104 protein-coding genes and 2 pseudogenes (2 of these 106 cut by a window edge) are annotated in these 112,141 nt (G+C 67.4%); 48 read left to right on the forward strand and 58 right to left on the reverse strand.

The annotated features are described in order from the left end of the window. Positions 1-1,143 carry the 3' portion of an ABC transporter permease gene (locus tag ACXJJ8_RS05275; RefSeq protein ID WP_499027386.1) on the forward strand. It extends 36 nt beyond the left edge of the window, so the window shows 1,143 of its 1,179 coding nt (coding positions 37-1,179); the start codon falls outside the window, past its left edge; it ends in the stop codon at positions 1,141-1,143. A gap of 70 nt (positions 1,144-1,213) precedes the next feature. Here the strand turns inward: ACXJJ8_RS05275 and ACXJJ8_RS05280 are convergent, their stop codons facing one another. From ACXJJ8_RS05280 to rpmH, 5 genes are all read right to left on the reverse strand, one after another. Continuing rightward, positions 1,214-2,230 carry an energy transducer TonB gene (locus tag ACXJJ8_RS05280; RefSeq protein WP_499027388.1) on the reverse strand — a complete coding sequence of 339 codons (1,017 nt, stop codon included), beginning with the start codon at positions 2,228-2,230 and terminating at the stop codon, positions 1,214-1,216. A 117-nt stretch (positions 2,231-2,347) separates the two neighbouring features. After that, positions 2,348-3,688, reverse strand: a complete 1,341-nt coding sequence (gene mnmE / locus ACXJJ8_RS05285) for a tRNA uridine-5-carboxymethylaminomethyl(34) synthesis GTPase MnmE (protein WP_499027390.1) — start codon at positions 3,686-3,688, stop codon at positions 2,348-2,350. After that, positions 3,685-5,400, reverse strand: a complete 1,716-nt coding sequence (gene yidC, locus ACXJJ8_RS05290) for a membrane protein insertase YidC (protein ID WP_499027392.1) — start codon at positions 5,398-5,400, stop codon at positions 3,685-3,687. Before yidC ends, mnmE begins: the two co-directional genes overlap by 4 nt. A gap of 55 nt (positions 5,401-5,455) precedes the next feature. Then, positions 5,456-5,863: a ribonuclease P protein component gene (rnpA, locus tag ACXJJ8_RS05295; RefSeq protein ID WP_499027394.1), complete on the reverse strand. Its 408-nt coding sequence runs from the start codon at positions 5,861-5,863 to the stop codon at positions 5,456-5,458. 80 nt (positions 5,864-5,943) lie between these two features. Next, on the reverse strand, positions 5,944-6,084 hold the full coding sequence (gene rpmH / locus ACXJJ8_RS05300) for a 50S ribosomal protein L34 (RefSeq protein ID WP_156640208.1): 141 nt from the start codon (positions 6,082-6,084) through the stop codon (positions 5,944-5,946). Between the two features lie 216 nt (positions 6,085-6,300). On the opposite strand from rpmH, the gene dnaA reads away from it, so the two are divergent. The 10 genes from dnaA to ACXJJ8_RS05350 all read left to right on the forward strand — a co-directional run bounded on the left by dnaA (position 6,301) and on the right by ACXJJ8_RS05350 (position 17,427). Next, positions 6,301-7,623 carry a chromosomal replication initiator protein DnaA gene (dnaA, locus tag ACXJJ8_RS05305; protein WP_499027396.1) on the forward strand — a complete coding sequence of 441 codons (1,323 nt, stop codon included), beginning with the start codon at positions 6,301-6,303 and terminating at the stop codon, positions 7,621-7,623. Positions 7,624-7,849: 226 nt separating this feature from the next. After that, positions 7,850-8,950 (forward strand): DNA polymerase III subunit beta, encoded by a 1,101-nt coding sequence (dnaN, locus tag ACXJJ8_RS05310; protein WP_499027398.1) that lies wholly within the window; start codon positions 7,850-7,852, stop codon positions 8,948-8,950. Positions 8,951-9,023: 73 nt separating this feature from the next. Continuing rightward, on the forward strand, positions 9,024-10,118 hold the full coding sequence (recF, locus tag ACXJJ8_RS05315) for a DNA replication/repair protein RecF (RefSeq protein ID WP_499027400.1): 1,095 nt from the start codon (positions 9,024-9,026) through the stop codon (positions 10,116-10,118). A 99-nt stretch (positions 10,119-10,217) separates the two neighbouring features. After that, positions 10,218-12,683: a DNA topoisomerase (ATP-hydrolyzing) subunit B gene (gene gyrB / locus ACXJJ8_RS05320; protein ID WP_499027401.1), complete on the forward strand. Its 2,466-nt coding sequence runs from the start codon at positions 10,218-10,220 to the stop codon at positions 12,681-12,683. 162 nt (positions 12,684-12,845) lie between these two features. Next, complete coding sequence (locus tag ACXJJ8_RS05325) at positions 12,846-13,667, forward strand: M48 family metallopeptidase (protein WP_499027403.1); 822 nt, start codon at positions 12,846-12,848, stop codon at positions 13,665-13,667. Positions 13,668-13,782: 115 nt separating this feature from the next. Then, complete coding sequence (locus ACXJJ8_RS05330; protein ID WP_499027405.1) at positions 13,783-14,913, forward strand: tetratricopeptide repeat protein; 1,131 nt, start codon at positions 13,783-13,785, stop codon at positions 14,911-14,913. 150 nt (positions 14,914-15,063) lie between these two features. Further along, positions 15,064-15,717 (forward strand): energy transducer TonB family protein, encoded by a 654-nt coding sequence (locus ACXJJ8_RS05335; RefSeq protein ID WP_499027406.1) that lies wholly within the window; start codon positions 15,064-15,066, stop codon positions 15,715-15,717. 49 nt (positions 15,718-15,766) lie between these two features. Continuing rightward, complete coding sequence (locus ACXJJ8_RS05340; RefSeq protein WP_499027408.1) at positions 15,767-16,537, forward strand: MotA/TolQ/ExbB proton channel family protein; 771 nt, start codon at positions 15,767-15,769, stop codon at positions 16,535-16,537. A gap of 27 nt (positions 16,538-16,564) precedes the next feature. Further along, a complete protein-coding gene (locus ACXJJ8_RS05345; protein ID WP_499027411.1) occupies positions 16,565-16,987 on the forward strand; it encodes an ExbD/TolR family protein in 423 nt (140 codons plus the stop codon). 20 nt (positions 16,988-17,007) lie between these two features. Continuing rightward, complete coding sequence (locus ACXJJ8_RS05350; protein ID WP_499027413.1) at positions 17,008-17,427, forward strand: ExbD/TolR family protein; 420 nt, start codon at positions 17,008-17,010, stop codon at positions 17,425-17,427. Positions 17,428-17,531: 104 nt separating this feature from the next. On the opposite strand, the gene ACXJJ8_RS05355 is transcribed toward ACXJJ8_RS05350, so the two are convergent. The 3 genes from ACXJJ8_RS05355 to cls all read right to left on the reverse strand — a co-directional run bounded on the left by ACXJJ8_RS05355 (position 17,532) and on the right by cls (position 20,135). Then, on the reverse strand, positions 17,532-18,290 hold the full coding sequence (locus ACXJJ8_RS05355; protein ID WP_499027414.1) for a pyridoxine 5'-phosphate synthase: 759 nt from the start codon (positions 18,288-18,290) through the stop codon (positions 17,532-17,534). Between the two features lie 29 nt (positions 18,291-18,319). After that, entirely contained in the window at positions 18,320-18,589 is a 270-nt protein-coding gene (locus ACXJJ8_RS05360) for a hypothetical protein (protein WP_499027416.1), read from the reverse strand. Between the two features lie 112 nt (positions 18,590-18,701). Continuing rightward, positions 18,702-20,135 (reverse strand): cardiolipin synthase, encoded by a 1,434-nt coding sequence (gene cls / locus ACXJJ8_RS05365; RefSeq protein ID WP_499027419.1) that lies wholly within the window; start codon positions 20,133-20,135, stop codon positions 18,702-18,704. 68 nt (positions 20,136-20,203) lie between these two features. On the opposite strand from cls, the gene ACXJJ8_RS05370 reads away from it, so the two are divergent. The 3 genes from ACXJJ8_RS05370 (at position 20,204) to ACXJJ8_RS05380 (ending at position 22,532) form a co-directional block, all read left to right on the forward strand. Next, positions 20,204-21,307, forward strand: a complete 1,104-nt coding sequence (locus ACXJJ8_RS05370) for a PA0069 family radical SAM protein (protein WP_499027421.1) — start codon at positions 20,204-20,206, stop codon at positions 21,305-21,307. Positions 21,308-21,387: 80 nt separating this feature from the next. Further along, positions 21,388-22,137, forward strand: coding sequence for a sensor histidine kinase (locus ACXJJ8_RS05375; protein WP_499027423.1), 750 nt, complete (start codon positions 21,388-21,390; stop codon positions 22,135-22,137). Next, a complete protein-coding gene (locus ACXJJ8_RS05380) occupies positions 22,134-22,532 on the forward strand; it encodes a response regulator (protein WP_499027425.1) in 399 nt (132 codons plus the stop codon). Before ACXJJ8_RS05375 ends, ACXJJ8_RS05380 begins: the two co-directional genes overlap by 4 nt. A 4-nt stretch (positions 22,533-22,536) precedes the next feature. Here ACXJJ8_RS05380 and ACXJJ8_RS05385 read toward each other — a convergent pair whose 3' ends face one another. The 4 genes from ACXJJ8_RS05385 to ACXJJ8_RS05400 are packed head-to-tail and all read right to left on the reverse strand — an operon-like array spanning position 22,537 to position 26,521. Beyond that, positions 22,537-23,580 carry a class 1 fructose-bisphosphatase gene (locus ACXJJ8_RS05385; RefSeq protein WP_499027427.1) on the reverse strand — a complete coding sequence of 348 codons (1,044 nt, stop codon included), beginning with the start codon at positions 23,578-23,580 and terminating at the stop codon, positions 22,537-22,539. Positions 23,581-23,610: 30 nt separating this feature from the next. Then, a complete protein-coding gene (locus ACXJJ8_RS05390; protein ID WP_499027429.1) occupies positions 23,611-25,107 on the reverse strand; it encodes an ArnT family glycosyltransferase in 1,497 nt (498 codons plus the stop codon). After that, complete coding sequence (locus ACXJJ8_RS05395; RefSeq protein WP_499027431.1) at positions 25,107-25,541, reverse strand: ketosteroid isomerase-related protein; 435 nt, start codon at positions 25,539-25,541, stop codon at positions 25,107-25,109. Before ACXJJ8_RS05395 ends, ACXJJ8_RS05390 begins: the two co-directional genes overlap by 1 nt. Further along, entirely contained in the window at positions 25,538-26,521 is a 984-nt protein-coding gene (locus ACXJJ8_RS05400) for a threonine ammonia-lyase (protein WP_499027433.1), read from the reverse strand. The genes ACXJJ8_RS05395 and ACXJJ8_RS05400 overlap by 4 nt, the downstream gene beginning before the upstream one ends. A gap of 113 nt (positions 26,522-26,634) precedes the next feature. On the opposite strand from ACXJJ8_RS05400, the gene ACXJJ8_RS05405 reads away from it, so the two are divergent. The 4 genes from ACXJJ8_RS05405 (at position 26,635) to ACXJJ8_RS05420 (ending at position 33,685) form a co-directional block, all read left to right on the forward strand. Continuing rightward, entirely contained in the window at positions 26,635-27,318 is a 684-nt protein-coding gene (locus tag ACXJJ8_RS05405) for a hypothetical protein (protein ID WP_499027435.1), read from the forward strand. Between the two features lie 433 nt (positions 27,319-27,751). Further along, a complete protein-coding gene (mnmG, locus tag ACXJJ8_RS05410) occupies positions 27,752-29,638 on the forward strand; it encodes a tRNA uridine-5-carboxymethylaminomethyl(34) synthesis enzyme MnmG (RefSeq protein ID WP_499028580.1) in 1,887 nt (628 codons plus the stop codon). 43 nt (positions 29,639-29,681) lie between these two features. Then, positions 29,682-30,998, forward strand: a complete 1,317-nt coding sequence (locus ACXJJ8_RS05415; protein ID WP_499027437.1) for a hypothetical protein — start codon at positions 29,682-29,684, stop codon at positions 30,996-30,998. A gap of 437 nt (positions 30,999-31,435) precedes the next feature. After that, on the forward strand, positions 31,436-33,685 hold the full coding sequence (locus ACXJJ8_RS05420; RefSeq protein WP_499027439.1) for a M4 family metallopeptidase: 2,250 nt from the start codon (positions 31,436-31,438) through the stop codon (positions 33,683-33,685). A 90-nt stretch (positions 33,686-33,775) separates the two neighbouring features. On the opposite strand, the gene ACXJJ8_RS05425 is transcribed toward ACXJJ8_RS05420, so the two are convergent. The 9 genes from ACXJJ8_RS05425 to glyQ all read right to left on the reverse strand — a co-directional run bounded on the left by ACXJJ8_RS05425 (position 33,776) and on the right by glyQ (position 48,951). Further along, positions 33,776-34,918 (reverse strand): CblD like pilus biogenesis initiator family protein, encoded by a 1,143-nt coding sequence (locus tag ACXJJ8_RS05425; RefSeq protein ID WP_499028582.1) that lies wholly within the window; start codon positions 34,916-34,918, stop codon positions 33,776-33,778. Positions 34,919-34,973: 55 nt separating this feature from the next. Next, positions 34,974-36,086, reverse strand: a complete 1,113-nt coding sequence (locus ACXJJ8_RS05430) for a CblD like pilus biogenesis initiator family protein (protein ID WP_499027441.1) — start codon at positions 36,084-36,086, stop codon at positions 34,974-34,976. Continuing rightward, positions 36,086-38,764 carry a TcfC E-set like domain-containing protein gene (locus ACXJJ8_RS05435; RefSeq protein WP_499027443.1) on the reverse strand — a complete coding sequence of 893 codons (2,679 nt, stop codon included), beginning with the start codon at positions 38,762-38,764 and terminating at the stop codon, positions 36,086-36,088. Before ACXJJ8_RS05435 ends, ACXJJ8_RS05430 begins: the two co-directional genes overlap by 1 nt. A gap of 69 nt (positions 38,765-38,833) precedes the next feature. Next, positions 38,834-39,328, reverse strand: a complete 495-nt coding sequence (locus ACXJJ8_RS05440) for a CS1 type fimbrial major subunit (RefSeq protein ID WP_499027445.1) — start codon at positions 39,326-39,328, stop codon at positions 38,834-38,836. Between the two features lie 122 nt (positions 39,329-39,450). Further along, the gene (locus ACXJJ8_RS05445; protein ID WP_499027449.1) at positions 39,451-40,194 is read right to left on the reverse strand and encodes a hypothetical protein; all 744 of its coding nucleotides are present in this window, start codon (positions 40,192-40,194) and stop codon (positions 39,451-39,453) included. Positions 40,195-40,324: 130 nt separating this feature from the next. Beyond that, positions 40,325-44,137 (reverse strand): translocation/assembly module TamB domain-containing protein, encoded by a 3,813-nt coding sequence (locus ACXJJ8_RS05450; RefSeq protein ID WP_499027451.1) that lies wholly within the window; start codon positions 44,135-44,137, stop codon positions 40,325-40,327. A 5-nt stretch (positions 44,138-44,142) separates the two neighbouring features. Beyond that, entirely contained in the window at positions 44,143-45,885 is a 1,743-nt protein-coding gene (locus ACXJJ8_RS05455; protein WP_499027453.1) for an autotransporter assembly complex protein TamA, read from the reverse strand. A gap of 73 nt (positions 45,886-45,958) precedes the next feature. Then, positions 45,959-48,034, reverse strand: coding sequence for a glycine--tRNA ligase subunit beta (gene glyS / locus ACXJJ8_RS05460; RefSeq protein ID WP_499027454.1), 2,076 nt, complete (start codon positions 48,032-48,034; stop codon positions 45,959-45,961). Continuing rightward, on the reverse strand, positions 48,034-48,951 hold the full coding sequence (glyQ, locus tag ACXJJ8_RS05465) for a glycine--tRNA ligase subunit alpha (protein ID WP_499027456.1): 918 nt from the start codon (positions 48,949-48,951) through the stop codon (positions 48,034-48,036). The genes glyS and glyQ overlap by 1 nt, the downstream gene beginning before the upstream one ends. A gap of 104 nt (positions 48,952-49,055) precedes the next feature. Here glyQ and ACXJJ8_RS05470 point away from each other — a divergent pair, with 104 nt between their 5' ends. Beyond that, complete coding sequence (locus tag ACXJJ8_RS05470; protein ID WP_499027458.1) at positions 49,056-49,784, forward strand: glutamine amidotransferase; 729 nt, start codon at positions 49,056-49,058, stop codon at positions 49,782-49,784. A 43-nt stretch (positions 49,785-49,827) separates the two neighbouring features. Next, the gene (locus ACXJJ8_RS05475; protein WP_499027460.1) at positions 49,828-50,739 is read left to right on the forward strand and encodes a BPSS1780 family membrane protein; all 912 of its coding nucleotides are present in this window, start codon (positions 49,828-49,830) and stop codon (positions 50,737-50,739) included. Between the two features lie 3 nt (positions 50,740-50,742). Here the strand turns inward: ACXJJ8_RS05475 and tatC are convergent, their stop codons facing one another. From tatC to ACXJJ8_RS05495, 4 genes are all read right to left on the reverse strand, one after another. Then, positions 50,743-51,501, reverse strand: coding sequence for a twin-arginine translocase subunit TatC (gene tatC, locus ACXJJ8_RS05480; protein ID WP_499027462.1), 759 nt, complete (start codon positions 51,499-51,501; stop codon positions 50,743-50,745). Further along, positions 51,488-52,024 carry a Sec-independent protein translocase protein TatB gene (tatB, locus tag ACXJJ8_RS05485; RefSeq protein WP_499027464.1) on the reverse strand — a complete coding sequence of 179 codons (537 nt, stop codon included), beginning with the start codon at positions 52,022-52,024 and terminating at the stop codon, positions 51,488-51,490. Before tatB ends, tatC begins: the two co-directional genes overlap by 14 nt. An 8-nt stretch (positions 52,025-52,032) precedes the next feature. Next, complete coding sequence (tatA, locus tag ACXJJ8_RS05490) at positions 52,033-52,287, reverse strand: Sec-independent protein translocase subunit TatA (RefSeq protein WP_499027466.1); 255 nt, start codon at positions 52,285-52,287, stop codon at positions 52,033-52,035. 106 nt (positions 52,288-52,393) lie between these two features. Further along, entirely contained in the window at positions 52,394-53,263 is an 870-nt protein-coding gene (locus ACXJJ8_RS05495; protein ID WP_499027469.1) for a lipid-binding SYLF domain-containing protein, read from the reverse strand. Between the two features lie 133 nt (positions 53,264-53,396). Between ACXJJ8_RS05495 and hemH the strand changes: the two genes are divergently transcribed. Both hemH and ACXJJ8_RS05505 read left to right on the forward strand, forming a co-directional pair. Next, positions 53,397-54,368 (forward strand): ferrochelatase, encoded by a 972-nt coding sequence (gene hemH, locus ACXJJ8_RS05500; RefSeq protein WP_499027471.1) that lies wholly within the window; start codon positions 53,397-53,399, stop codon positions 54,366-54,368. Next, positions 54,365-55,255 carry an alpha/beta fold hydrolase gene (locus ACXJJ8_RS05505; protein WP_499027473.1) on the forward strand — a complete coding sequence of 297 codons (891 nt, stop codon included), beginning with the start codon at positions 54,365-54,367 and terminating at the stop codon, positions 55,253-55,255. The genes hemH and ACXJJ8_RS05505 overlap by 4 nt, the downstream gene beginning before the upstream one ends. Here the strand turns inward: ACXJJ8_RS05505 and ACXJJ8_RS05510 are convergent. The 4 genes from ACXJJ8_RS05510 to ttcA form a co-directional block, all read right to left on the reverse strand. Then, on the reverse strand, positions 55,227-55,733 hold the full coding sequence (locus ACXJJ8_RS05510) for a hypothetical protein (protein WP_499027474.1): 507 nt from the start codon (positions 55,731-55,733) through the stop codon (positions 55,227-55,229). The two genes, ACXJJ8_RS05505 and ACXJJ8_RS05510, sit on opposite strands and share 29 nt — an antisense overlap. Before the next feature lie 49 nt (positions 55,734-55,782). Continuing rightward, positions 55,783-56,568 carry a M48 family metallopeptidase gene (locus tag ACXJJ8_RS05515; RefSeq protein WP_499027477.1) on the reverse strand — a complete coding sequence of 262 codons (786 nt, stop codon included), beginning with the start codon at positions 56,566-56,568 and terminating at the stop codon, positions 55,783-55,785. A gap of 111 nt (positions 56,569-56,679) precedes the next feature. Then, entirely contained in the window at positions 56,680-57,585 is a 906-nt protein-coding gene (locus ACXJJ8_RS05520; protein WP_499027479.1) for a recombination-associated protein RdgC, read from the reverse strand. A 62-nt stretch (positions 57,586-57,647) separates the two neighbouring features. Beyond that, the gene (gene ttcA / locus ACXJJ8_RS05525; RefSeq protein ID WP_499028584.1) at positions 57,648-58,553 is read right to left on the reverse strand and encodes a tRNA 2-thiocytidine(32) synthetase TtcA; all 906 of its coding nucleotides are present in this window, start codon (positions 58,551-58,553) and stop codon (positions 57,648-57,650) included. 114 nt (positions 58,554-58,667) lie between these two features. Here ttcA and ACXJJ8_RS05530 point away from each other — a divergent pair, with 114 nt between their 5' ends. Continuing rightward, on the forward strand, positions 58,668-58,853 hold the full coding sequence (locus tag ACXJJ8_RS05530) for a YdcH family protein (protein WP_499028586.1): 186 nt from the start codon (positions 58,668-58,670) through the stop codon (positions 58,851-58,853). Positions 58,854-58,871: 18 nt separating this feature from the next. Here the strand turns inward: ACXJJ8_RS05530 and plsB are convergent, their stop codons facing one another. The 5 genes from plsB to ACXJJ8_RS05555 all read right to left on the reverse strand — a co-directional run bounded on the left by plsB (position 58,872) and on the right by ACXJJ8_RS05555 (position 66,237). After that, on the reverse strand, positions 58,872-61,721 hold the full coding sequence (gene plsB, locus ACXJJ8_RS05535; protein ID WP_499027481.1) for a glycerol-3-phosphate 1-O-acyltransferase PlsB: 2,850 nt from the start codon (positions 61,719-61,721) through the stop codon (positions 58,872-58,874). Continuing rightward, positions 61,721-62,641 carry a hypothetical protein gene (locus ACXJJ8_RS05540; RefSeq protein ID WP_499027484.1) on the reverse strand — a complete coding sequence of 307 codons (921 nt, stop codon included), beginning with the start codon at positions 62,639-62,641 and terminating at the stop codon, positions 61,721-61,723. The genes plsB and ACXJJ8_RS05540 overlap by 1 nt, the downstream gene beginning before the upstream one ends. A 176-nt stretch (positions 62,642-62,817) precedes the next feature. Next, positions 62,818-63,711, reverse strand: a complete 894-nt coding sequence (locus tag ACXJJ8_RS05545; protein WP_499027486.1) for a 5'-nucleotidase, lipoprotein e(P4) family — start codon at positions 63,709-63,711, stop codon at positions 62,818-62,820. Between the two features lie 61 nt (positions 63,712-63,772). Beyond that, entirely contained in the window at positions 63,773-64,261 is a 489-nt protein-coding gene (locus ACXJJ8_RS05550) for a GNAT family N-acetyltransferase (RefSeq protein ID WP_499027488.1), read from the reverse strand. Then, complete coding sequence (locus ACXJJ8_RS05555; RefSeq protein ID WP_499027490.1) at positions 64,258-66,237, reverse strand: UvrD-helicase domain-containing protein; 1,980 nt, start codon at positions 66,235-66,237, stop codon at positions 64,258-64,260. Before ACXJJ8_RS05555 ends, ACXJJ8_RS05550 begins: the two co-directional genes overlap by 4 nt. A 66-nt stretch (positions 66,238-66,303) precedes the next feature. Between ACXJJ8_RS05555 and ACXJJ8_RS05560 the strand changes: the two genes are divergently transcribed. Next, complete coding sequence (locus ACXJJ8_RS05560; RefSeq protein ID WP_499027495.1) at positions 66,304-66,927, forward strand: thymidine kinase; 624 nt, start codon at positions 66,304-66,306, stop codon at positions 66,925-66,927. Between the two features lie 6 nt (positions 66,928-66,933). Here ACXJJ8_RS05560 and ACXJJ8_RS05565 read toward each other — a convergent pair whose 3' ends face one another. The 3 genes from ACXJJ8_RS05565 to mutM all read right to left on the reverse strand — a co-directional run bounded on the left by ACXJJ8_RS05565 (position 66,934) and on the right by mutM (position 71,236). Further along, positions 66,934-69,759 carry a protein kinase domain-containing protein gene (locus tag ACXJJ8_RS05565; protein WP_499027498.1) on the reverse strand — a complete coding sequence of 942 codons (2,826 nt, stop codon included), beginning with the start codon at positions 69,757-69,759 and terminating at the stop codon, positions 66,934-66,936. A gap of 11 nt (positions 69,760-69,770) precedes the next feature. After that, positions 69,771-70,334, reverse strand: coding sequence for an ECF-type sigma factor (locus tag ACXJJ8_RS05570; protein ID WP_036168671.1), 564 nt, complete (start codon positions 70,332-70,334; stop codon positions 69,771-69,773). Positions 70,335-70,408: 74 nt separating this feature from the next. Next, positions 70,409-71,236: a bifunctional DNA-formamidopyrimidine glycosylase/DNA-(apurinic or apyrimidinic site) lyase gene (gene mutM, locus ACXJJ8_RS05575; protein WP_499027500.1), complete on the reverse strand. Its 828-nt coding sequence runs from the start codon at positions 71,234-71,236 to the stop codon at positions 70,409-70,411. Positions 71,237-71,423: 187 nt separating this feature from the next. On the opposite strand from mutM, the gene ACXJJ8_RS05580 reads away from it, so the two are divergent. The 3 genes and pseudogenes from ACXJJ8_RS05580 to acs form a co-directional block, all read left to right on the forward strand. Continuing rightward, positions 71,424-72,620, forward strand: coding sequence for a DesA family fatty acid desaturase (locus ACXJJ8_RS05580; protein ID WP_499027505.1), 1,197 nt, complete (start codon positions 71,424-71,426; stop codon positions 72,618-72,620). A 38-nt stretch (positions 72,621-72,658) separates the two neighbouring features. Beyond that, positions 72,659-73,015 carry an EF-hand domain-containing protein gene (locus tag ACXJJ8_RS05585; RefSeq protein WP_499027507.1) on the forward strand — a complete coding sequence of 119 codons (357 nt, stop codon included), beginning with the start codon at positions 72,659-72,661 and terminating at the stop codon, positions 73,013-73,015. A gap of 55 nt (positions 73,016-73,070) precedes the next feature. Continuing rightward, positions 73,071-74,948, forward strand: a pseudogene (gene acs / locus ACXJJ8_RS05590) (acetate--CoA ligase); the annotation flags it as partial. 63 nt (positions 74,949-75,011) lie between these two features. Here acs and rpmG read toward each other — a convergent pair. The 9 genes from rpmG to ACXJJ8_RS05635 all read right to left on the reverse strand — a co-directional run bounded on the left by rpmG (position 75,012) and on the right by ACXJJ8_RS05635 (position 80,819). Beyond that, a complete protein-coding gene (rpmG, locus tag ACXJJ8_RS05595; protein WP_036168663.1) occupies positions 75,012-75,176 on the reverse strand; it encodes a 50S ribosomal protein L33 in 165 nt (54 codons plus the stop codon). A 13-nt stretch (positions 75,177-75,189) separates the two neighbouring features. Next, on the reverse strand, positions 75,190-75,426 hold the full coding sequence (gene rpmB, locus ACXJJ8_RS05600) for a 50S ribosomal protein L28 (RefSeq protein WP_499027509.1): 237 nt from the start codon (positions 75,424-75,426) through the stop codon (positions 75,190-75,192). Positions 75,427-75,606: 180 nt separating this feature from the next. Further along, entirely contained in the window at positions 75,607-75,966 is a 360-nt protein-coding gene (locus ACXJJ8_RS05605) for a lipid-A-disaccharide synthase N-terminal domain-containing protein (protein WP_499027511.1), read from the reverse strand. Between the two features lie 2 nt (positions 75,967-75,968). Next, a complete protein-coding gene (locus ACXJJ8_RS05610; protein WP_499027514.1) occupies positions 75,969-76,694 on the reverse strand; it encodes a glycosyltransferase family 2 protein in 726 nt (241 codons plus the stop codon). Then, positions 76,691-77,698 carry an SDR family NAD(P)-dependent oxidoreductase gene (locus tag ACXJJ8_RS05615; RefSeq protein ID WP_499027516.1) on the reverse strand — a complete coding sequence of 336 codons (1,008 nt, stop codon included), beginning with the start codon at positions 77,696-77,698 and terminating at the stop codon, positions 76,691-76,693. Before ACXJJ8_RS05615 ends, ACXJJ8_RS05610 begins: the two co-directional genes overlap by 4 nt. Positions 77,699-77,780: 82 nt before the next feature. Continuing rightward, positions 77,781-78,701, reverse strand: a complete 921-nt coding sequence (locus ACXJJ8_RS05620; RefSeq protein WP_499027518.1) for a ParB/RepB/Spo0J family partition protein — start codon at positions 78,699-78,701, stop codon at positions 77,781-77,783. Then, positions 78,698-79,519, reverse strand: a complete 822-nt coding sequence (locus ACXJJ8_RS05625; RefSeq protein WP_499027520.1) for a ParA family protein — start codon at positions 79,517-79,519, stop codon at positions 78,698-78,700. Before ACXJJ8_RS05625 ends, ACXJJ8_RS05620 begins: the two co-directional genes overlap by 4 nt. 55 nt (positions 79,520-79,574) lie before the next feature. Next, a complete protein-coding gene (gene rsmG, locus ACXJJ8_RS05630; RefSeq protein ID WP_499027522.1) occupies positions 79,575-80,222 on the reverse strand; it encodes a 16S rRNA (guanine(527)-N(7))-methyltransferase RsmG in 648 nt (215 codons plus the stop codon). 12 nt (positions 80,223-80,234) lie between these two features. After that, positions 80,235-80,819, reverse strand: a complete 585-nt coding sequence (locus ACXJJ8_RS05635; protein ID WP_499027524.1) for a 4'-phosphopantetheinyl transferase family protein — start codon at positions 80,817-80,819, stop codon at positions 80,235-80,237. An 87-nt stretch (positions 80,820-80,906) separates the two neighbouring features. On the opposite strand from ACXJJ8_RS05635, the gene ACXJJ8_RS05640 reads away from it, so the two are divergent. Together ACXJJ8_RS05640 and ACXJJ8_RS05645 are read left to right on the forward strand one after the other, a co-directional pair. Then, on the forward strand, positions 80,907-82,256 hold the full coding sequence (locus ACXJJ8_RS05640) for an AMP-binding protein (protein ID WP_499027526.1): 1,350 nt from the start codon (positions 80,907-80,909) through the stop codon (positions 82,254-82,256). A 161-nt stretch (positions 82,257-82,417) separates the two neighbouring features. Then, positions 82,418-82,687, forward strand: coding sequence for a GlsB/YeaQ/YmgE family stress response membrane protein (locus tag ACXJJ8_RS05645; RefSeq protein WP_036168653.1), 270 nt, complete (start codon positions 82,418-82,420; stop codon positions 82,685-82,687). Positions 82,688-82,784: 97 nt separating this feature from the next. Here the strand turns inward: ACXJJ8_RS05645 and xth are convergent, their stop codons facing one another. Then, a complete protein-coding gene (gene xth / locus ACXJJ8_RS05650) occupies positions 82,785-83,552 on the reverse strand; it encodes an exodeoxyribonuclease III (protein ID WP_499027529.1) in 768 nt (255 codons plus the stop codon). Between the two features lie 40 nt (positions 83,553-83,592). Between xth and cysK the strand changes: the two are divergent. Both cysK and ACXJJ8_RS05660 read left to right on the forward strand, forming a co-directional pair. After that, positions 83,593-84,639, forward strand: a pseudogene (gene cysK / locus ACXJJ8_RS05655) (cysteine synthase A); the annotation flags it as partial. Then, the gene (locus ACXJJ8_RS05660; protein WP_499028588.1) at positions 84,619-85,134 is read left to right on the forward strand and encodes a glutaredoxin; all 516 of its coding nucleotides are present in this window, start codon (positions 84,619-84,621) and stop codon (positions 85,132-85,134) included. The pseudogene cysK and the gene ACXJJ8_RS05660, both read left to right, overlap by 21 nt. Here ACXJJ8_RS05660 and ACXJJ8_RS05665 read toward each other — a convergent pair. After that, positions 85,131-86,549, reverse strand: coding sequence for a coniferyl aldehyde dehydrogenase (locus tag ACXJJ8_RS05665; protein WP_499028592.1), 1,419 nt, complete (start codon positions 86,547-86,549; stop codon positions 85,131-85,133). The two genes, ACXJJ8_RS05660 and ACXJJ8_RS05665, sit on opposite strands and share 4 nt — an antisense overlap. A gap of 47 nt (positions 86,550-86,596) precedes the next feature. On the opposite strand from ACXJJ8_RS05665, the gene ACXJJ8_RS05670 reads away from it, so the two are divergent. From ACXJJ8_RS05670 to ACXJJ8_RS05705, 8 genes are all read left to right on the forward strand, one after another. After that, entirely contained in the window at positions 86,597-87,139 is a 543-nt protein-coding gene (locus tag ACXJJ8_RS05670; protein WP_499027531.1) for a gamma carbonic anhydrase family protein, read from the forward strand. A gap of 67 nt (positions 87,140-87,206) precedes the next feature. Continuing rightward, positions 87,207-87,716 carry an RDD family protein gene (locus ACXJJ8_RS05675; RefSeq protein WP_499027533.1) on the forward strand — a complete coding sequence of 170 codons (510 nt, stop codon included), beginning with the start codon at positions 87,207-87,209 and terminating at the stop codon, positions 87,714-87,716. Positions 87,717-87,737: 21 nt separating this feature from the next. Beyond that, on the forward strand, positions 87,738-88,418 hold the full coding sequence (locus ACXJJ8_RS05680) for an RDD family protein (RefSeq protein ID WP_499027535.1): 681 nt from the start codon (positions 87,738-87,740) through the stop codon (positions 88,416-88,418). After that, positions 88,415-89,413 (forward strand): stage II sporulation protein M, encoded by a 999-nt coding sequence (locus ACXJJ8_RS05685; protein ID WP_499027537.1) that lies wholly within the window; start codon positions 88,415-88,417, stop codon positions 89,411-89,413. The genes ACXJJ8_RS05680 and ACXJJ8_RS05685 overlap by 4 nt, the downstream gene beginning before the upstream one ends. Beyond that, positions 89,403-90,899: a DUF4129 domain-containing protein gene (locus ACXJJ8_RS05690; RefSeq protein WP_499027539.1), complete on the forward strand. Its 1,497-nt coding sequence runs from the start codon at positions 89,403-89,405 to the stop codon at positions 90,897-90,899. Before ACXJJ8_RS05685 ends, ACXJJ8_RS05690 begins: the two co-directional genes overlap by 11 nt. Beyond that, positions 90,896-92,035 (forward strand): DUF4350 domain-containing protein, encoded by a 1,140-nt coding sequence (locus ACXJJ8_RS05695; RefSeq protein WP_499027541.1) that lies wholly within the window; start codon positions 90,896-90,898, stop codon positions 92,033-92,035. Before ACXJJ8_RS05690 ends, ACXJJ8_RS05695 begins: the two co-directional genes overlap by 4 nt. Continuing rightward, the gene (locus tag ACXJJ8_RS05700; protein ID WP_499027543.1) at positions 92,032-93,039 is read left to right on the forward strand and encodes an AAA family ATPase; all 1,008 of its coding nucleotides are present in this window, start codon (positions 92,032-92,034) and stop codon (positions 93,037-93,039) included. Before ACXJJ8_RS05695 ends, ACXJJ8_RS05700 begins: the two co-directional genes overlap by 4 nt. Further along, the gene (locus ACXJJ8_RS05705) at positions 93,036-94,337 is read left to right on the forward strand and encodes a DUF58 domain-containing protein (protein ID WP_499027545.1); all 1,302 of its coding nucleotides are present in this window, start codon (positions 93,036-93,038) and stop codon (positions 94,335-94,337) included. Before ACXJJ8_RS05700 ends, ACXJJ8_RS05705 begins: the two co-directional genes overlap by 4 nt. A 3-nt stretch (positions 94,338-94,340) precedes the next feature. Here ACXJJ8_RS05705 and aroE read toward each other — a convergent pair whose 3' ends face one another. The 7 genes from aroE to ACXJJ8_RS05740 form a co-directional block, all read right to left on the reverse strand. Continuing rightward, on the reverse strand, positions 94,341-95,183 hold the full coding sequence (gene aroE / locus ACXJJ8_RS05710) for a shikimate dehydrogenase (protein WP_499027547.1): 843 nt from the start codon (positions 95,181-95,183) through the stop codon (positions 94,341-94,343). Between the two features lie 153 nt (positions 95,184-95,336). Next, a complete protein-coding gene (gene hemB, locus ACXJJ8_RS05715) occupies positions 95,337-96,326 on the reverse strand; it encodes a porphobilinogen synthase (RefSeq protein ID WP_499027549.1) in 990 nt (329 codons plus the stop codon). 78 nt (positions 96,327-96,404) lie between these two features. Beyond that, complete coding sequence (locus ACXJJ8_RS05720; protein ID WP_499027551.1) at positions 96,405-97,991, reverse strand: PA domain-containing protein; 1,587 nt, start codon at positions 97,989-97,991, stop codon at positions 96,405-96,407. Then, on the reverse strand, positions 97,984-98,328 hold the full coding sequence (locus ACXJJ8_RS05725; protein ID WP_499027553.1) for a hypothetical protein: 345 nt from the start codon (positions 98,326-98,328) through the stop codon (positions 97,984-97,986). Before ACXJJ8_RS05725 ends, ACXJJ8_RS05720 begins: the two co-directional genes overlap by 8 nt. A gap of 334 nt (positions 98,329-98,662) precedes the next feature. Next, a complete protein-coding gene (locus ACXJJ8_RS05730; protein WP_499027555.1) occupies positions 98,663-98,911 on the reverse strand; it encodes a hypothetical protein in 249 nt (82 codons plus the stop codon). A 16-nt stretch (positions 98,912-98,927) separates the two neighbouring features. Beyond that, a complete protein-coding gene (locus ACXJJ8_RS05735) occupies positions 98,928-99,890 on the reverse strand; it encodes a chorismate transformation FkbO/Hyg5 family protein (RefSeq protein ID WP_499028595.1) in 963 nt (320 codons plus the stop codon). Positions 99,891-99,922: 32 nt separating this feature from the next. Next, entirely contained in the window at positions 99,923-101,308 is a 1,386-nt protein-coding gene (locus tag ACXJJ8_RS05740) for an NAD(P)/FAD-dependent oxidoreductase (protein WP_499027557.1), read from the reverse strand. A gap of 108 nt (positions 101,309-101,416) precedes the next feature. Between ACXJJ8_RS05740 and ACXJJ8_RS05745 the strand changes: the two genes are divergently transcribed. From ACXJJ8_RS05745 to ACXJJ8_RS05785, 9 genes are all read left to right on the forward strand, one after another. Continuing rightward, entirely contained in the window at positions 101,417-101,689 is a 273-nt protein-coding gene (locus ACXJJ8_RS05745) for a phosphopantetheine-binding protein (protein WP_499027559.1), read from the forward strand. Continuing rightward, positions 101,686-102,393, forward strand: coding sequence for a COG4648 family protein (locus ACXJJ8_RS05750; RefSeq protein WP_499027563.1), 708 nt, complete (start codon positions 101,686-101,688; stop codon positions 102,391-102,393). Before ACXJJ8_RS05745 ends, ACXJJ8_RS05750 begins: the two co-directional genes overlap by 4 nt. Positions 102,394-102,477: 84 nt before the next feature. Further along, positions 102,478-102,756: an ApeI family dehydratase gene (locus ACXJJ8_RS05755; protein ID WP_499027565.1), complete on the forward strand. Its 279-nt coding sequence runs from the start codon at positions 102,478-102,480 to the stop codon at positions 102,754-102,756. Further along, positions 102,753-103,763 (forward strand): lysophospholipid acyltransferase family protein, encoded by a 1,011-nt coding sequence (locus ACXJJ8_RS05760; RefSeq protein ID WP_499027567.1) that lies wholly within the window; start codon positions 102,753-102,755, stop codon positions 103,761-103,763. Before ACXJJ8_RS05755 ends, ACXJJ8_RS05760 begins: the two co-directional genes overlap by 4 nt. Beyond that, on the forward strand, positions 103,702-104,343 hold the full coding sequence (locus ACXJJ8_RS05765; protein ID WP_499027569.1) for a LolA-related protein: 642 nt from the start codon (positions 103,702-103,704) through the stop codon (positions 104,341-104,343). Before ACXJJ8_RS05760 ends, ACXJJ8_RS05765 begins: the two co-directional genes overlap by 62 nt. Further along, the gene (locus ACXJJ8_RS05770; protein ID WP_499027572.1) at positions 104,340-106,679 is read left to right on the forward strand and encodes an MMPL family transporter; all 2,340 of its coding nucleotides are present in this window, start codon (positions 104,340-104,342) and stop codon (positions 106,677-106,679) included. Before ACXJJ8_RS05765 ends, ACXJJ8_RS05770 begins: the two co-directional genes overlap by 4 nt. After that, entirely contained in the window at positions 106,676-107,119 is a 444-nt protein-coding gene (locus tag ACXJJ8_RS05775; RefSeq protein WP_499027574.1) for a hotdog family protein, read from the forward strand. The genes ACXJJ8_RS05770 and ACXJJ8_RS05775 overlap by 4 nt, the downstream gene beginning before the upstream one ends. Further along, positions 107,116-107,841, forward strand: coding sequence for a 3-oxoacyl-ACP reductase FabG (fabG, locus tag ACXJJ8_RS05780; RefSeq protein ID WP_499027576.1), 726 nt, complete (start codon positions 107,116-107,118; stop codon positions 107,839-107,841). The genes ACXJJ8_RS05775 and fabG overlap by 4 nt, the downstream gene beginning before the upstream one ends. A gap of 60 nt (positions 107,842-107,901) precedes the next feature. Then, positions 107,902-108,510, forward strand: a complete 609-nt coding sequence (locus tag ACXJJ8_RS05785) for a hypothetical protein (RefSeq protein ID WP_499027578.1) — start codon at positions 107,902-107,904, stop codon at positions 108,508-108,510. 4 nt (positions 108,511-108,514) lie between these two features. Here ACXJJ8_RS05785 and ACXJJ8_RS05790 read toward each other — a convergent pair whose 3' ends face one another. The 3 genes in view from ACXJJ8_RS05790 to ACXJJ8_RS05800 are tightly spaced (at most 8 nt apart) and all read right to left on the reverse strand, a layout consistent with a single transcriptional unit that may run on beyond the window. Further along, positions 108,515-109,750 (reverse strand): cation:proton antiporter, encoded by a 1,236-nt coding sequence (locus tag ACXJJ8_RS05790; protein ID WP_499027580.1) that lies wholly within the window; start codon positions 109,748-109,750, stop codon positions 108,515-108,517. A gap of 8 nt (positions 109,751-109,758) precedes the next feature. After that, positions 109,759-111,426: an NAD(P)/FAD-dependent oxidoreductase gene (locus ACXJJ8_RS05795; protein WP_499027582.1), complete on the reverse strand. Its 1,668-nt coding sequence runs from the start codon at positions 111,424-111,426 to the stop codon at positions 109,759-109,761. After that, positions 111,423-112,141, reverse strand: the 3' portion of a protein-coding gene (locus tag ACXJJ8_RS05800; RefSeq protein WP_499027584.1) for a glycosyltransferase family 2 protein. Its footprint extends 124 nt past the window's final position; only the last 719 of its 843 coding nucleotides appear in the window; its start codon lies beyond the right edge, outside the window; the stop codon is at positions 111,423-111,425. Before ACXJJ8_RS05800 ends, ACXJJ8_RS05795 begins: the two co-directional genes overlap by 4 nt.

The raw sequence follows: 112,141 nt of genomic DNA on the forward strand, positions 1-112,141 counted from the left end.
AAGGAACTGCGGGAATTCGTGCGCGACAAACGCACGCTGATGCTGGCCCTGGTGCTCGGCCCGCTGCTCACGCCGGCGATCATGCTCGGCATCCTGACACTCGCCGAAACGCGGGCGAAGAGCCAGGTCGAGAAGCCGCTCGACATCGCCATGGTCGGCGTCGAGCATGCGCCGAACATGGTGAAGTGGCTCGCGGGCCAGGGCATTCGTCGCAAGGCGTTCGAAGGCGACCTCGACACGGCGATCCGCACGCAGGCCGAAGACGTCTACCTGCGCATCGGCGACGACTTCGAAAAGGATTGGCACGAAGGGTCGCCGGCGCTGGTGGAGATCGTGCACGACAGCACGCGCCAGGATTCGGAAATCCCGGTCCGCCGCATCGAGGCTGCGCTCACGTTGTATGGACAGCAAGTCGGCGCGTTGCGTTTGCTGGCGCGCGGCATGAACCCGAGTGTCGCCGCCCCGCTGGCGGTCGCGCACAAGGATCTGTCGACACCCGAAGCGCGGCGCGGCATGGTCATGGCCTTCCTGCCTTACCTGCTGATCCTCAGTGCGTTCCTGGGCGGTGCGTACCTGATCATCGACACGACCGCGGGCGAGCGCGAACGGCAGTCGCTCGAACCGCTGCTCGCCACGCCCGCCCATCGTGGCGCGGTGGTGACGGGCAAGATCCTGGCCGCGTGCCTTGTCGGCGGGACGTCGTTGTTGCTCACGCTGATCGCGTTCAAGATCGGCGCGGCGTTTTCGCCCGGCATCGGACGCAACATGGACGTCAGCGGGCCGGCGATCGCGAAGATGCTGTTGCTCCTGGTGCCGATGTTGTTCGTCGGGACGTCGCTGCTGACCTTCATCGCGGCGGGTGCGAAGTCGGTGAAGGAAGCGCAGAGCTACATGAGCATGCTGATGCTGCTGCCGATGATCCCAACGATCGCGTTGATGGTGAGCCCGGTGAAGAACCAGTTGTGGATGTTCGCCGTGCCCTTCCTGGCGCAGAACCAGGCGCTGATGAAAGTGGTGCGCGGGGAGACGATGGAGCCGATGCAGTGGATGGTGTACCTGGTCGCCGGGTTCGGGCTTGCGCTGGTGTTGTGGTTCGCTGCGACGCAACGCTACAAGCAGGAGCGCCTGGCGATCTCGGCCTGATGGGATCGCGGCGGCACGCAACAAAAAAGCCCGGCGATTGCCGGGCTTTTTCCTTGCCGCACGGTTGCGATCAGCCGCCGGGGCGGAAGTTGATCGTGCGCGTCGTGGTGACCGGCGCATCGATCGGCGCGAACTTCCAGCGCTTCACCGCGGCCAGCGCTTCGCGATCGAAGACGCGCGGCGGGTTGGCGTCGACGACGCGCGCAGCGGTGACCGTGCCGTCGGTGCCGACGGTGATCTCCAGGCGCACTTCGCCGCTCTGGTTGCGGCGCGCGGCTTCGACGGGATAACGCGGGGCCGGCGTCGACACCGCACGCAAACCACCACCGCCAGCCGGCGCGGACGCCGTCTGTGCGGGGGCCTGGGCCGGCGCGCTGGCTGCAGCGGCCTTCTGCTGCGCTTCGCGCGCGGCGGCGGCTTCGCGATCGGCGGCGGCCTTCTTGTCGGCTTCCGCCTGCGCGGCCTGCTGGGCGGCGAGCTGCGTGGCCGCCTGCTGCTGCGCGGCCTGCTGCTGCGCGACGCGGGTCTTCTCGAGTTCGGCCTGCTTCTTGGCGTCTTCCTCGGTCTTGACCTTGTCCTGCTCGGCGCGCGCGGCCACGGCCTGCTGCTGCTGCGCGATCGTCTGCTTGAGGCGCGGCAGGGCCGGCGCGGTGGCGTCGGTCTTTTCCATCAGCGCGTAAAGGCGCTGGGATTCGACGAAGTCTTCCCGCTGGATGCTCTGCTCGGTCGCGATGAGCGCGTAGGGCATCAGGTCGGTCAGCGCGCTGGCCACCGCCGGATCGCTCGGGGCCTTGTCGCGCAGCGCGAGGTAGTACTCCATCGCGTTGTTGCCGGCCGGCGCATAGAGACGCTGTTCGCGGAGCGCGGCGCTGGCCGATTCACGCAGCTGGTCGGCGCTCATCGCGGCGACGGCTTCGGAAACGGCGACGACCGGCTTCGCGGCGGCAGCCGCGGTGGCAGTGGTGGCGGTGCCCGCGGTCGTGGGACCTTCGGACTTGTTGCAGGCGGCGAGGGCGACGCCCATCGCGACCAGCACGAAAAGATGCATCCGCGTCACGCGCGGCTGCGGCTTGGAACTTGCGTACATAACGGAACCACTCCCCTGGTTGTGCCCCCTGGCGGGCACGTGTGCTAAGGACGCGACAGAGGCGGGCTTTTGTCAAGGTCCCGTGACGGAAATCGCACGCTTAACAGGCCAAGCCGGCTATTTGCCGATGCAGAAGCTGCTGAAGATGTGCCCGAGCAAGGCGTCGGGCGCCACCCGCCCCGTGATTTCGCCCAGGGCGTCATGGGCGGCGCGCAGGGATTCGGCGGCCAGGTCGAGGGCTTCCTGGCCGAGCCGGGCGCGGGCGTCTTCCACGTGGAGCGCCGCGCGGCCGAGGGCATCGACGTGGCGGGCGCGCGCGGTGAACGTGCCTTCGGTGGCATCGGCGGCGTCGGCGCCCGAAAGCTGGCGCAGGCGCGCGTGGAGGGCGTCGAGGCCGTGGCCGGTGCGCGCGGAGACGAAGACCGTGTCGCCGCCGCTTTCGAACGGGGTGTGCAGCAGGTCGGCCTTGTTGTGGATCCACAGGCGCCGCGGGACCTGCGCGATGGCATCTGCGACGGCGGCATGGCCCGTGCCCGGCTCGCGTGCATCGAGGACGACGATGGCCAGGTCCGCGCGCCGCAACTCCTCGCGTGCGCGGCGCATGCCTTCGCGTTCGATCGCATCGCCGCCTTCGCGAAGGCCTGCGGTGTCGACGAGCGTGAGTTCGGCGCCATCCAGGCGCACGGTTTCGTGCAACAGGTCGCGCGTGGTGCCGGCGATGTCGGTGACGATCGCGCGGTCGCTGCCGGCGAGCGCATTGAGCAGCGAACTCTTGCCGGCATTCGGCGGCCCGACGATCACCGCGTGCAGGCCATCGCGCAACTTGCGGCCGCGTTCGGCATCGGCCAGCAGTTGCGCGATCTGCGCGGCAGCGCGTTCGAGCCCTGCGCGCACTTGTTCGCCGCCCAACGTGTCGAGCGATTCGTCGGCGAAGTCGATCGCCGCTTCGACGTGCACGCGCAGGTGGAGCAGTTCGGTGGCGAGCGCGTCCACGCGTTCGGAGAACACGCCATCCAGTGCGCGGCGTGCGGCACGGGCCGCGCGGGTGTCGGCGGCGGCGATGAGGTCGGCGACGGCTTCGGCCTGCGCAAGGTCGAGCTTGCCGTTGAGGTACGCGCGTTCGGAGAATTCGCCGGGGCGTGCATCGCGGGCGCCGAGCGCGCGGCATGCAGCGACGATCCGCTGCAGCACGACCGGGCTGCCGTGCGTTTGCAGTTCGACCACGTGTTCGCCGGTAAAACTCGCCGGCGCCGCGAAGTACAGCGCGATGCCGTCGTCGAGCAGTTCGTCGTTGGCGCGGACGCGCACGTAATGCGCGTGGCGCGGCACGAGTGCGCACCCGCACAGGGCTTCGGCGATCGCGCGGCTTCGCGGGCCCGACAACCGCACCATCCCGACGCCACCGGCGCCGGGCGCGGTGGCGATGGCGACGATGGTGTCGGTGACGTGGTCGGTCACGCCTTCGCGGGACTCGTGGTTGCAGCGTGTCGCTTGAGCATCCACCACTGCTGCAGCAGGCCGAGCGTGCCGTTGGTGACCCAGTACAGCACGAGGCCTGCCGGGAAGAAGATCATCGTCACGCCGATCACCAGCGGCATCAACTGCATCATCTTCTGTTGCGTCGGATCCATGCCGGCCATCGGCGTCAGGCGTTGCGTGGCCCACATGACCGCGACGTTGATGATCGGCAGGATGAAGAACGGGTCACGCGCGGACAGGTTGTCGACCCACAGCGCCCACGGCGCATGGCGAAGTTCGACCGACTCCGAGAGCATCCAGTACAACGCGAGGAAGATCGGCATCTGGATCAACACGGGCAGACAGCCCGCGGCCGGATTCACCTTCTCCTTCTTGTACAACTCCATTGTCGCCATCTGCAGCTTCTGGCGGTCGTCGCCGTAGCGCTCCTTCAACTGCTGCATGCGCGGCTGGAGCTTGCGCATCTTCGCCATCGACGAGAACTGCTTGGCGGCGATCGGGAACAGGAACGCGCGGATCAGGATCACCAGGCCGATGATCGACCAGCCCCAATTGCCCACGACCGAGTGGATCGCGGAAAGCACGACGAACAGCCAGCCTGCGAGGGTGGCCATGATCGAGAAGCGCGAGAAGTCCACGGCGCGCGTGAGGCCCGGCACGTTCTGCGCTTCGATGGCGCTCACGAGCTTCGGGCCGACCCACAGGCGCGCATGCGTTTCCGCCTTCTGGCCGGGCGCGACGTTGACGCCGGGGCCGAGCGCGCGCACGACGTAATGCGTGACGCCGCCTTCCTGCGTCGTGGTCAGCGTGAACTTCGACTTGTCCTGGTCGCCCGGGATCCACGCAGTGAAGAAGTAATGCTGCAGCAGCGCGATCCAGCCGCCGGTGGCGTCCTTGTCGAGCGTGCCGTCGTCGACGAAGTCCGCGTACTTGCGGCGCTCGTACTTGTCGCCCGGGGTGTACCAGGTGGCACCGTGGAATGCGAACGCTTCGGGATTGGTGTAGCCGGTCTTTTGCGGCGGCGGGTTGCGCACGAGTTGGCGGTAGACGTAACCCTGCCAGTTCGCCGCGCCTTGGTTGAGCACTTCATCGCGCACTTCGATGGCGTAGCCGTCGCGCGGGAAGGTGTACGTGCGGCGGATGGTCACGCCGTTCGCGCCCGTCCACGTGAAAGGAACGGAGACTGCATTCTGTCCGGCGGCGAGCGTCACGTTGCGCGCGTTGCCTTCGGGCACGAACGCGGCGAGATGGTCGGGCGCGGCGCCCGAGTTGCTGACCCAACCGCTTTGCGCTTCGTAGAAACGGGCCGGATCGGCGTCGAAGAGCGTGACGTTGCCGGTGTCGGTGGCCTGCGCTTCGCTCGGGAACTTCAACAACTCGGCGTTGCGCACGTTGCCGCCGTCGAGCGTGACGCGCAGCGTGTCGGTGGTGACGGTGACCGTCTCGTTCGACTGCGCGCGCGCGGTGGCCGTCGTCGGCACGCCGGCTTGTGCGGGTGCGCTGGGCACGCCTGCTGCGGCGCCGGTGGGCGCGCTCGGCACGGCGCCGGGAACCGAACCGTTCGTCGACGTGGTTTGGGTCGTCGCTTGCGGCGCTTGCAGCGCGGCGGTCTGTTCCTTGTTCCATTCCATCCAGAGCAGCGTCGCCACCAACAGCCAGGCGATGAGGAGGAAGACGCGGGTCTGGTTCATTCGAAAGGGCTCGGGCGGCAGGACGCGCGCGGCAACAAATGCAGCGCGCGAAAGATCAAGGGGATGGGGGCGGATCGCCCGGCAGGCAAGCGGCGGGCATTGTGCCGCCGGGCGCCGCAGGGGGCAACGCGCCGGCGCGGCGGAAGAGCGAGGTCATGGCGGCGCGCAGCGCTTTCCCGTCGCTTGTGCGGGCAGCGGCGCGCAGGACAAGGACGTAGTCGCCGTCGACGAGCTGGAGGCGGAGCGTGCGAAATTCAGCCCGGATCACGCGCTTGATGCGGTTGCGGCCCACGGCACGTGGGTCGACCTTGCGCGACACGGCGAGCCCAAGGCGTGCGGGCGCGGTGCCGCGCAGCCAGTGCAGGCTCATGAGGGGATCTGCGTTGCGTCGACCATCGGCGAACACGCGCTCGAACTCGGCCCCGAGACGGACGCGGGCACTGCGGGGCAGGCCGGCGTCCATGGGGTCGGTTTGCGTGTGTTCGGTTGTCGTCAGGTCTGGCGTTGCCGCCAAGTCCGGCACGGCCGCGAAGGCCGGGCGGGTCAGACCGTGAGGCGACGACGGCCCTTGGCGCGACGACGCGCGAGGACCTTGCGGCCGTCGGCGGTCTTCATGCGGGCACGGAAGCCGTGGTCGCGCTTGCGCTTCAAATTGCTGGGCTGGTAGGTGCGCTTGGTGGCCATGATGCGGCTCGCGTGCGGTTTTTGCGGACAAGACCCGAAAGTCTAGCGGGCGAACGCGGTGATGGTCAACTTGAATCACGATTGCGGATACGGGGCGCAGTTTCCGTTGGCGCTTCCCGGTGCCGGTGGTAGTCTGCCTTTCTCCCACTTATCCACAGCATCGTGCGGGTTGCCCCCGCTCGCGTGCTGGCTTGTCGACGGACACCGTAACGCGCGATGGAAGCCTGGCCCCGCTGTCTCGAACGCCTCGAAGCCGAGTATCCGGCTGAAGACGTCCATACCTGGCTCAAGCCCTTGCAGGCCCGCCTCCGCGACGACGGCCTGGTGCTCTATGCGCCCAACGCCTTCGTGATGGAAGAGGTGCGCGCGCGCTACCTCGACCGCATCCGCGAGCTGGTCGCGCATTACGCCGGCAGCGCGGACGTCAGCCTGGAAATCGGCGCTCTGCGTCGGGATCCGCCGCCGACGTCGGCATCTGCGGCGCCTGCGCGCGCGGCAGCGCCCATCGAACCCTTCCAGGGCAATCTCGACACGCACTACACCTTCGACAACTTCGTCGAAGGCCGCAGCAACCAACTGGGTCGCGCCGCCGCGTGGCAGGCCGCACTGAAGCCCGGCGATCGGTCGCACAACCCGTTGCTGTTGTACGGCGGCACGGGGTTGGGCAAGACCCACCTGATGTTCGCGGCCGGCAACGCGATGCGCGAAAGCAATCCGCGGATGCGCGTGATGTACCTGCGTAGCGAACAGTTCTTCAGCGCGATGATGAAGGCGCTGCAGGACAAGACGATGGACGCGTTCAAGCGGCAGTTCCAGCAGGTCGACGCGCTGCTGATCGACGACATCCAGTTCTTCGCCGGCAAGGACCGCACGCAGGAGGAGTTCTTCCACACCTTCAATGCGCTGTTCGACGGCAAGCAGCAGATCATCCTCACGTGCGATCGCTATCCGCGGGAAGTCGAAGGTCTCGAGCCGCGGTTGAAATCGCGCCTGGCATGGGGGCTGTCGGTCGCGATCGAGCCGCCGGATTTCGAAACGCGCGCGCAGATCGTGCTGTCGAAGGCGCGCGAGCGCGGCGCGAACCTGCCCGAAGACGTGGCCTTCCTGATCGCGAAGAAGATGCGCTCCAACGTGCGCGACCTCGAAGGCGCGCTCAACACGCTGTCGGCGCGCGCCAACTTCACGGGCCGCGCGATCACGCCGGAGTTCGCACAGGAGACGCTGCGCGACCTGTTGCGTGCGCAGCAACAGGCGATCGGCATCCCCAACATCCAGAAGACCGTGGCAGACTACTACGGCCTGCAGGTCAAGGATTTGTTGTCGAAACGGCGGACGCGTTCGTTGGCTCGCCCGCGCCAGGTGGCAATGGCGCTGGCCAAGGAGCTGACCGAACACAGCCTGCCCGAGATCGGCGACGCGTTCGCCGGTCGCGACCACACGACTGTCCTGCATGGCTGCCGCCAGGTCAGGACGTTGATGGAGACCGACGGCAAGTTGCGGGAAGACTGGGACAAGCTCATCCGCAAACTCAGTGAATGAGTCGGGGGCAAGTTGTGGATAAGAGGTCACCCATCCAGGGGGCAGCTGTTTTATCCACAACTTTTCCCGGAGCCGCGGCCCGGTTTGTACACGCTTTGCTCACGTCAATAAATGCTTCCTGATCAACAAGTTAGGCCCGCAATACCCAGATTTCCGCTACACCAAGCACCACCACTCTTTTGATTTATCCATCCTTTCAGAGCTTGGACCCGGGGAACCAGACCGCATGCGTTTCAGCCTGCAACGCGAAGTCTTCCTGAAGCCGTTGGCGCAAGTCGTCAATGTCGTCGAACGCCGACAGACCCTCCCGGTCCTGGCCAACCTGTTGGTGCAGGTGCGCGCAGGGCAGCTGTCGCTGACCGGCACGGACCTGGAAGTGGAGATGGTCGCGCGCCATGCCGTCGACGACGCGCAGGACGGCGAGACGACGATCCCGGCCCGCAAGCTGTTCGAGATCGTCCGTGCCCTGCCCGACGGCAGCAAGGTCACCGTCTCGCAGTCGGGCGACAAGGTCACCGTCTCGGCCGGCCGTAGTCGGTTCACGCTGGCGAGCCTGCCTGCCAACGATTTCCCGTCGGTCGACGAAGTCGAGGCGACCGAGCGCGTCCGCGTGCCGGAGGCCGGCCTCAAGGAATTGATCGAACGCACCGCCTTCGCGATGGCGCAGCAGGACGTGCGGTACTACCTCAACGGGTTGCTGTTCGACCTGCGCGACAAGACGCTGCGCTGCGTGGCTACGGACGGCCATCGCCTGGCGCTGTGCGAATCCCCGCTCGATGGCAGTGCGCAGGCAAAGCGCCAGATCATCGTGCCGCGCAAGGGCGTGCAGGAGTTGCAGCGCCTGCTCGAAGGCGGCGATCGCGAACTCGAGCTCGAAGTCGGCCGCAACCATATCCGCGTGAAGCGCGACGATGTCACCTTCACCAGCAAGCTCATCGACGGGCGTTTCCCGGATTACGAAGCCGTGATCCCGATCGGCGCCGACCGCGAGGTCAAGGTGGATCGTGAGGTCCTGCGCGCCGCCCTGCAGCGTGCGGCGATCCTGTCGAACGAGAAGTACCGCGGCGTCCGTGTCGAAGTCTCTCCGGGCCAGTTGAAGATCAACGCGCACAATCCGGAACAGGAAGAGGCGCAGGAAGAGATCGAAGCCGACACGCGCGTGGATGGTCTCGCGATCGGCTTCAACGTGAACTACCTGCTGGATGCCCTCTCCGCGTTGCGCGACGAGCATGTGATCCTCCAGTTGCGCGACGCCAATTCCTCGGCGCTGGTGCGCGAGGCTGGCAGCGAGAAGTGCCGCCACGTGGTGATGCCGCTTCGCCTGTGATCGAAACTCGGTTCCACGTGGAACGCATGAGAACGCCCGGCCTGGTCCGGGCGTTCTGCTTTGGGGCGGGTTGATGCGGATCACCCGACTCGACATCACCGGCCTGCGGCGCTTCGACGCCGTCTCGTTGACCCCCGGCCCGGCGCTGAACCTTTTGACCGGCGCAAATGGCGCCGGCAAGACCTCGGTGCTCGAAGCAATGCACCTCATGGCCTACGGCCGCAGTTTTCGCGGCCGCGTGCGCGACGGGCTCATCCGGCAAGGCGCCCCTGCCCTTGAAGTCTTCGTTGAGTGGGAAGAACCCGGGGGGCGCATTCGCAAAGGGGGTCTCCGGCACACCGGCGCCGCGTGGCAAGGTCGCCTGGACGGCGCTGACGTGGCGCATCTCGGCGAACTCTGTGCTGCATTGGCTGTGGTCACCTTCGAACCCGGCAGCCACAGTTTGGTCACCGGCGGGTCCGAGAACCGCCGCCGCTTGCTCGATTGGGGTCTGTTCCACGTGGAACCGGACTTCCTTCGCGTGTGGCGACGTTACGCACGGGCCTTGAAGCAGCGAAACGCATTGCTGAAAGCGGGCGCCCGTACAGCAGAGCTCGATGGCTGGGAGCATGAGTTGGCCGAGAGCGGCGAAGCCATTACCCGTAGCCGCGAAACCTATCTGGCCCAGTGGCAGCCCCGCCTGGCAGGAGAAGCGGCCACGCTGGCGCCAGCCCTTGGCATCGAACAACTCACGCTGCAGCCTGGCTGGCGACGGGACGAACTCAGCCTGTCCGACGCCCTGTTGCTGGCTCGCCAGCGCGATCTCGCGACGGGATTTACCAGTGTCGGCCCGCACCGGGCCGACTGGCGGATCGGATTTACCGGAATTCCGGGTCGCGACGCGCTGTCGCGTGGCCAGGCGAAGCTCACCGCCCTTTCGCTCCTCTTGTCCCAGGCGCGGCTCCACGCGGGCCTGGCGGGCGACTGGCCCATCATCGCCCTCGACGATCTGGCGTCCGAACTCGATCGCGCGCACCAGGCGCGCGTCGTTGACGATCTGGTCGCCACCGGGGCGCAGATCTTTGTCACCGGCACCGATGCCCCGGAGGCGCTGCTGGCGCACGCAGGACGCCTCTCGCACATCCATGTCGAAGAAGGCCGGCTCCGCCCTGAAGGCCAGGCGCACTGAGGCGCGTGCAGCGGCCGGCCGCTACGCGCGTTTGATACACTGTGCATCCATAGCTAATGTGTCTCGACGCGCATGCGCGTCGCGGGAGCCCCGAGCCGAATGTCGCAGCAAGAACACGCCGAGGGCGCGCAGCCCAACGTCCAGAACAGCACCTACGATTCCAGCAAGATCACCGTCCTGCGCGGCCTGGAGGCCGTCCGCAAGCGTCCCGGCATGTACATCGGCGACGTGCACGACGGTACCGGCCTGCATCACATGGTGTTCGAGGTCGTCGACAACTCGATCGACGAAGCCCTCGCGGGCCATGCAACGGAAGTCAACGTCACGCTGCACGAGGACAACTCGGTGTCGGTGTCGGACAACGGCCGCGGCATCCCGGTCGACATCCACAAGGAAGAGGGCATTTCCGCCGCGGAAGTGATCCTCACCGTGCTCCATGCGGGCGGCAAGTTCGACGACAACAGCTACAAGGTTTCCGGCGGCCTGCACGGCGTGGGCGTCTCGGTCGTCAACGCGTTGTCCGAGCATCTGTGGCTCGATATCTGGCGCGATGGGCACCATTACCAGCAGGAATACGCGCTCGGCGAATCGCTGTATCCGTTGAAGCAAGTCGAGGCGTCGCAAAAGCGCGGCACGCTGCTGCGCTTCAAGCCGGCACAGGCGATCTTCACCGACGTCGAATTCCATTACGACATCCTGGCCAAGCGCCTGCGCGAGCTGTCGTTCCTCAACTCCGGCGTGCGCATCACGCTGACCGACCTGCGCGTGCGCGAGGACGGCACGGAAGGCAAGCGCGACGTGTTCGAGTACGAGGGCGGCATCCGCTCCTTCGTCGAACACCTGGCGCAACTCAAGACGCCGCTGCACCCGAACGTCATCTCCGTGTCGGGCGAAATGAACGGCATCACGGTGGACGTCGCCCTGCAATGGACGGACTCCTACCAGGAAACGATGTTCTGCTTCACCAACAACATCCCGCAGAAGGACGGCGGTACGCACCTCATCGGCTTCCGCGCCGCGCTCACGCGCACGCTGACCAACTACATCGACCAGAACGGCATCGCCAAGCAGGCGAAGATCACGTTGTCTGGCGACGACATGCGCGAAGGCATGATCGCGGTGCTGTCGGTCAAGGTGCCCGACCCGAGCTTCTCGTCGCAGACGAAGGAGAAGTTGGTCTCGTCCGAGGTGCGCCCGGTCGTTGAGAACACGTTCGGTACACGTTTGGAGGAGTTCCTGCAGGAACACCCCCATGAAGCCCGTGCCATCGCTTCCAAGATCGTCGACGCCGCCCGCGCCCGCGAAGCCGCGCGCAAGGCCCGCGACCTCACCCGTCGCAAGGGCGCGCTCGATATCGCCGGCTTGCCGGGCAAGCTGGCCGACTGCCAGGAAAAGGATCCGGCGAAGTCCGAGTTGTTCATCGTCGAGGGCGACTCGGCGGGCGGCTCGGCGAAGCAGGGCCGCAACCGCAAGACGCAGGCGATCCTCCCGCTCAAGGGCAAGATCCTCAACGTGGAACGCGCGCGCTTCGACCGCATGCTCGGCAGCGCGGAAGTCGGCACGCTCATCACCGCGCTCGGCACCGGCATCGGCAAGGACGAATACAACCCGGACAAGTTGCGCTATCACCGCATCATCCTGATGACCGACGCCGACGTCGACGGCTCGCACATCCGCACGCTGCTGCTGACGTTCTTCTATCGGCAGATGCCGGAGTTGATCGAACGCGGCCACGTCTACATCGGCTTGCCGCCGCTGTACAAGATCAAACAGGGCAAGAACGAGTTGTACCTGAAGGACGATGCCGCGCTCGATGTCTACCTGGCGAGCAACGCCGTCGAAGGCGCCTCGCTGATCCCGGCCAACGGCGAACCGGCGATCGAAAGCGTCAATCTCGAAAAGCTCCTGCTCGCTTACGCCTCCGCGCGCGATGCGATCGCACGCAATGCGCACCGCTACGATCCGGCGTTGCTCGAAGCGCTGGTCGACTTCATCCCGCTCGACGCCGCGCACGCCAACGAAGCGACTGCGCAGCAGTTCGGCGCACTCGAACAACGCCTCAACCAGGGTGGCCTCGGCCGTCCCCGCTATCGCCTGGAGTTGCATACGGCCACCGAATCGCGCCCTGCCGCGATCGCGGTGCATCGCACGCACATGGGCGAGGAAATCGTGCAGATCCTGCCGATCGCCGCGTTCGAAACCGGCGAGCTGCGCGCGGTGCGCGAAGTTGCGCAACTGCTGCATGGACTGGTGCGCGAAGGCGCACAGATCGTGCGCGGCAATCGTGCGCAGGCGATCGAGCGTTTCGCCCACGCGCACGCCTGGCTGATGGAAGAAGCGAAGAAGGGTCGCCAGATCCAGCGCTTCAAGGGCCTGGGCGAAATGAACCCGGAGCAGCTGTGGGAAACCACGGTCAATCCCGAAACGCGTCGCCTGCTGCAGGTGCGCATCGAGGACGCGGTCGCCGCCGACCAGATCTTCGCCACGCTCATGGGCGACGTCGTCGAACCACGCCGCGAGTTCATCGAAGAGAACGCGCTCAAGGTCGCCAACCTCGACGTGTAAGGCGGCGATTCGCCGGCAGACCACCCTTCGGCGGGCCAGGCGCAGCCCGCCGAAGATGACCGCCCGGTCAACGCCGGATGTGACGCAGTCGACGGTTTGACACCGAATTCAGGACCCCTGTCCTATACGGGTTGGAAACCTGAATTCGGGAAATCCCAACCCATGCTTCGACACCTGCGTCCCGCCGCCCTGGCCCTCGCCATCGCGGCCACCGTTGCCAGCTGCGCCACGACGACCTCGCCGACCGGCCGCACGCAGGTCGTCGGGGGCGTCTCGCAACAGGAACTCAACCAACTCGGCGCGCAAGCCTTCGCCGAAGTGAAGCAGCAGAAACGGCTGAGTACCGACGGGCACCAGACGCGCGAAGTGCAATGCATCGTCGGCGCGATCACGCGCCAGTTGCCGCCGGATTGGCAGGGCGGTTGGGAAACCGCGGTGTTCGTCGATCCCGAACCCAACGCCTTCGCGCTGCCCGGCGGCAAGGTCGGTGTGTACAGCGGCATTTTCAAAGTCGCCAGCACGCAGGACGAACTCGCGGGCGTCATCGCGCATGAAATCGGCCACGTGATTTCGCGCCACCACGAAGAACGCATCACGCGGCAGATGGGGGCGCAAGGCGCGGTGGAATTGCTCGGCGCGTTGCTCGGTTCGCGCTACGGCGCAGGCGCACAGAGCGCGGCGGTGCAGGGCGGCAGCGTGCTCGCGCAGACCGGCTTCCTCCTGCCGGGTTCGCGGGAACAGGAATCCGAAGCCGACGTCGTCGGCCAACAACTGATGGCGCAGGCGGGCTTCGATCCGCGCGGCGCCGTGCAGTTGTGGGTGAACATGATCCAGGCCACCCAGAACAGCGGCCGCCCGCCGCAGTGGCTTTCCACGCACCCCAATCCAGAAAGCCGCATCCGCGAACTCCAGCAGCGCGCGGCCTCGCTCGTGCCGGTTTACGACCAGGCGCGCGCCGCCGGGCGGCGACCGGCGTGCGGGTGAACCCACCGACAATCCGACATTGGCCCCTTGCTTCGCGTAACGGCCTTTCTGCTAGCGTGAGCGCCCCCCGGGCCTCCTGCCCAACGCCCTCCCGATCCCATTCGAGGCTCCCCCGATGAACGCGTCCCCCAAGCTCCGCCCACTCGCTCTCGCGCTATGCACGATCGTCGCCGTTGCCGCCGTCGCACCGGCGTTCGCGCAGCAGGAAGCCGGTTCCACGTCGATGCAGGAACAGCGCGCCAAGCGCCAGAAGGAACTCGGCAAGAAGGACGCGAAGGAACAGGACAAGGCGGCCGAAGCCGACATGTGGCCGAACGCCACGCGCAAGGCGCCGGAGGAAGAGGCCAAGGGCAAGAACCTGAAGGCGCTGCAGGAAATCCAGGCGCTCTACCAAAAGCAGGACTACGCCGGCGCCATGGCCAAGGCCGACGCCTTCGCCGCAACGAGCGGGCTGAATGCGTACGAGAAGTCGTTCGCCTACCAGCTGGCCGGCGCGTCGGCCTCCGAGCTGAAGGACGACGCGAAGTCCGCCGACTATTTCAAGAAGGCCGTCGACGCCAACGGCCTGGACAACAACAACCACTACACCGCGATGTACAACCTCATCGCGACCTACTACACCACGGGCAAGAACGCCGAAGCGTTGGCGCTGCTCGACAAGTTCCTCGCCGAAACCAAATCCGACAAGCCCGAGTACCAGCAGTTGCGCGCGCAGTTGCTCGCCAACAGCGGCCGTGGCGGCGAAGCGGCGAAGACCTTCGAGGACCAGCTGGCGAAGAACCCGAACGACAAGCGCGCGTTGCTGAACGCGGTGTCGGCCTACCAGGCCGCGGGCGACGACGCGAAGGCGACCAAGCTGCTGGAAGAGGGCTACAACAAGGGCATGCTCACCGAACCGAAGGAATTGCAGGTGCTGTACGCCAACTACCTCAACGCCGAGCGCTTCAAGGATGCGCAAAAAGTGATCGAGGAAGGCGCGKCGAAGGGCATCCTCAAGGAAGGCCCGGACCTCGCGACCGCGTACTCGCTGCTGGGCCAGAATGCGTATTACAACGGCAGCGATGCCGACGCGCTGAAGTTCTATTCCAAGGCTGCCCCGATGGCGAAGGACGGAGAGGCCTACCTCAACCAGGCCAAGATCCTGCGTGCGCAGGGCAAGACGGCCGATGCCAAGGCCGCTGCCCAGAAGGCGTTGGACAAGGGCCTGAAAAAGCCGCAGGAAGCGAAGGAAATCCTCGGCGACTGACGGCATCACATACCGAGCCCGCGGCATTGGTGTACCGCTGCGGAATTGATATATGCTTGGAAATTCCCGCGGCCGCTTCAGCTTCATTAGTGGCCAGCATTGCAATCCGGCGCGAAAAAGGCGTCGGGCCCTGACCCCAGAGCCTCGCGCATGACGGAAACACTGCCGCATCCCGACAGCCACGCACGCCAGCCGTTGAACTGGCCGCGCATCGTCGGCATCTCTTTCGTGATCGCCCTGCATGTCGCGGCGCTGATGCTGCTGCTCATGCCGGTGGCGCCCCCGGGCGCCCAGGTGGAAGAAGAGGAAGTGACCCTGGTCAACTTCATCAAGCCACCGCCGCCGCCCCCGCCGCCGCCGCCGCCGCCGCCGGAACCGCCGAAGCAGATCGTGCTCAAGCCGCAGACCGTGCCGAAGCCGAGCCCGCTCCCGCCGCCGCCGGAAGAACCGCCGGTCGTGTTCGACGAGCCTTCGCCGGTCGACGTCCAGGCCCCGCCGCCGGCCCCGCCGGCGCCGCCCGCCGCACCGCAGGGTCCGGCACGCGATCCGAACGACCTTCGTGCCAACGTGTGCTTCCAGCCGCCGCTCGGTCCGGTTGCCGCCGCGGTGGGTCGCGCGCGCATCACCGGCTCGATGAAGTTGCAGCTCACGTACGCTGCGGATGGCACGGTCAGCGATGTCCAGGTCGCGCAGTCCAGCCGCGACCGCAACGTGGACCGTGCCGCGCAGAGCTGGGCGCGTCGCATCAAGATGTGTCCGGGCCAGCCGGGTTCGGGCATCTTGCCGATGGAACTCAAGCAATAATTTTTTCTTCCCTTAGTACTCCATTCTTTCCAGACAGAAGGTAAGCGTCATGCTGCAGGAAACCACCAACGCCGTTGCCGCGACCGGGAGCAACGCCGACGCGCTCAAGCAGATGGGCGTCGACCACCTGGCACGCGAAATGCTGAGCAACCCGGGCGACTACGTCGTCCAGCTCGTTGTCGCCACCACCCTGATCATCATGTCCGCGATGTCGTGGTACTGGATCGTGATCAACCTGATCAAGAACGTCCGCATCCGCGGCAGCGCCGACCGCGTCGTCTCCACGTTCTGGGAAACCCCGAACGCACAGGACGCGATCCGCTTCATGGAAGAGCAGAACAAGGCCGAGCCGTTCTCCAAGATCGCGCTCGACGCCGCGCAGGCAGCCGCCCACCACCAGCGCCACGAAGGCTCGCGCCTGGTTGAATCGCTGAACCGCTCGGAGTTCGTGGACCGTGCCCTGCGCCAGGGCGTGACCCGCGAATCCTCGCGCCTGGAGAACGGCCTGACCGTGCTCGCCACCGTCGGTTCGACCGCGCCGTTCGTCGGCCTGCTCGGTACCGTGTGGGGCATCTACGGCGCGCTGATCAAGATCGGTGCCACCGGCCAGGCGTCGATCGACGCGGTCGCGGGCCCGGTGGGTGAAGCGCTGATCATGACCGCCGTCGGTCTGTTCGTCGCCATCCCGGCGGTGCTGGCGTACAACTTCTTCGTGCGCCTCAACCGCGTCACGAACAGCAAGTTCGACACCTTCGCGCACGACCTGCACGACTTCTTCGCCACGGGTGCGCGTGTCGGCGAAATGCCGTCGAAGCGCTAATCAGTCGAATCCTGACGGAGTTCCCCCATGGCCTTCAGTTCCGGTAACGAAAGCGGCGGCCCGATGGCCGAGATCAACGTGACGCCGCTCGTCGACGTCATGTTGGTGCTGCTGATCATCTTCATGATCACGGCGCCGCTCATGTCCCACAAGGTGAAGGTGGAGCTGCCGAAGGCGAACCTCGACAAGATCGAAGAGCCCAAGTTGATCGTGCAGCCGATCACCATCACGGTGAGCGATGCCGGCAACCTGTACTGGAACGACCAGCCCATCACCAAGGACCAGATCGAGAGCCGTCTCTCGGTCGAAGCCCAGAAGACGCCGCAGCCAGCCATCAACGTGCGCGGCGATCGGACGACGAAGTACCGCGTCGTCCAGCAGGTGGTGCAGGTCGCCCAGAACCAGGGCATGCGCAAGGTCGGCTTCGTGGCCGAGAAAGAACGGCCCTGAGCCTTTAGGAGAACAGAACCATGGCTTTCAGTTCCGGTGGCGGTAGCGGCCCGATGGCCGACATCAACGTCACGCCGCTCGTCGACGTGATGCTGGTGCTCCTCATCATCTTCATGGTGACGGCGCCGACGCTCTCCTATCCGATCGACATCGACCTCCCGCAGAAGTCGCTCAATCCGCCGCCGCAGACCAAGGAACCGCCGGAGCCGATCAAGCTCCGCATCGATGCCTCGGGCCAGGTCTACTGGAACGAGTCGCCGCAGCCGGTCACGGCGCTCAAGGGCCTGATGCAGGTCGAAGTCAATCGCGATCCCACCAACCAGCCGCAGCTCGAAATCGACACCAGCCCCGACGCCGATTACGGCGTGCTGGCCAAGGTCCTCGCCAGCGCGAAGAACGCCGGCATGATCAAGATCGGTTTCGTGCAGCCGCAGGGCTGACGCAACACAGAATCAAGCACGACGCACTGTCTGTCGACGCCGCCTCCGGGCGGCGTCTTTTTTTGTGCGCGCACTTTGTGCGTGGTACGGCGTGCGACGCGCGATCAACGCCCGCGGGCGATCGCATCCAGATATCGCTTCACCGTCGCATCGAGCCCGCGATACAAGGCGTCGCCGATCAGCGCATGACCGATCGACACCTCGAGCACGTCCGGCACGCCAACCAGGAACGCCGGCAGATTCGCTTCATCCAGGTCATGCCCTGCATTGACGCCGAGCCCCACGGCTTGCGCCCGCCGCGCCGTTTCCGCGCACGCCGCAATCGCCGCGCGCGCATCACCCTGCGCGAACGCGGCCGCATACGGCCCGGTGTACAACTCGATGCGCTGCGCGCCGACTTCCGCGGCGCGTTCGATATCCGCGCAACCCGCGTCGACGAACAAGCTCACGCGACATCCGAGCGCTCGCAACTCCGCGATGCGTTCCCGCAATGGACCCAGGTCGCCGCCGAAATCGAACCCATGGTCCGAGGTGACCTGCGCATCGGAATCGGGCACCAGCGTCGCCTGTGCCGGGCGCGTTTGGGCACACAGCGCCGCGAACCCCGGATATCCCGCGCGCGGTGGCGCGAACGGATTGCCCTCGAGATTGAACTCCACGCCGCGCGAACGCGTCAGCACCGACAACGCATACACATCTTCGGCGCGGATGTGCCGCGCATCAGGCCGCGGGTGCACCGTGATCCCGTGCGCGCCGGCATCCAGGCACGTGCTCGCGGCCTGCACGACGTCGGGCTCCGTGCCGCCACGCGAATTGCGGAGCACCGCGATCTTGTTGACGTTGACGCTGAGGACGGTTGCCATGCGCGCAGCTGATCGCGCGATGCCTGCGGTCACGACAGCGGCGGTTCGCTGGACTGCTGCTGCTGCGCGGCGAGCTTGCGCGCTTCGGCCTGCTCGCGCAGGCGACGCAGTTCGACCGGATCGATCATCGCCGTCTCGTCGCGCGCGCGCGCGCCGGCCCGTGCCGAATACAGCCCCAGGATCCACCCGAGGGAGAACAGCAGCGCGAGCAACAGGCACACGGCCATCAACCAGGAAACCGTGGTGTTCAACGCGACCGCGAAGGCAGCGGCCGCCAACCCGAGCAACAACCAATGCATCGTCGACTCCCGCAGTCGTGGATCGTGCTTGCGCCGAAGTGTACGACGAACCCGGCCGGCGGAAATCCCGCCCGGCGGGATGCAGCGCACATTCGCAGCAGATCCGTGCGGGTCAGAGCAGCGGCGAGAGCAAGCGCGCGACGGCCTCCGGCAACCGCACCGTCCAGAGCGGCCGAGGCCGATCCTCGCGAACCCGCGGAGAGTGCGCCAGATCGCCCTCGATCACCCGTTCGAGCTCGCCCGCCAGGCGCGCGTCGTGGCAGACCACCGCCACTTCGAAGTTCAGGCGGAAACTCCGGTAATCGAAGTTCGCGCTGCCGATGCTGACCAGCTGCTCGTCGACCAACAGCGCCTTGCTGTGCAACATCCGCGGCCCGTATTCGTAGATGCGCACGCCCGCGGCGAGCAGTTGGTCGAAGTAGGACCGCGCCGCCAGCGTGACGATCATCGAATCGCTGACCCGCGGCACGAGCAGCCGCACATCCAGGCCGCCGAGCGCCGCCGACGTCAGCGCCATCAACGCCGCTTCGCCCGGCACGAAGTAGGGTGTCGTCAGCCACACGCGCCGCTGCGCGGAATGAATCGCCGCGACGAACATGCGGTGGATCGCCTCCCAATCCGAATCGGGGCCCGATGCGATCGCTTGCACCGCATACGAGCCCGGCTCCGATTCCTCGGGTGCGGGCGGCAAAACCGGCGGATGCTCCGTCGCGTACGCCCAGTCCTCGACGAACAACACCTGCAGCGAACGCGCGATGCGTCCTTCCAGCCGCAAATGCAGGTCGCGGTACGCATCGGGACGCAGCGTCTCGTCCTCTTCATCGGTGACGTTGATGCCGCCGGTGTACGCGATGTGCCCGTCGATCACCGCGATCTTTCGGTGCGTGCGCAGGTTCAACCACGGGCGCTGCCACACCCGACCGAAGCGCATCGGATGGAACCACGCGACCAGCCCGCCGGCCTCGACCAGTGGCGCGAAAAAACGGCGCGGCGTCTTCGAAGAACCGACCGCATCCAGCAGCAGGCGCACACGCACGCCGGCGCGCGCGCGCTGGACCAGTGCGTCGCGCACCGACGTCCCCGTGCGGTCGGCGAGGAAGATGTAGTACTCGATTTCGATCGAATCGCGCGCCTGCGCGATGTCGGCCAGCAGCGCGGTGTACTTCGCATGCCCGTCGACGATCATTCGCACCTCGCGCGCGGTGCTCGGCGGCAGGCCCGTGGTCGCCATGCCCAGCCGCGAGAGCTCGCGCGCGATCGGGTCGTCGGCTGCCGAGGGCAAGAGCATCGGCGCCTTGCTGCGCGCGCGCCGGATGCGATGGCGCTTGATGCGCTGCGGGCCGAAGTAGTTGTAGACGATGAAGCCGATGTAGGGCAGCAGCGCCAGGCCGAGCAGCCAGCTGACCGTGGCCACCGGCTCGCGCTTCTGCAGCACGATCCAGCCGCCCAGGCCCACCAGGTAGACCACGTAGAGCACGGTCATGTAGATGCGGACATTGTGGATGTCCGACACGGCGTGCCACGCAGCTTGGAAGGCCTCGATCATCGATTCTCAGACCTGTGGGATTCAGGTTCCGTAGCACCCCGTGCGACGCCGGAGCGTACCCTAGCGGGGTGGAAGACGCGCGCAAGGCAACGACACCGATCAAGGGCCGCGGCGCCGCCTCGCGCGTGGCGGGGCGGTATGAAAAGACCGTGCGCCAAGGGGAGGACGATGGCTGGGGCTCGGTCTACGACACCAGCCTGGATGGCGAAGACGCGCCGCCCCCGCACCCCGAAACGCAGGTCACCGAAGAACGTGCGCGCAGCATCCTGACGCGCAACCAGTCGCCCGACGTCGGCTTCAATCTTTCGCTCAATCCGTATCGCGGCTGCGAACACGGATGCGTCTATTGTTTCGCGCGCCCCTCGCACGCCTATCTCGACCTCTCGCCCGGCCTGGATTTCGAAACGCGCCTGTTCGCGAAGACCAATGCCGTCGACCGCCTGCGCGCGGAGCTCGCCAAGCCCGGCTACGCGCCGGAGACGTTGATGCTCGGCATCAACACCGATGCCTACCAGCCGATCGAACGCCGCTACCGCATCACGCGCGAGATCCTCGAGGTATTGGCCGAGACGAAACACCCGGTGAGCTTCGTCACCAAGGGCGGGTTGATCGAGCGCGACGTCGACCTGCTCGCACGAATGGCGGAGGACAACCTGGTCAGCGCGCACTTCTCGATCACCACGCTCGACAACCGCCTGGCCGCTCGCATGGAACCGCGCGCCACTGCACCGCACGGAAAACTGCGCGCCATGCGCACACTCGCCGATGCCGGTGTTCCGGTCGGCGTGATGATTGCACCGGTGATCCCGATGATCACCGACCACGAACTCGAGCACATCCTCGAAGCGGCGAAGGCGCACGGCGCGCGCTCGGCGGGCTACACGCTCCTGCGCCTGCCGCATGAGCTGAAAGACGTGTGGCGCGAATGGCTGGAGCTGCATTACCCCGACCGCGCCAGGCACGTCATGAGCCTGATCCAGCAGATGCGCGGCGGGAAGGACTACGACAGCCGATTCGGCACCCGCATGCGCGGCGAGGGGCCCTTCGCGCAACTCCTGCAGCAGCGTTTCAAGAAGGCCCACGCGCGCCTGGGCTTCGGGCACCTGCCGCCGTTGGACGCCAGCAAATTCATCGCGCCGCGCAAGCCCTCCCCGCAAGCGGAACTCTTCTAAGCAGTTCGGCGAGGTGGGGCACGCAAGCTGCGGCCGGTTGCGTACACTGCGATCAACGTCGCCGCTGGTTCCCCCCGACCGTGCACGACATCGACGCTCTCCAGGCGGAATACACCGCGCTGCGCCACGACCAGCGCGTGCTCGCGCTCGGCCTGTCGCACGAGGTGCGCTCACCGCTGCGCGCCATCGAGAGCTTCGCCTACCTGCTGGAGCAACGGAGTGGGCAGGCGCTCGACGACACCGGCCGCGACCACCTGCGCCGCATCCGCGAAGCGAGCGCCCGCATGGGCCGCCTGCTCGCACGCCTGCAGGCCTACCTCCAGGCCGGCAGCGCGCCGCTGCATGACGACGCCATCGACCTGGCGTTGCTCGCCGACTGGTGCATCGCCGAACTCCGCGATGCAGCGCCCGAGCGCGAAGCGCAGATCGACATCGCTCCGAACCTGCACGCCCGAGGCGACGAACGCCTGCTGAAAACCGCGCTCGGCGAACTGCTGCACAACGCTTGGACCTACGCGCCGGCCGAGCGCCCCGTGTCCATCGCCGTCGATGCGCAATACGATGCGCGCGGCACCACGCTGCGCATCCGGGATCACGGCACCGGTTTCGATCCGGCACATGCGACGCGCCTCGGCGAACCGTTCCAACGCCTCACGCCTGAATCGCATCCCGAAGGCAGCGGGCTCGGCCTGGCCATCGCGCGCCGCATCGCCGAACGCCATGGCGGCACCTTGCAGGTCGAAGGCCGCCTCGGCGAAGGCGTGGTCGCGCGCCTGTTCTTACCGAATGACCTGCCGAACGACGTGCCGAACGTGGCGCCCACGCGATGACGCTCGCGCCGGTGTTGCTCATCGAGGACAACCTCGACGATGTCGAACTCACGCGCCTGGCCTTCATCGAAGCAGGCATCACGCATCCGCTCGTGGTCGCCCACGACGGCGCGCTCGCACTCGACTGGCTCAACGCGCACCGCGATGCATTGCCGTCGCTGATCCTGCTCGACCTCAACCTGCCGAAACTCGACGGCCGCGAAGTCGTGCAGGCGATCCGCGCCGACCCCGCGCTGCGGCACCTGCCCGTCGTCGCTCTGAGCAGCAGCGGCGAGCCGAACGACATCGACGCCACGTACGCATGCGGCGCCGACAGTTACCTGCAAAAGCCCGTCGACTTCGTGCGCTTCATCGACGACGTGCGCCGCCTGCGCACGCAGTGGCTCGAACGCTGACGGATCAGGCCGCGGTCTGCGCCTTGGCGTCGTGGGCGAGGTGGTATTCGGTCGCCTTCGCCACTTCCTCGCGCGAACCCAGGAACACCGGCACGCGCTGGTGCAACTGCGTCGGCGCGATGTCGAGCAGGCGCGTGCGCCCGTTGGTGGCGGCGCCGCCGGCCTGTTCGATGAGGTAGCTCATCGGGTTGGCCTCGTACATCAGGCGCAGTTTGCCCGCCTTCGACGGGTCCTTCTTGTCCCACGGATAGATGAAGATCCCGCCGCGGGTGAGGATGCGATGCACGTCGGCCACCATGCTTGCGATCCAGCGCATGTTGAAGTTCTTGCCGCGCGGGCCGGTTTCGCCGGCGAGCAGGTCGCGCACGTAGTCCTGCATCGGCGCTTCCCAGTGGCGCTGGTTCGAGATGTTGATCGCGAATTCCTTCGTCGCCGGCGGCACGGTCATCCCGCGCGTGGTGAGCACGAACGAACCCATCTCGCGATCGAGCGTGAACGCGTGCGTGCCGTGGCCGATCGACAGCACGAGCATCGTGCTCGGCCCGTAGATGCAGTAGCCGGCGGCAACTTGCGTGGTGCCCGGCTGCAGGAAGTGCGCGTCTTCCGGATGCGTCACGCCTTCGGGGCAACGCAGCACGGAGAAGATGGTGCCGACGGATACATTGACGTCGATGTTGCTGCTGCCGTCGAGGGGATCGAACAGCAACAGGTAGTTGCCGCGCGGATACACGTCGGGAATCGGCTGGCAGTGATCCATTTCTTCCGACGCACATGCGGCGAGATGGCCGCCCCACGCGTTGGCTTCCAGCAGCACGTCGTTGGCGATGACGTCGAGCTTCTTCTGCGCCTCACCCTGGATGTTGCCGCTGCCCGCTTCGCCGAGGACGCCGCCGAGCGCGCCCTTGCCGACCGACACGGCAATCGACTTGCACGCGCGCGCGACCACTTCGATCAGCAGGCGCAGGTCGGCGTTGATGCGGTCGGCGCGCTCTTCCTCGATGAGATGGCGGGTGAGGGAGATGGAGCCGGTCTTGTCGAACTCGGACATGGCGGTGGGCATCGGACGGCGGGAAGACCCCTATTGTCGCCCACCGGGCGTCAGCGGCGAACCCACGCGGAAGAACATCCGGCCTTGCCAGGGGGCGCCGAGCGGCGTGGCCGCATGACCGGCTGCGTGGATGCGGGCCAGGACCTTCGGCCAAGTCCCGGCCTTGCAGATCCAAACCGCACCATCCTCATGCTCGGCGAGCTCCTCTTCGAGCAGCTCGTCGTACACGCGGTCGAATTTCGATTGCGGCAGCGGATACAGCGCGATCTTCTCGATGTGCGTCGACAGGCCGAGCTCCAGGTGCAAGCCGTAGCGCGTCATGTCCTCGACGAACACCACCTCGGTCACCGGCTGCCCGCCCGCGCGCTGGCGAATCTGATCCGCCCACTCCGACGCATCCTTGTGCGTGCGCCAGAACCCCGCGCCGACCTGCATCGCCAGGACGAGCGCGACCCACGCGGCGATCCACGTCCATCGCGGCAACGCGCGCGCTTCGCGATGACGCTGCATGCCGACGAGCAGGGCCAGTGGCGTGAACAATGGCAGCAGGTACAGGGGCATCCGCGAACGCGCGAGACAAAAAACCACCAGCGGCAGCGCGATCCAGAGCACGGGCAGTAGCCACGGCGCATCGGCCGCGCGCTGCGCGCCATCGCGCCACCAGCCGCGCAGATCCGAAGGCAGGCGCCTGGCCCAACGCAGCAAGGCCGGCGTCCACGGCAGCGTGCCGAGCAACAGCGTGGGCACATACACAACCAGAAAGCCGTACCACTCGCCATGGCGGGAGAAGTCGTCGCTTGCCACGCGCGCGATCACTTCGCTGCCGAGGAAATGTTGGAGCAGCCCGGGATGTTGGCGCACGACCGCGAGGTACCAGGGCAGCGCCAGCAACGGGAACAACAACGCAGACCAACCGAATACGCGCGGTCGCTGTTTCCCGGGGATCATCCAGTCGAACGCGACCACCGCGAGGAGTGGCAGCAACGTCGGCGGCCCCTTCGTCAGGAAGGCCAGCGCGAACCCGATCCAGACCGTCGCGATCCACCATCGCCGCCGCGAATTGCCGAATCGCGCCTCCACGAACCCATGCATCGCGAAGGTGGAAAACGCGGTGAGGATGTAATCGGTCGTGATGTATTGCGACGCGCCGATCGTCAGCAGCATCGTTGCGTAGGCAAGCGCCGCCGTCGCCTCGCTTCCCGGCGACAACCGCCGCCCCATGCGCCACACGAGCCACACGCAAAACAGGTAGGCCAGCGCACCGGGCAGCCGCGCAGCCCACGGATTCGTACCGAAGACGGCGACGCTCGAGGCGATCGCCCAATACGTCATCGGCGGCTTGGTCCAATGGCCGATCTCTTCATTGCGGCGGGGATTGAGCCAGTCGCCGCTGTCGAGCATGTTGAGCCCGACGTTCGTGTAACGGCCTTCGTCCGGATCCCACGTGCCGCGATGGCCGAGGAACAGCAGCGACAGGCAGAGGGCAACGATGGCCACCCACGTGGCAGGCTTTCGCAGGATGTCCATCAGGCCTGTGCGACTTGGGAAAACCATTCCTGCAGATTGTAGTGGTCGCTCACCCGGTAGATGCGACCCTCCCGGAGTGCGAAGAACGCGGCACCGGGCATGCGGTATTTCTGATTTTGCGCGGGCGGCATGCCGATGTCGTCGGCGACGTATTCGCCATCGACGACATATTCGGCCGCGCCATGCAGCCCGTCGGGCGAACACAGGAGCACGATGTCTTGCAGGCGCTCGCGATAGCAGAACTCCATGCGCTGCAGGAATTCGCGGAACGCGGCCTTGCCCACTTCGCGCGGGCCCTGGTTGAGGTCGTGCACGACGTCGTCGGTGAGCAGCGCGACGACGCCATCGGGATCCTGGCGATTGAGCGCCTCGTAATAGGCACGCAAGGTGGCGCGCGCGCGCGCCTCCGGTGTCGCCGGACCGGTGCCGCTCACGCGCGGCCCTTCGCGAACAACGTGGCGATCGCGTCGAGGTCGACGTTGCCGCCGGAGAGGATCGCGCCCACGCGCAGGCCGGCGAAGCGTTCGCGATGCCGCAGCAACGCGGCGAGCACGGTGGCCGAGGAGGGTTCGACGACCTGCTTCATGCGCGAAAAGAGCAGGCGCATCGCGTCGACCGTGTCCGCGTCGTCGACGACCAGCGTCTCCACGTCGTGCGCGCGCAGGAGTTCGAAATTCGGTTCGCCGAGCGTGCCGCGCAGTCCGTCGCAGATCGTGTCGGGCACGAAGTCCGTCACGCGCCGGTCCTGCGCGAGCGACGCGGCGGTTTCGGCGGCGCCCGCGGGTTCGGCGAGGAAAACGCGCGCACCGGGCAACGTCGAAGCAACCGCAAGCGCGGTGCCCGAGGCGAGCCCGCCACCGCCGACCGGCACGATCACCGCATCGAGCGCGCCGTCGCAGGAATTCATCAGTTCGAGCGCGGCGGTGCCCTGGCCGGCGATCACGCGCGCATCGGTATAGGGGTGCACGAGTTGCGCGCCGGTGTCGTGTTGCAGTTGCGCGCACGCCGCCTCGCGCGCGGCGATCGTCGCGGCGCAGTGGTGCAACGTGGCGCCATAGGCTTCGATCGCGGCGAGCTTGGACTTCACCGCGCCTTCCGGGACGACGACATGGCACGCGATGCCACGCGTGCGCGCCGCCAGCGCGAGCGCCGCGCCGTGGTTGCCCGAGGAATGCGTGACCACGCCGCGGGCGGCCTGATCGTCGGTCATCGACCACACTGCGTTGCATGCGCCGCGGAATTTGAAAGCGCCCGCGCGCTGCAGGTGCTCGGCCTTGAAGGCGATGGACGCGCCGACGAGCGCGTCGATGGCGCGGGACCGCAGGACCGGCGTGGCGTGGGCGTGGGGAGCGATGCGCGCCGCGGCGGCAAGGATGTCGCCGAATGCGGGAAGGATCTGGGCGGGGGGATTCATGGCGGCATGCTAAACGTTGCGCTGACGGTTCTGGGAGTACAACGTGGAGCCGGAAGATTAAGCAGGAATTCAATGCCGCGGGCGGACTCTCGTGGCATCCACAGGGGATGACCATGGCCACGCAGCGCTTGCTCCTGCTCGCCACCGCCGTACTACTCGGCGGTTGTGCGACGGGCTACACCTACCACCAGAACGGCGAAGGCGATTACTACTCCGGCGAGCCTTACACCGACTACAACTACGTGCCGTCGGCCGGCTTCTGGTATGGCGGTTACCCGGGCGCGTATTACGGGCCTTATTCGGGCTGGGGCGGTGGCATCAGCTACTGGGGCGGCTATCCCGGTTACTACGGTGGTTATTACGGTGGCTACTACGGCGGTTACCACGGTGGTGGTGGCCGCGGGCCGTACAGGCCGCGCCATCCGCACAACCCGCCTCCGCCGCCGCCCAGCACGGGTGGCGGCGGTCAGGATCCTCGCGAGTTGCGCAGCCATCGCCAGGTCGAATGGTCCGGCCCGCGCGGCGGCAACCCGCCGGTGATGCCGCCACGCGTGCACCGCGGCGAAATCGTCAACGGCGGCCTGCCGCCCGCCCCGGTCTCGCGCCCGATGCCAGTGCGCACGCCGCCGCCGGTCTCGCGTCCGATGCCGGTGCGCACGCCGCCGCCGTCGCCCTCGATGCGGCCGCCGCCGCCGTCGCCTTCGATGTCGCCGCCGCCCTCGGTCACCCCTTCGGCGCGCCATGAGCGCGCGGTCGATCGCGCACGGATAAAAAGTGGGTCCGGCGACACACCTTGAGGTGTTGCGCTCTGCCGGATGGGGGCGCACAGTAGGTCGCGAGTGACGAGTTGCGTCGCTTTGCGACACAACTTGCGGCAGGCCCGACCATGTCGACGCCCCTCGGGGAACCCACGGATCCCCCCTGTTCCGCACCTCGCGGGGCGTCGGCCACCCCTCCAGACCGCCATCGAACGATGCGCGGTGCCGCGCAGCCCGAATCGCAGACATAAAAAAAGGGGCCGAACGTCCCCCGACATTCGGCCCCTGCGCTCCCCCGGCGTGTACTCGCCAGCCCCTGTTCCAATCCGGCAGCGCTTGGTGCGATGCGCCTGCCACCCCGGGTGCAAGGTAGATGTCGCAGGAAGCGTGCCAAGCGTGCGCCCGCGGCATTCAGGTCCCCCAACGGCGCGCAAGTAGAATGCGCAGCCTGCACGCGCCACCGTTGTCCAACATGTCCGAATTCTTCCGCCACGACGTCATCGTCATCGGCGGCGGCCACGCCGGCACCGAAGCCGCGCTCGCCGCCGCGCGCACGGGTGCGCGCACGTTGTTGCTCACGCACAACGTCGAGACCGTCGGCGCGATGAGCTGCAACCCGGCGATCGGCGGCATCGGCAAGGGCCACCTGGTCAAGGAAATCGATGCGCTCGGCGGTGCGATGGCGCGCGCCGCGGATGCCGCGGGCATCCAGTGGCGCACGCTGAATGCGTCCAAGGGCCCGGCGGTGCGCGCGACGCGTTGCCAGGCCGACCGAGCGCTGTATCGCGCCGCGATCCGCCGCATGGTCGAAGCGCAACCCAACCTGGTCGTCTTCCAGGCCGCCGTCGACGATCTGATCATCGAAGGCGACGCCGTGCGCGGTGCGATCACGCAAACCGGCCTGCGCTTCGAAGCGCCCGCCGTCGTGCTGACCGCCGGCACCTTCCTCGCCGGCAAGATCCACGTCGGCCAGACGCAATACGCGGCCGGCCGCGCCGGCGATCCGCCCGCGACCACGCTCGCCACGCGCCTGCGCGAACGCCCCTTCGTGGTCGACCGCCTCAAGACCGGCACGCCGCCGCGCATCGACGGCCGCACGCTCGATTACACCGTGATGGAAGAACAACCCGGCGACGACCCGCGCCCGGTGATGTCCTTCGTCGGTTCGCGCGACGACCATCCACGCCAGGTCTCGTGCTGGATCACGCACACGAGCGAGCGCACGCACGACATCATCCGCGGTGCGCTGGATCGCTCGCCGCTGTACACCGGCCAGATCGAAGGCATCGGCCCGCGCTATTGCCCGTCCATCGAAGACAAGGTGGTGCGCTTCGCCGAAAAGGCCTCGCACCAGATCTTCGTCGAACCCGAGGGGCTCGATGTCGCGGAAATCTATCCGAACGGCATTTCGACCTCGCTGCCGTTCGACGTGCAACTCGAACTCGTGCGTTCGATCCGCGGCTTCGAACGCGCGCACATCACCCGCGCCGGCTACGCCATCGAATACGACTTCTTCGATCCGCGCGGGCTGAAGGCCTCGCTGGAAACCAAGGCCGTCGCGGGCTTGTTCTTCGCCGGCCAGATCAACGGCACCACCGGCTACGAAGAAGCCGCGGCGCAAGGCTTGCTCGCGGGGCTGAATGCCGCGCGTTTCGTGCAGCAGCGCGATGCATGGTCGCCGCGTCGCGACGAGGCCTACCTCGGCGTGCTCGTCGACGACCTGATCACGCACGGCACGAACGAGCCGTATCGCATGTTCACCTCGCGCGCCGAATACCGGCTGCAGTTGCGCGAAGACAACGCCGACCTGCGCCTGACGCCGATCGGGCGCACGCTCGGCCTCGTCGACGACGCGCGTTGGTCGCGCTTCGATGCCAAGCGCGAAGCCATCGCGCAGGAAGAAACCCGCCTGCGCGCCGCATGGGCGTCGCCGAACAACGCGCTTGGCCGCGAACTCGAAGCGACCCTGGGCGTCGCGCTCACGCGCGAAGCCAACGCGCTCGACCTGATGAAGCGCCCCGAACTCGATTACGCGAAGCTCATGCAATTGCCCGCGCTCGCACCGGGCGTGGACGATGCGAAGGTCGCAGAGCAGGTCGAGATCGGCGTGAAATACGCCGGCTATCTCGACCGCCAGCGCGACGAGATCGCACGCCAGCAGCGTCATGAAACCACGGCGATCCCGGCGGACTTCGATTACGCCGGCGTGCGCGGGCTGTCGGCGGAAGTGCAGCAGAAGCTGGCGCGCGTGCGGCCGGAAACCATCGGCCAGGCCCAGCGCATTCCCGGCATGACGCCGGCGGCGATCTCGCTGCTGCTCGTGCACCTGGCGCGGTCGCGCGGCGCGCGCGTCGCCTGACCGGCACACGCGCAGGTCAGTGCGTCGGGAGTACGCTCCGCGCATGAACACGACGCCCCGCCTTCTCGTCCTCGCGCTGATCGCCGCGCTCGCGGCCTGTTCGCGCTCGCCTGCGCCCGACGCCGCGCAACAGCAGCCCGCGACCGCGGACGCGAACGCCCACTCCGCGTTGATCGTCAATCAATGGGCATTGCCGACGCCCGACGGTGCCGCGCAACCCGATCTGTCCGTCGGCCCCGACGGCCGCCTGCTCGTCAGCTGGATCCGCAGGCAGGGCGACCGCAATGCCTTCCAGTACGCCGCGTATCTCGGCGACGACAGTTGGGAATCGGCACCGAAGACGATCGCCGTCGGCCGCACGCTCACCGCGAACTGGGCGAACACGCCGCATATCGTGATGACCGAGGACCGCGCCTTGTGGGCGCACTGGCTGCAGACGCCGGCGGATGCGAAGTCGCCGCACGCCTCCGACATCGTACTGACGCGCTCGCCCGACAACGGCGTCCATTGGGCGCCGCCGGTGGAGGTCAACGACGATGCGACCGGCACCGAACACGGCTTCGTGAGCATGTGGGCCGCCGGCCAGGACGCGATCGGCATCGCGTGGCTCGACGGCCGCAAGACCGCAGCCGCGACGCACATGCACGACGCGAACATGCCGGCGCACGACCATGGCGAAGGTGCGGCGGGCGAAATGACCGTGCGCGGCGCGCGCTTCGATGGCGGCCTCCAGCGCAGCAACGACGCCGAGATCGACGCATCGACCTGCGATTGCTGTGGCACCGACGCCGTGCTGACCGACACCGGCCCGCTGCTGGTCTATCGCGATCGCATGAAGGACGAAATCCGCGACATCTCCGCCACGCATTTGCGCGTGGGCAAGTGGGACGCACCCAAGCCCGTGCATGCCGACGGCTGGAAGATGACGGGATGCCCGCTCAACGGCCCGTCGGTTGGTGCGTGGGGCCCCGCCGTCGCGGTCGCCTGGTACACGGCGCCGAACGACAAACCCGTCTTGCGCCTGGCGCGCAGCAAGGACAGCGGCAACACCTTCGATGCACCGATCGACGTGGACCAAGGCGCAGCGCTGCAGGGTCGCGTAGACGTGGCGAAGGACGGCGATGCGACCTGGCTGGTCTGGATTCGCGAGGATGCGAAGGGCCAGACGGTGCAACTCGCTCGTTACCCGAACCAGGGGGGCGAACCGGAACGGACCGAGTTGGCCATCCTCGCCGGCCGCGGCCGCGGAACCGGGTTTCCGAAGATCGCCGTCCGCAATGGCGTGGCGTTCGTGGTGTGGACCGACATCGCGGAGGGTCGCCCGCACCTGGCCGGCGCGAAGGTCACGCCGCGCGGTTGAGCGCTTTGCGGCGACGCGCAAGAAAAGTGTGATCCGCGCCCCACAGTGACACTTTTTTGCGCATCCGCTTGCTGCACCGCACAAACAGGCCCGTGGAGGCCATGTGAACGCGCAACCGGCGCTATTGCGCCGCAGCGTGTAAAAAACCCTGCAAAAAGCGCGACCTAGGGCCCCCCTGCTGCCGCGTTGCGGCAAGCTTCCGTTCAGGTAGGCCGCATCCCGAAACCGTTTTCGTTTTGACGAACCCCCGAACGCCCCCTAGCGTCCGACGACCGCTCTGCGCACAACACACAAAAGCGACGGGTGGTGGTCCGAGCGACGCATGTCCGCTGCAGGGTGGACAAACGACAGGGGCCGGATTGCAACAACTGCATGGAACGCAGGCCGCGGCAAAGATCGCGGTCAATAATTCAATCCACTTTCGGGGGTACCACTTCGTGATTCGCAACCACCGCCTGGCAGCACTCGCGGCTGCCACCACCCTTGCGCTCACCGCGCAGGGTGCGATCGCCGCACAACGCACCGACCTGCATCGCCTCAACGTCACCCAGGTCAACGCGCAGAACAAGCTCGTTTCCGCTCGCGCGGGCATCGCACTGCAGGCGCGCGAGCGCCATGCCGAAATGCTCAACATGGACGCCAACTCGAACCTGCGCGAGTTGCGCACGAGCATCGACAAGGACGGCACCCGCCACACCCGCTACCAGCAGACCTTCCGCGGCATCCCCGTGTGGGGCGAGCACGTGGTGGTGACCGAAGGCAAGGACGGCAACGTCCGCAACATCTTCGGCCGCATGGTCAACGGCCTGGCCGGTGAACTGCCCGCCGTCGCCGCGAAGCTCACGCCGGCCAACGCCCTGGCGCTCGGCAAGAGCGCGGGCCTCGGCAACCGCGTCGGCTTCATGCGCACCGAGAACGAGAAGTCCGAGCTGTCGATCTTCGTCGACGACAACAACCGCGCGCACCTGGCGTACGTCGTGTCGTACTTCGCCGACACCGCCGGCGGTGGTTCGCCGACGCGTCCGTTCGTGATCATCGATGCGAACAGCGGCCGCGTCCTGAAGCATTGGGACGGCCTCACCCACGCCCTCGTCGGCACCGGCCCCGGCGGCAACGCCAAGACCGGCCAGTACGAATACGGCACCGGCGGCCTGCATCCGTACCTCGATGTCGCGCAGAGCGGCACGATGTGCACGATGAACAACACCAACGTCAAGTCGGTGAACCTCAACGGCAGCACGGGCGCCAGCACGACCGCGTACCAGTACACCTGCCCGCGCAACACCTACAAGATCATCAACGGCGCGTACTCGCCGATCAACGACGCCCACTTCTTCGGCGGCGTGATCCAGAACATGTACAACGCCTACACCGGCGCCAACGCCCTGTCGTTCCAGCTGGTCATGCGCGTGCATTACGGCACCAACTACGAGAACGCGTTCTGGAACGGCTCGTACATGTCCTTCGGCGACGGCGCCAGCACGTTCTATCCGCTGGTCAACGCCGACGTCTCGGGCCACGAGGTCTCGCACGGTTACACCGAGCAGCACTCGAACCTGACCTACGACGGCCAGTCGGGCGGCATGAACGAATCCTTCTCCGACATGGGCGGCGAAGCGACCGAGTACTACTGGAAGGGCACGAACGACTTCGACGTCGGCCGTGAAGTCTTCAAGTCCGCCAACGGTGCGCTGCGCTACATGTGCAACCCGCCGCAGGACGGTGGCTCGATCGACAACGCCTCGCAGTACACCTCCGGCCTGGACGTGCATTACAGCTCGGGCGTCTACAACAAGGCGTTCTGTACGCTGGCCAAGACGGCGGGCTGGGACACGGTGAAGGCGTTCAAGACCTTCGCGCGCGCCAACGCCAACTACTGGACCCCGAGCAGCACCTACAACTCGGGCGCGTGCGGTGTCGAAACGGCGGCGACGGACCTGGGCTACAGCAAGGCCGACGTCACTGCAGCGCTCGCCGTCGTGGGCGTTTCGTGTGCGGGCGGCGGCGGCGGCGGTACGCCGACGGCGATGACCAAGGGCGTGGCGATCACGGGCATCGGTGCCAGCACCGGTTCGGAGAAGCTCTACACCCTCGTCGTTCCGGCCGGCGCGTCGAACCTGACGTTCACCACCTCCGGCGGCTCGGGCGACCTGGACATGTACGTGCGCCTCGGCTCCGCGCCGACGGACACCACGTACAACTGCCGTCCGTACAAGACGGGCAACGCCGAAACGTGCACGTTCGCGGCGCCGACGGCGGGCACGTACTACGTGCGCCTGAAGGCCTACGCGACGTTCTCCGGTGCGACGCTGCTAGGTGATTACTCCACGGGTGGCGGCGGTTCGACGCAGAACTACGCCAACAACACGGCCTACGCGATCCTCGACAACACGACGATCAACAGCCCGGTCGCGGTGTCCGGCCGCAGCGGCAACGCTCCGACCAACGCCCAGGTCGCCGTCAACATCACGCACACCTACAAGGGCGACCTGAAGGTGGACCTGGTGGCGCCGGATGGCTCGGTCTACGTGCTGAGCAACCGTGCCGGCGGCAGCGCCGACAACATCATCCAGACCTTCACCGTGAACCTGTCGACCGAAGCGCTGAACGGCACGTGGAACCTCCGCGTGAACGACAACGCCGCGGGCGACACCGGCACGCTGAACAACTGGAGCGTGACGTTCTGATCGAACGCACGTAAACCTCCCACGCGGTCTTCCCCAAGGGGATCGCTTGACCCCGGCCGGCAACGGCCGGGGTTTTTTATTGCTGCATCGTCACGGCGCGGTCGTCGAAGCGGAAAACTCCATGCGCAGCACGCCGCTGTAGTGGCCCGCCTGCTTGTCGCCGTTCGCGAACTCCGGCGTGCGCAAGGTCAGCGGCCACGGGGTGCAGATCACCGGCAGGGGGAGATTCGGCAGCATCACCTGGCGACGCTCGGCATCGGGAATGCTGGCGAAGACGCGATCCACGCCGGATTGATACTGCGTCGATCCGAAGGGCCGCGTCGTCGAGTGCACTTGGTATTCGATGCGATTGCGACCTGCCGCGCCCTGCGGCGATGGATGTCGGATGAAGAAGCGGCCGACCTCGTCTCCTGCTGTCGCGGACGGATCGGTCATGCGAACGGTGTAGCGCTTGCTGTGGGCGTTGAAGCCGTCGTAGATGCAGGCATCGACCGTGCGTTCGCCGGAAACGCGCGCACCACCGACGGAGGGGAGGTGACGCAGGTGCAGATCGACGCGCGGCGTCGCCGATCCGAACTCGGGCAGGAACACTTGCATGTTCTGGTTGTCGGTCACGTTGACGGTGATCGCGGCGGTGAAGTTGGCCAGCTGCCCGCCGCCCCATTGGTTGAGCCGCAAGTGGAGTTTGGCTTGCCACACACCGCCAATCGGCAAACGGGCAAGTTCAGTCATCGGCACGTGGGCCCTGAGGTGCTTCTCATCATTCAAGGGACCACTGGTGGTAGCGCAAGCGGCACCGACGGCATCATTGATCAAGTTCATGGGGGCGTTCGGGTTGCACTGCCCTGAGGCCCAACCATCGGACCAACGTGTTAGATTGAAAGCCGCCACTTCGAGTACGAAGGACATTCCCGATCGCGCCTCGGTGAAGCGCAAAGGAATCCTCGTATAGTCACTTTTGCTACTCCACACACCGCTGGTAGGGCACGCGCCTTTGTCCGTATCCGAGGCGGACAAACATGTCCAAAAGTTCGTTCCCCACCGTTGGGGAGCTAGCGGGTCGCGTCCCCCTGTTGCCGCTGTCCAGAGATAGAAATAACCCGACGAAACTGATCCGCGCGTCACGTTCGTGGAAACGACGACGTGGTTATCGGCGGGCACGATGACCTGCGCCGACGCCGAGCCCAGACAACCGAATCCGGTGAGCAATAACTTAAGCACGCAACAACGCATCACGGTTCCCCTTGTTTGATGTTCGCCTGCTGGCTCCCCGCGCGACGCTGTGCCCTCAGGGGGCGGTCGTCGAAGCGGAAAACTCAATGCGTAGCACGCCGCTGTAGTGGCCGGCGCGCTTGTCGGCGCTGGTGAACTCCGGCGTGCGCAAGGTCAGGGGCCATGGTGTGCAGATCACCGGCACCGGGATGTTCGCGAGAAACACCTGGCGACGCTCGGCGTCGGGAATATTGGCGAAGACGCGATCCTGGCCGGATTGATATTGCGTCGAGCCAAATGGCAGTGTCATCGAGCGCACTTCGTACTCGATGCGGTTCTGGCCTGCCGCACCCTGCGGTGCTGGATGTCGCACGAAGAAGCGACCGGCCTCGTCGGCGCCGGTCGACGACGGATCGGTCATGCGGACCGTGTAGCGCTGGCTGTTCGTATTGAATCCGTCGTAGAGACAGGCATCCAGCGTGCGTTCGCCGGAAGTACGCGCACCGCCGACGGAGGGCAGGGAGCGCAAGTTCAGATCGACGCGCGGCGTCGCCGATCCGAACTCGGGCAGGAATACCTGCATGTTCTGGTCATCGGTGACGTTGGCAGTGATCGCGGCGGTGAACTCCGCGATCGGCCCGCCTCCCCCCTCATTGAGGCGCAAATGCAAATTAGCCTTCCACACACCGCCAATCGGGAGACGTGCAAGTTCACTCGACGGCACGTAGGCCGTGAGCATTTTCCCGTCATTTGGGACCCCACTACAGGTGGCCGTTGCGATATCGCCGATGTGGCGCCAGTGGCTCGTGCAGTAGATGTTGGTCCATGACCATTCCGCGTAGGCCTGCACATTGAGGACGATGGACACGCCCGACCGGGCCTCGGTGAAGCGCAAGGGAATTGCTGTCACTGTCTGGCTGAAATACCACGCGCCGATGGTGGGGCACGCGCCTTTTTCGGGATTCGAGGCCGACCAGCACGTCCAATGGTTCCGCCCCCAGAAATAGGGTGATCCTGGATCGCTTCCGCCTGTTGCCCTGGTCCAGATGTTGAGCTGCGCCGCGGCCGATCCACGCGTCACGTTTCCGGAGACTGCGACGTGGTTGTCGGTCGGCACGATGATCTGCGCGGACGCCGAATCCAGGCATCCGATGGCGGAAAGCGACAACGCAAGCAGGCAACGACGCATCACGGCGCCCCCTGCTCGATGTTCGCCTGCAGATTCGCCATGCGACGCAGCGCCCACCGTTTGAATCGTTCGCCGTCGCGCAATTCGACCGGCAATTCGTCGACGCTGCCGACGCGACAATGCGACGTTCCCAATCGCTGCACGGCCGCGGCCGCATCGGGCGCCGCGACGTCGCACACATGCAACTGCAGCGGATCGAGCGCAAAGATCCGCTCCGGATGGCCATCGAATTCCGCGATGAAGCTTCCGTCCTCCCCGGTCTGGCCGGTGGGCGACTCCAGCAACAACACATGCGACAGCGGCTGCTCACGCGCATCGACCAGGCGGCCGACATACGTCATCGTCAAGGTCGCTTCGATCGGATGCATGCCGAGCTTCCCGGGCGGCAGGAACCAGTCGCGGCGACCCGCGCCGGAGACGATCGTGCCGAGGCTGTGCCGCGATCCATCGCCGTCCGCGACATGCGTGCGCACCGCGGCATAACCCTCCATCGGCAACAACATCGCTTCGCCGAAGCCCAGCTGCACGTCGTCGGCCGAAGCGCCGGCGACCTTCGCCGCAATACTTCCCTCCGGATACCGGCGCGCGGAATCGTTCACGCGCATGACGAGGCCCGCGCCAGGCGTCCCGCCTGCCACACCCGCGCCGAGGAACAGGCCATGGCGCGAAAGTGCGATCGATCCGGTGTGGTTCGCCGTCCAGGCGATGTTCGACCCCGTTTGCGTGTCGTAATTGAACGCGGACGCGCCGGCGCTGCCGTAGCGTCCATCCACGCGGCCATCGATGCCGGCTTCCCAACGCGAATCGGTGTCGGCGGCTGCCGAAACGGTCACCTCGCGCTGCGAGGCGCCGTCCCAACGGTGCGTCTGCGACGCGCGCAACTGCGCACCGTCGTCGCCATTTCGCGCCGATCGCGCGTCCACCGAGGCCGACTGATGCACGGACGCACGCGCGGGTTGCGACGCGTTGCGATGTCGCGAGAACGACAAGGAGGCATGCACGCCATCGTCGGTCACGTTGCTCGCCTCGCGGCGGTACACGCCCATGCGCAACGACAGGGAACCGCCCTGCACCGAGAACGCGCGCGCGAACGTCGCATCGAACCCCTCGTTGCGCTGGCGATGCATGCCCGAATCCAAGTGCAGCGACAGCGGGTCTTGCCATGGCGCGTCGAATTGATCGGCGCCGCCGTAGGTGTAGCCGGCCGTCAGGGAACCGCCAGCGAGCGGCAGCGACACTGTCGAGGTCAACGACGTCTGGCATCCGCGCGGCGCGGGCCAGTCCTCCAGCACGCGACAGTCTTTCGCGCGCATCGCCTGGCGATACAGATTCAACGCCACGGTGCGCCCGACGCTCAATTGCTGCAGATCCCCCCGCGTGCCGTCGCTGCCCACCAACGCACCGGCCGAAACCGTCCACGCCCCGAGCCCCGTCACCGCGTGCCAATCCACGCGCGTTTCGTTGTACGCGCGTCGAGAGTCGAACACCGTCGTCGCATTGCTCAACGTTGCACCGCGCATCGTGGGCAGGCGCACGCCGAACTGCGCGACATCGCGCGACTTCGCATCGCCGGGCACATCGACGACGCGGCCACCCTGCGCGAACCACTGCCACTGATCGGAACCGAGGACTTCGCCACCGGTGCGACTGAACGCAACCGATTCGCTGCGCGTCTCGCGGCCGTTCTCGATCACGCGCAAGGTGACCGGATAACTGCCGACGGGAAACGACCGCGTGTCGATCGCCTGCATGCCCGCGTCGAGGTAGGACGTCGAGAGCAGTTGCGATCCGCGGAACGCATCCACGCGCGCGCGCTGCGACAACACGCTCGAGACCGGCGTGCCTTGTCCGGCTTGTTCCTGGTCGATCCACGCCAACGTGGTGCCCGCGCGCACGCCATCGATGCGGCCCAGGGGCAACAAGGAAAGCTGGAAGCTGCCGCCCAACGGACTGGCGAGACCATGCATGTCCATCCGACCGGCCTGCAGGTAGTGCGTGCGGTCCAGGTCGTGCCGGTAATAGGCATCGTCGAAGGCGAAATGGCTTTCGCCGATGCCGTCGCGACGGTTGTTCGCGTATTGCCATTCGAAACCGAAATGACCGCGCTGTCCGAGGCCCAGCGCGCCAACGCCATTCGCGCTGAAAGCGCGGTAGTCGGCGTTGTCCGAATAATTGAAGCCGTGCCGATGCACGAGGGCGTTCACCGCGGGCGTCGGCGCGATCCAGCGCGAACGTGCCGAGGCGATCGGCAACCAGGCTGGATTCGCGAAGAGTTCCACCACGCCTTTCGTTTCGTCGAAGATGGCGGCGACCTGCTCGGTCGCGACGTACCCGCATTGCGTCTCGACGACGGCGGCATCGCCGCAGGCCAGGTGGCGATTGGCGGGCATCTGCGTGTTCAGCGCAGCGAGCAGCGATTCGACGGGCGCCGTGACGCCGGCATCGACCATGTTCTGCGCAAGGCGCGCCGCATCCTCGAAGTGCAGGCTGTCGGGCCGCACCAACACCGGATGCAGGCCGAGCGAGGTGCCCGCGATGCGCACTTCCAGGCGTTCGACCTGGCCGTCGACCAGGCTTTCGAAACCGGCCGGCACGTCCGAATGCGTCAGCATGCCTGCCACCGCCTCATCGAAAAGGCAGGACGAAATCGCGAGGGAGAGCAGGAGGCGACGAGGCACGGGCGGTATCCGGTTGGGTCGGGAATGACGCGGGGCACGCAGCGCGTGCGTGCCCCGTCGTCGATGGCCTTACGGGGTCGGCGTGACCACGACGCCGACGACGCCCTGGTAGGTGCCCGCGAGCGCGATGGCACCCGGCGTCGCCTGCGAAATGCGCAGGGCCTGCGCGACCGAACCGCCGGTGATGTCGCCGCCCGGGAACAGGTTGGCCTGGGTCAGCACGACCGCGGTGGTGGTCACCGCCGTGCCGCCGAACGTCACCGCCAGCGGAACCGCCGGGGCAGCCGCATTGGTGTTGTTGATCAGCGTCGGCATGGCGGCCAGGCGGATCGACATGTTGCTGATGGCATTGGTGAAGATGCGGGTGTTGACCTCGGTCGGCTGCAGGCCGGTGCCCGGCAGGTAGGCCATCGTCATGGTGGTCGGCAGCGGGGTGCCGTCGGCCTGCAGCAGTTCCACCGCCGGGTCGACGCTGGCGACGACCGTGATGTCCTTCTGCGTGGCGGCGGCGGAGAACGAAACGAGGGCCAGCGCGAGGGCCGGCACGAGCGTAAGAAGCTTCATGCGTTGAAAATCCTTGGTTGCTTTGGTGTGAGCCCGCGACGACGCGCAGCAAGCGGCCGGCATCGGGCAGAAATACGGGCGGTTGCCCGATTCGGTTGTGGCGCGCGGCGCGCGCCGTGGCGTCAGGGCTGCAGTGCGAGCAGCTTCGGCGTCTCGTCCTGACTGGTCTGGTAGCGCAGCACCAGGTGGCCCGTGCCTGGAATGTCCGGCACATCGATCGCGTAAGTGGGGTAGATGCTGCGGTTGACATCGGACCAGCGGCAGTCGCGTTCGCTGTCGACCGCGGAGCAGCGGCCGATCTTCAACGCGCCGATGCGCAGCGTTCCGGTGTTCTGCAGGCGCTTGCCATCTTCGAGGAGGCGCGCACCGACGCGCCCGTTCTCCGGCAACACGCGCACCAGGGCACCCCAGACGAGGTTGATGCCGAGCTTGGTCGAGACGTCGGCGCTGGCGGTCTCGTCGAACGTGGCGTCGGACGGTGCGTCGACGGGCTCGAAATAAACGCGATAGGCCTTCTCTTCCTGCGGCGCGACCGGCGCGATGAGGCGGACGGTCCGCGTGGAGGCGGGCGACAAGACCAGGCGCTGCGGCGACACGACGAGCGCATCGTCGGCGGACAAGGTGTTCTCGCGCTCATCGCGCGTCGCTGGCGCGACGATCTCCGCGACGCGCACCTTCACGTACTGCACGCGGTCGCTTTTCGAATGCAATTCGATCTGGCCGATGCCTTCGTGCGCGGGCGCGATGTGCGTTGTCATCGGATAGACGACGACGTTGGCCGTCGCACACGCGCTCCATGCGAGAAGCGTCGTGGTGACGAGTGCCTGCGCACGGTGCAGACGTTTGCGGAAGGACTTGGGCGACATGGGAAGGAAGGCCTGAAAAATCGTCGCGCACTATCCCGACAAAGCTTCAGCCCACACAATGGAACATCGGCCCACGGAGATTCAGATGCATCCTTCCCTCAGGCCGGAAATGTCGCCGTAACGTGCGCGACTACTTTTCCTTACGCCAGTTCAACGAGCCGCGGTTCTCCACCGTGCTCGATTCGATCTGGATATCGAAGCCCTTGCGCAGCAGGTATTTCAGCGTGAGCACTTGCCCGGTGCCGAGCAACGAAACGCCGTAACCGACATACAACTTCGGCGAAAGATATTTGCCCACGCCAAACACGTTGCCAACGAGCGCGCGCGAATCCATCACGCCGGCATCGTCGAAGCCCAGGCGCGTGGCGAGTTGCGAGGCCAGCAATCCACCGCCGGCCGACAAGGCGGCCGAGGCTGCATCGAGTTGACGACCCTCTTCGCTGCTTGCGCTGCTGAGTGGGCGGCCGAGCGCGAGATAGGCGAGCGCTTCGGATTCGTCCATCGCAGGATCGGCCCACACTTCGGCTTGCGGAGCGGTCGCATGACCGCGTACCTGGATGCCCGCGGTGACATCGCCGACGACGCGTTCGGCGCGCACGTCCAGCAAGGGATCGACGATCGGCGAATTGCTCCAGGTCAGTTCGCCGCGCGAGACCGACAACTTCTGTCCATAGGCCTTGTAAGTGCCGGCGACTTCCAGCGTGCCGTTGCCGATCATCTCGCGGCCCGGACGCTGGCGCACGCGCAATTGCCCGTTGAGCGTGCCCTCCAGGCCGAAGCCGTTGAGTGCCACCGAACCCTCGGGCAGGACGAGTGCGAGGTCGAGCGAAAGCGGCGAATCGGCGGTGCGCTTCGGATCGACCGGATCGAGCACGACCACGTCCGGCGAGCGCGTCGCACCGCCTTCCAAGCCTTCCAGGGCGATGCGTGCTTCCTGCACCGTGACGGTGCCGGTGACCTCCAGCGGTTGCTTCGCCACGTAACGCACGGCGACGTTCGGCGCGATCACGGCATGCAGGTCGCGCGTGTCGGCGGCGAGCACCTTGTCGCCGGTGACCTGGAGGACGAGGGGCGTGTCGTCGCCGCGCCATCCGAGCGAACCATCGACACGCAGCGTGCCTTCACCGGAGCGGATCGTGCCTGCGATGCGCGCCGTGCCGTCCTGCAGCGCGTCGAGCCGCACGTCGCCATCGGTCAGTTCGAGGGCGAGCGACGGCACTTCCGTGCGGAAGTTCGACAAATGCGCCTGGCCCCCGAGCGACGGCTGCGCACGCGTTCCGCCCAGCGCGATGTTGCCGTCGATCAATCCCGTCGGCTCGACGATGTCCGGCGACAACAGCTCCATCCACGTCAACGAATCGGTGCGCAGCGTGACCTGGCCCGACAGCGGTGCGAAGTCGTCCCAACCCGTCGCGATGCGCGCGTCGACGCGCCCGTCTTCGTTGAACGTCGAACCCAGCGTGCCGGAAATGCGTTGCGGATCGAACTGCGCCTCCAGCTGTAATCCCGAGTACGACAGCAAGTCGCGACGCGCGCGTTCGCTGTTGCGCAAGCCGCCCTCGGCCGAGGTCAAGCGCACGTTCCCGCGCCACGCGTTGCCGACCGGTTGCAGATGCCCGACCAATTGCAGGTCCCCGTGCAGGAGCCACGGGCGGCCGTCGTCGCGCGGCGGCAGCCAGGGCGTCACGAGTTCGAGCGGCAGGCGATCGGCGCGCACGTCGAGCCCGCGTCGCGGCCAATCCGCACTCGCACACAATGCGCCGCCCCCTTGCGTGGAGAGGCACGCGTTCGACAGTGCGCCGTTGTTTCCGTCCCAGCGCCACGCGGTCGGATGATCGAGCGCCCACGGCGCCCCCTTCATCGGCGACAGGCGCAAGGTCGACAACGTGCCGCCCCATTGCGCACCGCGCTTGGCCGCATCGCCCGACAGTGCTGCGCCGCCATACGCGGTGTCGGCGGTCGCCTCGAGCGAAAGGCGCTCCATCGCACCCCGCGCATCGACGACCAGGTGCGAAACCGCGACGCCCGCCTGCGCATCGCGCACCTCGACATGCAGCGCGCCGCTGCCATTGCGCCAGGGCAATTTGCCGTTCGCGCGCAGCGACGCTGCACGGTAATCCCCCCAATGCAGCGCGTCGCCGGTCAGGTCCGCCTGGATGTCGGGCGTCGCGCGCGGACCCCGCAGCGACGCCGTGCCACGCAGGACACCGCCCGCACCGGGCATCAGATCGTCCAGGCGCAGCGGTTCGAAGCGCGCATCCACCGCGAGCGTCGCACCGACGCGCCCCTTCGCCGACGCGTGGCTCCCGCCCAATGCGAGCGCAACATCGCCTTCGACATCGCTGCCGTGCAGCGCGAGCTTCGCCCGCGCATCGAGCGCACGCCCACGCAACGTACCGCGCAGCGACGGTGCATCGAGCGTCGCGTCGAACCCCTGTCCATCGCTGCGCGCGCTGCCGCGCGTCGCCAGCTTGCCTTCGACGCGGCCTGGAAAGGACGGCACGAAATAACCGGGATCGAAGCCCGCCAGGGATGCATCGAGCTGCCACGTGAGCGTGGGCGACCAGCGCACGTCGCCCTTCGCATCGAGCGTGCCGCTCGGCATGCGTGCCTGCAGCGCGTTGATGACCGCATGCACCGTGTCGCCGCGTGCATCGAATCGCAGCGTCGCGCGCCGGCCTTCGCGCAGGAACCGGCCTTCTCCCTTTGCGGCCCACGCATCGGGTTTGCCCGCGACGCCGAAATCCGCATCGGCGACGACCGCCGGCGCATCCTGCGTGCCACCCCAACGCAGGCCGCGCGCATTGACGGCGAAGCGCAGCTTCCGGTGATCGGGGTCGCGCAAGTCTGCGTAGCCCTGCAAACGCGTGCGGCCGTCGAGCGCATCGATGACCAGCGGTTCGACGGTGAGCACCTTGTCGTCCAGACGCACCTTCGAGGGTTGGATCACTGCACGCAGATCGCCCTGTTGCACCGAACCGGCGATCGTTGCGCTTCCCCCCAGGCCATCGGCGCGAAGCGCGACGGCGAGCGGCGTTTCGCCGGGCTCGCCGCCGCGCAGCAGCGACAGATCCAGGACGGGCGCCTTCGCGCGCAGGTGCCAACGCGGATCGGGTTCACCGCGCAGCGTGAACGTTGCTTGCGCCGGTGCGGGCAGGCGCCCGGCCACTGCGACATCGAGTTTCGCGACATCGCCGCGCGCGACGATGCCGAAACGCGGCGCCGTGCGCCCGCGTTGCGCCGGCAACACGGCCGTCGCGACGAAATCGGTGCGATAGCGCTCGCGCGGCACGTAATCGCCGTGCATCGCGAAGCGGCCGAGATCGCTGTCGACCCGGAGGTGTTCGACGTGCAGCAAGCCTTGCGACGCACGCAAGCCGCCACTCGCCGAACGGATCGCAATCATCGGCGCGGCGGATCGCGTGACGCGCAGACCTTCGATGCGGATGGTGTCGGCCTGCAAGGCCAGCGGCGGCGCGATCTTCGGGAGCGATTCGGGCCAGCGCGGGAATTCGAAGGGTTCGTTGCTCTCGGGGAGTTCGAGCGTAGCGCCGCGCACCTCGAGCGCGTCCAGCCGCAGCGTGCGCCCCAGCAACGGGCGAATCGCGGGATCGACGTGCACGGTCTTCGCGGTGAACGTGATGCGCCTGGCCGGCTGCGCGGGATCGGATGCGTAATCGAAGCGCACGCCATGCAGCGTCAGTGGCCCCGACACCGGCCCTTCTGCGCTGTTCCAGGTCAGCGTCGCGCCTGCGGGCAAGCGCGCGACGACCTGCGCGAGCAACACATCGCGTCCGCCGACCGTCGTCAGCAGCCAGTACGCCAGTGCGAACACGAGCACGCCGAGCACGAGCGCGCCGAGCGTCGAGCGAATCGCCGCCTTGCGCGCGAACGCACGCCGTGTCGCTGCACGTTCGGCGCGCTGTTCCGGCGTGAGCGGCACGCCCCTCACAGGTCCGCCCCGATATTGAGCGACACGGTCCAGCCCGCTTCTTCGCCCGTCAGCCCGCGCGCGACATCAACGCGCACCGGACCGACCGGCGATCGCCATCGCGCGCCGATGCCGACGCCGTAGTGCAGATTCGGCGTGCCGCCATCGTAGGCATCGCCGAAATCGACGAAGGCCGCGCCGCCCCAATCGCGCAGGAAGTAGCGTTCGAATTCGACGCTGCCGGTGAGGACGTTCTTCGCGCCTTCGGCGAAGTCGCCGTTGCGTGGCCCGATCTCGCGCCAACCGTAACCGCGCACGCTGCGGTCGCCGCCCGCGAAATAGCGCAGGCTCAACGGAATCTGGAAGAGTTCATCGGTGAAGGTGTGCCCATATTCGCCGCGCAGCAACAGGCGATTGTCGGGCCCCAGACCGCGAATCCAGCGCGCCGTCGTGTGCAGCTGCAGGAACGTCGCATCCGAGCCGAAGCCCTGGATGCCGCCACGCACGGTTGCCGTGCCGGCCAACGCTCGGCGCGGATACAGGCGATCGTCGGCGTCGATGTATTCGGCGGTGAGCGCGGGGTACAACAGCGAGGCGTACTGATACGGCACTTCGGGATCGAGCGGATTGTCGGACGGGAAGCGCCAGCGTTCGCGCAATGCATGCAGCGACACCGTGGCCGTGAGATACCGGTTGATTTCACCGCTGCGGCTGCCGACCAGTTCGAGGCGGCGCGTATCGGCGAACTCGGTTTCCTCGTCGGCGAGTTGCAGGCTCGCCGTGTACCAACCATCGAGCCAGAGGAAGGCCGGCACGCGATACTGCAGGGTCGCCGTCTTCTTGCGCTGCGCGTAGTCGATCTGCGCGAGCGCCTTGTGCCCGCGGTCGTTGACGTAGCGCCGTTCCAACCCCAGGCGCACGCCCGCGCCGCTGTCGGTGCCGTAGCTCACGCCCGCGGTGTAGACATCGCGCTTGGCCGGCACGAGCGTGACGACGACGGGCACCTGGCCGTCGACGGCTTTCTCCGGCTGCGGTTCGATTTCGATGCGCGAGAAGTAATCGAGCGAGGTCAGCGACTTGCGGAGGCGGTCCAGGCGGCCCTGGTGGTAGTACTCGCCTTCGTTCCAGTAGACCAGCTTGCCGAGCAGGGCGTCGCGCACGATGCGCTTGGGCGTCTGCACGAAGGCGACCTTCCCCATGTCGTATCGGAGGCCGCTGTTCCAGCGCAGCGATACATCGGCCGCATGGTCGGCGCGGGTGACTTCCACCTTGCGCGTGGTGAAATCGGCGTCGAAATAGCCACGTTCGGCGAGTCGGCGCGTCACCCGCGCCTTCGACGCTTCATAGATCGCGTGGTCGAACACCTCGCCCTTCGTGGGCTTGAAGGCGTCGATTTCCGTTTTCAGATAGCGGTCGCCCGCACCTTCGCCGTCGATACCCACGTCGGCATTGCGCACGCGCACCGGATCGCCGAGTTGCACGTCGATGGTCACCGTCACCGGCGCATCGGGCACGCGCGTGCGTTCGATCTTGATCGTCGGCGAGTAGTAACCGAACGGCTCCAGCGCCTCGCGCGTCTGCGCTTCGGCCTCGCGCACGAGATACGACATGCGGCGGCCGGAGACGTCGCGGCCGATCGCATCGACCAGCGACAGCGAGCGCTTCACGTTTTCGGTCATCACCGGGTCGAGGCCGCGCACCTGCACGTCCGCCACCTTGGCGGCGAACGCCGGCGCCGCGCTCGCGAGGAGCGCGGACAAGCACAGGAACTGGAAGACCGGGCGGGGGGAGACCGGGACCATACGGCCGGAGCATACCCGGCCGGGCGAGGACTTATGTCGAGAGATGCTCGATCGCGGCCACGCTGCCGAGGCGATCGGCGAGCCGCTTCAGCAACGCCAGGCGGTTGTTGCGCACCGCGGCGTCGTCGACATTCACCATCACCTGGTCGAAGAAAGCGTCCACTTGCGGGCGCAGTCGCGCAAGGCGACCGAGGACGGCGACGTAATCGCGCGCCTTCAGCGAAGCGTCGGTTTCGCCGACGGCCGCATCGACGGCCTCGCCGAGATCGCGCTCGGCGCCGTCGGTGAAGCGTGCAGCGTCGATGGCGGAAGGCACGTCGCCTTCGGCCTTCTTCAGGATGTTGCGGATGCGCTTGTTCGCCGCGGCCAGCGCTTCGGCTTCCGGCAGTACGGCGAACGCGCCGATGGCCTGCAGTCGTCGATCGAAGTCGAGCAGGGAGACCGGACGCAGCGCAGCGACCGCTTCGAACTGCTGCACCGGCACGCCCTTGTCGGCGTAATACGCGCGCAGGCGGTCGATGATGAAGTCATACAGCTCGTCGTTGGCGATCTGCGCGCCGATCGTGCCGAGGTGGTTGCGTGCGGCTTCGATCAGGCGCGGCAGGTCCAGGTCGATGCCACACTCGATGATCGTGCGCGCCAGGCCCAGCGCATTGCGGCGCAGGGCGAAGGCGTCCTTGTTGCCCGTCGGCTTCAAACCCGCGGCGAAACCACCGGCAAGCGTGTCGAGGCGTTCGGCGATCGCCAGCACCTGGCCGATCGGCGACGGTGCGACCGCATCGCCCGCGAAGCGCGGCATGTACGCCTCGTCGATCGCATTCGCGACGTCCGACGGCTCGCCTTCGACGGCGGCGTAATAGCGGCCGGCGATGCCCTGCAGTTCGGGGAATTCGTTGACCAGGCGCGATTGCAGGTCGGCCTTCGACAGCTCGGCCGCGCGGCGCGCAGGCGCGGCGTCGAGGAACAATTCGCGCGCGATGGTTTCCGCGAGCGCCGCAACACGCCGGCCCTTGTCGGCGAGCGTGCCCAGCTTCGCTTGATAGGTGACATTCGCAAGGCCCTCGCGCATCGACGAAAGACCCTGTTTCATGTCTTCGACGAAGAAAAACTTCGCGTCGGCGAAGCGCGGACGGATCACGCGTTCGTAGCCCTTGCGGACTTCCGCGACGTCCTTCGACACGATGTTGGCGATACCGACGAAGGCCGGCGTCAATCTGCCCTTCGCATCGAGCACCGGGAAGAATTTCTGGTTGTCTTCCATCGTCGCGATGAGCGCTTCCTGCGGCACGGCGAGGAAGTCGGCTTCGAACCCGCCCAGGACCGCGCTCGGCCACTCGACCAGGCAGGCGACCTGCGCGAGGTTGTCGTCGGCCAGGCGCGCGACGCCGCCGGCCTGCGTTGCCGCGGCCTGCACTTCGCGCACGATGGTTTCGCGGCGTTCATCGGGATCGACGAGCACCTTCGCGCCACGCAGCGCATCGACGTAATCGCCCGGCGCGTGGATCCACACCGGCTTGTCGTGCAGGAAGCGATGGCCGCGCGAATTGCGCCCGGCGCGCACGCCGAGCACTTCGCCGTCGACGACTTCGTTGCCGAGCAGCAGCACGAGCCAGTGGACCGGACGCGCGAAGGTGTGTTCGTGCGCGCCCCAGCGCATGGGCTTGGGGATCGGCATCGCGGCGATGGCGTCGCGCACGAGTTCGGGCAACAACGTGGCGGTCTTCGCGCCCGGCTTCACCGCGCGATGGACGAATCGCTCGCCCTTGGCGTCGGTGGTGCGTTCGAGCGACGTCCATTCGACGCCGGCCTTCTGCGCGAAACCCTGCAGCGCGCGCGTGGCCTGGCCTTCGGCATCGAGCGCGACGTTGAGATACGGGCCGAGCACTTCGCTGCGCTGCTCGTCTTGTTCGACGGACACGCCCGGCAACACCACCGCGAGGCGGCGCGGCGAATACAGCGGCTTCGCATCGCCGCGATCCAGCGCGATGCCGCGACGCACGAGCCCGTCGATGACGTTGTCGAAGAAGGCCTGCGCCAACCCCGGCAATGCCTTGACCGGCAATTCCTCGGTGCCGAGTTCGACCAGCAGCGGTTCCATCGCGGCCATCAAACGGTCTCCCTCTTCAGGCCCGGGAACCCGAGCTTCTCGCGCTGCGCGTGATACGCCTCGGCCACGGCCTGCGAAAGCTTGCGCACGCGCAGGATGTAACGCTGGCGTTCGGTCACGCCGATCGCGCGGCGCGCGTCGAGCAGGTTGAAGGCATGCGAGGCCTTGCAGACCTGGTCGTAGGCCGGCAACGGGAGATTCAGTTCGACGAGTTTCATCGCTTCGCTTTCGCACGCGTCGAAGCGGTGGAACAGTTCGGCCACGTCCGCGTGTTCGAAGTTGTAGGCCGACTGTTCGACTTCGTTCTGGTGGTAGACGTCGCGGTAATACACGGGGCCTTGCGGACCGACCGTCCACACCAGGTCGAACACGTTGTCGACGTTCTGCAGGTACATCGCCAGGCGCTCGAGACCGTAGGTGATCTCGCCGAGCACCGGGCGGCATTCCAGGCCGCCGGCCTGCTGGAAGTAAGTGAACTGCGTGACTTCCATGCCGTTGAGCCAGACTTCCCAGCCCAGACCCCACGCGCCGAGCGTCGGCGATTCCCAGTTGTCCTCGACGAAGCGCAGGTCGTGGACCAGCGGATCCAGCCCGAGCGCGACCAGCGAGCCGAGGTACAGCTCCTGGATGTTGTCGGGATTGGGCTTCATCACCACCTGGTACTGGTAGTAACGCTGCAGCCGGTTGGGGTTCTCGCCGTAGCGGCCGTCGGCGGGGCGGCGGCACGGTTGCACGTACGCGGCGTTCCACGGCTCGGGGCCGAGTGCGCGCAGGAAGGTGGCCGGATGGAACGTGCCTGCGCCGACTTCCAGGTCGAGCGGCTGGACCAGCACGCAGCCCTGCGCCGCCCAATACGCGTTGAGGCGCTGGATCAATTCCTGGAACGTGATCGGAGCCGGCTTGCCGTTCTGCTGCATGGTGCGCGGACGTGGTGGCGTAAAAGCGGGCTAGTATAGGTGCGCGCGCCGACGCCCCGGCGCAATGCCTGCATTCTCCGGCCGTTTCGCCCCCAGTAGCCACCTTGAACAGCCCCTTCCTGATCCTCGAAACCGGCCAGCCCGTCGCCTCGATGCGTCGGCACGGCACCTTTCCCCATTGGATCCGCGTCGCCGCCGGCCTGTCGCGCGACGAGGCGGTCGTGGCGAACGTCGAAGCAGGCGCTGCGCTGCCCTCCACCGAGGGCTTCGCGGGCGTGATCGTCACCGGGTCCGGGGCGATGGTCACCGACAAGCACGCATGGAGCGAGCGCAGTGCCGCGTGGCTGCGCGAAGCCGCGCACGAGGGCGTGCCGCTGTTCGGCATCTGCTACGGCCACCAGTTGATCGCGCACGCGCTCGGTGGCGAGGTCGGCTACAACCCGTCGGGCCGCGAGATGGGCACCATCGGGCTCGAGCTGCATCCGCCGGCCGAAGAAGACCCCTTGTTCCGCGGCCTGCCGGCGCAATTCCCGGCGCAGGCCACGCATCTGCAGAGCGTGCTGCGCGCGCCGGCCGATGCGCTGGTGCTCGCGCGGTCGCCGCTGGATGATTGCCACGCTTTCCGCTGGCGCGAGCATGTCTGGGGCGTCCAGTTCCATCCCGAATTCAGCGGCACGCACATGCGCGGCTACGTCCGCGCGCGCCACGATGCGCTCGCGCGCGAAGGGCATTGCGCGAAGCAGGTGAGCCGCAACGTCTCGGCCGCGCCGCATGCGCGCCGGGTGCTGCGGCGGTTCGTGCGCCACGCGCGCCACCTGCGCCACGTGCCCTGATCCATCCCCCCATCTGCTGCGGCCCCACCGCGACGGAGCTTCGATGCAAGTCCGCAAGATCCCCGTTTCGCAGGGCCTGGCGTGGTTTCGCGCCGCGATCGACCTCGGCGCGCGCAACCCCAAGGCCGTGTTCGGCGCCGCGTTGCTGTTCATGGCGACGATGTACGTGTTCGCACTGGTGATGGTCGCCGTCGTCGTCGCGGTGCGCGGGGACGCGAACGCGGAGCCGAACCTGGCGCTGATGGCGGTCCTGTTCGTGCCCTTGTTCATCGGCCTGATGGTGCTCGTGCCGATCCTGCTCGGCGGGATGATGCACGTCATCCGCGAAGCGGAAGCCGGCCGGCCGGTGCGTGCGCGCGACCTGTTCGCGCCCTTCCGTTCGCCGCGCCTGCGTGCGCTCGCGTTGCTCGGGTTGTTGCAGATCGTCCTGGCGATCCTCGGCGGCCTGGTCTTCATCACCCTGGCCGGGCCGACCTACTGGCAGGAATATCTCGGCGCCGTACGCGGCGCGATGGGCGGCGCGACGCCGGTGATGCCGCAGCCCGCGCATCCGGGCCTGCTCGCGGTGGCGCAACTGGCGTTCAATTACTTCACCTACGCGGTGATGCTGTTCGCGGTGCCGCTCGTGCTGTTCTCCAACCTCGGCATCGTGGAAGCCGTGCGCGACGCCCTGCGCGCCTCCGTGCGCAACGTGGGTGCGAATCTCGTCGCCGCCGGGTTGTTCGCCGCCGGCACGCTGGTCGCGGCGATCGTGATCCTGCTGATGTCCACGCTGCTCGGCTGGCTGGGCGGTCTCGTGCATCCCGCCGTCGGCGCATTGCTCGCGGCGGTGCCGTTGCTCGCGTTCGCCGCGGCGATGCTGGTGATGCTGGCAGGCGGTGCGTACATCGCGTGGCGCGACACCTTCGACGGCCCGCAGGCGCCGCAGCCGCCGTTCAACGGAATCGAAGCCTGAGCCTCAGGCCTCGGGCGTTTCCGTTTCCGCGACCTTCTTCGGTGCGACGAAGCGCGAAGCGATGATGCCCGCTTCGTACAGCGCCATCATCGGGATCGCGAGCATCAACTGGGAAACGACATCCGGCGGCGTGATCACCGCCGCGACGATGAAGATGCCGACCACCGCGTAGCCGCGCCAGGAACTCAATTGCTTCGGCGTCACCCAGCCGAGCAACACGAGGATGACCAGCGCGACGGGCAACTCGAAACTCGCGCCGAAGGCCAGGAACAGCACCAGCACGAAGTCGATGTACTTGCCCAGGTCCGGCGCCATCTGCACCGACTCGGGCGTGAACTTCGTGAGGAAGTGGAACACCGCGGGCAGCACGAGGAAATATGCGAACGCGCAGCCGGCGTAGAACAACAGCACCGCCGAGGCGAGCAGGGGCGCGGCGAGTTTCTTTTCGCGCTTGTATAAACCCGGCGCGACGAAGGCCCATGCCTGGTACAGCAGCCACGGTGCGGAGATGAACACCGCGGTGAAGAACGCGAGTTTCACCGGCACGAAGAAACCGCCGGCGGGGTCGATCGCGATCATGCGCTGGCCCGACGGCAACTGGCTGATCAGGGGAAAGGCGATCTTGTCGTAGAGCTGCGAAGCGAACGGCATCAGGCCGCCGAAGACCAGCAACAGCCCGGCCAGCGCCCACATCAGGCGCGAGCGGAGTTCGATCAGGTGATCGATGAGGCGGGCCGGTACGGAGGAATCAGCGTCCTGCATGGGCGTCGTCGGTATCCTTCGGGGGCGGCTCCACCGGCTCGCCGTCGTCGTCGTCGCTCGGGATCGGCGGTTCCCAATCCATCGCGCTCGCCGACTCCATCGGACGGTCTTGTTCTTCTTCGTGAAGGGCCGGCACGGGCGTCTGCTGCGTCGCGTCCTCTTGCGTCAAATGCGCTTGCGCCGAAGCGTCGTCCGCCGTCCCCGCGCCGGGTTCGACGCCCGCGGTCGCCGCGGCGGCGACGTCGTCGAATTCCTTCTGCATGCGATCGCGGATCGACGTGGCGCCCGAGCGTAGTTGCTCTTCAGCCTCGCGCAGCGACGCACGCGTTTCCTGGAGGCTGCGCTTGAGCTCGTCGGCGGCGAGGTCCTGTTCGAACTCCGACTTCACTGAGTGCCATTGCGCGCGCGCCTTGGCCACCCAGAACCCGGCGAACCGCGCCGCGCGCGGCAGTTTCTCGGGGCCGAGCACGATGAGCGCGACGACCGCGATGAGGAAGATTTCGCTGAAGCCGACGTCGAACATCGCGCGCCTCAGCGCGGCGGATCGTTACGCTGCTCTCGCTCGCGGCGCTCTTGATCGGCGCGTTCGCGGTCGCGCAAGTCCTGTTCTTCGCGCGTGGCGTCGGGCAGGCGCGCGGCGGGTTTGTCGTCGTCGGTCATGCCTTTCTTGAAGCCCTTCACCGCTTCACCGACATCCTTGCCGACGTTACCGAGCCGCTTGGTGCCGAACACCAAGACCACGATCACCAGCACGATCAGCCAATGCCAGATGCTGAAACCGCCCATGTGCAGTGCCTTCGGGGGGAAAGAGCGGACAGGATAACGCAGCCGATGTGAGAACCGCCCGAAGATGAACGGGCGGTCCGTGGGTTCCGACGCGCGGACGGTGTTTTCAGGGGCTCGGCGGCAAGGATTCCGTGCGTGCAGGCGCATCCTGGACCGGCACGACAGGCGCGTTGGCGCCGGTGACCACCGTTGTCTCCGCCACCGCGGGCGACGACGTCACCGTCGCGCCCACCGGCGCCGCGCTCGCAATCGGCGTGCCGGTGCCGCGATTGCTGCGGGCGAGCGCGGTGGCTTCCTCCAACTGGTCGCGCACCTTGACCAGATCGGCCGACGGCGGCGCCGTCGCACGGCCTTCGAAGATCATGCGCGGCGTGCTGCCGCTGCCGTACGCGGCCTGGTTGCTCGCATCGTCGATCGACAGCACCGCGCCGTCGAGCGCCACGCCGGCGAACAAGCCACGCGCACGCGACCAGGACCAGATTTCCGCCTTGAATTGACCGTCGGTGGCGGTTGCCGCATTGCGGCCCACCGGACCGGCGGCCACCGCCGCATCGGCGCCCAGGGTGAACTTGCCGTTGACGATCGAATCCACGCCGCGGTCGCTGCGGAAGACCAGCACCACGTCGGAAGACTGCACGCCCGCCTGGAAGCCGATGCTGCCGCCGGTGAGGGTGACGAAGCTGGGGCTCGACCACGTGCCATCGGGCAACTTCACCGCCATCAGCCCATGGCCGCGGCGCCCGCCGATGACCAGGCCTGCCTTGATGGTGTCGGGGACGATGACGATCGCCTTCGCCTCGTCGAGCAGCTTGTCGGGGATGGCGTTTTCGGGGATGGCCTGGATGTCGGTGATCACGCGCAACGCATTGCGGGCGCGTTCGTCCTCGCGCACGCCGGCGAAGGCGGACTGCACGCTTGCGGCGAGCAGGAGCGAAGACACTGCGATGGTCAGGGCATGGCGGGTCTTGCGAGGCATGGGGAACTCCACGATCGGGGCGGGGGGCAACGCAATTGACGACAAAGGACCACGACGGCCAGCGACGGTTCAGTCTCCGCGCGCGGCGATGAATCGCGAGCGAACCGACGCGCGTGCATGACATCCTATGCGCATGCCCGACGTTCGTCCTCCCCTGCCTTCCGACACCGCCCTGGTGCTCGTCAACCTCGGTACGCCCGAATCGCCGACGCCCGGCGCCGTGCGTGCTTACCTCTCGCAATTCCTGATGGACCCGCGCGTCGTACAGATCCCGCGTTGGTTGTGGTGGCCGTTGCTGCACTGCGTGATCCTCCCGCTGCGCAGCCGTCGCGTCGCGCGCAAATACGCGGAGATCTGGATGGCCGACGGCTCTCCACTGGCCGTGTACACGCGCCGCCTGGGCGCCGCCGTGCAGTCGCTGCTGCCGGGAACGCGCGTGGTGCACGCGATGCGCTACGGGCAACCCGCCCTCGACAAGGTGCTCGCGGGCCTGCAACGCGAAGGCGTGTCGCGCGCGGTGGTGCTGCCGCTGTATCCGCAGTATTCGACGACGACCACCGCGTCCGTCGACGACGCCGTCCGTGCATCGGGCGCATTGCCCGTGCAGGTGATCGACGACTACCACCTCGATGCCGGATGGATCCAGGCCGTCGCCGATTCGATCAGCGCGCGCTGGGACGCCGACGGCCGTGGCGAACGCCTAGTGTTCTCCTTCCACGGCCTGCCGCAGCGCGTCGTCGACAATGGCGACCCGTATGCGGTGCAGTGCGCGGCCAGTGTCGCGGCGATCGCCGGCGTGCTCGGCCTGCGCGCGAACGATTACGTGCTGACCTTCCAATCGCGCTTCGGCAAGGAGCGCTGGCTCGAACCGGCGACGATCACGACGCTCGAGGGCCTTGCGCGCAGCGGCGTGCGCAGCGTCGACGTCGTGTGCCCCGGGTTCGCGGTCGATTGCCTGGAGACGCTGGAGGAAATCGCGCAAACCAACGCCGACGCGTTCCGGGCCGCGGGCGGCAAGGTGTTCCACTACATCCCGTGCCTGAACGATGCACCGGCGCACGCCGCCGCTCTCGCCGCGCTCGCGGAAAAGGCGCTGCGCGCATGAGGGTCGTGGCGCCCTTGCGCGACATCGTCCTGGAAACGCCCTACGGCCGACTGACCGCATTGCGCGGCGGCAGCGGCACGCCGGTCCTCGCACTGCATGGCTGGCTCGACAACGCGGCGAGCTTCGTGCCGCTCGCTGCGCACCTGCACGACATCGACCTCGTCGCACTCGACCTGCCGGGCCACGGCACGAGCCCGCATCTACCCCCCGGCGCGGAGTATTCGCTCGCCGGCACGGTGCAGACGGTGCTCGATGCCGCGGACGCCCTGGGTTGGGAACGATTCGCCGTGCTCGGTCACTCGATGGGCGGCGCGATCGGCACCATCCTCGCCGCCGCGGCGCCCGGACGGGTGACGCGATTCCTCGCGATCGAAGCCCTCGGCGCACTCGCCGACCGCGAAGACCACACCGCGCGGCGGCTGCGCGAATCGATCGCCGCCCGTCGCGCGCTGGGCGGCAAATCGCTGCGCGTGTTCCCCGGGCGCGACGCCGCGGTCCGTGCCCGCATGCAGGCGAACGATCTCAGCGAACCGGTCGCCCGCCTGCTCGTCCAACGCGGCACGCGCGCGGTGGACGGTGGCTGGGTGTGGAGCAGCGACCCGCGGCTCACGATCGCGACCGCCGTGCGCATGACCGAGGGACAGGTGCGCGACCTCATCGCGAACATCGAATGCCCCGTGCGCGTGCTCTACGCGGATCCGGCGCCTCCGTACTTCCCCGAAGCCATGCGCCGCGAACGCGCAGGCGTGCTGCGCAACGGCGAGGCGGTGGTGCTGTCCGGCACGCACCACCTGCATATGGAAGATCCGCGCGGCGTGGCCGATGCGATCGGCGCGTTCTTCCTCGACGCGAATCTGACTACTGCTGCTTCGACAGCTGGTAGTTGAGCTTCACGCCGGGCTCGCCGTCGTCGGCGAACGAAACGGTGGCCTGGCGCTTGTCCTTCTCGTACATCGTGACGTGCTGGCCTTCGGCGGCCTGCATCGACATCATCTGCTTCCAGCCGTCGGCCGCCATCTTCTTCCCGCTCGCGTCGGTGAGCGATGCGAGCGCGTCGGGTACGTCGAGCTGCACGACCATCACGTCCTGCATCTCCATCACGCTCAGCACCTTGTACTTCGCCGGCAGGTAGACGTCCTTCGGGAAGGCGACCGGCAGCTTCGCCGAATCGCCGCTGGCGATGCGCGTCTGCGTGCCGTCTTTCGATTCGAGGACGACTTCGCCGGACTTGGCGTCGACATTGGCCTTCTGGCCCGTTGCGTGTTCGATGGCCGCCTCGGCGGCGCGTTCGCCCGCCGACTTGCCGCACGCGGCCAACGCGAGCGCGGCCAGGCCGATGGAAAGGATCAGGGAAGAGGTGCGCATGCCGGCGATTCCATGTGTGCGGAGACTTCGGAAAACGGCACGCGCCGCGTCAACCGGACAGCAGCGAGCGCAACGTGGCCTTCAGGCGCCGCCCGTCGGCGTGGAAATAATCGCGCTCGGCGCGCCACGCGGGGAAGCGCATTTCGACTTCGTGCCAGAACGCGCGCGAGTGGTCGGCGCGCAGCAGGTGACACAGTTCATGCACCAGCACGTACTCGAAGGCGGAGGGACGGGCGAGCACCAACGCCAGGTCCAGTGCCACCACGCCGTTCGGCGCGAGCGAGCCCCATTGCGACGACATCACCTTGAACTGCACGCGACGCGGGGGCCGTGGCAGCGACGGCAGGTACTTCGGCATCCAACGCCCGATGTCGGTGCGCGCCTGGCCTTCGTAGAATTCGCGAACCGCGCGACGCATCGCGACATCGGTCGCGCGTGGCGTGGTGCGGAAGACCGCTTCACCGGCGCCCGCGTCGAATTCCAGCGACGTGAAGCGCCCCTCGGCCCAGCGCACGGGCACGTCCGCGCCGCGCAGCGGCAGCGCGGCCGTGGTCCCGCGCTGCAATGCGGGCAGCCCTTCCAGCGTGTAGCGCTCGAGTTGCTCGGCCAGCCACGTGCGATGTTCGGCAAGGAAGCGTTCGCCCGACACCAGGCTCGCGCGTTGCGGCAGCGTCAGGCGCGCACCACGTTCGTCGACCGAGAGGCGCAGGCGGCGCGCGCGCGGATTGCGCACGCGCTGGATTTCGATTCGTCGTCCGTCTTCGAGCTCGAGCGACGTGACGTCGCGCTCGATGACGGGCGGTTGCGGCGCCAGCAGGCGACGGAGATGGGGCATCAGTGCGTGCGCGAATGTCGTCGGGGGGACGCGGCGATTGTAGGGCGCGCGCAGGAAAGTGTGTCGATTCGCGCCGCACGGATTTCGTGCGGCGAAAGGTTCCACGCGTCGTCAGTCGTCGATGCGCGAGAGCTTCAGCGCAGGCTCGAGCACGTTGAACAGCCGCTTGGCTTCCGCGGCCATGAGCGCGAAGCGCGCATCCAGTTCGGCGCGCATGTCGTCGCGGTCGATGGATTCGAGCGCGTCGACCGCGCCGTCGAGCAGCTTGAACTTGCGCACGACCAGGTCTTCGCCGAGGACGAAGGAAACGTGGTCGTCGAGCGTGAGCGCAAGGCGCGTGACTTGCTTGCCGGACTCCAGGTGCTTGGCGATCTCGTCGCCCTGGAGCTCCTGGCGCTGGCATTTCACGACCGCGCCCTTGTCGGCGGCGTCCTTGAGCTCGCATTCGTCGCCGATGGAGAGGCCTTCGGGCAGCGGTTCGCCGGCGACCCAACCGGTGAGCACGCTGCGCGGCGCGACTTCGGCATTCACGGGGAGCGCCGGGAAGCTGCCGAGCGCGTGGCGGATTTCGCTCACGACATTCTCGGCGGACTTGCGCGAGGACGAATCGACGATGCACAGACCGTGCCCGAGATCGAGCAGCGCATCCGTGCGGCCGGGCCGGACGAAGGCGCGCGGCAGCAGTTCGTGCACTAGGTCTTCCTTCAGCCGCTTGCGCGCCCGCCCGCCGGGTTTGCGACCTTCCTTCTTCTCGATTTCCTCGAGTTTGCGCGAGAGCAGGTCGTTCACGACCGCGCCGGGCAGCAGCTTGTCTTCGGTGCCGACGCTCAGCCAGATCGCGTCGGAAATGCGATGCGACAAGGCTTCGCCATCACGCCCGAAGGGCGAGACGAAACCGCGCGAGGACAACTCGAGCGCGCCGACGGGCTTGAGCACGCATTCGGCAAGGCGGGCTTCGAGTTCGGAAAAATCCAGGGACGTGGGGAAGCGGAACAGCGTCAGGTTGCGGAAGAACATCGAGATCCTAAATGAAGCCGTCGACCCCGCGATGGCGGGAATCGGGAATGAGGGAAGGCAGTTTACGCGCCGTCGTCAGTGATGTCGTCGTCGCGCGTGTCGCCCGACAACCATGCATGCGCATCGGGCAAGGGCGCATCGCCGCGCGCGCCGAGCGACAGGAAGTCGAACAAGGCCGGATCGCTCAGCTGCGAAGGCCGCACGTTGCCCAGCGCACGCGCGATCGTCTCGATGCGCCCCGGCGACGCTTGCTCCCACTGCGCCATCATCTTCTGCACCTGCTTGCGTTGCAGGTTCTCCTGCGAGCCGCACAGGTTGCACGGGATGATGGGGAAGCCACGGGAATGCGCGTAGTCCGCGATGTCCGCTTCGCGCACGTAGGCCAGCGGGCGGATGACGACATGCTTGCCGTCGTCCGAACGCAACTTCGGCGGCATGCCGCCCAACTTCGCGTGGAAGAACAGGTTCAGGAAGAAGGTGGCCACCAGATCGTCGCGATGGTGGCCGAGCGCGATCTTCGTGAAACCTTCGGCTTCGGCGTGCGCGTACAACGCGCCGCGGCGCAGGCGCGAACACAGCGAACACAGCGTCTTGCCTTCCGGCACGACGCGCTTGACCACCGAATAGGTGTCCTGCTCGAGGATCGTGTACGGCACGCCGACCGATTCGAGATAGTCGGGCAGAACGTGCGCAGGAAAATCGGGCTGCTTCTGGTCGAGGTTGACGGCGTGCAGCTCGAAACGCACGGGCGCCTTTTCGCGAAGTTGCAGCAGGACGTCGAGCATCGTGTAGCTGTCCTTCCCACCGGACAGGCACACCATCACCTTGTCGCCCTCGGCGATCATCCCGAAGTCGGCGATCGCCCGCCCCACCTGGTGCCGCAGGCGCTTGGCCAGCCGCACCCGCTCGTGCGCGATCCGGCGCGCGCGCGGCTGGGGTTCAAGGAGCGGAAGCGGGATCGTGGACATGAGGAAACGCGGCGTGGCCTTGCGGATCGAGCGGACCACGCATTCTATCCCGGCGTCGACGGCGTTAAAGTTGCCGTCGTGACCCAGCGCACCGACCCCGGCGAACTCGCCCGCATGGCGCAACGCGTGATCGAGCTCAAGCTCGAGCACCGCGACCTCGACGCCGCGATCCTGCGCTTGCAGATCGATGCCGCCAACGCGGACGAACTCACGATCAAGCGCCTGAAGAAACGCAAGCTGCAGTTGAAGGACTGCATCGCGAAACTCGAATCGGCGCTGATCCCCGACGAACCCGCGTGAAGCTGCGTGCCCCGATGCTCAGGGCATGCCGGGCGGCACGTCGGTTTCAGGCGATTGCGGCGCGGGAGGTGGCGTTTGCGCCGGCGGCGGTTCCGTCGCGGGCGGCGGCGCCTTCGACGCCGCCTCGGGGCTGATCTTCTCGATCGTGTGCCGCAATTCGCGGCCCAGGATGATGCGCGCATCCTTCGCCCACGCATCCAGGCGTTCGTCGAACATCAGCTTGCCGGCGTCGTTCGGCCACACCATGCGCAACTCGCGCATCTTCTGGATGAAGCTGCGGAACAGGGTGCGGTCGAAGAATTCCGGCGCGGCCGGCGCGTAGAGCAGCGACAGGCGTTGCGCGGCGAGCTGGCAAAGGCTCTCGAGTTCGCCCGAGGACAAGGTGCCGGCGCCGTTCTTCACCAGCACCGAGATCGCGATGTAATAGCGCTCGAAGGCTTGCTGCAGCGAATGGCCGATCGCGCGGATGCGGAACACTTCGTCGGTCTGTCCCGCGCTGCGCGAGAGGATGCCGCCCTCGTCTTCGCTCACGTGCTTGAGCAGGCTTTCGCGCACGAAGACATCGATCGTGCGGTCGATGCGCTCGGCGAATTCGTCCTCGTCCCACGGCAGGAAGAGCTCGGCCTTGAGGAAGGGATACACCGTGCGCCCCAGGCGCTGGACCATCAGGCGCGAGAGGCGGCGGTTGTTGAGGAAGCACACCGCGATCCACGCCGACGCGGTGAACAGGTGCAGCACGTTGTTGCGGTAGTAACTCATCAAGCCCGCGGTGTCGCCATCCACGCTCAGCACGTCGCCGAGCGGATGCGCGGTGCGCGAGAGCATGTTGATTTCTTCGCCGTGCGCGATGATCTGCTCGGGCGTGTGCGGCGTCACCGTCACCAGCGGCGAATACGGCACGTCGCTCAGCAGCGTCTTGGACAACGCGATCTGCGCGAGCAGGTCGGCTTCGCCCATCGCATGCTTCGGCGTGGACAGCAGCGCCATGGCGAGCAGGTTGATCGGGTTGACGTCGGCGGCGCGATTGACGTTGACCTGGATCTGCAGCGCGGTCGCATCGACCGTGTCCGACAACCAGTCTGGGCGATCGTCTTCGTCCAGCGGCGTGCCGTCCCACGCGGGCGCGTGTTCGGCCAACATGTCGTTGAGGCGAATGGGTTCGCCGAAATTCACCACGACCTGGCCGAAGTTGCTGCGCAGCACCCGCGGGATGCTCATGAGCAACTGCCAGATCGATTCTTTCTGCTTCGGTTTTCCGATCAATTCGTCGAGGTAGCTGTCGCCTTCGAGCAACTTCTCGTAGCCGATGTAGACCGGCTGGAAGAGGACCGGCCGCGTCGGCTGGCGCACGAAGGCGCGCACCGTCATCGCGACCATGCCGCCCTTCGGCGGAAGCAGGCGGCCCGTGCGCGAGCGCCCGCCTTCGATGAAGTATTCGATCGAATAACCGCCGGCGACGAGCTGCGAAACGTATTCGGTGAACACCGCCGAATACAGCGCGTTGCCGCGGAAGCTGCGGCGCAGGAAGAACGCGCCGCCGCGACGCAGGATCGGCCCGATCACCGGCAGGTTGAGGTTGATGCCCGCGGCGATGTGCGGCGGCACGATGCCCTTGGTGTAGAGCAGGTAACTCAGCAACAGGTAGTCCATGTGGCTGCGGTGGCAGGGCACGTAGACGACTTCGTGGCCAGGTGCGTTCTGCTTCACCGCTTCCAGGTGATGCACGAGCACGCCGCGATAGATGCGGTTCCAGACCGTCGAAAGCAGGAAGCTCGCCGAACGCACGACCGGATGCGAGTAGTCGGAGGCGATCTCGTAGATGTAGGCGTGCGCCTTCTTCCAGGCTTCGGCCTTGCCCTTCTCCGGATTCGACGGATTCTCGCGGCGCGCCTGGTCGGCGATGGCTTCCTTCACCGAATCGGCGGACAGCACCTGGTCGGCGAGCAGGCGGCGCGTCGAGAGATCCGGACCGATGATCGCCGAACGAATGCGGCGGAAGTGCGCGCGCAACACGCGCGAGAGCTTGCGCACCGTGCGTTCGGGATCCAGGCCTTCCTCGACGGCCGAGCGCACGGGCACGGGCGGCGCGAACTGCACCGCCGTCGAACGCCCGTTGAGCAGGATCGCGAGCAGGCGGCGGAAGCGGCCGACGATCGTCCAGTTCTCGGAGAACAACACCGAGAACCAGCCGCTGTGCTTGTCCGGCGCGCGGCCGACGAAGATCGAGACCGGCACGAGTTGCACGTCGAGCGCGGGGTCGTCGCGATGCGCCTGCAGCAGGCGCGCGAGCGAACCGGAGTGCGTCTTGTGTTCGGGGCCCGGCGACAGGCCGAGCACCTTCAGCGGGTTGCTGTTGCGGCGACGCGAGAGCGCGACGTACGCGCGCTTGCGGCCGAGCGGATCGCCCGGCATCGGTTGCAGCGGCGAAGGCAGCCCGGCTTCGCGGCACGCGCGTTCGAGGATCAACGCGTTCGACAGGCCGTAGTCCTCGAGCACGTAGCAGATCGGACGGCCGTCGGCCCAGTCGGCGGGCACGCGCGGTTCCAGTTCGAGCCCGATCCACGGCTCCAGCAGCTTGCCCATCAGGCGCGCCCACATCGGCGGGCGCGCGCCGACGGGATTGGACGAGCCATCGCGTGGCGGGACCGGCGGCGGTGCTTCAGCAGGCGGCGCTTCATCCGTCGACGTCGGGGGCGCGTCGAGCGGCAGCTCGGGTGCGTCGTGCGCGGCCGTGGCGTCCCCGGGGACGGGGTTGGACGGCAGTTCGCGCGTCGGCGCTTCCGGCTCCGGCGACGGCGTTGCGGCCGGCGGCGGGGTGGGCGGATCGTCGAAGAGCGGGAGGTTGGGCTGGTTGGGCATCGCCGCCATTATGGCGAAGGCGCCGTCGAGCGCGTCGAGGCGGCGGCGGCAGGCGCCGGCGCGCGCACGGCAGGGCCGTCCAGCGAGGCCTGCGCATTGCGCAGGTAGTCGGCCAGGTACCAGCGGCCGCCGATGCGCCGCACTTCGAGGATGGTGTCGATTTCCTCGCCTGCCAGCGGATAGCGCACCCGGACGCGTGCGGTGTCGCCGGTCTGCTGGACGAGGGTGGCGTCAAGGCCGTCGAAGGTCGTGTCCAGGTTCAGGCCGTAGCTGCCGAAGACTTGTTTGGTCGCGGCGAGGAATGGCCCGAGGCGCTCCAGCGATCCGTCCATGCCGTGGTTCGCGAAGTCCTCCGGTGCAGCGATCCCGGTTTCCGCCGCGGCCGTCGAGAGCAGGGCGATCGCACGCCGTGCGCGCTTGGCATCCGACAGCGGGGCGTTCGCCGCCCACCGGCTCAGCACGGCCACGGTCTGTGCGTAATGGTCGCGTTCGGCCGCGCTGTAGTCGCCTTCGTTGCGGATGTATTGCACGCCGAACACGCCGAGCGAGGTTGCCGTCGAACGCAATTCGTCGGCGGCGTTGGCGAATTGGCCATCGAAGATGCGTTGCAGGTTGTTGCGCGCATTCGGATCCGACAATGCGGCAAGCATCGCCGGCAGGCGGTCGTCGAGCGGCAACTCGTCGAGCGGCCAGCGGCTGCGTCCCGTGCGCCACGCGGTTTCCAGGCGCGCATGCAAGGCCGGCGGGACCGCGACCGTGGCGAAGCCTGCCGGATCGTTCGCGCGCAGGCGATCGGCGAGCGCACGCACTGCCTGCGCGGGAAGTTCGGCGCCGGGTTGCGCGGGCGGCGTCTTCGCGCAGGCCGCGAGCAACGCAGCGGCGAAAACGGAGGCAGCGAGGCGGGGGACGAGCGGCGACCGATTCGGCATGGCGCGGATCATCCCCCATCTTCCGAAAGAAAAAGGAGGCCGAAGCCTCCTTCAAAAGTCCGGTCGGGCCGGAAGACATCGGTTGTGGCATGGCGCCGGCGAACCGGCTGGATGCAGGCTAGCCCAGCGGCCGTAGCTGATGCAATACCTGAATTATGGCGGCGCAAGCCATTGATTTAATTGGCAGGGTCGAGCGCCGCTTCCTTCTTCGCACGCCGCTCGGCGGCCGGCTGGCGCCATTCGTTGTCGAACAAGGCCGGCTCCCAGGACCCGTACATCGGGTTGGGCAGCACGAACCAACGCTCGCCGATCCAGTCCGCGTAGGGCGCCACGGCCGTACGACGACCGTCGGGTGTGTTGGCGACGATCTGCACGAGATCGCCGACCTGGTCGCCGAACTGCATCAGCACACGATACGTGCGGCCAACCAGTCGGCGGCGGCACGATTTCTCCGAACCTTCCTGCTCGCAGCCTTCGACGACGGTGCCCAGGCCGAGCACCTGGTCGTCGCTGGCGACCGGGAAACCCGCGCTGCGCAGGTTTGCGATCGTCGCCTGCGCCAGGCTCGCATCGCGATTGGTGATGTAGAAAACAGTGACGCCCTGCTTCGCCGCGGCGTTGAGGAATTCCGACGCGCCCGGCAAGGCCTTCGCCTTGCGCGCTTCGACCCACTTGCCCCATTGCGCCTCGTCGAAGCCGCGGTGTTCGAGGATCTGCCGCACCGAAGCCGGCGCGTTGTCGAGCACGGTTTCGTCCACGTCGACGATGATCGCGGGCTTCAACCTCTTCACCGGCATTGCCCGGTCTTCCTTCGGCAGCGCATCCCACGTGTTGTCGGCGAGCGCGGTCTTCAATTGGTGCGCGGCCGCGCGATACACCGTGCGATAGACAAGATCACGTTCTGCGGAGGTCTGGTACCAAGCGACTGCGTTGAGCGCGTCGTCGGCGGGCGGGGTGTCCTGCGCGACGACCGGCGCGGCTTCCGGCGTCGGTGCCTTCGCCGTTTCGGCGGTCGTCGCGCAGCCGGCGAGGGCGAGCGTCAGGGCGGTGGCGAGGACGGCGAAGCGCATGCGGCGGGCCTGTCGGCGAGCGGGGCCGCGAGTGTAGCCGAGCGCCTGCGACGGACGGATGTCAGCCCGGCGCGCGCTGCAGCGACACGCGCTTGCCGCCCGGCAGCGCTTGCGTGCCGACTTCCGTGAATCCGTAGCGTTCGTGGAAGCGGCGCGAAGCTTCGTTCGGCGGATCGATGTCGAATTCGCAGGTCACGCTCGAAACATGCGCCTGTCGCGCGAACGCGAACAGATCGTCGTACAGGCGTGCGCCGAACCCGCGGCCCTGGTGCGCCCGTGCGACCACCACGCGATCGACATACAGGAACGCTTCGTACCGCGCGTCGAACCAGCGATAGTTCACGCTGTCGTAGTCCGCGCCTTCACGGAAGGCGAGCAGGAACGCAACCACGACGCCGTCGTCCTCGACCACGCGTCCGTACGCCGATTGCGCGAGAAGATGTGCGTAACGCACGGCACCCATCGGGCTGAGCACGGCTTCGGATTCGAGATTGAGTGCGAGGATCGCGTCCGCATCCGCCGGCACGATGTCGCGCACGCGCAGGCTCATGCGTCGAGCAACGCACGGATCGCGGCGAAACCCGCGCTCGCGCGTTCCTTCTTCTGCGAGGCGTCGGCTTCCGGATCGGCGCCGTCGCGCTGCACTTCGTCCGGGGGCAGCTCGTCGATGAAACGGCTCGGCTTCAGGCGTTGCTTCTCGCCCCATCGCTGCGCCTCGCGCGAATGCGAAAGCCACAACTGCTCCTTCGCGCGGGTGATGCCGACATACATCAGGCGGCGCTCTTCATCGATGCGGCCTTCTTCGATCGACGCATCGTGCGGCAGGTTTCCGTCCTCCACGCCGACGATGAAGACGTAGCGGAATTCCAAGCCCTTCGCCGCATGCAGCGACATCAGGCGCACCTGGTTGCCCGCGTCCCCCTTGTCCGAATGCGAAAGCAGGGCGAGCGCGGCCGCGAGTTCGCCGGGGCCGGAGGTCTTCGGCCCGTCGAACCAATCGGCGAGTTCATCCAGGTTCTGGCGGCGGCGGAGGAAGGTCGCCTCGTCCTTGCACTGCGCGCGTACCATCGCGAGCAAACCGGAGCGTTCGTTGAGCTTGCGCACGAGTTCGGCCGGCGGCATGCGCGCGGCATCGCTGCGCAGTCCCTTCAGCAGATCGGCGAGGGCTTGCAGGGAATTCGCGGCGCGCGGTTGCAGTTGCTTCAACAAACCGACCGACTCCGCCGCACGCGACAAGGGCAGCTGCGCCTGCTGCGCCATTTCAGCGAGTTTCGCCAGCGTCGTCGCGCCGACGCCGCGATTGGGCGACTGCACCGCGCGCAGGAACGCGGCGTCGTCTTCGGGGTTGGCGATGCAACGTAGCCAGGCCATCGCATCCTTCACTTCACCGCGGTCGAGGAACGCCGTGCCGCCGGTAATGTGATAGGGCACCCGCAACATCTGCAACGCTTTTTCTAGCGCGCGCGATTGGTGGTTGCCGCGGAAGAGAATGCAGAAGTCGCTCCACGGGGCGCCGCGCGACTGATTGAAGAAGTGGATCTGGTCGGCGACCTTTTCCGCCTCGTGTGCGCTGTCGCGGCATTCCCACACGCGGATGCGCTCGCCGTCGGCCTGGTCGCTCCACAGGGTCTTGGGATGTTCGTGCGGATTGTGCGCGATCAGTGCGTTCGCCGCGCGCAACACGCGATTGCTGCAGCGATAGTTCTGTTCGAGTTTGACGATCTTCAGCTGCGGATAATCGCGGCCGAGTTCGAACAGGTTGTCGGGATTGGCCCCGCGCCAGGCGTAGATCGACTGATCGTCGTCGCCCACGCAGGTGAGGTCGCCGCGCGGACCCGCGATGGCCTTGAGCAAGCGGTATTGCGCGTCGTTGGTGTCCTGGCATTCATCGACGAGCAGGTAGCCGATGCGTTCGCGCCAGGCGAGCACGGCGTCCTCGTCGGTCTCCAGCAACTGCACCGGCAGGCGGATCAGATCGTCGAAGTCGACGGCATTGAACGCGGACAAGCGCGCCTGGTAGCGCGCATACAACGCGGCGGCTTCGCGTTCGCGGATGCTCTGCGCCGCTTCGGCGGCCTGTTCCGGGGAAAGCCCGGCGTTCTTGGCGCGCGAGATGAGGTTCTTCGCAGCGTCGATCACGTCCGGCTTGCTGCCCGGCGGCAACAGGTCCTTCAACTGCGCGGCGCTGTCGTCGGCATCGAAGATCGAAAACCCGCGGCGCAGGCCGAGCTTGGCGTGTTCGATCTGGAGCAGCTTCAGCCCGAGCGCGTGGAAGGTGCAGATCGTCAGGCCTTCGGCCGCGTCGCCCTTGATGCGCTTGGCCACGCGCTCCTTCATCTCGCGCGCGGACTTGTTGGTGAAGGTGATCGCCGCGATGCGGCGCGCCGGCATGCGCCCGGAGGTGATGAGGTGCGCGATCTTTTCCACGATCACGCGTGTCTTGCCGCTGCCCGCGCCCGCCAGCACCAAAAGCGGCCCGTCGACGTGCGCGACGGCCTGGCGTTGGGGAGGATTGAGGCCGTGCAAGGGACGCTCCGTGGCAAGCGCGGGGCGGCGCAGTTTAGCCGGTCTGCTGCCGCATAATCCGCGACCATGGCCAAGCTCTATTTCTACTACTCGGCGATGAATGCGGGGAAGACCACGAACCTGCTGCAGTCGGCGCACAACTACCGCGAGCGCGGCATGCGCGTGCTCGTCTTCACGCCCGCGCTGGACGACCGTGCCGGCAAGGCCGGGGTCGTGGCATCGCGCATCGGCCTGCGCTCGGAGGGCGTCGCGTTCGGCCGCGGAGACGATTTGCTGGAACGCGTGGAAGCCGACATCGCGACGCAGGGCAAGCTGGATTGCGTGCTGGTCGATGAAGCGCAATTCCTCTCGAAACCGCAGGTCTGGCAATTGAGCGAAGTCGTCGATCAACTGCGCATCCCCGTCCTGTGTTACGGCCTGCGCACGGATTTCCGCGGCGAGTTGTTCGAAGGCAGCCAGTACCTGCTTGCCTGGGCGGACGAACTCACCGAGATCAAGACGATCTGCCACACCGGCAAGAAGGCGACGATGACCGTGCGCGTCGACGACAAGGGCCACGCGGTGCAGGCCGGCCCGCAGGTGGAGATCGGCGGCAACGACCGCTACGTGTCGGTGTCGCGCGCGGAATTCAAGAAGGTGATGCGCGGCGAAGGCAGGATCGATCCGATGCAGCCCTCGTTGCTGGACTGACGCCGCTTACCGCATCGCGATCGGCGTACACGCCGTGCGGATCGCTTCGACTTCGCGCGGCAGGCGCCCGCCCTGCGGCAAGCCCGCCTTCAATTCGCCGGAAAGGGCGTCGAGGTCCGCGCGCGCTTGCGCGGCATCGGCGCCCCGGCATTGCGCTTCGCCCAGGTAGGCGCGCGCGCGCCAGCGCAGGTTGCGCGGCTCGCTGCCGCCTGCCGCCGAGGCCGAGGCCATGCGTTTCAAGGTGGCCATGGCCCTGGCGTCCCCGTCGCGCGCCTGTTCGCGCGCCAGCGAGAGTTCCATCGCCTGCGTGTCCAGCGCAGGCTGGCCCTCGGCGTTGCGCGACAGCGTGGCCGCGCGCGCGAGGCTCACCTTCGCGCCGGCGTGGTCGCCTTCGGTCGCGAGGATCAGGCCGTGCGCATATTCGACGTCGGCGACGAAAGGATGGCTCACCCCGAGCTGCGCGAGCGCGAGTTGCGCCGCCTGCCTGACCTCGGCGCGGGCTTCGTCCACGCGCCCCAGCGCCTGCAGGATTTGCGCATGTTCGGCCATCGCGCGCGCCAAGCGCGTGCGCGCCGACGACGTGCGCCAGATCGCGACCGCCTGGCGCAGATCGCGTTCGGCTTCCTCCAGGCGGCCCTGTTCCCAGGCCAGCATGCCCAGCGTGTAGAAACTGGCGCCGACATCGACGTGGCGTTCGCCGACGCGCTCGATCAGCAGCGGCGTGGTGTCGCGCAGATCGCGCTCGGCGACGTCGAGCCAGCCCTGTTCCATGTAGACCGCCGCACGCTGGCGATGCAGCGCAAGCGTCGTGGGATGGCGCTCGCCGAGTAGTTCGGCGGAGAGTGCGAGCGCGGCATCGACCGACTTCGCCGCTTCGCCCGGCCGTCCCTTCTCGCGCAGCAGGACCGCGATGCGGCGATGGATCTGGATCGCGAGCGGATGCCGTTCGCCCACGCGTTGCTGCAGGAACGCCAGTGCGTTGCGCAGGCTGGCGAGCGCGAGGTCGGACTTGCCCGCGTCGGCGTCCACGTTGGCCAGGTCGAACAGGTTTTCCGCGACGCCCGCTTCGTCGTCGAGCGTCTCGCGGCGGATCGTCATCGCGTACTCGAGCAATTGCCGCGCGCCGTTGAACTCGCCCACCGCGCTTCGGCAGCGCGCGAGCTGCGAATAGAACTCGGCGACCTGTGCCGGCAACTGCGATTGCTCGCGACGCGCGCGCTCCATCCACGGCTGCATCACGTCGATGCACTTGCGCGGGTCGTCCAACTGCCGATGCGCGAAACCCTGCTGCGTCGCCGCCTCGATCTGCAGGCTCGCCGGCGCATCGTCGCCGACCGCGCGGAGGATCTCCGCCTGGCGATCGAGCAGCGACATCGCTTCGGGATAGTCGCCAAGGCCCAGCCGCAGGCGCGCGATGATGCCGAAGACTTCGGCGCGCGCGAGCGGTTGCCGCGCAAGTTCGCTGTTGGCGCGCACGATGCCGTTGTCGAGCAACGAACGCATGTCGATCGCATCGTCGCGCGGCGCGGCACCCGCGCCTTCGAACAGGCCGATCACGAAATCCTGCAGCGCCTGCGCGCGCGCTGTTTCCCGCACCGCCTGCTTTCCTTGCCACGCGACGATGGTCAGCGCGGCGCCGAGCACGCCGGTCACGACGATGCCGGTCGCCAGCGCCCAGCGATGGCGGATGACGTACTTGCGCAGACGATAACTCACGCTTTGCGGGCGCGCGAGCACCGGCTTGCCGGCGAGATAGCGCTCCAGGTCGAGCGACATCGCCTCCACCGACGGATAACGCTGCTCGGGCTTTTTCGCCAGCGCCTTGAGCACGATGTTGTCGAGATCGCCGGTGACGCTGCGCGCGCGACGGCGCAGCATCGCGGTGTCGCCCTCGCCCGCGTCGGCCTGGCGTTGCAGCGCGGACGACGGTTTCGTCGGATCACCTTGCAGGATCGCCTCTTCCCACTCGGCGTCGCTCTGGCGCTTGAGGCGGTAGGGCTTGGCGTCGGCGAGCAGTTCGTAGAGCACGACGCCGAGCGAATACACGTCGGTCATCGTCGACACCGGTTCGCCGCGCACCTGTTCGGGCGCGGCGTAGTGCAACGTGAACGCGCGCACGCCGGTGCGTGTCTGCTCCGGTGCGGCGACGTCGGCGTCGATGAGTTTGGCGATGCCGAAGTCGAGCAGGCGCACGTCGCCGCCGGGCGTGACGAGGATGTTCGAGGGTTTCAGATCGCGGTGGACGATCAGGTTGGCGTGCGCGTGCGACACCGCATCGCAGATCTGGTGGAACAGGTCGAGGCGTGACTCCAGCGAGAGGCGATGCACGCGACAGTAGTCGGTGATCGGCTCGCCTTCGATGTATTCGAGCGCGAGATACGGTTGATGATCGTGGCTCACGCCCGCGTCGAGCAGGCGCGCGATGTGCGGGTGCGCCAGGCGCGCGAGGATCTGGCGTTCGCGGGTGAAGCGCAGGCGCAGGTTCGGATCGACCAGGCCGGGCCGCAGCAGCTTCAATGCGACGCGGCGTTGATACAGGCCATCGGCGCGCGCGGCGAGCCAAACCTGCCCCATGCCGCCTTCGCCGAGCATGCGTTCCAGGCGATACGGCCCGACTTCCACGCCCGGCCGCGGGCCTGGCAGCGGCGCGACGAGGGGTTCGGACAGGAAATCCTCACGATCGGTTTCCAGCTTGAGCAACGCTTCCAGATCGTCCGCGGTCTGCGGATCTTCCTCGCGCATCAGGCGCAGGCTGCGCTCGCGTTCGTCCTGCTCGAGCTCGAACAGCGCATCGAGCAGCGGGGACAACCGTTGCCAGCGCTCGGGGTCCATCACGCGCCCCGTCAACTGTCCTTCAAGGACGCGAGCAGGAACAGCCGCGCCTTCTGCCAGTCGCGCCGGATGCTGCGCTCGGAGCGCTTGAGCAGCGCGGCGATCTCGAGTTCGGAGAGACCCGCGAAGTAACGCAGCTCGACCACCTGCGCCAGGCGCGCGTCGACGGCGGCCAATCGCGTGAGCGCCGTATCCAGGCCAAGGGTTTCCTCATCCAGGCGCAAGCCGCCTTCGACTTCCTCGGGCAGCTCGGTCACGCGGTGCAGGTCGCCGCCGCGTTTTTGCGCCAGGCGCTGGCGCGCGTAATCGACCACGACGCTGCGCATCGCGGAGGCGGCGTAGGCGAAGAAGTGCGCACGGTCGTCGAACTGCGCGGAATTCCGGCCAACGAGCTTGAGATAGGCCTCGTGCACCAGGGCGGTGGCATCGAGCGTGTGCCCGTGCTGCCCGGCGAGCTGGCGGCGGGCCATCGCATGGAGTTCCTGGTACAGGGTCGCCAAGACGCGGTCCAGCGCGCCACGGTCTCCGTCGCGTGCAGCGTCCAGCAACTCCGTGATATCGGCCGTCTCGGACATATTTCCCCTCAGGCGCCGGAATATACCCGCGTTGGGCGATGCTTGCGTCGGTACCTCGCCGGGTCCTGAAGCCTTCAGCGCTGGCAGCGTGGGCACCAGACCGTGGTCCGCTGGCCGATCGACCCTTCCTTCATCGCCTTTCCGCATCGCGGGCAGGGCTCGCCGCCGCGGCCATAGGCGGCCAGTTCGAGCTCGAAATAGCCGGGCAGGCCATCGGGGCTGATGAAGTCCCGCAGCGTGGTGCCGCCCCGCTCGATCGCGTAGGCCAGGATGCGCTTCACCGCCTCGGACAGGGCGTGGTAGCGCTCCCGCGAGACCTTTCCGGCCGCGCGCAGGGGCGAGATGCCCGCGGCGAACAGGGCCTCGGCCGCATAGATATTGCCCACGCCGACCACGATGCCCTGGTCCATCAGGAAGGTCTTCACCGGCGCCGCGCGGCCGCGGCTGCGGGCGAAGAGGTAATCCCCGTCGAAGTCGTCGGACAAGGGCTCGGGGCCCAGGGCGCGAAGGAGTGCATGGACCTCCCCGGGCGCCTGCCAGAGCAGGCAGCCGAACCGCCGAGGGTCGTTGAAACGCAGGACGCGGCCCTGGCTGCGGCCCCGGTCGGCGAGCTTCAGGTCGACGTGATCGTGTGCCTCCACGGGCGTGTCGGCCGGCAGGACGCGCAGGCTGCCGGACATGCCGAGATGGAGCAGCGCACTGCCGACTTCGGTGTCGAGCAGCAGGTATTTCGCACGCCGACGAACGGAATCGATCCTCCGACCGGGGAGCAACGCCGCAACCTCAGGTGGAATCGGCCAGCGCAGATCCGGACGACGCAACACGACGTCAGCGACGATGCGCCCTTCGAGGTGCGGCGCAAGGCCGCGCCGGGTGGTTTCGACTTCGGGCAGTTCGGGCATGGCGGCGAGTTTGCGCGATTCGCGGAGCTTGGTGAGATGGGGCGTGAAAGCGGCCGGAGCAACGTGAAGATTGTTATTCGCGCTGAACACCCCCATCACGAAACCACGCCGTACCCGGGCGCATGGGGGATCGGCGGTGGCATGATGCTTCCGGGGCGAAACCCCTGATATTTTCTTCGGAGTCGCGATGCAAGCTTTCCTGGATTTCCTCGGCGGCGGACTGCTGCAATTCGGTTGGGTCGGCCTGGTGGTCTATCTGCTGGTTGCCACGCAGCTGACCATTTTCTCGGTCACCCTGTATCTGCATCGCAGCCAGGCACATCGTGGCGTCGATTTCCATCCGGTGCTCGCGCACTTCTTCCGCTTCTGGACGTGGATCACCACGTCGATGATCACGAAGGAATGGGCGGCGATCCATCGCAAGCACCACGCCAAGTGCGAGACCGAGGAAGATCCGCACAGCCCGATGCACAAGGGCATCAAGACCGTCTTCTGGCGCGGCGTGGAGCTGTATCGCGAAGCGCGCGCCGACCGCGAGTCGATCGAGAAGTACGGCAAGGGCTGCCCGGAAGACTGGATCGAGCGCAAGGTCTACACGCCGCACGCGACGATGGGCCCGACGCTGCTCCTGTTCATCAGCTTCGCGCTGTTCGGCGTGCCGGGCGTGGCGGTCTGGGCGATCCAGATGCTGTGGATCCCGTTCTGGGCCGCGGGCGTCGTCAACGGCCTCGGCCATTGGTGGGGCTACCGCAATTTCGAAACCACCGACACGGCGACCAACCTCACGCCGTGGGGCGTGTGGATCGGCGGCGAAGAGCTGCACAACAACCACCACGCATTCCCGAGCTCGGCGAAGTTCGCACTGCGCAAGTTCGAAGTCGACATCGGCTGGGCCGTGATCAAGGCCTTCGAATCGATCGGCATGGCCAAGGTGTTGCGCGTCGCGCCGACGCTCGACGTGCGCCCGAACATCAACGTGCCCGACACCGAGACGATCAAGGCGCTGCTCGCGCATCGTTTCCAGGCGATGACCGATTACCAGCGCAACGTCCTCAAGCCCGCCCTGCAGGAAGAAGCGAAGGCCACGGGCGCAAAGCTGCGCGCCATGCTTCCGCGCCAGTTGCGCAAGGGCCTGAGCGACGACGGCCGCTGGCTCAACGAGGATGCGCGCCAGCAGATGCAGGCGTGGGTGGCGGCGCGTCCGCGCATCCGTGCGTTGGTCGAACATCGCGCCCGCCTCGCCGCCGTGCTCGAAGCACGCGGCAACGACGCCGCGGCCACGCTGCAGAACCTGCAGCAGTGGTGCAAGGAAGCCGAAGCCAGCGGCATCCGGCAGTTGCAGGATTTCTCGGCGCGCCTGAAGGGCTACCAGCTGCAGGCCTGATGCACGCATCGCTGCACCGTCCACGGCTTCAAATCAGAATGAACCCCGCACGTTCGCGTGCGGGGTTTTTGTTTGCCTGCCTCCTGGCGCCGGCGGCGTTGGTTCCCGTCACATCCGCCCAGGTCGTCGCGAGCGGCGACTACCTCGCACGCATGGACACCGACCACGACGGCCGCGTGTCGCTCGTCGAGTACCAGGACTGGCTGAGCTACGCGTTCGACGCGATGGACGCCGACCACGACGGTACGCTTTCGCCCGCCGAACAACCCGGCGGCCGCGGCAAGCCGCTCACGCGCGAAGCGCACCGTGCGCGCCTGGCCGACGCCTTCCGTCGGCAGGACGGCAACCAGGATGGCGTGTTGAGCGCCGCCGAACTCGCCGCCCCGCCGCGTTGAGGGCACACTGTCGGCCCACGTCGAGAGGGGGTGGCGCATGACCGGATCGACCGACTACGCGCGCGAATACGCGCAATCGCTGCGCGATCCCGATGGCTACTGGAAGACGATCGCCGAGCGGATCGACTGGATCGCGAAACCCACGCAGATTCGCGACGTCAGCTTCGACACCGCGGACTTCCGCGTCCGCTGGTACGCCGACGGCGTGCTCAACGCGAGCGTCAACTGCCTGGATCGCCACCTGGCGACGCGCGGCGACCGCACCGCGCTGATCTTCGAACCTGACGACGCGAATGGCGCGGCACAGCGCATCACGTACCGCGAACTGCACGCACGCACGTGCCGCCTCGCCAATGCGCTGCGCAATCTGGGCATGCGCAAGGGCGATCGCATCACGATCTACCTGCCGATGATCCCCGACGCCATCGTCGCGATGCTCGCCTGCGCGCGCATCGGCGCGATCCATTCGGTGGTGTTCGGCGGCTTCGCGCCGCAATCGATCGCAGACCGGATCGCCGACTGCCAAAGCAAACTCATCATCACCGCCGACGAGGGCCTGCGCGGCGGCAAGCGCATCGCGCTGAAGGCCAACGTCGACGCCGCCCTCGCCTTGCCCGGGACGAACTCCGTTGAAACCGTGCTGGTCGTACGTCACACCGGCGCCGCCGTCGCGATGCAGATGCCGCGCGACCGCTGGGTGGATGTCGTCGTCGATGGGCAGCCCGGGATCTGCGAACCCGAGCCGATGAACGCGGAAGATCCGCTGTTCATCCTCTATACCTCCGGTTCGACCGGCAAGCCGAAAGGCGTGCTGCATACGACCGGCGGGTATCTGGTGTTCGCGAGTTTCACGCACGAGCGCGCGTTCGGCCTGCGCGAGGACGACATCTTCTGGTGCACCGCCGACGTGGGTTGGATCACCGGCCACAGCTACATCGTGTACGGCCCGCTCGCGAACGGCGCGACCGCCGTCGTGTTCGAAGGCGTGCCGAGCCATCCGGATTTCTCGCGCTTCTGGCGCGTGATCGACAAACACCAGGTCACGATCTTCTACACCGCGCCCACCGCGATCCGCGCACTGATGCGCGAAGGCGACGCGCCCGTGCAGGCGGCCTCGCGCACATCGCTGCGCTTGCTCGGCACGGTCGGTGAGCCGATCAACCCCGAAGCGTGGCGCTGGTATCACGACGTCGTCGGTGATGCGCGTTGCCCCGTGGTCGATACCTGGTGGCAGACGGAAACCGGCGGGATCCTGATTTCCCCGCCGATCGGCATCCAGGCCAAGCCCGGCAGCGCGATGAAACCCTTCTTCGGCGTGCTGCCCGCGCTGGTGGATGCCGACGGCCACCTGCTCGAAGGCGAAGCGACCGGCAACCTCGTGCTGCTGGATTCCTGGCCCGGGCAGATGCGCACGGTGTACGGCGACCACCCGCGCTTCATCGAAACCTACTTCCGCACGTATCCCGGCATGTATTTCACCGGCGATGGTTGCCGGCGCGATGCCGACGGCGACTACTGGATCACCGGTCGCGTGGACGACGTGATCAACGTCAGCGGGCATCGCATCGGGACGGCGGAAGTCGAAAGCGCGCTGGTCTCGCACGCGAAGGTGGCCGAGGCTGCGGTCGTCGGTTTCCCGCACGACATCAAGGGGCAGGGCATCTACGCCTACGTGACCCTGGTGGCCGGAGAAAGCGAGAGCGATGCGCTGCGCGCGGACTTGATCGCGCACGTGCGCAATGAAATCGGCCCGATCGCGACGCCCGACCACCTGCAATGGGCGCCGGGCCTGCCCAAGACGCGTTCGGGAAAGATCATGCGGCGCATCCTGCGGAAGATCGCGGAAGACGCGCCGGAGCAACTCGGCGATACGTCGACGCTGGCCGATCCGTCGGTGGTCGAATCGCTCGTGGAAAACCGTCGCGGCGCCTGAGCGACAGGCAAAAAGAAACCCGCCTTCCGGCGGGTTCTTCGTATCGCATCGAACAGCGAAGGCTTACTTGATCTTGCCTTCCTTGTAGATCACGTGCTTCCGGACGACGGGGTCGTACTTCTTGACCTCCATCTTGTTCGGCGTGTTCTTCTTGTTCTTGTCGGTCGTGTAGAAGTGGCCGGTGTTGGCCGAGGAGATCAGGCGGATCTTGTCGCGCTTGCTTGCCATGGTCGTTTACTCCTCAGACCTTCTCGCCACGGGCGCGAAGCTGCGCCAGGACCGAGTCGATACCGTTCTTGTCGATGGTGCGCAGCGCGTGCGCGGAAACCTTCAGCTTGATCCAGCGGTTTTCGCTGGCGACCCAGAAACGACGCTCGTGCAGGTTGGGCAGGAAACGGCGACGGGTCTTGTTGTTCGCATGCGAGACGTTGTTACCCGTCTGCACGCTCTTGCCGGAAACTTGGCAAACGCGGGACATTGCGCACCTCGATTGGTCTGTGATGCACCCCATGGCCTGGGGTACGACGGCCACGCTGCAATGGGCCTTGGGGCCCGGGACTGCCGCAGCGAGCCGCGCATTATGCCCGCCCGATGGCCGCCGGGCTACCCCGGAGAGGCCAAAACCCCTTGATTCGACTGAATTCCGCTCCGAACGCGGTCAGTGGCTCGCCTTGTCCCGGTGCCAGCCGCGGTGCCGGATGTCCAGGTAGAGGCTGTACCCGGCCGTGAAGGCGGGGAAGAGGTTCTGGATCACGCCCACCGAGTCCTGCTTGGCCGAGAACACGAAGTAGGCCAGCGTCATGACCGACCCCACCAGGCTCATGTACCAGAACAGGCGCGGGATCACGGGCTTGCCGTGGCGGCGCGAGGCGACGAACTGCACCAGCCAGCGGCCGCCGAACATCAGCGCGCCGGTCAGGCCGATCAGCTTCCACGGGGACATGTGCAGGCCGGTCCACGCGAGCCACGGGACCGGGGCATTCATGACGTCCTGCGCGACGGGCACGGCCTCCAGCATCCTCAGGACTCCTCGACGCCCGTGCGCTTGCTGCGCACGATCAGCCAAGCCACGCCCATCAGGTCGCGGATGCCGACCAGGGCGCGGTTGAGGTTGTTGTACTTCGACACGCCGGTCGAGCGGGCGCGGTGGTTCACCGGCACGCTCACCGTCTGCCAGCCCGCGCGCTGCATCAGCGCGGGGAGATAACGATGCATGTGGTCGAAGTAGGGCAGGTCGAGGAAGGCATCGCGTTCGAAGAGCTTGATGCCGCAGCCGGTGTCGGGCGTGTCGTCGTGCAGCATGCGCGTTCGGATCGCATTGGCCCATTTCGAGGCCCAGCGCTTGCTGCCCGAATCCTGGCGATTGACGCGCCAGCCGGCGAACAGGCGGATCTCCGGCTTCGCCGCATCGCGCGCGGCGAGCAGCTTGGGAATGTCGGCCGGATCGTTCTGCCCGTCGCCATCGAGCGTCGCCACCCACGGCGCACGCGCATGGCGCACGCCGGTGCGGATCGCGGTGCTCTGGCCGCTCTGCTTCACGTGATGCAACACGCGCAGTTCCGGCACCTCGGACTTCAGCGCGCGCAATGCGGCGAGCGTGCCGTCTTTCGAATTGTCGTCGACGAAGATCGCTTCGAATTCCACGTGGCCGCGCAACGCGGCCACGACTTCCCGCAGCAAGGGACCGACGTTGTCCTGCTCGTTGAAGACCGGCACGACGACGGACAGCTGCGGGGCGTGGGTCAAGCCTTGTCTCCGAAGTACTCGCGGCACCAGCGCACGACGGGTGGCAGGCCGGTGTCGATGGGGGTCGCGGGTTCGAAACCGAAGTCCGCGTGGGCGCGCGCAGTATCCGCCATGGTCTCGACCATGTCGCCTGGTTGCATGGGCAGGTAGGTCTTTTCCGCCGGACGGCCCGCCGCGGCCTCGATGACTTCGATGAAGCGCTCCAGCTCCACCGGCGTGTGGTTGCCGAGGTTGTAGACGCGATGCGGCCCGCCTTCGGCCGCGTTCTCGCCCGCGGGGCGCGCCGGCGCGTCCATCGCACCGAGCACGCCGGCGACGATGTCGTCGATGTGCGTGAAATCGCGTCGCATGCGGCCGTGGTTGAACACCTGGATCGGCCGCCCGGCGAGTACCGCGCGCGAGAACAGCAGCGGCGCCATGTCGGGGCGGCCCCACGGGCCGTACACCGTGAAGAAGCGCAGCCCCGTCGCGCGTAGCCCGTAAAGGTGCGCGTAGGTGTGGGCCATCAGTTCGTTCGCGGCCTTGGTGGCGGCGTAGAGCGAACGCGGGCGGTCGATGCGCTGCGCTTCGGAAAACGGCGGCGTCGCCGAATCGCCGTACACCGACGACGAACTCGCATAGACCACGTGTTCGACGCCGCGATGCCGGCACAACTCCAGCATGTTGACGAAGCCGATCAGGTTGCTGTCGACGTAGGCGTGCGGATTTTCCAGCGAGTAGCGCACGCCCGCCTGCGCCGCGAGATGGATGACGCGGCCGAAGCGATGCGTGTCGAACAGCGCTTCGAGCGCTGCGCGATCGGTCAGGTCGATCTGCGCGATTTCGACGTCGGGACACAGCGCGGCGACGCGATCGCGCTTGAGCTGCGGATCGTAGTAGTCGTTGAAGTTGTCCAGGCCGACGACGTTCGCGCCGCGCGCATGCAACTCGCGGCAGGTGTAGGCGCCGATGAAACCGGCGGCGCCGGTGACGAGGATCGTTTCGGTGACAGCCGTGTCCGTCATGGCGCGTGCAGCTCCGCTTTTCGAAAATTGCCGCAGCCTAGCCGCGCGCACGTGCACGCGGCCTCACGCCCGTGCGACAGGCCTATTCGGCCTTGCCGCGCAGGCGTTCGAGGACGCCGTCGAGCGATTCCAGGTCCGAATAGTGGATCACCAGCCGGCCCTTGCCCGCGCGCCCGTGCAGGACGTTGACCCGCGTACCGAGGGTTTCGGACAACTCGCGCTCCAGCGTCGCGATGTCGGCCTGCGGCTTGGCCTTCGCTGGCTTGGCCTTGCGCGTCGCGCTGCCGTTGGCCACCTGGCCGGCCATCAGTTGTTGCACGCGATGTTCGACTTCGCGCACCGACCATTCGTGTTCGGCAGCCTGGCGCGCCAGCGCGACCGCGGCCTGCGGCGCGAGCGTCAACAGCGCGCGCGCATGGCCCATCTCGATGGCCTTGGTTTCCACGAGCACGCGGATTTCCGGCGGCAATTCCAGCAGGCGCAGCAGGTTGGACACCGCCGCGCGCGAACGGCCCACCGCATCGGCGGCCTGCGCGTGGGTGAGGTCGAATTCGTCGATCAGGCGCTGCAGCGCCAACGCTTCTTCCAGCGGATTGAGATCTTCGCGCTGGATGTTTTCGATCAGCGCCATCGCGATGACGGCGTGGTCGTCGACCACGCGCACGACCGCCGGGATACTCGCCAGGCCCGCGAGCTGCGAGGCGCGCCAGCGACGCTCGCCTGCGATGATTTCGAACCGCGCGCCCTTGCCGGCGTTGTCGATCTCGCGCACGACGATCGGCTGGATCACGCCTTGCGCGCGAATCGACTCGGCCAGCTCGGCGAGCTTGCCCTGGTCCATGCCACTGCGCGGCTGGTAACGGCCGGGCTGCAACTGGCCGACGGGCAACTGGCGCAGCATTTCGCCCGGCTGGGCTTCCAGCGGCGCGGTTTCGGCGGCGGCCTTCGGCCCGAGCAGGGCTTCGAGACCTCGCCCGAGGCCGCGCTTCTTCGCGACGGTCATGCTTGCACTTCCTTCTTCGGTTCCTGCGGCACGCTCTTGGCGGCCTGTTCGCGTTCGCGCTGGCGACGCATCACTTCACCGGCCAGGCCGAGGTACGCGACGCTGCCGCGCGAGGCCTTGTCGTAGGCGACGATGCTCTGCCCGTGGCTCGGCGCCTCGGCCAGGCGCACGTTGCGCGGCACGATGGTGCGGAACACGCGGTCGCCGAAGTGCTGCGTCAACTCCGCCGACACCGCGTTGGCGAGGTTGTTGCGCACGTCGAACATCGTGCGCAGCACGCCTTCGATTTCGAGCGTCGGATTGAGCCTGCGCTTGAGCGCCTCGATCGTGTCGATCAGCGCCGAGAGGCCTTCCAGCGCGTAGTACTCGCACTGCATCGGCACGAGGATCGAATCGGCCGCCGTCAGCGCGTTGAGCGTGAGCAGCGACAGCGCCGGCGGGCAGTCGATGATGATGAAGTCGTATTGGTCGCGGAGCGGCTCGAGCGCGCGCTTGAGGCGCTGCTCGCGGCCTTCCTCGTCCATCAGTTCGATTTCCGCTGCGGTGAGATCGATGTTGCCGGGAAGGAGGTCGAACCCTTCGGGCGTTTTCACGATCGCCGAAGGCGCGTGCATTTCCTCCAACAGCACGTCGGTGATGGATGCGCGCAGTTCGCGCTTGTCCACGCCGCTGCCCATCGTCGCGTTGCCCTGCGGATCGAGATCCACGAGCAACACGCGTTTTGGCGTGCGCGCCAGGGCCGCCGCGAGATTCACGGAGGTGGTGGTCTTGCCGACGCCGCCCTTCTGGTTGGCAACAGCGATGATGCGGGCCGTCACGGCGCGATGTCCCCCGGTGGTTCGGCGCTGCTCGGTGGAGGCGGCCGGATCCCGATTATGCCGCAGCCACGACGACGAGGTGCCGCTCGGCATCGAGACCGGGGACACGCATCGGATGCATCTCACGAATGCGCCATCCCCCCGGCAGCGCGGCGATCTCGTCGACGGGCACCACGCCCTTCATTGCGAGGAGAACGCCACCGGGTCGCAGGAGATGGCCGCCTGATTCCAGAATCGACGGCAGCGTGGCGAGCGCGCGCGCGGTGATCGCATCGAACCGGCCGGGGGCATCGAACGCCTCGATCCGCGATTCGACCGCCTCCGCGTTCGACAACCCGAGCTTGCGGATCGACTCGCGCAGGAAGCGCACCTTCTTGCCGTTGCTCTCCACCAGCGACACGCGCAGGCCCGGTTTGGCGATCGCGAGCGGAATCCCGGGCAGGCCCGCACCGGTGCCGAGATCGGCCAGGCTTGCGATGCCATCGACGTAAGGGTGCATCGCCAGGGAATCGAGCAGGTGCTTGGCGACCATCTCGCGCGGGTCGCGGATGGCGGTGAGGTTGTAGGTGGCGTTCCAGCGCACCAGCAGCGCGAGGTAGTCCAGCAGGGGCGTGGACAGGGCGAGATCGAGGCCGAGCACGCGCAGGCCCGCTTCGAGTTCGGGGCGCAAGGCGGTGAGATCGGGGGCGTTGGGTGTCGTCATGGGGCGCGCATCTTAGCGGCCGCGCCACGCGAGCGCCGCACGATAGCCGGGCCGCGGCGCCCATTCATGCACCGACCACGGGCCCCCGAGGCCGGCATCCGGGTGCGTCATCGCCAGGCCGCCTTCGAGATCGGCCAACCCGAATTTGTCCAGGCCGTACGCGATCCCCCGCCCATGCGCCTTCAACACCGCTTCCTTCGCGCACCACAGGCGAAGGAAGGCCTCGTTGCGGTCGGGTTCGGGCAAGGCGCGCAGCCAATCGTGTTCGGTGGCATGGAAGAAGCGGTGCGCGAGTTCGAGCGCGCGCGGGCGCGGGCGGGCGCGTTCGAGATCCACGCCGACGTCCACGCCTTGCCCCAGGGCGATCAGCAAACCATCGCCACTGTGGCTCCAACTCACGTCCAGATCCTGCAGCGCGCCGGCCAGGCGGGGCCGGCCGAGTGCATCGCGTTGCAGGTCGATCGCAGCGGCCGGCAGCGCGAGCACCGCCGCGAGCCAGTCGCGCACGAGCGGCTCGGCAGGCGTTCCGCGCGCGTGGTCGCGCCAGGTCCAGCGCGGCAGCGGGGCCGGGTCGGCCGATGTGAAGGCGGGTTCCATCGTGTGGGCGAACAATCCCGGGACAGGCAAGCCAGCGTAAAGTACGCGAAGGGGGGCGGCTCAGGCCGCCAAGGGAAAAGCAGGGCCATGTCCGCAGTCATCGAGACCGGCGCGCGCGCGCCGCATACATCCATTGCCGCGGGCGATCCGTCGCGCGCGGTGGTGTTCGACGCACGTGGGGACGTGCCGCTCGACACCTTCCTGTCGCAAGTGCGCGGCGTGGCCGCAATGCTCCCGTCCGGCCGGCACGCCATCAACCTGTGCGAAGACCGTTATCGCTTCCTCGTCGCTTTCTGCGCGATCGCGATGCGCGGGCAGACCAACCTGCTGCCGCCTTCGCGCGCGCCGGGCATGGTCGACGAAGCGATGGCGCAGCATCCCGACAGTTATTGCATCGGCGACGGCGAACTCACGCCCTCGCCCGCGCGTTACCTGCGCCTGCCCGACGTTTTGCCCGAACGCGTCGGTGAAACACCGACGCTCGACGACGAGGCCCTCGTCGCGATCGGCTACACCTCCGGCAGCACCGGCCGCCCGCAGGCGAATCCGAAAACCTGGGGCAGCTTCCGCCGCAGCACCGCGCAGAACCTGGCTGCGTTGGCCGATCTTTGGCCCGAAGGCGATGCGCACGTCGTCGCCACCGTGCCGCCGCAACACATGTACGGCATGGAGATGTCGGTGCTGTTGCCGCTGCTCGGGCCGGTGGCCGTGCATGCGGCGCGTCCATTCTTCCCCGAAGACATCGCGCAGTCGCTCGCGCATGCACGGGCACCGCGCATCCTGGTGACCACGCCGGTGCACCTGCGCGCGCTGCTGGTCTCCGGCTGCGCGTTGCCGACGATGCGCGCGATCGTGTCGGCGACCGCGCCGCTGTCGGCGGAGCTCGCGGCGCAAGCCGAAGCGCGTTTCGGCTGCGAAGTGCGCGAAGTCTTCGGTTCGACGGAAACCTGCGTGATTGCGCGCCGGCGCACCGCGTGCGAAACCGCGTGGACGCCGCTTCCCGGCGTGCGCGTCGTTCCGCAGCCCGATGGCACCGCCGTGCATGCACCGCACCTGGAAACGCCGGTCGTGCTCGCCGACCTGGTCGAAGTCCAACCCGACGGTGGCTTCCTGCTGCGCGGCCGCAATGCCGACCTGCTCGAAATCGCCGGAAAGCGCGCGTCGCTCGGCGACATGACGCGCAAGCTGCTCGCGATCCCCGGCGTGGAGGACGGCATCGTTTTCCAGCTCGACGAGCCGGGCGAAGGGGGTGTGCGCCGCATTGCCGCGCTTGCCGTCGCACCGACGCTCGACGAAACGCAGATCCTTGCAGCGCTGCGGCGCGCGCTGGATCCGGTATTCCTGCCGCGGCCATTGCGTTGCGTGCCCATCCTGCCGCGAAACGAAACCGGAAAGCTGCCGCGCGAAACGCTCGCGGCGTTGCTGGCGGGCGCGTGACGCGCTCTTCACGGGTTTCGCAAACCGCTGAAAACAAGCCGCTTTTAGACGTTCCAGAGTTCTGACTCCATCTTCACGCCTGCCCGCAGAGACTGCCGCCGAACCTCCTTCCCCTGGGAGGTCGATCGGAATTCGCTGACAATTTCAAAAGGAGTGGGTGCATGAACATCATCATCTGGTTGATCGTTGGCGGCATCGTCGGTTGGCTGGCAAGCCTCATCATGAGGACCGATGCGCAGCAGGGCATCATCCTCAACGTGATCGTCGGCATCGTCGGCGCGTTCCTGGGCGGCTGGCTCGGCGGCATGCTCGGCATCAGCGGCGCCAACATCAACGATGGCTTCAGTGTCACGGGCTTCATCATCTCGCTGATCGGCGCGGTGGTCCTGCTCGCGATCGTCAATCTGTTCCGCCGCGGTCGCGTGCGCTAAGCACTGCGTACAACGACATGCAGGGCGCGGTCACGGATGGCCGAAGTCCCGCGACAGAAGCAAAGCCCGGCCTCGCGCCGGGCTTTGTTTTTTGCGGTCAGTCGATCTGCACCCACACCGGCGTGTGGTCGCTGGGCCGGTCCCAGGTGCGTGGGGTGGTGTCGATGCCGGCGGCCCTCGTGCGCGCTTTCAACGCGTCGCTGACCAGCACCAGGTCGATGCGCAATCCCCAGTTGCGCTGGAACGCCGCGAGCCGGTAATCCCACCAGCTGAATTGGCCGCCCTCCTCGTTGAACAGGCGGAAGCTGTCGTGCAGGCCGAGGTCGAGCAGCGACCGCAGCGCCTCGCGCTCGGGCGTGGAGCACAGGATCTTTTCGCGCCAGCGCTTGGGATCGTGCACGTCGCGATCGTCGGGCGCGATGTTGAAATCGCCCATCACGACGAGGTTCGGATGTGCGACCAACTCGGCGCGCAGCCATTCGCGCACGGCGGCGAGCCATCGCAGTTTGTATTCGAACTTCGCGCTGCCCACGCTCTCGCCGTTCACTACGTACAAATCCACGATGCGCAGATCGCCGACGGTGGCGGCCAGCACGCGCTTCTGCGGATCGTCGAAATCCGGGATCGCGGTGATGCACTCGCTGCTGAACGGAATGCGGCTCAGCAGTGCCACGCCATTGTAGGTCTTCTGCCCGCAGAACACGCTGCGGTAGCCCAGGGCGGCGAGGTCCGAATCCGGGAAGCGCTCGTCGTCCAGCTTGGTTTCCTGCAGGGCGACGATGTCGGGCTGCGCCTCGCGCAGCCATTGCGACAGGTGCGCCATGCGCACGTTGAGCGAATTGACGTTCCAGCTGGCGATCTTCAAGCAGGCGGTCCCATTGGCGCGCGCGGTTCCGTTGGTCCTGATGCAGGGTCATGCCCATGCCGGGCCGAACGGAGACAGCAAGGTGCGGTACGACACGATACTCGACACGATCGGCAACACGCCGCTGGTGCGCCTGGGCAAGCTCGCGCCGCCGGGCGTCAACGTCTACGCGAAGCTCGAATCCTTCAATCCGATGGCCTCGGTCAAGGACCGAATGGCGCGCGCGGTGATCGAAGCCGCCGAACGCACGGGCGCGCTCGCACCGGGCCAGACCGTGATCGAAGCCACAAGCGGCAACACCGGCATCGGCCTGGCGATGGTGTGCGCGCAGAAGGGTTATCCGCTGGTCGTGGTGATGGCGGAGAACTTCAGCATCGAGCGGCGGAAGTTGTTGCGCTTCCTCGGGGCGAAGGTGGTGCTCACGCCCGCCGCGGACAAAGGCTCGGGCATGCTGGCGAAAGCCGTCGAACTGTCGGAGGCGCACGGTTGGTATCTGTGCCGGCAGTTCGAAAATCCCGCGAACGCCGAAGTCCACATGCGCACGACGGCGAAGGAAATCCTCGCCGATTTCGCCGACGTGCCGTTGCATTGCTTCGTCACCGGCACCGGCACGGGCGGCACGCTGCTGGGCGTGGGCCGCGTATTGCGGCAAACCGATCCGCGCATCCGCATCGTGGTGGCCGAACCGGACAACGCACCGATCCTCGCCAGCGGCATTCCGCAGCCGCGCGATGCGACCGGGGAACCCAGTCGCAGCCATCCGCATTTCCAACCGCACCTGATCCAGGGATGGACCCCGGATTTCATTCCGAGACTGACCGAATCGGCGCGCGATGAGCACCTCGTCGACGAGATCGTGCCCATCGCCGGCAACGAAGCGCTGCGCCTGGCGCGCGAACTCGCGACGGTCGAAGGCATCCTCGTCGGGACATCGGGCGGCGCGACACTCGCCGCGGCCCTCACCGTCGCGCAACGCAGCGCACCGGGCACCAACATCGTGTGCATGCTGCCCGACACCGGCGAGCGCTACATGTCGACGCCGCTGTTCGAGCACATCAGCGAAACGATGAACGATGACGAAGTTGCGATCTCGCGCTCGACGCCCGGCTATCGCTTCGATCGCGCACCGCCGCCCTCTGCGTGTGCCGTGCCGGCGCCGTCGCAGGCGCCCGCGGAAGAACCACTCGATGCGAGCGCCGAAGCCTTCGTCGCACAGGTCGTGCGCGACAAACCCGTCGTGTTGTTCGCGCTGGAGTGGTGCGAATTCTGTTGGGCGGTGCGCAAGTTGTTTGCGCGGATGGGGCTCGCATACGAAAGCGTCGACCTGGATTCGGTCGCGTACCAGCAAGGCGATCTCGGCGTAAAAATCCGCGCCGTGTTGCGGGCGAAGTTCGCACCGACGATCCCGCAGATCTTCATCGGCGGCGAGCGCATCGGGGGTTGCACGGAGTTGTTCGATGCGATGCGCAGCGGGGAACTGCAGCGGCGGCTCGATGCCCTGGGCGTCGCGTACGATCGCAGGCTCGCGCTGGACCCCTACACGCTGCTACCGAACTGGGTGCATCCGCGCGAGCCGGCCTAGCGCGCGAGGAAGCGCACCAGCCGATCGACGAATCCGGTATACGGCGGCCGCAACAAGTCGGTCGCCGCCCACCGCGATTGATGCAGGATCGGCAGCAATTTGCTGAACGTCTCGAAGCCGGCGCGGCCATGGATCGCCCCCATGCCGCTGGGCCCGCTGCCGCCGAAAGGCAAGGTATCGACCGCGAAATGCACGAGTGTGTCGTTCACGGTGACGCCGCCGGGCAGGGTCGCGCCGACGATTCGCTCCACCGTCGCGCGTTGATTGGAGAAGGGATACAAGGCCAACGGCCGATCGTGCGTGCCGATGTAGGACAGCGCGTCGTCCAGGCGCGCGTACGCTTTTACCGGAAGGATCGGGCCGAAGATTTCGTCGCGCATGAGCGCGCTGTCGTCCGGTGCATCCAGCACGATCGTGGGCGGAATGAGGCGTTCCGCCTGCATGCGCTCGGCCGCGACATCGATGAGCGGCACGACCGTCGCGCCGCGCGCACGCGCATCCGCAAGCAAGCCCTGCAACCGGTCGAACTGCGCGGTGTTGATGATGCGCGTGTAGTTCGAGGCGTCCGACAGGTCGCCGAAACGCGCGGCCACCTGCGCACGCAACGCATCGACGAACGCTTCGCGTCGCGCGGCATCCACCAACGCGTAATCCACGCCGATGCACGTCTGCCCCGCGTTGAACCACTTGCCGCTCGCGATCCGCGCCGCGGCCAGGTCGAGCGGAAAATCCGGCGCGACCACCGCCGGCGCCTTGCCGCCGAGTTCGAGGGTAACCGGCGTGAGGTTCGGCGCAGCGGCGGCCATCACCTTCCGGCCGATCGCGGTCGAACCGGTGAACAGCAGATGGTCGAAGGGCAGCGCGGAAAATGCGGCGCCGAGGTCCGCGCCGCCCACCGCGACCGCCACGCGATCGGCGGGAAACACGTCGGCCAGCAACGCGTGCAGGAATTCGCTCGTGCGCGGCGTGTGTTCCGACGGCTTGAGGTACACGTGGTTGCCCGCCGCGATCGCCGACACCAGCGGCACGAGCGCGAGGTTCACCGGGTAATTCCAGGGGCTGATGATGCCGACCACGCCGACGGGCATCGGCCGCAATTCCCCGCGCGCCGGCCAGAACTTCCAGCCCACGCCCACGCGACGCGGCTTCGCCCACTGGCGCACCTTGCGGCGCGCCAAGTCGATCTCCGACAGCGTCACCGTCGCCTCGGAGATGAGGTTTTCGTGCGGCGAGCGATGTCCGAAGTCGGCGCGGATCGCAGCATCCATCGCGTCGAGCCGGCGCGCGAACACGTGGCGCAGGCGGCCGAGGTCGGCGCGGCGCTGCTCCAGGCTCGGCTTGTTCGCGCGCCAGGCGCCGCGGAGCCGCTCCAGCGTCGGCCCGAGCTCCGCCAACGACGGCGACTGTGCATTCATGTCGTTCATGCCGGCAGTGTATGCGCTGGTGTCCTTACAATGCCCGCATGTCGATTCGTCCCTATTCCGGCCACCTGCCCACCCTCGGCGAGCGCGTGTACGTCGATCCCGCCGCCACCGTCATCGGCGATGTCGTGCTCGGTGACGACGTCTCCCTGTGGCCCGGCACCGTCGTGCGCGGCGATGTCAACTTCATCCGCATCGGCGCACGCACCAATCTCCAGGACGGCACCGTCGTCCACGTGAGCCACGATGGTCCGCACGCGAAGCTGGGCGGCTTCGCGACCGTTATCGGGAGCGACGTGACCATCGGTCACAAGGCGATCGTGCACGCCTGCCGCATCGAGGATGCGTCGTTGATCGGCATGGGCGCGATCGTGCTGGACGGGGCGGTCATCGAAAAACACGGGTTCGTCGGTGCCGGTGCGCTCATTGCACCGGGCAAGGTCGTCGGCAGCGGCGAATTGTGGCTGGGCAATCCGGCCAAGCGCGTGCGGATGTTGTCGGATGCGGAAATCGAGGGGCTCTATTACTCCGCCGGTCACTACATTCGGTTGAAGGACCAGTACCTGGCGGCCGCCACGCCCTGAGTTGCGGCCGCTTCCCCGGCAGTCCAAAGTAGCGGCGGGGAAAGTCGCAAACAACAGGGGACACACAATGCAGGACACCAACGGCGTCAATCCGTACGCCGCGCCGGGCGCGCGCATCGAACAAACGCAATACGTCACCGAGCAGTTCGCACTCGCCTCGCGCGGCAAGCGCCTGGGCGCGGTGTTGCTCGATAGCCTCGTCTTCGTGCTCGCCTTCTTCATCTGCATGGTGCCGTTGATGATGATCAAGGATGCAACGGGCTCGTCGTCGCCCAACGTCATGTTCGGCGTGATGGGCGTGGTTGCCCTGATCCTAGGCGTGGTCAACCTTGTTCAACTGCACAAGACGGGACAGACCATCGCCAAGCGCTGGCTGGGCATCCGCATCGTCCGTTCCGACGGCAGCCGCGCGAGCCTCGGACGCATTCTGGCCCTGCGCAGCCTGGTGCCGGGCATCATCGGTGCGATTCCGGTCATCGGCTTCCTTTTCAGCCTCGCCGATCCGCTCTTCATCTTCGCCGACGACCGCCGCACGCTGCACGACAAGATCGCCGACACGATCGTCGTCGACGCGTAACGCATCGCGTCGTACCGCGGCATGCTCGACACCGTACGCGAAGTCCACACGCCCGAAGGCGTCGCGTTGCGATTGCCGACTGCCGGCCCGGTCCCACGCGCACTCGCGTGGGCCCTGGACCTCGCGATCCGTGGCGGCATCGCGATCGCGGCCAGTTCGGTGCTCCTCGCATTGCAGCAGGCCGGCGCGGGTTTGTACGCGATCGTGATCTTCGCGCTGATGTGGGGCTATCCGATCGTGTGCGAGGGCGCGTTCAACGGGCAGACCCCGGGCAAACGCGTGATGGAACTGCGCGTGGTCTCCGCCGACGGGGCGCCCGTCGGCTGGATCGCGGCGATCGTGCGCAACCTGCTGCGCACCGTCGACATGCTGCCGTTCGGTTACACCGTCGGTTTGATTTCCAGTCTCGCCGATCCGCATGGCCGTCGCATCGGCGACATGGTCGCGCACACTGTGGTCGTGCACGTCGCGAACGAACGCGCACGCCCGCCGCTGGTCGAGGTCGAAGCACTCGGTCCCGTGGTGCCGCTGCGCCCCGCCGAACAGGCGGCGGTGATCGCATTCGCCGAACGCGCGCCGCGCCTGACGCCCGAGCGCCAACGTGAGCTCGCCGACATTGCCGAAGTGGCGACCGGTGCGCGCGGCGATCTCGGCGTGCGGCGCCTGGCCGGCATCGCGAACTGGTTGCTGGGCCGCCGATGAGACAGGAGCAATTCGTCGCGCGCCACGCCGGGGAGTGGAGCGATTTCGAAGCGTGGCTCCAGGCGCGCGCGCACAGCCCGCGTCGCGCGCGCAACGACCGAACCTGGCGCGGCTTGCCCGACGAAGATGCCCCGCACGCGTATCGCCGCCTGTGCCAGCATCTCGGCCTCGCGCGCCGCCGCAATTACAGCCCCGCGGTCGTCGATCGCCTGCAACAATTGATGCAACGCGGGCACACGGCCCTGTATCGCGCCGCGCCGCCGCGCTGGTCGCGCATCCCGCGTTTCTTCCTCGCCGAATTCCCGCGCCTGGTCCGCGCCGAACGCGGCTGCATGGCAGTCGCGCTCGCATGCTTCGTGCTCCCGCTGGTCGCGATGTTCCTGCTCGTGCGCTGGTCTCCCGAACTTGCGTCCAGCGTGCTCGGCCAGGCGCAAATGACCGAGATGGAAACGATGTACGCCTCGGCGCAGGCGACGGGGAAGATCGGGCGCGACAGCGGCACCGACGTGGGCATGTTCGGCTTCTACATCCTCAACAACATCTCCATCGGTTTGCGGACCTTCGCGGCCGGATTGTTGGCCGGCATCGGCAGCATCTTCATGCTGGTCTACAACGGCGTGCTCTTCGGGACGATCGGCGCGCACCTGCAGAACGTCGGCCTCGGGCCGAACCTGTGGCGCTTCGCCGCGGGCCACGGCAGCTTCGAACTCACCGCGATCGTGATCGCCGGCGGCGCGGGGCTGCGGCTGGGCCTGGATTTCATCGCGCCGGGCCGGCGCAGCCGCGTCGATGCACTCATCGAAGGCGGCAAGCGCGGTGCGCGCCTGTGCCTGGGCGTCGCCCTGATGTTGTTGATCGCAGCCTTCATCGAAGCGTTCTGGTCGTCGATGGCGACACTGCCTGCAACGCTGATGTACGCGGTCGCTGGCGTGTTGTGGACGCTGGTGTTCGCGTGGCTCGCCTTCGGCGGCAGGGGCCTGCCCGATGCGGATTGACCAGATTTCCGTCGAACTGCGCCCGCGTTCCTCGTGGGAAGCCGTCGAACTCGGCACCGCGCTCGTGCGCACGCATGCGCGCGCGATCTGGATTCCCTACGTGCTGGTCACGCTGCCGGTGTTCATCGCGTTGTGCGGCGCCTTCGCGTGGATGGGTCGGCTGGAATGGGTGGGCCTTGCGTATTGGTGGCTCAAGCCGGTGTTCGACCGCATCGTGCTGTTCGTCGTCTCGCGCGCGGTGTTCGGCTCGGTGCCGGGCGTGCGCGAAACACTCGCCGCGCAGCGCACGTGGGGATGGCGCTGGATGGCGCACTATCTGACGTGGCGGCGCTTCAGCCCTTACCGCGCGCTGTACCTGCCCGTCGACCTGCTTGAAGGTGGCACGCACAAACGCCAGCGACGAAACGTCATCGGCGGTTCGGCGCGCGGCGTGGCGGCGTGGCTGACGGTGGCGTTCGCCAACTTCGAAATCGCGTTCTTCGCCGGCGTGATCGCGCTCGTGCCGATGTTCACGCCCGTCGATGCCTGGCGAGGGCTGGCTGAAGGATTCGGTCTGTCGTACTTCGCGCAATCGACCTGGCTGCAAGTGGCGACGGCGGCGCTCACCTACCTTCCGACGACCTTGCTCGAACCGTTCTACATCGGCGCCGGTTTCGGCCTGTACCTCAATCGCCGCACGCAACTGGAAGCGTGGGACGTCGAACTCGCGTTCCGCCGGCTGCGCGAACGCCTCGGTGGCGCGCTGCTCATCGTGTTCTTCACGGTGGGCCTCGCCTTCGCGCCCGGGCATCGCGCAAGCGCCGCGCCGGCGAAGCGCGACACGCCCGCGTTGCGCGAGGCGATGGGCGATGCGTACGTCGATGCCGCCGATTTCGAGAAAGCCGTCCAAGCGACCGAGAAGGACCCGCTGCTGCATCCGATCGAGCGCCGCACGATGTGGGTGCCGCGCAATCTCGAGAAAAAGAAGCCTGCGAACGCAGGTCCGATCGTCCTGTTCATCGCGGGGATGATCGCCGGTATCGTGAAGTACGCGCTGTGGATCGTGCTCGGCCTGTTGGTGGGCCTGTTGCTCTGGACGTTCCGGAGCTGGTGGCCATGGCTGCGTGCGGCGGTGCCGCAGCGGTCCGCGGCGCCTTCGCCGATCGACTCCGCGCCGCTCGATGCCGATCAGGCCTTGCCCGACGATGTCGCGACCGCCGCGCGTGCGCTGTGGTCGCAAGGCCTCGCGCGTCGCGCACTCGCGCTGCTGTACCGCGCCAGTGTCGAGAGCATGGTCGCCCGCACGGGCGCGGCGCTCGTGCCCGGCGCGACCGAAGCCGAATGCTTGCGCGCATCGCGTGCGCTGGGTGCCGCCGAAGATCGCGACGTATTCGCGCGCGTCGTGCGCACCTGGCAATACGCCGCCTATGCCCACCGGATGCCGGCACGGGCCGACTTCGAATCCTTGCTCTCCCTCGCCTGCGAGCGTTTCGGATGGACACGATGACGAACGGCAAGCCGATCGCCATCGGCGTGATCGCACTGGCCGCGGTCGGGTTGCTCGTCGCCTGGTTGGTGCTCGCCTTCGAACGCAAGGCGGTCGATCTTCCGCTCCCGCCGAAGGGCGAGGCGGTCTACAACCCGCTGTACGCGCTGAAGATCGCGCTGCAGCACGACCATCAGCGCGTGCAATCGCGGCCGCACCTGTTCGATGAAAAGCATCCGCTGCAGCCGGGCGACACGGTCCTGCTCCTCGCCGATCCCGCGCGGCTGTCCCGGCGTGAAGTGGAGGCGCTGCGCGCGCATGTTGCGCGCGGTGGCCACCTGATCGTGCAGGCGCCGGCCGCGTTGCCGGAAAAAAGCGGGCGCGACGCCACGCTGCTCGCGGGTCTTGGCGTCGGCCGACATCGTTTCGTCGACGACGCGTGTCTCGCGCCCGCGGCCGGAACGCAAGCAGGCAAGGCCGACAAATTCGATGGCCGATTGCTTTGCGCCGATCGCTTCCGGCTCGACAAGGACGCCGCACCGGCGCTGTCCTGGGGTGACTCGGAGGGCGAGGGATTCGCCCGATTCCGCGAAGGCGCGGGCACGATCGATGTCGTCGCCACGCTCGACCCGATGCGATCCCCGGCGCTGCGTTACACGGCCAACCGCGATTTCGCTCGCCAACTGCTCCAACCCAACTGGAATCGCGGCACGTTCCACCTCATCTACGCCTCCGAAATGCCGTCGCTGTGGCGCCTGTTGGCGGAAAACGCATGGCGCGCCCTCGTCGCGCTGGCGCTGTGCATCGCGGGATGGTTGTGGATGCGCATGCAGCGCTTCGGCCCGCGCCTGCCGTCGCCGCCCGATGCGCGCCGTTCGCTGCTCGAACACGTGCAAGCCACCGGCGATCATCTTTATCGCTATGGCCGCGCGCACCTGTTGCATTCAGCGCTGCGCGCGCACGTGATCGCGCGCCTGCGCCGCACCGATCCGATCGCCGCCGCGCTGGAAGGCCAGGCGCAGGTCGACCGCCTCGCACGCCGCACCGGCTTGCCCGCCGCCGACATCGCCGATGCGCTGCAAGCGCCGCGGCCATTCGACGCCAAGGATTTCCGCTACCGCATCGCCCGCCTCATTGCCCTGGGACGACACACATGAACGACATCGCCACGCCGGCCTCGCCGGTTGTTCCTTCCAACGCGATCATCGGCGAGGCGCTCGTCGCGCAAGCCGCCGCCATCCGCGATGAAGTCGCGAAGGCCTTCATCGGCCAGGATGCGGTGCTCGACCAGGTGATCGTCGCGCTGCTTGCCGCCGGCCACGTGTTGCTCGAAGGCGTGCCGGGCCTGGGCAAGACGCTGCTCGTGCGCGCACTCGCGCAGGCGCTGGGCTGCAATCACGCGCGCGTGCAGTTCACGCCCGACCTGATGCCGAGCGACATCAGCGGCCATGCGGTCTATGACCCGAAGACCGAACGCTTCCAGGTACGCCGCGGCCCGGTCTTTACCAACCTGCTGCTCGCCGACGAAATCAACCGCGCACCGGCGAAGACGCAGTCGGCGTTGCTCGAAGCGATGCAGGAACAGCAGGTCACGATCGAAGGCCAGAGTTTCCCGCTCGCGCCGCCGTTCATGACGCTCGCAACGCAGAATCCGCTCGAGCTGGAAGGCACGTATCCGTTGCCCGAAGCGCAGCTCGACCGTTTCCTGCTCAAGCTGTTGATCGGCTATCCGAGCCTGGCCGACGAAAAACGCATGGTCGCCGCGGTGAGCGAAGGGCGCATGGCCGCCGATTTCGATCTTGCGAGCGTGCGGCGCGTCGTCGCCGATGGCGACATCGTGCGGCTGCAACTCGGCACGGCCGCCGTGCGCGTGGATCCGGCGGTGATCGATTACGCCGTGCGCGTCACCGCCGCCACGCGCAAGTGGCCGGGCATCGCGCTCGGCGCGGGGCCGCGCGGCAGCATCGCGCTCGTACGCACCGCGCGGGCGCAGGCCGTGCTCGCGGGACGCGACTTCGTCACGCCCGACGACATCCGCGAAATCGCCAAGCCCGCGCTGCGCCATCGCATCGCCCTCGCCCCGGAGCTGCAGATCGAAGGCCAGGCGCCAGACGACGTGCTGCACGCGCTGCTCGCCAAGGTGGAAGCGCCGCGCCAGTGAGGCCCGCACCGCCCCTGCTGTGGGCGCTGGCCGCGTGGGCGCTGGTTGGCGCACTCGCGAGTGCGGCGCTCGTGCCGCCGCTGGCGTGGACCTTGGCCGGCGGAGCGTTGCTGTGCGTGCTGCTCGTCGATGGCTGGCGTTTGCGTCGTCGTGCGGTGCCCGACGTCGCGCGCCACATGCCCGATGCGCTGCCGCTCGGCGTCGAGCGCGAAGTGACCCTGCAGATCGACAACGGCGGCGCGCCGCTGCGCATGGACGTGCATGACCTGCACCCCGGCGCATGGGCGGCGCAAGGCTTGCCGCGTTCGCTGACGCTGCAACCCGGCACGAGCGCGACCTTCTCCTACACGCTGAAGCCGATCGAACGCGGCGACCACGTGTTCGAAGGGGTGCACGTCCGGCTGCATTCGCCGTGGCGCCTGTGGCGTCGCGCGCTGGTCGCGGGGACTGCGCGTTCGGTGCGTGTCTTCCCGAACTTCGCGCCGCTCACGCGCCTTGCGATGTTGACTGCGGACCAGGCCTCGCGCCTGGTCGGCGCGCACCTCAAGCGCCGTCGCGGCGAAGGCACCGACTTCCACCAGATGCGCGACTACCGCGTCGGCGACAGCCTGCGCCAGGTGGACTGGAAGGCGACCTCGCGCATGCGCCGCCTGATTTCGCGCGAATACCAGGAAGAGCGCAACCAGCAGCTCATCGTGGTGATGGACACCGGCCGCCGCATGCTCGCGCGCGATGGCGAGCTCACGCATTTCGATCGGGTGCTCGATGCCGCGCTCGTCGTGTCGTACGTCGCGCTGCGGCAGGGCGACGCGGTCGGCTTGCTCGCGACGGGCGGCGACCAGCGTTTCGTCGCGCCGCGGCGCGGCATGGCCGCGATCGACACGCTGCTGCAGGCGACCTACGACGTGCAGCCAAGCCCGGTGGCCACCGACTATCTCGCCGCCGCCTCCGAACTCGCGACGCGGCAGACACGTCGCGGCCTGATCATGCTCGTGACCAACCTGCGCGACGAAGACATCGACGACTTGCTGGCGGCGGTGCGCATGTTGCAGCGGCGCCATCGCGTGGTCGTGGCGAGCCTGCGCGAAGAAGCGCTGGACGCCTCACTGGAAAGCACCACCGATGATCTGCCGGGCGCGTTGCGCACCGCCGCGGTCGCGCGCTATCTCGAACAACGCAAGGCCGCGCACGATGCGCTGCGCTCCCAGCACGTGCACGTGCTCGACGTGACGTCCGAACAATTGCCCGGCGCCCTCGTCGAGCGTTACCTGGCGATCAAGCGCGACGGCGCGCTGTAACCCTTAGTCCGCGGTCACCAACGCATCGTGGTGCGACAGCAGCATCGCGTAGACCGCGTCGGTTTCCGGCCGCACGCCATGCCAGCGCGCAAAACTTTCCGCCGCCTGTTCCACCAGCATGCCGAGGCCGTCGACGACATCGTGGCAGCCCGCGGCCCGCCCCCAGGCGAGGAAGGGAATCGACGCCTCGCCGTAATTGAGGTCCACCGCGGCGCAACGACGGCCGACGATGCTGCGCGGCAAGGCCGGGATCTGCCCGTCGCGCGCGGCGGACGTCGCATTGATGATCAGGTCGAACTCGCCGAAGGAGGCGATGTCGTTGAGATAACGCGGATGCACCCGGCCCGGTTCGCCCAGCGCATCGGCAAGTGCGTCGACGCGTTGCGGCGTGCGATTGACGATGTACATCTCGCCGATGCCCGCATCGAGCAGGGCCGGCGCGACGCCGCGCGCGGCACCACCGGCGCCGAGCAACAAGGTGCGTCGCGCGCGCAGGTCGAGCGCGTGGCGGTCGGTGAGGTCGCGGACCAGGCCCGCGCCGTCGGTGTTGTCGCCGTGCCAGGTATCGCCATTGCGCACGAGCGTGTTCACCGCGCCTGCGCGGCGTGCGCGTTCGGTGAGGTCGTCGCAGAGGGTGAAGGCGACCTGCTTCAGCGGCAGGGTCACGTTCGCGCCGACGCCGCCCATGGCGATGAAATCTGACAGCGCATGCACGAACTGGCCGGGCTCGGCGTCGATCGCGCGGTAGTCGATCGGGATGCCGGTCTGTTTGCCGAAGGCTGCATGGATCTTCGGCGAAAGCGAATGCGCGACCGGGTGGCCGAACACCGCGAAGTGTTTGCTCATTTGAGAATCCCTCGAAAGGCGCCCCGCCTTTTCCCGGACGGCCTGTTCCGATGAACGGGGGCCTGCCCGGCGCTCGGCCAACCCTGGCCGCGCAGGGCGAATCTGGCACACGCCGCATTCAGGCCGCGTGGACGGCCGGGTTCGCGCGAGGGCTCAGGCCTCGCGCAGCCACCGCGCCGCGTCGAGCGCGAAGTACGTCAGTACCCCGTCCGCGCCGGCGCGCTTGATGGACGTGAGCGCTTCCAGCACGCAGCCGCGCTCGTCCAGCCAACCGTTGCCGATCGCCGCGCGCAACATCGCGTACTCGCCGCTCACCTGGTAGACGAAGGTCGGCACGCCGAATTCGTCCTTCACCCGGCGCACGATGTCCAGGTAGGGCAGGCCCGGCTTCACCATGACCATGTCGGCGCCTTCGTCGATATCGAGCGCGACTTCGCGCAAGGCCTCGTCGCTGTTCGCCGGATCCATCTGGTAGGTGAACTTGTTGCCCTTGCCCAGGGCGCCGGCCGAGCCGACGGCATCGCGGAACGGCCCGTAGAAACTGGAGGCGTACTTCGCGCTGTAGGCGAGGATGCGCGTGTGGAGGTGGCCGTCCATTTCCAGCGCGCCGCGGATGGCGCCGATGCGGCCGTCCATCATGTCCGAAGGCGCGACGACATCCGCGCCCGCGCGTGCATGCGACAGGGCCTGCTTCACCAGCGCTTCGACCGTGTCGTCGTTGACGACGTAACCGTCTTCGTCGACCAGGCCATCCTGGCCGTGCGAGGTATACGGATCGAGCGCGACGTCGGTGATCACGCCGAGCTCGGGGAACCGCTCCTTCAGCGCGCGCACCGCGCGTTGGCACAGGCCCTCGTCGTCCCACGCCGCTTCGGCGGTCAGCGACTTGGCATCGGGCGCGGTCACGGGGAACAAGGCGAGCGCGGGAATGCGCAGCGTGCTCGCTTCTTCGGCGACGCGGAGGAGTTCTTCGATCGACACGCGTTCGATGCCCGGCATCGACGCGACCGCCGCGCGGCCTTTCAATTCATGGACGAAGACCGGGTAGATCAGGTCGTTCGTGGTCAGGACATGCTCGCGCATCAGGCGGCGCGAGAACTCGTCGCGACGCATGCGCCGCGGGCGGACGAAGGGGTAGGTCATGGGGGCGAATGATACGCCGCCAAAAAAAAAGCCGGCGCCCGAAGGCGCCGGCCTGTCTGGAACAACGCGTTGCGGCGATTACTTGTTCGAACCCTTCCCGATGTTCGACGCGCAGGACATGATCTTGCCGCCCTGGCGACCGGTCACCAGACCCGAGGCGACGAGGCCGTCGCGGTAGGCCTGCATGCGGGCCATGTACTGGTCCCTGTTGGCCGAGGTCGACGCGATCAGCTTGCTGGTCGCCACGATGTTGGCGCCGACGATGACGCCCGAGTCGGTGATGACCTTCACTTCCGTGTTGCAACCGTTGATCTGCGCGGTCCCGGTGTTGAGGCGCCAGCCGGTGTCCTTCAGCAGGTTGGCGCTGTTGTCGACCAGGAGCGCGGCGTTCAGCGAATCGTTGATGGCAGGTTCCATCAGCGCATTCGGCGAGAGCGCCGTGTCGTAGTGCGAGCCCGACGAGCCCGGTGCGACCGGGTTCGGCATGTACAGGCGCGGACGGCCCTGGTTGTCGGCGCCCTGCAGCAGCGAGGGATCGACGGCGAAGCCCACCGTCAGCGGAGCGTTGCCCTTCAGCAGCGCGCCGTCGGACTGCGTGACGCTGATCGTCGGGATGGTGACCGTCGGATCGCTGCCGCCCAGGCCCGGCGGCGGATTGCCGGGAGCGTTGTTGGCGACGATCAGGCCGATCGCGCCCGCGGCCTGCGCATTGGCGGCCTTGACCGCGAATCCGCACGTGCCGCGATCGACGATCGCGATCTTGCCGGCGACATCGGCGGCGTTGGTGAACGCCGTGCAGCCGTCGGTCGTGGCCGGGCCGGCATCGAGCCCCACGATCGCCGTGCCGCTGAAGTTCGCCGGCGTGGGCGCCGCGCCAAAGCTCGCGGTGCCGTACTCGTAGAACCCTGCGACCGGGGCCGGTGCGGTGACGCGGAAGCCGGTACGCGGACCGAGCGTGAGTGCAGCGCCCGTCTTCGCGCTCGCGCCGGTGAACACCACGTTGCCGTAGTTGATCGCCGAAGTCTGGCGCTGCGCGGCCGTCATCTGCGACCAGAACAGGTTCTGCGAGTTGTCGTAGGTGAAGCGCGAATAGATGTCCGGGATGCCGGACTGGAACTGGCCCGTCGCTTCGCTCTCGAAGTTCTGGAAGCCCAGGCCATGGCCGAACTCGTGCATCACCACGTCGAGGAAGCTGAGCTTCCCGGCCGGCGTGTTGCCGTCGAAGCCGTAGTAGAAATCGAAGTCCGAACTGAACTGCGAGAAGATGTCGATGTCGCCTTCGGTGAGGTCCGCACCGACCAGCGATTCGGCGAGCGCCGCGCTGTACCAGGTGTTCGGCACCGAGCCGGGGAAGTCGCTGAAGATGTAGGTCGCGCCCGCCGAACCGAGCACGTTCGCACCCAGCGGATTGAACTGCGCGCCGACGTGCACCGGCTCGTTGCTCACCAGGATCGTGCCCCACAGGTCGGCCGCGAACTGCGCGACGAGTTGACGCTGCTGGCCGCGCGTGACGCCGGGGTTCCCGCCTTCGGGGGAGACGGCGGTGTTGTCGTTGTAACCCTCGCCCGGATCATCGAAGTTGATCGGGATGATTTCGCCGGCGTGGACCATGCCGGTGACTGCGACGCCAAGTGCGATCGCGAGGGAAAGGATGGACTTATTCATTGGGCAGGCCCTCCGTCTTGGTGGCGGGGGCAGCTTGCGTGCCGTCGGCTTCGAGCACGCGCAGGTTGCCGTTGGCGTCGCGTTCGACGCTCAACGTCGACCACAGTTCTTCGGGCACGCGCACGGCGAGTGCACCGCCGGCCCTGCGCACCTTCGTCGCGTCGGCCTGCGACATCGTGCGCGGCTGCGTGGCCTTGAACGAATGACGCTTGGCTTTCATCGATTCGATCTTGGCGGCGCGTTGCTCGAGCTTCGAATCCGGTTGCGCCGCCTGCGCCGCTGCGGCTGCGCCGACCAGCACGATGCTGGCCAACACGATGGTTGCCTTACCTTTCATACGGGGGACCCCTTTGATTCATCCTGAAGTGCGACAGTCGCGCCGCCGGCGGAACGGGATGCCGGCAACGAAATCCGAAACATCGGATGGCCCGTCGTGCTGTCGCTTCATCGACGGGCCGAGGGCGAGAATGCGCGCGTGCGCAGAGCGGCCACATGTCGCGGTGCAACACGGTTCTGGCGTCTTCACTTCCAGCGGATGAGGCGCGGCGGGCCTCACAGACCGCACATCACATGGACCTAACGCTTGGAAGCCGACGAGCGGCGCAATTACAGAGACGAAAGGCCGAAGTGTGAACTGCGTATTCCCCATTCAGGGGATGCATTCGCACAAATCAAATGATTCCGCCGCCGAGGTGGAGGCGGATGACCGCGACCACGATGACGATGCCATTGAGGATCAGGCCCGCCTTGGCACGGCCGTTGCCGCCCTTGCCGCTGAGCATCACGCCGATCGCGCCGATGACGGCGCCGACGGCGGCGAAGGGAATCACCAGCCAGTTGGCGATGCCCACCAACGGGATGAGCGCGATGCACATGAACAGCAGCGCGAAGATGCCCCACACCAGGCTGATCAAACCCATTGTCCGCTCCGTGGCGTCAAAGGACGCCGTCGATTTCCACGCGCAATTCCCGTCGGCAGATCGACGCATGCAACAGCACGCGCGGTACCGCGGGATCCAGGTGCGCGGACAACGCCTGCTCGATGCGCGGCAGGGCGGCGCTGTCGCGCACGTACACTTTCAAACGCGAATCCGGCCCGAAGCGCGCCGGCAATTCCGGCCGCACGGTGCGCGAAGCAGCGATGAGGCTTTCGAAGTTCGCGAAGGTTTCGGCGAGCTGCGATTCGATGCAATCGTGATGACGCGATTCATGGCCGACGACGCTCGCCGTGCCCGACAGCAGCAAGGGCATGCCCGGCGAGGGCGGCACCATCGCACGGGCGAAACTCGGCGGCTGCGGGCCATATTGGCGAGGGTAGCGATAAGCGCTCACCTGGCGCGGATTTTCGACGGGCGTCCCCGGCAAGCGCGCGGCGAGCCAGTAGACCTGCAGCGTCCGCACACCGTCGCAACGACCGATGGCGGTGGCCGCCGGCAAGGTGCCGGTGGCGATGTCGCCAAGGCCCGACGCGCGACCCACGCAGAAACGGCGATAGCGCTCGCCGTCGCCGTCACCTTCGGTGATCGCATCGAGGTAATTCCAGCTGCGCAACAAGTGCGGGAAGCCGCGCGTGCGCACGAAGGCGGACAGGTTCGCATACGCACGCGCGCTCGCCGCTTCCAGCCCGCCATCGCCTTCGGGGATTTCGATCCAGCCGAATTGCAGCGTCTCGGATTCGGCGAAGCGCAATGCGCCCTGCTGCCCGGCCTGGACCGGGCCGGGCGTGCGCCACACTTCGAACGGCGCAGCGCCATGCGGCTGCAAGGGCACGCGCAGGTAACGCGGATCGGCGTGCGCCGGTGCGTCGCTGCCGAAGCCGAAGACGGCGAGCGTGTCGTGCTGCGCAAGCAGGCCCGCGAGCGCGGTGGCGCTCGCATCGGCGATGTAATCCACGCGCATCTGCGGCGCGTGCGCGAGGGGCCGGACGGCGCTCACGGGTTGCCCGACTGCAGCGTGTCGCCGCTCACCGCGACGTTGACCTGGCGACGGCGGTTGCGCCAGCCACGCAAGGCCTGCGGTGCGAGCTGCAACGCGGTGAAGGCGTAGATCGCGCGGAAGATGCGCAGGCGCCGCAACACCTTCCGGTTGTCGAACACATCGCCGGCCAGCATCGAGATCACGGCCTGCTCCACTTGCCAGACGTTGCGCGGATTGTTGAACAGGTGGCGCATGACCGGCGTGTTGAAGCGGTAGATGAACCACTGGAAGTGCTTGAGGCCGCGCTTGAGGCGCCCGACCATCGCGGACTGCAGCGCCGATTCGCGCGCAGGATCGCGCAGCGCGCCATCGACCACCCCGGCCGCCATCTCCGCGCTGTTCATGCCCAGGTACACGCCCGACGAGAACACCGGATCCACGAATGCGTACGCATCGCCGACCATCACCCAACCCGGGCCCGTCATGCGCGAGCACGTGTACGAATAGTTGCCGGTGACGTGCACGGGCGCGACGCGCTGCGCGTTTTCCATGCGGTTCCATGCCGACGGCTCGGACGCGAGCGTGCGCATGAGGAAGTCTTCGTTCTCGCCGCGTCGCGTCTTGAGATATTCGGGGAAACACACCGCGCCGATGCTCATCACATCGCCCTGCAGCGGGATCAGCCACATCCAGCCGTGGTCGAAACGTTGCACGGTGATGTTGCCCGCGTCCTCGCCATCGCGGCGCGTCACGCCGGTGAAGTGGCTGAAAATCGCGGCGGACTGGTGCAGCTTGTTCTTCTGCTTCAACTTCAGCTGCGCTCCGATGAGCGTGTCGCGGCCGCTCGCATCGACCAGGTAACGCATGCGCACGCGCAGCTGGTTTCCGTCGGCGTCTTTCGCGATCGCCTCTTCCGGGCGCCCGTCCTTGCCGAATTCGATGCGCTCGACCTTCACCCGTTCGCGCGCGTCGACGCCGTTGGCCTTCGCGTGTTCGAACAGCAGCTGATCGAATTCCTCGCGCTTGACCTGGTAGGCGTAGCCGAACTTCGGATCGATCGCGCGCTCGAAGCGGAACGTATTGAAATTGACGTCGTCGACCGGGAATTCGGCGCCCGGCTTGAACGTGCCGATGGCGCGCACCTGGTCGAGCACGCCGAGGCGTTCGAGGATGGGCAGGTTCATCGGCAGCAGCGATTCGCCGATGTGGAAGCGCGGGTGGCTCGCCTTCTCCAGCAGCAACACGCGATGACCGCGGCGCGCCAGGAGCGTGGCCGCGGTGGTGCCCGCGGGCCCGCCGCCGACCACCAGCACGTCGACCTCATGCACGTCGACCTCATGCACGTTCGAATCGGTCGCCTTCACGGGGGCATCGGGTGCTGCGAGTGTGTCCGTGGTCATGCAATCCGTGGAAGTGAAGAGATGCGGGCGGCATCATAACGCGGGCCCGGACCGCGAAGCCCCGCACCGCGGCTAGAATGCAGCCATCCCAGCATTCCGGAACACCCGATGTCCCAGCAGAGCCCCGCCGAAGCCAACCTCGCCCAGTTGCTGGTCGAAAGCCTGAACCTGGAAGGCGTCGATGCCGCGCAGATCGACCCGGACGCGCCGCTGTTCAACGACGGCCTCGGGCTGGATTCGATCGATGCACTGGAGCTCTCGCTCGCGATCTCCAAGCAGTACGGCTTCCAGTTGCGTTCCGACAACGACGCCAACCGCCGCATCTTCGCGTCCCTGCGTGCGTTGTCGGCGCACGTCGAACAACACCGCACCACCGCTTGAACGCAACGTCGCTGGCGCGGCTGGCGCTGGCGCTGGCCTATCCCGTGCTCGCCCACCTGGCGAGCCTGCGCGACGATCCGGTGCTCGTCGCTTTCGCGCTCGGCGACCTGGCCGTGTTCGTGCTGCTCGATTTCCTGCTCAACCGGCGCGCGTGGGCATGGGGCGTGCTGCTGGCCACCGTTGTTGGCCTGGTGACCGTTGCGCACTCGCCGCACCTGCACATGGTCCTGTTGCTCGTGCCGGCGGCGTTCGTCGCACTCGTGGCATGGACCTTCGGCCGCACGCTGCGGGAGGGCCACGTGCCGCTGATCACGCGGATGGTGTCGGCGATCGACGGCGTGCCGCTTGCGCAACTCACGCCCGACCTGCTCGGTTACTCGCGCACGCTCACCGCCACGTGGGCCGCGGTGCTCTCGGGCCTGGCCGTCTGCAACTTCCTGCTCGCGCTGGTCGCCGTGCCCGGGGGGCTGCTGCACAGCCTCGGCATCGCCCCGCCGGTCACGGTCTCGGAGAGCGCGTGGTCGTGGTTCGCCAACCTCCTCAATTACGGGCTGGTCGGCGGCCTGTTCGTAGGCGAATATTTCTACCGCGTGCGGCGCTTCCCTGGGCGCTACACGAGCTTCTTCGATTTCGTGCGCAAGATGGTCGGGTTGGGGCCCACCGTCTGGCGCGGGCTGCTGCGGGACGAGCCGCGTCGAAGCTGAACAACGCAGGGACCGCCGCGGCAGGGGGCCGCGTTGCATAATTCGCGCGCGCAACAGGGGCGCGGATGTTTGAATGAAGTCGCCATGCAGTTCTTCGTGCCATCGGATCATCCCAGCCTGCCCGGGCATTTCCCGGGTCGTCCCGTCGTTCCCGGCGTGGTCGTCCTCGATCGCGTCCTCGATGCGATCCAGGCGCGCCACGGGCCGCTCGGTGACCTGCGCCTGCCGCAGGTGAAATTCGTGCAGCCATTGCTGCCGGACCAGCATGCGCAAGTGCTGCTGGAAGGTCAGGCAGGTCGCTGGCGCTTCCGCGTCGTGCGCGATGGCCAGCCCATCGCCTCCGGCGAAGTGGTGTGCAAATGAACGCACACTGGAAGCAACGCCCCGAAGGCGGCAGCCGGTTCGCGATCCTGCTGATCCGCAACATCGCGCGGCGGGGCGGGCGAACGATCGCGCGCCTGTGCCTGTACCCGATCGTCCTGTACTTCCTCGCGCTGCGCGGTCCGGAGCGCCGCGCCTCGCGCACGTACCTGGCGCGCGTGTTGCGCAAGCCGGCCACGTTGTTCGGCGTGGCGCGCCACATCCACACCTTCGCAGCCACCATCCTCGATCGCGTGTTCCTCCTCGGCGAAGACCTGCGGCGCTTCGACGTGCGCGTGCATGGCCTTGAAGCGTTGCACGCGACCGTCGACATGCACGGCGGCGTGCTGCTGTTCGGCTCGCACCTGGGCAGCTTCGAAGTGTTGCGCGTGCTTGCGCGCGAACGCCCCGACATTCCCGTGCGCGTCGTGCTCGACAAGGCGCACAACGCGGCGATGACGCAATTGCTCGACGCGCTGAACCCCGAGATCGCCGCCACGGTGATCGATGCGGGGCAGGACGGGCCGTCGGTGGTGCTCGCGATCCAGCAGGCGGTCGCCGAAGGCGCGGTCGTGGCGTTGCTCGTCGATCGCACGCAACCCGGCGAGCCCGGCTATCCGGTCGAATTCCTCGGCGCGCCCGCGCAGCTTCCGGGCGCGCCCTGGCTGATTGCCGCCGTGCTGCACGCCCCGGTGGTACTTGCCTTCGGCCTGTACCGTGGCGGCAACCGCTACGACCTGGTGTTCGAGCCGTTCAGCGGCCCTATCAAGGTGGCGCGCAAGGATCGCAACCAGGTGCTGGCCGACATGGCCCGCCGTTACGCCGCGCGCCTGGAGCACCATGCGCGCAGCGCACCGTACAACTGGTTCAACTTCTACGATTTCTGGAACACGCCCACCGGAGCGCCCGTCGATGACAAGCCGCAAACACAACCGCAGGACGAGTCTGGTGCTCGGCCTGTCGCTGCTGGCGGCGACGTGGGCGACGGCACCATGGGCCGCGCCGCCTGAGCCGACCGCCGCATCGGCGTCGGTCGACGCGGGTTGGATCCTCTCGAAACTCGCGCGCCCCGCGCCCACGCAGACCGATTTCGTCGAACTGCGTGGCTCGGCGCTGCTGAAGACGCCGCTGCGCATCGAAGGCCAGTACCGCCGGCCGACCGGCGACACGCTCGTGCGTGCCGTTCGCGTGCCGTACGCGGAGACGACGACGATCCGCAACGGGCAGGCCACCATCGAACGCAACGGCAAAGCGCGCACGTTCTCCCTGGCACGCGCGCCGGAACTGCAGGGCCTGCAGGCGAGCTTCGGTGCGATGCTCGCCGGCGACCGCACGCAGCTGGAACGCTATTACGCGATCGATGCCAGCGGCACGCGCCAGGCGTGGATCCTTCGCCTGTCGCCGCGTGATCGTGCGCTTGCGGCGAAAGTGCGCGACATCGTGCTGCGCGGCCGCGGTGCGGAGCTGCGTTGCATCGAAACGCGCCCGGTGAAGGGCGAGATGCAACGCACGCTGCTCGCCGGCGCCGCGCGCAGCGCACACGCCTCGACCGACGCCGCGGCCCTGGCCGCACTGTGCACCGCGCAATGAGCGACGCCGCGCTGCGGCCGGGCGCGCGCATCGCGCTCGCCGCACTCTGGCTCGCGGTGTTGCTCGTCGCCGGCTGGGCGATCGCACGACACCTCCACCTCAGCGGCGACCTGCGCAAGTTCATGCCCAGCGCGCGCACGCCGGAGCAGCGGTTGCTGATCGATGAACTGGGCGAAGGCCCGGGTTCGCGCCTGTTGCTGGTCACGCTTTCGGGCGCGCGCGACGCACAAACCCTCGCAGCGCAATCACGCGCCGTGCGCGCCACGCTGTCGGAGGACGCACGCTTCACGCTCGTCGCCAATGGCGAAGGCGGGCTGGAGGCCTTCCCCGAACGCCTGCGTCCCTATCGCTATCTCCTTTCGCCGACGCTCGACACGCAACGCTTCGATGCCGCGTACCTGGCCGAGCAAGTGCAATCGCGCGTGGCCGATCTCGGGTCGCCCGCGGCCGGTCTGGTCGAACCGCTCGTGCCGAGCGATCCGACGCTCGAAACCCTGGTGCTCGCCGAAACCTGGGAGCCGGCCACCGCGCCGCAGCGCATCGAAGGCGTGTGGTTCGACCGCGCGGGCAAGCGGGCATTGCTCGCGGTGCAAACGCGCGCCGCGGGGTTCGATCCCACGGGGCAGAGCGATGCAGTCGCAGCGATCGAATCGGCGTACACCGAGGCCAAGCACGGCCAGGCGGGCACGCTGTCGATGACCGGCCCCGGCGCGTTCTCCGTCGAAATCGGCCGACGCACGGCGAACGAGGCAAACTGGATCGGCATGGTCGATTCCATCGGCCTGCTCGTGTTGTTGTTCGTCGCATATCGCAACTGGAAGATCCCGGTGCTCGGCGCGTTGCCGCTCGCCAGCGCCGGCCTCGCGGGCCTGGGCGTGGTGGCCCTGGTGTTCGACGGCGTGCATGGCATCACCGTGGCGTTCGGCTTCACGCTGATCGGCGTCGCGCAGGATTATCCGATCCACTTCTTCAGCCACCAGCGCACGGGCGTGAAGCCGTATGCGAGCGTGCGCGCGCTGTGGCCGACGCTGGCCACGGGCGTGGTGTCGACGTGCATCGCTTACGCGACGTTCTTCGTGTCCGGCGTCGACGGCCTGGAGCAACTCGCGGTGTTCACCATCGTCGGGCTCGGCACGGCGGCATTGACCACGCGCCTGCTCCTGCCGGCACTCGTCGATCCGGATCTGCGCGACCCTGCGCAATCGGTGATGCTCGAACGCCTGCGCGCCTGGGTCGCACGCCTGCCGCAGCCGCGCATCGCCATCCTGGTCCTGACGCTGATCGCAGCGGGCATCACGACCTTCGCGCCGGGCGCGTTCTGGCAGAACGACCTCTCGCGCCTGACGCCGGTGCCGGCCGAAGCACTCGCGCGTGATGCGCAGGTGCGGCAGGAACTGGGTGCACCCGACGTGCGCTATGTCATCGCCGTCCAGGGCCGCGACGTCGAAGATGCGTTGCAGCGCAGCGAACGTCTCGGGTCTGCGCTCGAACAGGCCCGTTCGCAGCATTGGCTCGCCGGTTTCGAACACGCCGCGCAATACTTGCCGAGCGCCCGCACGCAACGCGCGCGACAGGCGAAGCTGCCGGCGCCCGAAGCGCTGCGCACCGCGCTCGATACCGCCCTCGCCGCTTCGCCGTTCCGCGCCGATGTGTTCGAACCCTTCCTCGCCGACGTGGAAACTGCACGTCGTGCGCCGCCGCTGGTGCCCGCCGATCTCGCCGGCACGCCGCTGAAGATTCGCATCGACGGCCTGCTGCGCGAACGCGAAGGCCATGCGACCGCCCTGGTCTCGCTCATCGGTCTCGACGCACCGGACAAGGTGGCAGCACTCGCCGCACGCGAGGGTGCGCGACTCGTCGACCTGAAGGCCGCGTCCGAATCGCTCGTCGTCGCCTATCGCGAGCGCGTGTTGTGGGCGTTGGGGCTGGCAGCCGTGTTGCTCGTGATCGCGGTGCGCGTCGCGCTCGGGTCCTGGCATCGTGCCTGGCGCGTGCTCGCCCCGATGGCGGTGACCACGCTCGTGATCCTCGCCGCGTTGCGCATCGCAGGCGTCGAGCTCACGCTGTTCCACCTCGTCGCCCTGATCCTCGCCGCGGGCCTGGGCTTGGACTACGCGTTGTTCTTCGAGCACGCGGGCGACGATCGCGAGGAACAACTGCGCACCCTGCATGCCTTGCTGGTGTGCAGCGCGATGACGCTGCTGGTGTTCGCGTTGCTGGGGTTGTCGTCGATTCCGGTCCTGCGCGCGATCGGCGTGACCGTCACGCTCGGCGTCGTGTCGAACTTCGTGCTGGGCTTGCTGATCGCGCGCCATCCGCACCGGGAGGACGCATGATCGACCGCGCCACGATCGAATCCCTCGTGCCGCATGCCGGTGCGATGTGCCTGTGGGACGAAGTGGTGGCATGGGACGCGCAACGCATCACCCTGCGGAGCCAGGGTCACCGCGACCCGGCGCATCCGCTGCGCAGCCACGGCCAACTGCGCGCCATCCACCTCTGCGAATACGGCGCCCAGGCCATGGCCGTGCACGGCGGCCTGATCGCGCGCGAACACGGCGCATCGGCGCCACCGGGCATGCTCGTGGCACTGCGCGGCGTCGACCTGCACTGCTCGCGCATCGACGATCTGCCGGGCACGCTCGAATGCGAGGCCGAAGCCCTGATCGCGGGCGAGGGCGCGCAGCAGTATCGTTTCCTCCTTCGCCACGAAGGCACGGTGCTGGCAGAAGGCCGCGCGGCCGTGATGCTGCAGCCACAGGAGACCTCGGCATGACCCAGCGACGCGCACTCGTGACCGGCGGAAGCGGCGACATCGGTGGCGCGATCTGCCGCCAGCTCGCCGCCGACGGCCTGCACGTCATCGTGCATGCGAATGCGAACGTGGCGCGCGCCGAAGGCGTCGTCGAAGTAATTCGCGCAGACGGCGGCAGCGCGCAGGCGATTGCGTTCGATGTCGCCGATGCCGACGCGACGCGCGCCGCCATCGACGGGTTGCTGGCACATGGCCCGATCCAGGTCGTCGTCAACAACGCCGGCATCCACGACGATGCACCCCTCGCCGGCATGTCGGCCGCGCAATGGAAACGTGTCGTCGATGTTTCGCTGCACGGCTTCTTCCACGTCACGCAACCGCTGTTGCTGCCGATGGCGCGCACCCGCTGGGGCCGCGTGGTGAGCGTCTCGTCCGTCGCGGCAGTCCTCGGCAACCGCGGCCAGGCGAACTACGCGGCCGCGAAGTCCGCACTGCACGGCGCGAGCAAATCGCTGGCGCGCGAGATGGGCAGCCGCGGGATCACCGTGAATGTCGTCGCCCCCGGCGTGGTCGAGGGCGCGATGGCCGATGCGAGTTTCCCGCCGGCGTTGGTGAAACAGATGGTGCCCGCGGGCCGCGCCGCGCGCCCCGACGAGGTGGCGGCGCTCGTGCGTTTCCTGTGTTCGGACGCGGCGAGTTACGTCAACGGCCAGGTGATCGGCGTCGACGGCGGCATGACCTGACGGGTATCCTCCCCGCGCCGACAGGGGTGTCGGCACTCAACTCACCAGGGGAATCACCGCATGATCCGCAAGTTGCGCCTGTTCGCGCTGCTCTCGCTCCTGTTTGCCTCCACGTTCGCCATCGCAGGCGAAACCGGCAAGCACGCCGAAAACCAGTCGCCGGTTCCGGAAGAAGGCAAGGCGCTTGTCGTCTTCCTGCGTTCGTCGTTCGTCGGTTCGGCCATCAGCGCTTCGGTCTACGACGCGCCCGATGCCGAAACGAAGTTCATCGGCATCATCCAGAACAAGCAGAAGGTCGCCTACCAGGCCGAGCCGGGCGCGCACCGTTTCATGGTGATCGCCGAGAACGCCGACTTCGTCGATGCCACGCTCGAAGCCGGCAAGACGTATTACATCCTCGTCAGCCCGCGCATGGGCGCGTGGAAGGCCCGCTTCTCGCTGCTGCCGATCCATCCGGACGCGAAGGCCGAGTACAACACCCAAAGCGCCGATTTCAAGAAGTGGATGGCGAACACGAACCTCGTGGAAGTCACCGAATCGAACACGGCCTGGTACGAAAAGCACAAGGCCAGCATCGAAGAGAAGAAAGCCGACTACCTGAAGAAGTGGACCGTCATGGCCCCGCAGGACAAGGCAGTGCTGACGATCAAGGCCGAAGACGGCGTCTGATCTTCTAAGCGCGCGACGACGCCGGATCCACCAGGTCCGGCGATCGTCCCGCGAACCACGTCAGCAGCGGGCTCGTCATCACCGTGGTCACCAGCGCCATCACCAGCAGCATGGTGAACAGCGACGGCCCGATCAGGCCGGCATCCAGGCCGACCTTCATCACGATCAATTCCATCAGGCCGCGCGCGTTCATCAGCGCGCCCGTCGCGAAACACTCGCGCCAGCCATAGCCCGCCACGCGTGCACCGGCCGCACCGCCGGCCATCTTGCCGACGACCGCGGCGAGCAACACCAGCAGCAACGCACCCAGGCCCGTGCCGACGAACGCGTCGGGCGTCGTGTTCAATCCCGCCAGTGCGAAGAAAATCGGCATCAGCAACACGATCGCGATGTATTCCAGGCGCTCGACCAGGCAACGCAGCAGGCGGTCGTCGCGCGGCAGGCAGGCGCCGAACAGGAAGGCACCGAACACCGCGTGCAGGCCCAACCATTCGGTCAGACCCGCGCAACCCAGCGCGCCGAGCAGCAGCGCAGCCAGCAACATCTGCGAGGGCTCGCCCGTCGGCGCGAAGCGGCGCATCAACCAGGCATAGAACGGCCGCAGCACGCCGAAGACGAATGCGAGCAATGCGAGCGTGCCGACCGTCGTGCGCAGCAAGCCCGAACCACCGCCGCCCAGCCCAACGAGTGCGACGACGACGGCGAGCATCACCCACGCGAACACATCCGCGATCGCGGCCGAGCTCAACGCCAGCCGGCCCAGGCGCGTCTGCGTCAATCCGCGATCCTTGAGGATGCGCGCCATGACGGGAAACGCGGTGATCGACAACGCCGCCGCCATGAACAGCGCGAACGGCCAGAAGCCCACGCCAGCCGGCGCGAGCGGATACAGCATCGGCGAGATCGCGAAGCCCGCGCCCATCGGAAACAGGACGCCGAGCACGCCCACCCATCCGGCCGCCTTGACCTGTGCGCGCACGCCTTCGGGCGCCCGCAACTCGGCGCCGACGATGAACATGAAGAGCACAAGTCCGACCGTCGACAACGCCGAGAGCCCACCGAGGGAATCCTTCGCGAACAATTGCGCGTGGACCTCCGGCGCGATCGCGCCGAACACGATGGGCCCGAGCAGCAAACCCGCCGCCATCTCGCCGATCACCGCCGGCTGGCCGAAATACTTCAACACCAGGCCGCACCCGCGCGCCGCCGCGAGGATGACCACCAGCTGCAACATCAGCATCGAATGATTCACGGCGTCAGCGCCTCGGCAGGCGCCCGGGTTGCGGACGTCGTGGCCATTCGCGCGTACCACGCATCCTCGAGGCAAGGCGCGGGCGGGCCATCGTCGCGGAATGCGGCCAGTTGCGCGTCGAGCCCGTGATCGTCGATGTCCGGATGCGTGCGCCGCGCTTCATCGAGCATCTCCGCCGCCAGCCAGCGCATGCGCACGACGTTCGCACGCAGGCGCGCTTCGAACTGCGCGTCGTCGAGCGTGTCGTTGAGCGCGCGGTTCATCTCGTGGAACCAGTCGATGCCCCACTGGTTGAGGAAGCGGCGATCAGGCACCAGCGGCCCGGTGTTGCGCTCGCCCCATTCGCGCAGCAGCGCCTGCATCGAGAGATTCAAGTCGCGGCCCTGCATGAACGCATCGCGCAGGCGACCGAGCAGGGAGATCGCCGTGAGCCGCCCGGCGAAGAACACCGGCGCCAGGAGTGCCCAGTAATAGGTGTAGTCCCAGATCACCTTGAGCGGCATGACCTGCGCATCGCCGAACAGCGGGTACTGATCCTGGTAGAGCGTGAGCGTGTTCTCGTAGAACGAAACGTAGAGTTGCTCGTAGATCGACGCGTACGGCGCCACCGGCTGGCCTGCGCGGTCCTTCTCGATGAGATCGACGATGAAGGTGTTGCTCATCGCGATGAAGTCGCTGCCCGGCGAGTAGAACGGATCCAGGAACAGGCCCGCTTCGCCCGTCAGCGCCCAGCGATCGCCAGAGAACACTTGCTTGCAGCTGTAGGAGAAGTGGCGGAAGAACAGGAAGTCCTGCAGCGCGTGCTCGGGTTTGTCGACGGCGCGCGCGACGCCCGGCTGATGTTCGCGCAGCCAGTCCATCGCCTTGGCGTGCGTGTTCATCGTGTCGAGTGGATGCATCTTCGCGTCGCACACGATGCCGAGCGAATGCGCGTTCGACGCCAGCGGGATCAACCAGAACCAGTAGCCCGGCCCGCACATGTGGTTGGTCGAACGCCAGCGCGCCGGCGGATTGCAGCGGCCGAGCCATTGCGGATCGTCGGACCACTGTTGCGGTTCGATGTAGCCATCCACGCGCCACCACACCGCGTTCGCGTCGTGGTCGTTCGGTTGGGCCAGGTCGAGCTTGCGCTTGATCAGGCCGGCGCGACCGGCGGCATCGACCACCCAGCGCGAAGAGATCGTGTGCGAGGCCCCGCCGCGGTCGAAGCCCACGACGTGCGGCGATTCGTCCTTCGACAGATCGATCGTGCGCACGGTCGAGCCGTCGAGGAATTTCGCGCCGAGCGCGCGCGCCTGTTCGCCGAGGAAATTCTCGAAGCGCCCGCGGTCGAGCTGCCAGGAATGCGTCGGCAGCAATTCGCTCACGCCGAGCTCCGTGCACTGGTCGAGGTCTTCGCGCCCTTCGCTGAAGAAGAAGCGGAAGCCGAACTTGCGCAGTTGTTGCGTTTCCAGGTGTTCGCGGAACCCCAGGACGTCGGCGAAGTAATGCGCACCGATTTCCACCGTCGATTCGCCGACCTTGAAGGCCGCCTCGCGCACCGGGTGCGTGCGCCGTTCGAGCACGGTGACCGACAGCGACGGGTCGCGTTGGCGCAACTGGATCGCGAGGGTCAGGCCGGCGAGGCCACCTCCGAGGATGACGACGTCGGCCTGCGCGCTCATGGGCGGTCCTGGAAGGAAGGTTTGGGGACGGGTTGCATGGGATTGCGTGCCCCGCCGAACTCGCCCGTCGGATCATGGATGACCGGCGGATGCGCACGCGCGCGGCGGTATTCGGCCACGACGTTGCCGTAGCGCATGATTTGTTTGGCGACATGCGCCGTGATGCGCCACAAATCGGTCAACGGACGGAAGTGGCTCTTGCGGAACTGTGCGGCGGCGCCCGGGCCCTGGTACCGCGACTCGATCGGCACCGACACCACGCGCACGCCCAGTTGCCGCGCGGCGGAAATCAGGATCTGCGCTTCGAACACGAAGTCTTCGCCGGGCACGTCGTCGAGTGCGCACACGTTCGCGGGGTAGAAACGCTGGCCGCTCTGCGTGTCGCAGATGCGATAGCCGCAGCCCCACGCAATGCCCCAGTCGCCGAATTCGTTCGCGAGGCGACGATGCTTCGGCTGCTGCACGCGCTTGCGCACGCGCGAACCGATGACCAGCGCGCCCGGGTACAACTGCGCCGCTTCGAGCAGGCGCGGAATGTCGTCGGCGTGATGCTGGCCGTCGCCGTCCATCGTCAACACGCCGTCGAACCCGCGGCGCAGCGCTTCGGCGAAGCCCTCGCGCAGGGACGCGCCCTTGCCCTGGCGTTGTTCGTGGCGGATCAGGGCGATCGGCAGGTCGCGCACGCAGTCGGACGTGCCGTCGTCGGAACCGTCGT

It is taken from the genome of Lysobacter sp. P5_C4, assembly GCF_054049695.1.

Excerpts from the sequence above, each read along its gene's own strand:
- ACXJJ8_RS05280 (WP_499027388.1), bottom strand. The coding sequence starts at position 2,230 with ATGTACGCAAGTTCCAAGCCGCAGCCGCGCGTGACGCGGATGCATCTT.
- yidC (WP_499027392.1), bottom strand. The coding sequence starts at position 5,400 with ATGAACCAGACCCGCGTCTTCCTCCTCATCGCCTGGCTGTTGGTGGCG.
- rnpA (WP_499027394.1), bottom strand. The coding sequence starts at position 5,863 with ATGGACGCCGGCCTGCCCCGCAGTGCCCGCGTCCGTCTCGGGGCCGAG.
- rpmH (WP_156640208.1), bottom strand. The coding sequence starts at position 6,084 with ATGGCCACCAAGCGCACCTACCAGCCCAGCAATTTGAAGCGCAAGCGC.
- dnaA (WP_499027396.1), top strand. The coding sequence starts at position 6,301 with ATGGAAGCCTGGCCCCGCTGTCTCGAACGCCTCGAAGCCGAGTATCCG.
- dnaN (WP_499027398.1), top strand. The coding sequence starts at position 7,850 with ATGCGTTTCAGCCTGCAACGCGAAGTCTTCCTGAAGCCGTTGGCGCAA.
- recF (WP_499027400.1), top strand. The coding sequence starts at position 9,024 with ATGCGGATCACCCGACTCGACATCACCGGCCTGCGGCGCTTCGACGCC.
- gyrB (WP_499027401.1), top strand. The coding sequence starts at position 10,218 with ATGTCGCAGCAAGAACACGCCGAGGGCGCGCAGCCCAACGTCCAGAAC.
- ACXJJ8_RS05325 (WP_499027403.1), top strand. The coding sequence starts at position 12,846 with ATGCTTCGACACCTGCGTCCCGCCGCCCTGGCCCTCGCCATCGCGGCC.
- ACXJJ8_RS05335 (WP_499027406.1), top strand. The coding sequence starts at position 15,064 with ATGACGGAAACACTGCCGCATCCCGACAGCCACGCACGCCAGCCGTTG.
- ACXJJ8_RS05340 (WP_499027408.1), top strand. The coding sequence starts at position 15,767 with ATGCTGCAGGAAACCACCAACGCCGTTGCCGCGACCGGGAGCAACGCC.
- ACXJJ8_RS05345 (WP_499027411.1), top strand. The coding sequence starts at position 16,565 with ATGGCCTTCAGTTCCGGTAACGAAAGCGGCGGCCCGATGGCCGAGATC.
- ACXJJ8_RS05350 (WP_499027413.1), top strand. The coding sequence starts at position 17,008 with ATGGCTTTCAGTTCCGGTGGCGGTAGCGGCCCGATGGCCGACATCAAC.
- ACXJJ8_RS05355 (WP_499027414.1), bottom strand. The coding sequence starts at position 18,290 with ATGGCAACCGTCCTCAGCGTCAACGTCAACAAGATCGCGGTGCTCCGC.
- ACXJJ8_RS05360 (WP_499027416.1), bottom strand. The coding sequence starts at position 18,589 with ATGCATTGGTTGTTGCTCGGGTTGGCGGCCGCTGCCTTCGCGGTCGCG.
- cls (WP_499027419.1), bottom strand. The coding sequence starts at position 20,135 with ATGATCGAGGCCTTCCAAGCTGCGTGGCACGCCGTGTCGGACATCCAC.
- ACXJJ8_RS05380 (WP_499027425.1), top strand. The coding sequence starts at position 22,134 with ATGACGCTCGCGCCGGTGTTGCTCATCGAGGACAACCTCGACGATGTC.
- ACXJJ8_RS05385 (WP_499027427.1), bottom strand. The coding sequence starts at position 23,580 with ATGTCCGAGTTCGACAAGACCGGCTCCATCTCCCTCACCCGCCATCTC.
- ACXJJ8_RS05390 (WP_499027429.1), bottom strand. The coding sequence starts at position 25,107 with ATGGACATCCTGCGAAAGCCTGCCACGTGGGTGGCCATCGTTGCCCTC.
- ACXJJ8_RS05400 (WP_499027433.1), bottom strand. The coding sequence starts at position 26,521 with ATGAATCCCCCCGCCCAGATCCTTCCCGCATTCGGCGACATCCTTGCC.
- ACXJJ8_RS05405 (WP_499027435.1), top strand. The coding sequence starts at position 26,635 with ATGGCCACGCAGCGCTTGCTCCTGCTCGCCACCGCCGTACTACTCGGC.
- mnmG (WP_499028580.1), top strand. The coding sequence starts at position 27,752 with ATGTCCGAATTCTTCCGCCACGACGTCATCGTCATCGGCGGCGGCCAC.
- ACXJJ8_RS05415 (WP_499027437.1), top strand. The coding sequence starts at position 29,682 with ATGAACACGACGCCCCGCCTTCTCGTCCTCGCGCTGATCGCCGCGCTC.
- ACXJJ8_RS05425 (WP_499028582.1), bottom strand. The coding sequence starts at position 34,918 with ATGCGTTGTTGCGTGCTTAAGTTATTGCTCACCGGATTCGGTTGTCTG.
- ACXJJ8_RS05430 (WP_499027441.1), bottom strand. The coding sequence starts at position 36,086 with ATGCGTCGTTGCCTGCTTGCGTTGTCGCTTTCCGCCATCGGATGCCTG.
- ACXJJ8_RS05440 (WP_499027445.1), bottom strand. The coding sequence starts at position 39,328 with ATGAAGCTTCTTACGCTCGTGCCGGCCCTCGCGCTGGCCCTCGTTTCG.
- ACXJJ8_RS05445 (WP_499027449.1), bottom strand. The coding sequence starts at position 40,194 with ATGTCGCCCAAGTCCTTCCGCAAACGTCTGCACCGTGCGCAGGCACTC.
- glyS (WP_499027454.1), bottom strand. The coding sequence starts at position 48,034 with ATGGCCGCGATGGAACCGCTGCTGGTCGAACTCGGCACCGAGGAATTG.
- glyQ (WP_499027456.1), bottom strand. The coding sequence starts at position 48,951 with ATGCAGCAGAACGGCAAGCCGGCTCCGATCACGTTCCAGGAATTGATC.
- ACXJJ8_RS05475 (WP_499027460.1), top strand. The coding sequence starts at position 49,828 with ATGCAAGTCCGCAAGATCCCCGTTTCGCAGGGCCTGGCGTGGTTTCGC.
- tatC (WP_499027462.1), bottom strand. The coding sequence starts at position 51,501 with ATGCAGGACGCTGATTCCTCCGTACCGGCCCGCCTCATCGATCACCTG.
- tatB (WP_499027464.1), bottom strand. The coding sequence starts at position 52,024 with ATGTTCGACGTCGGCTTCAGCGAAATCTTCCTCATCGCGGTCGTCGCG.
- tatA (WP_499027466.1), bottom strand. The coding sequence starts at position 52,287 with ATGGGCGGTTTCAGCATCTGGCATTGGCTGATCGTGCTGGTGATCGTG.
- ACXJJ8_RS05495 (WP_499027469.1), bottom strand. The coding sequence starts at position 53,263 with ATGCCTCGCAAGACCCGCCATGCCCTGACCATCGCAGTGTCTTCGCTC.
- hemH (WP_499027471.1), top strand. The coding sequence starts at position 53,397 with ATGCCCGACGTTCGTCCTCCCCTGCCTTCCGACACCGCCCTGGTGCTC.
- ACXJJ8_RS05505 (WP_499027473.1), top strand. The coding sequence starts at position 54,365 with ATGAGGGTCGTGGCGCCCTTGCGCGACATCGTCCTGGAAACGCCCTAC.
- ACXJJ8_RS05510 (WP_499027474.1), bottom strand. The coding sequence starts at position 55,733 with ATGCGCACCTCTTCCCTGATCCTTTCCATCGGCCTGGCCGCGCTCGCG.
- ACXJJ8_RS05515 (WP_499027477.1), bottom strand. The coding sequence starts at position 56,568 with ATGCCCCATCTCCGTCGCCTGCTGGCGCCGCAACCGCCCGTCATCGAG.
- ACXJJ8_RS05520 (WP_499027479.1), bottom strand. The coding sequence starts at position 57,585 with ATGTTCTTCCGCAACCTGACGCTGTTCCGCTTCCCCACGTCCCTGGAT.
- ttcA (WP_499028584.1), bottom strand. The coding sequence starts at position 58,553 with ATGTCCACGATCCCGCTTCCGCTCCTTGAACCCCAGCCGCGCGCGCGC.
- ACXJJ8_RS05530 (WP_499028586.1), top strand. The coding sequence starts at position 58,668 with ATGGCGCAACGCGTGATCGAGCTCAAGCTCGAGCACCGCGACCTCGAC.
- plsB (WP_499027481.1), bottom strand. The coding sequence starts at position 61,721 with ATGGCGGCGATGCCCAACCAGCCCAACCTCCCGCTCTTCGACGATCCG.
- ACXJJ8_RS05540 (WP_499027484.1), bottom strand. The coding sequence starts at position 62,641 with ATGCCGAATCGGTCGCCGCTCGTCCCCCGCCTCGCTGCCTCCGTTTTC.
- ACXJJ8_RS05545 (WP_499027486.1), bottom strand. The coding sequence starts at position 63,711 with ATGCGCTTCGCCGTCCTCGCCACCGCCCTGACGCTCGCCCTCGCCGGC.
- ACXJJ8_RS05550 (WP_499027488.1), bottom strand. The coding sequence starts at position 64,261 with ATGAGCCTGCGCGTGCGCGACATCGTGCCGGCGGATGCGGACGCGATC.
- ACXJJ8_RS05560 (WP_499027495.1), top strand. The coding sequence starts at position 66,304 with ATGGCCAAGCTCTATTTCTACTACTCGGCGATGAATGCGGGGAAGACC.
- ACXJJ8_RS05565 (WP_499027498.1), bottom strand. The coding sequence starts at position 69,759 with ATGGACCCCGAGCGCTGGCAACGGTTGTCCCCGCTGCTCGATGCGCTG.
- ACXJJ8_RS05570 (WP_036168671.1), bottom strand. The coding sequence starts at position 70,334 with ATGTCCGAGACGGCCGATATCACGGAGTTGCTGGACGCTGCACGCGAC.
- mutM (WP_499027500.1), bottom strand. The coding sequence starts at position 71,236 with ATGCCCGAACTGCCCGAAGTCGAAACCACCCGGCGCGGCCTTGCGCCG.
- ACXJJ8_RS05580 (WP_499027505.1), top strand. The coding sequence starts at position 71,424 with ATGCAAGCTTTCCTGGATTTCCTCGGCGGCGGACTGCTGCAATTCGGT.
- ACXJJ8_RS05585 (WP_499027507.1), top strand. The coding sequence starts at position 72,659 with ATGAACCCCGCACGTTCGCGTGCGGGGTTTTTGTTTGCCTGCCTCCTG.
- rpmG (WP_036168663.1), bottom strand. The coding sequence starts at position 75,176 with ATGGCAAGCAAGCGCGACAAGATCCGCCTGATCTCCTCGGCCAACACC.
- rpmB (WP_499027509.1), bottom strand. The coding sequence starts at position 75,426 with ATGTCCCGCGTTTGCCAAGTTTCCGGCAAGAGCGTGCAGACGGGTAAC.
- ACXJJ8_RS05605 (WP_499027511.1), bottom strand. The coding sequence starts at position 75,966 with ATGCTGGAGGCCGTGCCCGTCGCGCAGGACGTCATGAATGCCCCGGTC.
- ACXJJ8_RS05615 (WP_499027516.1), bottom strand. The coding sequence starts at position 77,698 with ATGACGGACACGGCTGTCACCGAAACGATCCTCGTCACCGGCGCCGCC.
- ACXJJ8_RS05620 (WP_499027518.1), bottom strand. The coding sequence starts at position 78,701 with ATGACCGTCGCGAAGAAGCGCGGCCTCGGGCGAGGTCTCGAAGCCCTG.
- rsmG (WP_499027522.1), bottom strand. The coding sequence starts at position 80,222 with ATGACGACACCCAACGCCCCCGATCTCACCGCCTTGCGCCCCGAACTC.
- ACXJJ8_RS05635 (WP_499027524.1), bottom strand. The coding sequence starts at position 80,819 with ATGGAACCCGCCTTCACATCGGCCGACCCGGCCCCGCTGCCGCGCTGG.
- ACXJJ8_RS05640 (WP_499027526.1), top strand. The coding sequence starts at position 80,907 with ATGTCCGCAGTCATCGAGACCGGCGCGCGCGCGCCGCATACATCCATT.
- ACXJJ8_RS05645 (WP_036168653.1), top strand. The coding sequence starts at position 82,418 with ATGAACATCATCATCTGGTTGATCGTTGGCGGCATCGTCGGTTGGCTG.
- ACXJJ8_RS05660 (WP_499028588.1), top strand. The coding sequence starts at position 84,619 with ATGAACGATGACGAAGTTGCGATCTCGCGCTCGACGCCCGGCTATCGC.
- ACXJJ8_RS05665 (WP_499028592.1), bottom strand. The coding sequence starts at position 86,549 with ATGAATGCACAGTCGCCGTCGTTGGCGGAGCTCGGGCCGACGCTGGAG.
- ACXJJ8_RS05670 (WP_499027531.1), top strand. The coding sequence starts at position 86,597 with ATGTCGATTCGTCCCTATTCCGGCCACCTGCCCACCCTCGGCGAGCGC.
- ACXJJ8_RS05675 (WP_499027533.1), top strand. The coding sequence starts at position 87,207 with ATGCAGGACACCAACGGCGTCAATCCGTACGCCGCGCCGGGCGCGCGC.
- ACXJJ8_RS05680 (WP_499027535.1), top strand. The coding sequence starts at position 87,738 with ATGCTCGACACCGTACGCGAAGTCCACACGCCCGAAGGCGTCGCGTTG.
- ACXJJ8_RS05685 (WP_499027537.1), top strand. The coding sequence starts at position 88,415 with ATGAGACAGGAGCAATTCGTCGCGCGCCACGCCGGGGAGTGGAGCGAT.
- ACXJJ8_RS05690 (WP_499027539.1), top strand. The coding sequence starts at position 89,403 with ATGCGGATTGACCAGATTTCCGTCGAACTGCGCCCGCGTTCCTCGTGG.
- ACXJJ8_RS05695 (WP_499027541.1), top strand. The coding sequence starts at position 90,896 with ATGACGAACGGCAAGCCGATCGCCATCGGCGTGATCGCACTGGCCGCG.
- ACXJJ8_RS05700 (WP_499027543.1), top strand. The coding sequence starts at position 92,032 with ATGAACGACATCGCCACGCCGGCCTCGCCGGTTGTTCCTTCCAACGCG.
- aroE (WP_499027547.1), bottom strand. The coding sequence starts at position 95,183 with ATGAGCAAACACTTCGCGGTGTTCGGCCACCCGGTCGCGCATTCGCTT.
- hemB (WP_499027549.1), bottom strand. The coding sequence starts at position 96,326 with ATGACCTACCCCTTCGTCCGCCCGCGGCGCATGCGTCGCGACGAGTTC.
- ACXJJ8_RS05720 (WP_499027551.1), bottom strand. The coding sequence starts at position 97,991 with ATGAATAAGTCCATCCTTTCCCTCGCGATCGCACTTGGCGTCGCAGTC.
- ACXJJ8_RS05725 (WP_499027553.1), bottom strand. The coding sequence starts at position 98,328 with ATGAAAGGTAAGGCAACCATCGTGTTGGCCAGCATCGTGCTGGTCGGC.
- ACXJJ8_RS05730 (WP_499027555.1), bottom strand. The coding sequence starts at position 98,911 with ATGGGTTTGATCAGCCTGGTGTGGGGCATCTTCGCGCTGCTGTTCATG.
- ACXJJ8_RS05735 (WP_499028595.1), bottom strand. The coding sequence starts at position 99,890 with ATGCGCGTGGATTACATCGCCGATGCGAGCGCCACCGCGCTCGCGGGC.
- ACXJJ8_RS05740 (WP_499027557.1), bottom strand. The coding sequence starts at position 101,308 with ATGACCACGGACACACTCGCAGCACCCGATGCCCCCGTGAAGGCGACC.
- ACXJJ8_RS05745 (WP_499027559.1), top strand. The coding sequence starts at position 101,417 with ATGTCCCAGCAGAGCCCCGCCGAAGCCAACCTCGCCCAGTTGCTGGTC.
- ACXJJ8_RS05755 (WP_499027565.1), top strand. The coding sequence starts at position 102,478 with ATGCAGTTCTTCGTGCCATCGGATCATCCCAGCCTGCCCGGGCATTTC.
- ACXJJ8_RS05760 (WP_499027567.1), top strand. The coding sequence starts at position 102,753 with ATGAACGCACACTGGAAGCAACGCCCCGAAGGCGGCAGCCGGTTCGCG.
- ACXJJ8_RS05770 (WP_499027572.1), top strand. The coding sequence starts at position 104,340 with ATGAGCGACGCCGCGCTGCGGCCGGGCGCGCGCATCGCGCTCGCCGCA.
- ACXJJ8_RS05775 (WP_499027574.1), top strand. The coding sequence starts at position 106,676 with ATGATCGACCGCGCCACGATCGAATCCCTCGTGCCGCATGCCGGTGCG.
- fabG (WP_499027576.1), top strand. The coding sequence starts at position 107,116 with ATGACCCAGCGACGCGCACTCGTGACCGGCGGAAGCGGCGACATCGGT.
- ACXJJ8_RS05785 (WP_499027578.1), top strand. The coding sequence starts at position 107,902 with ATGATCCGCAAGTTGCGCCTGTTCGCGCTGCTCTCGCTCCTGTTTGCC.
- ACXJJ8_RS05790 (WP_499027580.1), bottom strand. The coding sequence starts at position 109,750 with ATGCTGATGTTGCAGCTGGTGGTCATCCTCGCGGCGGCGCGCGGGTGC.
- ACXJJ8_RS05795 (WP_499027582.1), bottom strand. The coding sequence starts at position 111,426 with ATGAGCGCGCAGGCCGACGTCGTCATCCTCGGAGGTGGCCTCGCCGGC.